General features: G+C 69.0%; 76 protein-coding genes and 13 pseudogenes (1 of these 89 running past the window's edge). 41 read left to right on the top strand and 48 right to left on the bottom strand.

Going from position 1 to position 91597, the window contains the following annotated elements; all coding sequences use genetic code 11:
* Nucleotides 1-446: 446 nt before the first annotated feature.
* Nucleotides 447-1169 carry a dienelactone hydrolase family protein gene (locus tag ACWGJ5_RS32350; RefSeq protein WP_453313168.1) on the top strand — a complete coding sequence of 241 codons (723 nt, stop codon included), beginning with the start codon at nt 447-449 and terminating at the stop codon, nt 1167-1169.
* 10 nt (nt 1170-1179) lie between these two features.
* Here the strand turns inward: ACWGJ5_RS32350 and ACWGJ5_RS32345 are convergent, their stop codons facing one another.
* Entirely contained in the window at nt 1180-1341 is a 162-nt protein-coding gene (locus tag ACWGJ5_RS32345; RefSeq protein ID WP_453313167.1) for a hypothetical protein, read from the bottom strand.
* A 451-nt stretch (nt 1342-1792) separates the two neighbouring features.
* Nucleotides 1793-2455, bottom strand: a complete 663-nt coding sequence (locus ACWGJ5_RS32340) for a TetR/AcrR family transcriptional regulator (RefSeq protein ID WP_453313175.1) — start codon at nt 2453-2455, stop codon at nt 1793-1795.
* 611 nt (nt 2456-3066) lie between these two features.
* Here ACWGJ5_RS32340 and ACWGJ5_RS32335 point away from each other — a divergent pair.
* The gene (locus tag ACWGJ5_RS32335; RefSeq protein WP_453313166.1) at nt 3067-4257 is read left to right on the top strand and encodes a GH12 family glycosyl hydrolase domain-containing protein; all 1191 of its coding nucleotides are present in this window, start codon (nt 3067-3069) and stop codon (nt 4255-4257) included.
* A gap of 314 nt (nt 4258-4571) precedes the next feature.
* Here the strand turns inward: ACWGJ5_RS32335 and ACWGJ5_RS32330 are convergent.
* The 5 genes and pseudogenes from ACWGJ5_RS32330 to ACWGJ5_RS32310 all read right to left on the bottom strand — a co-directional run bounded on the left by ACWGJ5_RS32330 (nt 4572) and on the right by ACWGJ5_RS32310 (nt 8560).
* Nucleotides 4572-5506: pseudogene (locus ACWGJ5_RS32330) on the bottom strand (aldo/keto reductase).
* 123 nt (nt 5507-5629) lie between these two features.
* Nucleotides 5630-6214, bottom strand: coding sequence for an MFS transporter (locus ACWGJ5_RS32325; RefSeq protein ID WP_453313174.1), 585 nt, complete (start codon nt 6212-6214; stop codon nt 5630-5632).
* A 38-nt stretch (nt 6215-6252) separates the two neighbouring features.
* Nucleotides 6253-6982: pseudogene (locus tag ACWGJ5_RS32320) on the bottom strand (NAD(P)-dependent alcohol dehydrogenase); the annotation flags it as partial.
* Between the two features lie 47 nt (nt 6983-7029).
* On the bottom strand, nt 7030-7440 hold the full coding sequence (locus tag ACWGJ5_RS32315; RefSeq protein WP_453313165.1) for a (R)-mandelonitrile lyase: 411 nt from the start codon (nt 7438-7440) through the stop codon (nt 7030-7032).
* Between the two features lie 103 nt (nt 7441-7543).
* Nucleotides 7544-8560 (bottom strand): zinc-dependent alcohol dehydrogenase family protein, encoded by a 1017-nt coding sequence (locus tag ACWGJ5_RS32310; RefSeq protein WP_453313164.1) that lies wholly within the window; start codon nt 8558-8560, stop codon nt 7544-7546.
* A gap of 269 nt (nt 8561-8829) precedes the next feature.
* On the opposite strand from ACWGJ5_RS32310, the gene ACWGJ5_RS32305 reads away from it, so the two are divergent.
* Entirely contained in the window at nt 8830-9720 is an 891-nt protein-coding gene (locus ACWGJ5_RS32305) for a helix-turn-helix transcriptional regulator (RefSeq protein ID WP_453313163.1), read from the top strand.
* Between the two features lie 294 nt (nt 9721-10014).
* Here ACWGJ5_RS32305 and ACWGJ5_RS32300 read toward each other — a convergent pair whose 3' ends face one another.
* Nucleotides 10015-11034, bottom strand: coding sequence for an aldo/keto reductase (locus ACWGJ5_RS32300; RefSeq protein WP_453313162.1), 1020 nt, complete (start codon nt 11032-11034; stop codon nt 10015-10017).
* Nucleotides 11035-11061: 27 nt separating this feature from the next.
* Nucleotides 11062-11961 carry a helix-turn-helix transcriptional regulator gene (locus tag ACWGJ5_RS32295; RefSeq protein ID WP_453313161.1) on the bottom strand — a complete coding sequence of 300 codons (900 nt, stop codon included), beginning with the start codon at nt 11959-11961 and terminating at the stop codon, nt 11062-11064.
* Between the two features lie 534 nt (nt 11962-12495).
* Between ACWGJ5_RS32295 and ACWGJ5_RS32290 the strand changes: the two genes are divergently transcribed.
* The 9 genes from ACWGJ5_RS32290 to ACWGJ5_RS32250 all read left to right on the top strand — a co-directional run bounded on the left by ACWGJ5_RS32290 (nt 12496) and on the right by ACWGJ5_RS32250 (nt 19424).
* Nucleotides 12496-13938, top strand: a complete 1443-nt coding sequence (locus ACWGJ5_RS32290; RefSeq protein WP_453313160.1) for an MFS transporter — start codon at nt 12496-12498, stop codon at nt 13936-13938.
* Nucleotides 13938-14822 carry an aldo/keto reductase gene (locus ACWGJ5_RS32285; protein WP_453313159.1) on the top strand — a complete coding sequence of 295 codons (885 nt, stop codon included), beginning with the start codon at nt 13938-13940 and terminating at the stop codon, nt 14820-14822. Before ACWGJ5_RS32290 ends, ACWGJ5_RS32285 begins: the two co-directional genes overlap by 1 nt.
* Before the next feature lie 39 nt (nt 14823-14861).
* Nucleotides 14862-15929, top strand: a complete 1068-nt coding sequence (locus ACWGJ5_RS32280) for an NAD(P)-dependent alcohol dehydrogenase (protein ID WP_453313158.1) — start codon at nt 14862-14864, stop codon at nt 15927-15929.
* Between the two features lie 193 nt (nt 15930-16122).
* Nucleotides 16123-16440, top strand: coding sequence for a DUF2255 family protein (locus ACWGJ5_RS32275; protein ID WP_453313157.1), 318 nt, complete (start codon nt 16123-16125; stop codon nt 16438-16440).
* The gene (locus ACWGJ5_RS32270) at nt 16440-17474 is read left to right on the top strand and encodes a zinc-dependent alcohol dehydrogenase family protein (protein ID WP_453313156.1); all 1035 of its coding nucleotides are present in this window, start codon (nt 16440-16442) and stop codon (nt 17472-17474) included. The genes ACWGJ5_RS32275 and ACWGJ5_RS32270 overlap by 1 nt, the downstream gene beginning before the upstream one ends.
* Nucleotides 17471-17761: a nuclear transport factor 2 family protein gene (locus ACWGJ5_RS32265; protein ID WP_453313155.1), complete on the top strand. Its 291-nt coding sequence runs from the start codon at nt 17471-17473 to the stop codon at nt 17759-17761. Before ACWGJ5_RS32270 ends, ACWGJ5_RS32265 begins: the two co-directional genes overlap by 4 nt.
* Nucleotides 17713-17874 carry a hypothetical protein gene (locus ACWGJ5_RS32260; RefSeq protein WP_453313154.1) on the top strand — a complete coding sequence of 54 codons (162 nt, stop codon included), beginning with the start codon at nt 17713-17715 and terminating at the stop codon, nt 17872-17874. The genes ACWGJ5_RS32265 and ACWGJ5_RS32260 overlap by 49 nt, the downstream gene beginning before the upstream one ends.
* A 69-nt stretch (nt 17875-17943) precedes the next feature.
* A complete protein-coding gene (locus tag ACWGJ5_RS32255; RefSeq protein WP_453313173.1) occupies nt 17944-18666 on the top strand; it encodes an NAD(P)H-binding protein in 723 nt (240 codons plus the stop codon).
* A 272-nt stretch (nt 18667-18938) separates the two neighbouring features.
* A complete protein-coding gene (locus tag ACWGJ5_RS32250; RefSeq protein WP_453313153.1) occupies nt 18939-19424 on the top strand; it encodes a DUF4142 domain-containing protein in 486 nt (161 codons plus the stop codon).
* 350 nt (nt 19425-19774) lie between these two features.
* On the opposite strand, the gene ACWGJ5_RS32245 is transcribed toward ACWGJ5_RS32250, so the two are convergent.
* The 4 genes and pseudogenes from ACWGJ5_RS32245 to ACWGJ5_RS32230 form a co-directional block, all read right to left on the bottom strand.
* The gene (locus ACWGJ5_RS32245; protein WP_453313152.1) at nt 19775-20800 is read right to left on the bottom strand and encodes an NADPH:quinone oxidoreductase family protein; all 1026 of its coding nucleotides are present in this window, start codon (nt 20798-20800) and stop codon (nt 19775-19777) included.
* Nucleotides 20801-20846: 46 nt separating this feature from the next.
* Entirely contained in the window at nt 20847-21212 is a 366-nt protein-coding gene (locus ACWGJ5_RS32240; RefSeq protein ID WP_453313151.1) for a MerR family transcriptional regulator, read from the bottom strand.
* A 200-nt stretch (nt 21213-21412) separates the two neighbouring features.
* Nucleotides 21413-22124: pseudogene (locus ACWGJ5_RS32235) on the bottom strand (IS701 family transposase); the annotation flags it as partial.
* 21 nt (nt 22125-22145) lie between these two features.
* The gene (locus ACWGJ5_RS32230; RefSeq protein WP_453313150.1) at nt 22146-22553 is read right to left on the bottom strand and encodes an SseB family protein; all 408 of its coding nucleotides are present in this window, start codon (nt 22551-22553) and stop codon (nt 22146-22148) included.
* A 634-nt stretch (nt 22554-23187) separates the two neighbouring features.
* On the opposite strand from ACWGJ5_RS32230, the pseudogene ACWGJ5_RS32225 reads away from it, so the two are divergent.
* Nucleotides 23188-23334: pseudogene (locus tag ACWGJ5_RS32225) on the top strand (hypothetical protein); the annotation flags it as partial.
* Nucleotides 23335-23705: 371 nt separating this feature from the next.
* On the opposite strand, the gene ACWGJ5_RS32220 reads toward ACWGJ5_RS32225, so the two are convergent.
* The 4 genes from ACWGJ5_RS32220 to ACWGJ5_RS32205 form a co-directional block, all read right to left on the bottom strand.
* Nucleotides 23706-26540 (bottom strand): type 2 lanthipeptide synthetase LanM family protein, encoded by a 2835-nt coding sequence (locus ACWGJ5_RS32220; protein WP_453313149.1) that lies wholly within the window; start codon nt 26538-26540, stop codon nt 23706-23708.
* A gap of 146 nt (nt 26541-26686) precedes the next feature.
* Nucleotides 26687-26887, bottom strand: coding sequence for a DUF6229 family protein (locus tag ACWGJ5_RS32215; RefSeq protein WP_365588881.1), 201 nt, complete (start codon nt 26885-26887; stop codon nt 26687-26689).
* 471 nt (nt 26888-27358) lie between these two features.
* A complete protein-coding gene (locus ACWGJ5_RS32210; protein WP_453313148.1) occupies nt 27359-27499 on the bottom strand; it encodes a hypothetical protein in 141 nt (46 codons plus the stop codon).
* A 268-nt stretch (nt 27500-27767) separates the two neighbouring features.
* Nucleotides 27768-28319, bottom strand: coding sequence for a hypothetical protein (locus ACWGJ5_RS32205; protein ID WP_453313147.1), 552 nt, complete (start codon nt 28317-28319; stop codon nt 27768-27770).
* 826 nt (nt 28320-29145) lie between these two features.
* Between ACWGJ5_RS32205 and ACWGJ5_RS32200 the strand changes: the two genes are divergently transcribed.
* The 3 genes from ACWGJ5_RS32200 (at nt 29146) to ACWGJ5_RS32190 (ending at nt 33490) form a co-directional block, all read left to right on the top strand.
* Entirely contained in the window at nt 29146-30723 is a 1578-nt protein-coding gene (locus ACWGJ5_RS32200) for an ISL3 family transposase (RefSeq protein WP_453313146.1), read from the top strand.
* Nucleotides 30724-31469: 746 nt separating this feature from the next.
* A complete protein-coding gene (locus ACWGJ5_RS32195; protein WP_453313145.1) occupies nt 31470-32432 on the top strand; it encodes a patatin-like phospholipase family protein in 963 nt (320 codons plus the stop codon).
* Nucleotides 32429-33490: a 1-acyl-sn-glycerol-3-phosphate acyltransferase gene (locus tag ACWGJ5_RS32190; RefSeq protein ID WP_453313144.1), complete on the top strand. Its 1062-nt coding sequence runs from the start codon at nt 32429-32431 to the stop codon at nt 33488-33490. The genes ACWGJ5_RS32195 and ACWGJ5_RS32190 overlap by 4 nt, the downstream gene beginning before the upstream one ends.
* A 164-nt stretch (nt 33491-33654) precedes the next feature.
* On the opposite strand, the gene ACWGJ5_RS32185 is transcribed toward ACWGJ5_RS32190, so the two are convergent.
* The 3 genes from ACWGJ5_RS32185 to ACWGJ5_RS32175 form a co-directional block, all read right to left on the bottom strand.
* On the bottom strand, nt 33655-34092 hold the full coding sequence (locus ACWGJ5_RS32185; RefSeq protein ID WP_453313143.1) for a VOC family protein: 438 nt from the start codon (nt 34090-34092) through the stop codon (nt 33655-33657).
* A gap of 400 nt (nt 34093-34492) precedes the next feature.
* Nucleotides 34493-35458, bottom strand: coding sequence for an alpha/beta hydrolase (locus tag ACWGJ5_RS32180; RefSeq protein WP_453313142.1), 966 nt, complete (start codon nt 35456-35458; stop codon nt 34493-34495).
* 166 nt (nt 35459-35624) lie between these two features.
* Nucleotides 35625-36473, bottom strand: coding sequence for an alpha/beta fold hydrolase (locus ACWGJ5_RS32175; RefSeq protein ID WP_453313141.1), 849 nt, complete (start codon nt 36471-36473; stop codon nt 35625-35627).
* A gap of 212 nt (nt 36474-36685) precedes the next feature.
* Between ACWGJ5_RS32175 and ACWGJ5_RS32170 the strand changes: the two genes are divergently transcribed.
* Together ACWGJ5_RS32170 and ACWGJ5_RS32165 are read left to right on the top strand one after the other, a co-directional pair.
* On the top strand, nt 36686-37201 hold the full coding sequence (locus ACWGJ5_RS32170; RefSeq protein WP_453313172.1) for a MarR family winged helix-turn-helix transcriptional regulator: 516 nt from the start codon (nt 36686-36688) through the stop codon (nt 37199-37201).
* Between the two features lie 216 nt (nt 37202-37417).
* Nucleotides 37418-37735: pseudogene (locus ACWGJ5_RS32165) on the top strand (transposase); the annotation flags it as partial.
* 3 nt (nt 37736-37738) lie between these two features.
* Here ACWGJ5_RS32165 and ACWGJ5_RS32160 read toward each other — a convergent pair.
* Together ACWGJ5_RS32160 and ACWGJ5_RS32155 are read right to left on the bottom strand one after the other, a co-directional pair.
* Nucleotides 37739-38020: a hypothetical protein gene (locus ACWGJ5_RS32160; protein WP_453313176.1), complete on the bottom strand. Its 282-nt coding sequence runs from the start codon at nt 38018-38020 to the stop codon at nt 37739-37741.
* A gap of 161 nt (nt 38021-38181) precedes the next feature.
* Complete coding sequence (locus ACWGJ5_RS32155; RefSeq protein WP_453313140.1) at nt 38182-38877, bottom strand: glycerophosphodiester phosphodiesterase; 696 nt, start codon at nt 38875-38877, stop codon at nt 38182-38184.
* 574 nt (nt 38878-39451) lie between these two features.
* Between ACWGJ5_RS32155 and ACWGJ5_RS32150 the strand changes: the two genes are divergently transcribed.
* Nucleotides 39452-39760, top strand: a complete 309-nt coding sequence (locus ACWGJ5_RS32150; protein WP_453313139.1) for an IS110 family transposase — start codon at nt 39452-39454, stop codon at nt 39758-39760.
* A gap of 334 nt (nt 39761-40094) precedes the next feature.
* On the opposite strand, the gene ACWGJ5_RS32145 is transcribed toward ACWGJ5_RS32150, so the two are convergent.
* Nucleotides 40095-41483, bottom strand: a complete 1389-nt coding sequence (locus tag ACWGJ5_RS32145) for an MFS transporter (protein WP_453313138.1) — start codon at nt 41481-41483, stop codon at nt 40095-40097.
* 98 nt (nt 41484-41581) lie between these two features.
* Between ACWGJ5_RS32145 and ACWGJ5_RS32140 the strand changes: the two genes are divergently transcribed.
* The 3 genes from ACWGJ5_RS32140 to ACWGJ5_RS32130 all read left to right on the top strand — a co-directional run bounded on the left by ACWGJ5_RS32140 (nt 41582) and on the right by ACWGJ5_RS32130 (nt 46247).
* Nucleotides 41582-42286 (top strand): helix-turn-helix domain-containing protein, encoded by a 705-nt coding sequence (locus tag ACWGJ5_RS32140; RefSeq protein WP_453313171.1) that lies wholly within the window; start codon nt 41582-41584, stop codon nt 42284-42286.
* A gap of 1113 nt (nt 42287-43399) precedes the next feature.
* The gene (locus ACWGJ5_RS32135; protein ID WP_453313137.1) at nt 43400-45139 is read left to right on the top strand and encodes a multicopper oxidase family protein; all 1740 of its coding nucleotides are present in this window, start codon (nt 43400-43402) and stop codon (nt 45137-45139) included.
* Between the two features lie 229 nt (nt 45140-45368).
* On the top strand, nt 45369-46247 hold the full coding sequence (locus tag ACWGJ5_RS32130; protein WP_453313136.1) for a hypothetical protein: 879 nt from the start codon (nt 45369-45371) through the stop codon (nt 46245-46247).
* Between the two features lie 386 nt (nt 46248-46633).
* Here ACWGJ5_RS32130 and ACWGJ5_RS32125 read toward each other — a convergent pair whose 3' ends face one another.
* The 8 genes and pseudogenes from ACWGJ5_RS32125 to ACWGJ5_RS32090 form a co-directional block, all read right to left on the bottom strand.
* Entirely contained in the window at nt 46634-47113 is a 480-nt protein-coding gene (locus ACWGJ5_RS32125; RefSeq protein WP_453313135.1) for a hydrogenase maturation protease, read from the bottom strand.
* A complete protein-coding gene (locus ACWGJ5_RS32120) occupies nt 47110-48456 on the bottom strand; it encodes a Ni/Fe hydrogenase subunit alpha (protein WP_453313134.1) in 1347 nt (448 codons plus the stop codon). Before ACWGJ5_RS32120 ends, ACWGJ5_RS32125 begins: the two co-directional genes overlap by 4 nt.
* Before the next feature lie 24 nt (nt 48457-48480).
* Entirely contained in the window at nt 48481-49329 is an 849-nt protein-coding gene (locus ACWGJ5_RS32115) for an NADH-quinone oxidoreductase subunit B family protein (protein WP_453313133.1), read from the bottom strand.
* A 1-nt stretch (nt 49330) separates the two neighbouring features.
* A complete protein-coding gene (locus ACWGJ5_RS32110; protein WP_453313132.1) occupies nt 49331-50149 on the bottom strand; it encodes an FAD/NAD(P)-binding protein in 819 nt (272 codons plus the stop codon).
* Nucleotides 50146-51330, bottom strand: a complete 1185-nt coding sequence (locus tag ACWGJ5_RS32105) for a 4Fe-4S dicluster domain-containing protein (RefSeq protein WP_453313131.1) — start codon at nt 51328-51330, stop codon at nt 50146-50148. The genes ACWGJ5_RS32110 and ACWGJ5_RS32105 overlap by 4 nt, the downstream gene beginning before the upstream one ends.
* A gap of 218 nt (nt 51331-51548) precedes the next feature.
* Nucleotides 51549-52515 (bottom strand): annotated as a pseudogene (locus ACWGJ5_RS32100) (alcohol dehydrogenase catalytic domain-containing protein); the annotation flags it as partial.
* A gap of 76 nt (nt 52516-52591) precedes the next feature.
* Complete coding sequence (locus tag ACWGJ5_RS32095) at nt 52592-54067, bottom strand: bifunctional aminoglycoside phosphotransferase/ATP-binding protein (RefSeq protein ID WP_453313170.1); 1476 nt, start codon at nt 54065-54067, stop codon at nt 52592-52594.
* Between the two features lie 85 nt (nt 54068-54152).
* The gene (locus tag ACWGJ5_RS32090; protein ID WP_453313130.1) at nt 54153-55022 is read right to left on the bottom strand and encodes a universal stress protein; all 870 of its coding nucleotides are present in this window, start codon (nt 55020-55022) and stop codon (nt 54153-54155) included.
* Nucleotides 55023-55192: 170 nt separating this feature from the next.
* Here ACWGJ5_RS32090 and ACWGJ5_RS32085 point away from each other — a divergent pair.
* Both ACWGJ5_RS32085 and ACWGJ5_RS32080 read left to right on the top strand, forming a co-directional pair.
* Nucleotides 55193-55958 (top strand): annotated as a pseudogene (locus ACWGJ5_RS32085) (universal stress protein); the annotation flags it as partial.
* Nucleotides 55959-56243: 285 nt separating this feature from the next.
* Complete coding sequence (locus ACWGJ5_RS32080; protein ID WP_453313129.1) at nt 56244-56795, top strand: hypothetical protein; 552 nt, start codon at nt 56244-56246, stop codon at nt 56793-56795.
* Here ACWGJ5_RS32080 and ACWGJ5_RS32075 read toward each other — a convergent pair.
* The gene (locus ACWGJ5_RS32075; RefSeq protein ID WP_453313128.1) at nt 56743-57537 is read right to left on the bottom strand and encodes an IS5 family transposase; all 795 of its coding nucleotides are present in this window, start codon (nt 57535-57537) and stop codon (nt 56743-56745) included. The two genes, ACWGJ5_RS32080 and ACWGJ5_RS32075, sit on opposite strands and share 53 nt — an antisense overlap.
* 581 nt (nt 57538-58118) lie before the next feature.
* Between ACWGJ5_RS32075 and ACWGJ5_RS32070 the strand changes: the two genes are divergently transcribed.
* A complete protein-coding gene (locus ACWGJ5_RS32070; protein WP_453313127.1) occupies nt 58119-59564 on the top strand; it encodes an aldehyde dehydrogenase family protein in 1446 nt (481 codons plus the stop codon).
* 952 nt (nt 59565-60516) lie between these two features.
* Here the strand turns inward: ACWGJ5_RS32070 and ACWGJ5_RS32065 are convergent.
* Entirely contained in the window at nt 60517-61266 is a 750-nt protein-coding gene (locus ACWGJ5_RS32065; RefSeq protein WP_453313126.1) for a glucose 1-dehydrogenase, read from the bottom strand.
* Between the two features lie 363 nt (nt 61267-61629).
* Between ACWGJ5_RS32065 and ACWGJ5_RS32060 the strand changes: the two genes are divergently transcribed.
* Together ACWGJ5_RS32060 and ACWGJ5_RS32055 are read left to right on the top strand one after the other, a co-directional pair.
* On the top strand, nt 61630-62217 hold the full coding sequence (locus ACWGJ5_RS32060) for a TetR/AcrR family transcriptional regulator (RefSeq protein ID WP_453313125.1): 588 nt from the start codon (nt 61630-61632) through the stop codon (nt 62215-62217).
* A gap of 603 nt (nt 62218-62820) precedes the next feature.
* Complete coding sequence (locus ACWGJ5_RS32055; protein WP_453313124.1) at nt 62821-63264, top strand: VOC family protein; 444 nt, start codon at nt 62821-62823, stop codon at nt 63262-63264.
* Nucleotides 63265-63434: 170 nt separating this feature from the next.
* On the opposite strand, the gene ACWGJ5_RS32050 is transcribed toward ACWGJ5_RS32055, so the two are convergent.
* Nucleotides 63435-64262 (bottom strand): alpha/beta fold hydrolase, encoded by an 828-nt coding sequence (locus tag ACWGJ5_RS32050; RefSeq protein WP_453313123.1) that lies wholly within the window; start codon nt 64260-64262, stop codon nt 63435-63437.
* 363 nt (nt 64263-64625) lie between these two features.
* On the opposite strand from ACWGJ5_RS32050, the gene ACWGJ5_RS32045 reads away from it, so the two are divergent.
* Nucleotides 64626-66113 (top strand): FAD-dependent monooxygenase, encoded by a 1488-nt coding sequence (locus ACWGJ5_RS32045; RefSeq protein WP_453313122.1) that lies wholly within the window; start codon nt 64626-64628, stop codon nt 66111-66113.
* A 181-nt stretch (nt 66114-66294) separates the two neighbouring features.
* On the opposite strand, the pseudogene ACWGJ5_RS32040 reads toward ACWGJ5_RS32045, so the two are convergent.
* Nucleotides 66295-66731 (bottom strand): annotated as a pseudogene (locus tag ACWGJ5_RS32040) (DUF6461 domain-containing protein); the annotation flags it as partial.
* A gap of 13 nt (nt 66732-66744) precedes the next feature.
* Here ACWGJ5_RS32040 and ACWGJ5_RS32035 point away from each other — a divergent pair.
* A complete protein-coding gene (locus ACWGJ5_RS32035) occupies nt 66745-67638 on the top strand; it encodes a phosphorothioated DNA-binding restriction endonuclease (protein ID WP_453313121.1) in 894 nt (297 codons plus the stop codon).
* A gap of 72 nt (nt 67639-67710) precedes the next feature.
* Here ACWGJ5_RS32035 and ACWGJ5_RS32030 read toward each other — a convergent pair whose 3' ends face one another.
* Both ACWGJ5_RS32030 and ACWGJ5_RS32025 read right to left on the bottom strand, forming a co-directional pair.
* Complete coding sequence (locus ACWGJ5_RS32030; RefSeq protein ID WP_453313120.1) at nt 67711-69294, bottom strand: MFS transporter; 1584 nt, start codon at nt 69292-69294, stop codon at nt 67711-67713.
* 12 nt (nt 69295-69306) lie between these two features.
* Nucleotides 69307-70005 carry an SDR family oxidoreductase gene (locus ACWGJ5_RS32025; protein ID WP_453313119.1) on the bottom strand — a complete coding sequence of 233 codons (699 nt, stop codon included), beginning with the start codon at nt 70003-70005 and terminating at the stop codon, nt 69307-69309.
* A 108-nt stretch (nt 70006-70113) separates the two neighbouring features.
* Between ACWGJ5_RS32025 and ACWGJ5_RS32020 the strand changes: the two genes are divergently transcribed.
* Both ACWGJ5_RS32020 and ACWGJ5_RS32015 read left to right on the top strand, forming a co-directional pair.
* Nucleotides 70114-70620 (top strand): winged helix-turn-helix transcriptional regulator, encoded by a 507-nt coding sequence (locus ACWGJ5_RS32020; protein WP_453313118.1) that lies wholly within the window; start codon nt 70114-70116, stop codon nt 70618-70620.
* Nucleotides 70621-70759: 139 nt separating this feature from the next.
* Nucleotides 70760-71347 (top strand): ATP-binding protein, encoded by a 588-nt coding sequence (locus ACWGJ5_RS32015; protein ID WP_453313117.1) that lies wholly within the window; start codon nt 70760-70762, stop codon nt 71345-71347.
* On the opposite strand, the gene ACWGJ5_RS32010 is transcribed toward ACWGJ5_RS32015, so the two are convergent.
* Nucleotides 71348-71920, bottom strand: a complete 573-nt coding sequence (locus tag ACWGJ5_RS32010) for a TetR family transcriptional regulator C-terminal domain-containing protein (RefSeq protein ID WP_453313116.1) — start codon at nt 71918-71920, stop codon at nt 71348-71350. It abuts the gene before it with no gap.
* Nucleotides 71921-72130: 210 nt separating this feature from the next.
* On the opposite strand from ACWGJ5_RS32010, the gene ACWGJ5_RS32005 reads away from it, so the two are divergent.
* From ACWGJ5_RS32005 to ACWGJ5_RS31995, 3 genes are all read left to right on the top strand, one after another.
* Nucleotides 72131-73147, top strand: coding sequence for an alcohol dehydrogenase catalytic domain-containing protein (locus ACWGJ5_RS32005; protein WP_453313115.1), 1017 nt, complete (start codon nt 72131-72133; stop codon nt 73145-73147).
* Nucleotides 73148-73220: 73 nt separating this feature from the next.
* Nucleotides 73221-74264, top strand: a complete 1044-nt coding sequence (locus ACWGJ5_RS32000) for an SLAC1 family transporter (protein ID WP_453313114.1) — start codon at nt 73221-73223, stop codon at nt 74262-74264.
* Between the two features lie 174 nt (nt 74265-74438).
* The gene (locus ACWGJ5_RS31995) at nt 74439-75110 is read left to right on the top strand and encodes an enoyl-CoA hydratase-related protein (RefSeq protein WP_453313113.1); all 672 of its coding nucleotides are present in this window, start codon (nt 74439-74441) and stop codon (nt 75108-75110) included.
* Nucleotides 75111-76051: 941 nt separating this feature from the next.
* Here the strand turns inward: ACWGJ5_RS31995 and ACWGJ5_RS31990 are convergent.
* Complete coding sequence (locus ACWGJ5_RS31990) at nt 76052-76264, bottom strand: Tn3 family transposase (RefSeq protein WP_453313112.1); 213 nt, start codon at nt 76262-76264, stop codon at nt 76052-76054.
* Nucleotides 76264-77268 (bottom strand): helix-turn-helix transcriptional regulator, encoded by a 1005-nt coding sequence (locus ACWGJ5_RS31985; RefSeq protein WP_453313111.1) that lies wholly within the window; start codon nt 77266-77268, stop codon nt 76264-76266. The genes ACWGJ5_RS31990 and ACWGJ5_RS31985 overlap by 1 nt, the downstream gene beginning before the upstream one ends.
* A gap of 166 nt (nt 77269-77434) precedes the next feature.
* Between ACWGJ5_RS31985 and ACWGJ5_RS31980 the strand changes: the two genes are divergently transcribed.
* Together ACWGJ5_RS31980 and ACWGJ5_RS31975 are read left to right on the top strand one after the other, a co-directional pair.
* Entirely contained in the window at nt 77435-77857 is a 423-nt protein-coding gene (locus tag ACWGJ5_RS31980; RefSeq protein ID WP_453313110.1) for a VOC family protein, read from the top strand.
* A gap of 88 nt (nt 77858-77945) precedes the next feature.
* Nucleotides 77946-78573, top strand: a pseudogene (locus ACWGJ5_RS31975) (aldo/keto reductase); the annotation flags it as partial.
* Nucleotides 78574-78625: 52 nt separating this feature from the next.
* Here the strand turns inward: ACWGJ5_RS31975 and ACWGJ5_RS31970 are convergent.
* Nucleotides 78626-79504 carry a DUF1963 domain-containing protein gene (locus tag ACWGJ5_RS31970; protein ID WP_453313109.1) on the bottom strand — a complete coding sequence of 293 codons (879 nt, stop codon included), beginning with the start codon at nt 79502-79504 and terminating at the stop codon, nt 78626-78628.
* Nucleotides 79505-79747: 243 nt separating this feature from the next.
* On the bottom strand, nt 79748-80557 hold the full coding sequence (locus ACWGJ5_RS31965; RefSeq protein WP_453313108.1) for an SDR family NAD(P)-dependent oxidoreductase: 810 nt from the start codon (nt 80555-80557) through the stop codon (nt 79748-79750).
* A 118-nt stretch (nt 80558-80675) separates the two neighbouring features.
* Here ACWGJ5_RS31965 and ACWGJ5_RS31960 point away from each other — a divergent pair, with 118 nt between their 5' ends.
* Nucleotides 80676-81278 carry a TetR/AcrR family transcriptional regulator gene (locus tag ACWGJ5_RS31960; RefSeq protein ID WP_453313107.1) on the top strand — a complete coding sequence of 201 codons (603 nt, stop codon included), beginning with the start codon at nt 80676-80678 and terminating at the stop codon, nt 81276-81278.
* 40 nt (nt 81279-81318) lie between these two features.
* Here ACWGJ5_RS31960 and ACWGJ5_RS31955 read toward each other — a convergent pair whose 3' ends face one another.
* Both ACWGJ5_RS31955 and ACWGJ5_RS31950 read right to left on the bottom strand, forming a co-directional pair.
* The gene (locus ACWGJ5_RS31955) at nt 81319-81930 is read right to left on the bottom strand and encodes a hypothetical protein (protein ID WP_453313106.1); all 612 of its coding nucleotides are present in this window, start codon (nt 81928-81930) and stop codon (nt 81319-81321) included.
* 514 nt (nt 81931-82444) lie between these two features.
* Nucleotides 82445-83446 carry an acyl-CoA desaturase gene (locus ACWGJ5_RS31950; RefSeq protein ID WP_453313105.1) on the bottom strand — a complete coding sequence of 334 codons (1002 nt, stop codon included), beginning with the start codon at nt 83444-83446 and terminating at the stop codon, nt 82445-82447.
* Here ACWGJ5_RS31950 and ACWGJ5_RS31945 point away from each other — a divergent pair.
* Nucleotides 83358-84515 (top strand): annotated as a pseudogene (locus tag ACWGJ5_RS31945) (hypothetical protein); the annotation flags it as partial. The gene ACWGJ5_RS31950 and the pseudogene ACWGJ5_RS31945 overlap by 89 nt on opposite strands.
* A 92-nt stretch (nt 84516-84607) precedes the next feature.
* On the opposite strand, the pseudogene ACWGJ5_RS31940 reads toward ACWGJ5_RS31945, so the two are convergent.
* A pseudogene (locus ACWGJ5_RS31940) lies at nt 84608-84908 on the bottom strand (IS256 family transposase); the annotation flags it as partial.
* A gap of 738 nt (nt 84909-85646) precedes the next feature.
* On the opposite strand from ACWGJ5_RS31940, the gene ACWGJ5_RS31935 reads away from it, so the two are divergent.
* Nucleotides 85647-86642 (top strand): AraC family transcriptional regulator, encoded by a 996-nt coding sequence (locus ACWGJ5_RS31935; protein WP_453313104.1) that lies wholly within the window; start codon nt 85647-85649, stop codon nt 86640-86642.
* 714 nt (nt 86643-87356) lie between these two features.
* Here ACWGJ5_RS31935 and ACWGJ5_RS31930 read toward each other — a convergent pair.
* The 3 genes and pseudogenes from ACWGJ5_RS31930 to ACWGJ5_RS31920 all read right to left on the bottom strand — a co-directional run bounded on the left by ACWGJ5_RS31930 (nt 87357) and on the right by ACWGJ5_RS31920 (nt 89733).
* Nucleotides 87357-88559, bottom strand: coding sequence for an IS110 family transposase (locus ACWGJ5_RS31930; RefSeq protein ID WP_453313103.1), 1203 nt, complete (start codon nt 88557-88559; stop codon nt 87357-87359).
* A gap of 313 nt (nt 88560-88872) precedes the next feature.
* Nucleotides 88873-89157 (bottom strand): annotated as a pseudogene (locus ACWGJ5_RS31925) (aldo/keto reductase); the annotation flags it as partial.
* Between the two features lie 141 nt (nt 89158-89298).
* Entirely contained in the window at nt 89299-89733 is a 435-nt protein-coding gene (locus tag ACWGJ5_RS31920; protein ID WP_453313102.1) for a VOC family protein, read from the bottom strand.
* A 730-nt stretch (nt 89734-90463) separates the two neighbouring features.
* Between ACWGJ5_RS31920 and ACWGJ5_RS31915 the strand changes: the two genes are divergently transcribed.
* Together ACWGJ5_RS31915 and ACWGJ5_RS31910 are read left to right on the top strand one after the other, a co-directional pair.
* Nucleotides 90464-91015 (top strand): hypothetical protein, encoded by a 552-nt coding sequence (locus tag ACWGJ5_RS31915; RefSeq protein ID WP_453313101.1) that lies wholly within the window; start codon nt 90464-90466, stop codon nt 91013-91015.
* A 65-nt stretch (nt 91016-91080) separates the two neighbouring features.
* Nucleotides 91081-91597: pseudogene (locus ACWGJ5_RS31910) on the top strand (transposase) (it continues 427 nt past the right edge of the window).

The following is a 91597-nucleotide window of genomic DNA, read 5'->3' as shown; positions in this document are numbered from 1 at the left end:
GGTGAGTGGAACCATCGAGGGCAACCGCATAGAAGCCATACCCAGTGTCTCTGGGTCTCTGGACCTTACGATGGCCCGTCCAACCCACGAACAAGATAGGACCGCATGACGCCCCGCTGCCGAACCTTGATCCGCGGACAACCCAGTCGCCAGCCTTCGGTGCTTGTGTCGGGATCACGCAGAACGCGCACTCACGCGAGCCGCCCCAGAGCACTTCCGACACACGCCCCAGGCGCGTGGCTCGCGTGGCATCCGGCCACGGAGCCTCCGCGAAAACCCGTTGGCGGACCACGGCGACCACTGCTAGTTTTCCGGAGGCCGTGCGAGAAAACGAGGAGGTGGTACCCGTGAACGCAGTATCGACATGGGTGCTCCCCTCCGGGGTCACGGTCGGACGGTAGGTCGTCCGGGAGCGCCGTTCAAGCGCACTCCCGAAAGGCACGACCATGCGATTCACTTCCGAACAGCGCCTCGACGACGGCGTCCTCGAACGCGAATTCACCCTCGGCGAGATCCCCGGCACCCTGTGGACGTCGGAATCCGCCGCACCGGCCCCGCTGATCCTGATCAGCCACAACGGCGGCTTGCACAGGCGGGAATCGCGGCTGGTGGCCCGGGCCCGGCAATCTTCGGCGTACGGCTATGCGGTGGCCGCCATCGACGCCCCCGGGCACGGGGACCGGCCCCGTTCCGCCGCCGATGAGCAGGCTCGCGCCGACCTCCGCCGGGCGATGCAGGCCGGCGAGCCGGTCGATGAGATCTTCGAGTCCTTCATCGGCCCGCTGGTCGAAAAGGCGGTCCCGGAATGGCGGACCACCCTGGACGCCCTCCTTTCGCTGCCCGAGATCGGCGGACCGGTCGGGTACTCGGGGTGGACCGCCGTCGGCATTCGGCTGGCGATGGTCGAGCCGCGCATCGCGGCCGCCGGCTTCTTCGCCGGGGGTTACGTGCCCCGCGCCCAGCGCGAGGAAGCCCGGCAGGTCACCATTCCGCTGCTGTTCCTGCTGCAGTGGGACGACGAAGGGAACCCCCGGCAGCGCGCCCTGGACCTGTTCGACGCCTTCGGCACCAAGGAGAAGACGCTGCACGCCAATCTGGGCGGGCACGCCGGCACCCCATGGTTCGAGGTGGACGACGGGGAGCGGTTCTTCGCCCGGCACCTGAAGTGAGGCCCGGCCCTCAAGCCAGCAGCAGACGGTAGGCGGTGTCGGCCAGGGTGCCACTCATCGAGGACAGGTCCCGGCCCTCCTCGATGGCGGTGGCCAGCCGATGCGCAACTGCCCCGACCGCGACGGTACCGGCCATCGGCGGTACCGGCCGGTCGGGGCGTCGCTCGGCCACCAGCGCCTCCATCAGCTGGGCCCACGCCGTGAGGCAATCGGCCCATACCCTGCGGATCGCCGGGCAGGCGACCGACCACCCGCGCGCACAAGGGCGGCTGCCGCATCCGGCCGATGTCGGTGGTGACCTTCACGTCCGGGTTACGCCGCTCGGCCCGCTCCGCCGCACAAGCCACAACGTGCTCTGCGAGCACTTGCTCGGCGGGCGCACCAGGCCTGCGGAGGGCACGACACCCACCCCCACAGCGCTCCCAGGGGGAGGCGCGGACGAGCCTGAGGGAAGGGTGTGTCCTCGTCCCCGCCACCTTTCATGGAAAGCCATGTGGTCAGCACATGGAGCTGTTCTCACCGTTGGACCCATCCACGCAGCGGTGCGAGTGACCTTCGGCCCCGTACGGGAGACTTCGGCCCCATGCAGAAAGGCTCCTGACGCCGATGAGCACGTTCCGGGCCTACTCGACGGCGTCAGTCCGTGGCACGTCCGCCGACGTGCCGAACAGCACCTCGGCGGCGACCTCCCATTCCCGGACCAGGTCGAATCTCTGCGGCGCGCGCAGCCACTGGATCTGCAGGCCGTCCATCATCGCCACGATGTGCCGGGCGAGCGCTTCCGGACGGTCGCTCAAGTCCCTGGCCAGGGATGTGAAGGCAGATATCGCCTGCTCTTGTCGCTTCACGAAGTAGGCGTGCGCGGGATGGCTCGGTGCCAACGACTCGGCCTCCAGCACGGTGAAGAGCCGTACGATCTCCGGTTGCTCCGCATTGCGCCGCATCGTCGCCGAACACAACTGCCGCAGACTGACTCCCTCGGGGCCGCCGGCGGACCATTCGTCCGGGATCTCGTCCTCGCCGACGCCGAGTCGAGCGCGAAGCGATCGGGCGTCCTCGACATCCCGGTGCTCCAGCACCGCGACGAGCAGGCCGGTCTTGGAGCCGACGTGGCGCAGCACACCGGGAACCGTGAGCCCGCATCGGTCGGCCACGTCCTGCATCGACAGGCCCCAGAAACCTCGGTCGGCGATCAGCGCGGAGGAAATCTCGATGATCTGGCGCCGTCGCTCGGCGGCGGGCAGTCGTGGTCGGTCGCGCCGATATGCGGGCGTCCCCTCAGCCATCTTCGCCAAGGCCCTTCCTCGGACGTCATCGTTTCGTTCCCGGACAACGCTGCAGGGACAGCCCGTTGGTCAAGAGGGGTCAGCATCCCATTGCCCCAGCTGTCCAGGCCGGCAGCCGCTGCCTGTTACTTGACGACGTGACATCACATCCACGGTCCCTCATGGGTGGTCATCGGACACTTTGCCAGTGGCTACCAGGGCGATTTAGTTAGTAGCTACTAGCTAGTTACTCATCTGGGAGGGAACCCTAGCCCCACCCGGCCGCCTCGACAAGAGACCCGTTCGCATCGCAGTTCCGAGGGCAACGCGCACCCCCTTCACAAAGTGAACGAGCGCAGACCGCTTGACAGTCAGTCAACCGCGCTGGCTTCATGTGTCGCGGCGTGAGCGAGCCCGGGCGAGCTCGCACGACGCGTTTCTGGCGCCCCCTCGGGAGCAGCACTCCCCCTTGGGAGCAGCACGGACAGGCCGTCTTGGGCCGAGAACCCTCATTTCATTGCCGAAAGGTGCCGAGGTCGGCTTTGCCGAACACGGGAGCGCTCCCATGACTCCGAAGCCCCCGTGCGAGTGCGCAGACACCTCCCGACCACCCGACAATCGAAAGGATTTTGATGACCAGATCGCAAATGGAGCCGCGCCGTGGGGCCGCGGCAGTAGCGACGGTCGTGGCCTCCCTGTTACTGGTCGCGCTTTCCCTGACCGGCGCTTCGCCGGCAGCCGCGAACGCCACGCTCTGTGGCAGGACCGACAGCGCGAAGGTCTCGGGCGGCAAGTACGTCGTCCAGAACAACGAGTGGGGTGACACGATCCCCCAGTGCATCGACGTGTCGGACGACGGCTTCAGGGTCACCACCGGCTGGCACGACGTGGGAACCGGCGGCGCACCGGCGGCGTATCCGTCGATCTACGCCGGCTGTCACTACGGCAACTGCTCCAGCGGCAACGGCCTGCCACTTCAGGTGTCGGCGTTCGGCAACCCGCGGTCCAGCGTCGACTTCTCCACCGCTGAAGGGCAGTGGGACGCGGCGTACGACATCTGGTTCGACACCAGCCCCAACCCGTCGGGCCAGAACAACGGTGAAGAGATGATGATCTGGGCGAACCACTCCGGGGCGCCCACGCCGTTCGGCTCCAAGGTCGCCACGGTCTGGATCGAGGGCGCCAACTGGGATGTGTGGTACGGCCGCCAGGGCAACGGCACCGCCTGGAACACCGTCTCCTACGTCCGCCAGCAGCCCACCGACTCGATCACGGTGAACATCAAGGACTTCACCAGTGATTCCATCAGCCGAGGCCATCTGTCGTCGGCGTGGTACATGACCAGCGTGCAATTCGGCTTCGAACCCTGGGTCGGCGGCCCCGGCCTGGCCGTCAACTCCTTCTCCTACGACTCAGGCGGCCCCGGCGGCACTGCGTCCGGCACGATCGTCGGGCAGCAGAGCGGCCGCTGCCTGGACCTGAAGGACTGGGGCACGGCCGACGGCACCGCCGTCCAGTTGTGGGACTGCGGAACCGACTGGAACCAGAGGTGGACCCGCACCGGCGGCACCGTCGTCAATCCTCAGTCGGGTAAGTGCCTCGACGTGGCCGCTGGTTCCACTGCCAACGGCGCCAAGGTACAGCTGTGGTCGTGCAACGGCACTGGTGCCCAGCAATGGCGCTTCAACTCCAACGGCACTGTCACGAACCCCCAGTCCGGAAAGTGTCTGGATTCCGGCGGCTCCGGCAACGGCGCGCTCCTGCAGACATGGGACTGCTATAACAGCGGCACACAGCCCAATCAGGTCTGGACGCAGCGGTAACGCCATCCCGGTTCGGCGGAGCGCCGGCATGGGCGTGAAGACCGTCTAGGCAGGCGGGCACCCCGTGACCACCTAGTGCGGTGGTCACGGGTCACGCTCACACCGCACATCATGCACACCGACAAACTCGCAGGTCGGGATCGCTTTCCGGCTGGCTCGAGGACCGCCACGCACTCCACATGATGTGTCACCGAAAACATGTCGCATCGCGTAAGGCGGGAGAATCACCAGGTCAGATGGCCCTTCTCGGCTCTTCGGACTGGCCGCGAGTGCCTCGGAGCGTCGAACGAGCGTCACGAGACCTCGGTGCCCGGTCACCAGGCGTACGCCTCGGGGCCTCGCTACCGGGACCGGGCCAGATCTCGTCCAGCCTGTGCAGCGTGTCCTCGGGCACGGTGACGTCCAGGGCGCGGCGGCTGGTCGCGAGTTGCCGCGTGGTGCGGGGACCGACGATCGTGGCGGTCAGAACGGGGTTGTGCAGCAGCCAGGCCAGGGCGACGTCGGCGGGCTGTTCGCCGATCTCGTCACACAGCGCCTCGTAGGCCTCCAGCCGGGGCCGGTGCCGGTGCCGCTCGATGGTCTTCTGCATGTGCGGGGTCATGCGGCGGCCGCCTTCGATCGTCTTCAGCACTCCACCGAGCAGGCCCCCGCCCAGCGGGCTCCACGGCATCAGGCCGATGCCGTAGTAGCGCAGTGCCGGGATCACTTCGAGTTCGATGGTGCGGGCGGTCAGGTTGTACAGGCTCTGTTCGGAGACCAGGCCCATGGAGTTCCGGGATGCGGCGGCGTTCTGTGCGGTCGCGATCTGCCAGCCTGCGAAGTTGCTGCTGCCGACGTAGATCACCTTGCCCTCGCGCACCAACTGCTCCATCGCCTGCCAGATCTCCTCCCACGGGGTCGACCGGTCGATGTGGTGCATCTGGTAGAGGTCGACGTGGTCGGTCCGCAGGCGCCGCAGGCTGTCCTCCGCGGCCTTGCGGATCTTGTATGCGGACAGTTACTTGTCGTTCGGGCCGGCGCCCATCGGCTGGTACACCTTGGTCGCCAGCACGATCTGCTCTCGGCGCCCGCCGCCTGGGGCGAGCCACCGGCCGATGATCTCCTCGGACACCCCGTAACCCTGCTCCATGTCGGGTGACTGCGGGCCGCCGTAGACGTCGGCGGTGTCGATCAGGTTGATGCCGGCCTCAAGGGCGGCATCCATGATCCTGAAGCTCTCGGCCTCGTCCGTCACGTCGCCGAAGTTCATGGTGCCCAGTGCGAGGCGACTGACCTTCAGGCCACTGCGTCCCAGGGTGCGTACTGCATGCTGTTGATGCTTTCCTTGGCGGCGCGGCGGGAACAGGTCCCCGTACTGCGCGTGACGGACGGGTCAGGAGGTGGCTGTCGCCCGGTCGACGGGCCGCCCGGCGGCGGCGTGCTGTGCCGTCCGGGTGTGGGGGCGGACGGCGAGGATGTGGACGATCACCGTCAGGGCGGCGCAGGCGAGGGCGACCAGGCCGAGCGGGACGGCGGTGCCGGCGCCGCCGAGGCCGACGAGCGGGGCTGCCGGCCCGCCGAACGCGAAGCGCGCCATGCCGAGCAGCGAGGACGCGGTGCCCGCGATCTCGGGGTAGTGCGCGAGAGCGAGCGAGGTGGACGGCGGGGTGGTGGCGGCCACGCCACTGGCCATGGTGAGCAGGGACAGCACCATCGCGGCCAGCGGCAGGTGCAGCGCCGCCGTGGCCAGGAGCCCGCCCGCGCCGAGCAGGGCCATGGCCAGACCCAGGACGAGGGTGCCCTTCTCCGACCACCGCTCTGACGGCCGTCCCGCGACGAAGCCGAACACCATGAAACCGGCGGAGTTCAATTCGAAAGCGAAGGAACAACCCTGCGGGGAGAGGCCGTAGATGCCCTGCAGGACATAAGTGGCGCCGCTGAGGTAGGCGAACAGGGCCGGGTTGACGAAGCCGGTGATCAGGACGGCGCCCAGGAAGAGCCGGTCGGACAGCAGCCGACGGTGTTGGCGATGAGGTCGAACCGTTCGGCCGGCGGTGAAGCTGTCCGGGTCCGAGGTCGCGTAGTAGTGCTCGGCGCCGAGGCGCAGCCCGTCTTCCCTCTTCTTCAGCGACTGCGACAGCACCGTGACCTCGGCGCCCATGGCGTGGGCGATCTTGACCGCGATGTGGCCGAGCCCGCCGAGACCGACGACCGCGACCTTCTTGCCGGGGCCGGCGCCCCACCGGTGCAGCGGGGCGTAGGTGGTGATGCCGGCGCACAGCAACGGGGCAGCGGAGGCCGCACCGAGGCCCTCGGGGACGGACAGGACCTAGTCGGCGTCCACGACGACGTGGGTGGAGTAGCCGCCCTGCGTGGTGGTGCCGTCGCGGTCGGCGCCGGCGTAGGTGAAGACCGTGCCGTTGAGGCAGTACTGCTCGTCGCCGTTCCGGCAGTGGGTGCACTCGCCGCAGGAGTTGACCATGCAGCCGACGCCGACGCGGTCGCCGACCTGGTACCTGGTGCCGTCGGCACCGACCTCAGCGACCACGCCGACGATCTCGTGGCCGGGGACGACGGGGAAGGGCTGGGGGCCCCAGTCGCCGTTGACGGTGTGGATGTCGGAGTGGCAGATGCCGACGTACTGAACGGCGATGAGCACGTCGTTCAGGCCGACGTCACGGCGCTCGATGATGGTGGGGGGCCAGTGGCCGGCCGGCGGTGGGGCGGCGTAGGCGTTGACGTGCATGCTCAGGTGCTTCTCGTTGGGTGTGGTTGCCGGCCTCGGGCCACGTGTCAGTCGGTCGCCGGGGCGGCGGCGTACTCCTCGTCGGTGACGGGGGTCAGCCAGTGCACGACGTCGTGGTCCGCATCGCTCTCGTTGATGGCCAGGTGGACCATCAGCCGGTTCGGCGCGGCGCCGTGCCAGTGCTCCTCGTCGGCCTCGAACAGCACCCGGTCGCCCGGCCGGATGATCTCGATCGGTCCGCCTCGGCGTTGGCACAGACCGATCCCCTCGGTGACGAAGACGGTCTGGCTGAGCGGGTGGCGGTGCCAGTGGGTGCGCGCGCCGGGCATGAAGTGCACCAGGTTGGCGGTGACACGGGACGGCTCGGGCGCGGCGGCGACGGCGTCGATGTAGACGTCGCCGGTGAACCAGTCGGCGGGACCCTTGACGGTGTTGATCGAGCTGCGGGTGATCTGCATGGTGGTTTCCTTCTCTGCGGGCATCACGGGTCGGTGTGGCCGGGTCGTTCATCCGTGGGATCGCGAGGGCGATGCTTCCCCGGACGAGCTGCGGCGTGAGGGGTCAGGGCGTGAGGAGGGCCTTGACGGCACGGCGCTCGTCCATCGCCCGGTAGCCCTCGGCGACCTGCTCCAGGGGCAGCGTGAGGTCGAAGACCTTGCCCGGGTCGATCCGCCCCGACAGGACGCGGTCGATCAGGTCGGGCAGGTAGCGGCGCACGGGGGCGGGGCCTCCGCGCAGCCCGACGTGGGAGAAGAACAGCTCCTGTCCGTCGACGGCGACCTCGTGCGGGACGCCGACGAAGCCGACGTTGCCACCGGGGCGCGCGGAGCGCAGGGCCTGCTGCATGGCCTGGGCGGTGCCGACGCACTCCAGGACCGAGTCGGCGCCGATGCCGCCGGTCATCTCCTTGATCCGGGCGACGCCCTCGTCGCCGCGCTCGGTGACGATGTCGGTGGCGCCGAACTCCCGGGCGAGCTTCTGGCGGGACTCGTGGTGGCTCATCGCGATGATCCGCTCCGCGCCCATCTCCTTGGCGGCGATCACCGCGCAGAGCCCGACCGCGCCGTCGCCGACGACCACGGCGGTGGAACCGGGCTTCACCTCGGCGGCGTCGGCGGCGTACCAGCCGGTGCCCATCACGTCGGAGACGGCCAGGAGGCCGGGCCAGAACTCCTCGCCCGGCAGCTCGTCGGTGGCGACGAGGGTGCCCTGGGCGTTGGGGATGCGCACGTACTCGGCCTGGCAGGTGCTCATGAACTCGCGGTTCAGGCAGTTGGACTGGAAGCCGTTGCGGCAGTTCGGGCAGGTGTTGTCCGAGGTGGCGAACGAGCCGACGACGAACTGGCCCGGCTTGACGTCGGTGACGTCGCTGCCGACCTCGTCCACGAAGCCGACGTACTCGTGCCCCATGGGATGGGCCTCGTCGGTCGCGTCCAGCCCGCGCCAGGGCCACAGGTCGGAGCCGCATACGCAGGTGACGGCCGTGCGGATGACGGCATCCGTCGGCTTCAGGATCTTCGGGTCGTCCAGGGTCTCGAAGCGCACATCACCGGGGGCGTGGATCACTGCTCCGCGCATGGGGAAGTCCTCAGGTTCGTTCGGAGGGGCGGGGCCTGGGGGTCGGCCCGCCGGCCGCCGTAGCCGTGTGTTGGTAGGAGGCGGGGACGTGTCAGGGGCGCCGTTGTCCTTCGCACGCTGCCCGGCCGGGTACTCCCCGAGGCGGCGACGCCGCTCGGGGAGTACCCGGGCTCCAGGTAACCGCTCATCCCGGCGGCTAGCGAGTCACCAGCGAAAGGTGTACTGGCAGTACATCCCTCCCACAGGGGGCACGCCGTACGGTCGAAGACATGGACAACCGTGAGGAGGTCCGCGAGTTCCTCACCTCGCGGCGAGCGAAGATCACTCCGGAACAGGCCGGCCTGCCTGCCGGTTCCCGGCGGCGTGTGCCCGGCCTGCGCAGGAGCGAGGTCGCCGCGCTGGCCGACATGAGCGTCGAGTACTACGCGAAACTGGAGCGGGGCAACCTGGCCGGCGTCTCCCCGGCCGTCCTCGAAGCAGTCGCCCGCGCACTTCAGCTGGACGACGCCGAGCGCGCCCACCTGCTGCACCTGGCGCAGGCCGCCGACGGCTCCGACGCCCTCACCCGCCCCCGACGCCGCACCACCACCCGGCAGTGGACCCCGCACCGCAGCCTGCAATGGACCCTCGACGCGATCACAGCGGGGCCCGCGATCGTGGGCAACGGCCGCACGGACATCCTGGCCGCCAACCGGCTCGCCCGCGCCTTCTACACCGACCTCTTCGCCAACCCCGACAATCAGCAGAACCTGGCCCGCTTCCAGTTCCTCGACCCGGCCACCCGCCGGTTCTACCCCGACTGGGACCTGTTCGCCGACATGGCGGTGGCCATCCTGCGCCGCGAGGCCGGTCGCGACCCTCACGACAAGGGCCTGCACGACCTCGTCGGCGAGCTGTCCACCCGCAGCGAGGACTTCCGCACCCGCTGGGGCGCCCACAACGTCCGCCGCCACGGCACCGGGACCAAACGGTTCCACCACCCCGCGGTCGGCGACCTCACCCTTGCCTACGAGTCCCTGGACCTGGCAGCCGACCCCGGACTCAGCATGACCATCTACACCGCCGAACCCGGCTCCCCCTCGGAAGAGGGACTGCGTCTGCTCGCCTCCCTGGCCGCCACCGAAGACGCGGGCCCGGCAGCGCAACACCCCACCGGCTGACCACTGAACCGCACGAAGCCGCCGCCCGGCCACCTACCGCTTGCGGCGGGACGGCGTCGACTCGCTGTGCATCGCTGTCATGTCGAACAGGGCAGGGCGTCGTGGTCCGGGGTACCGGGCTGGGCGGTGTAGATGCCCGTGCGCCGGTCCGAGCTGGGTGAGGTTGAAGGGCGTCGGGATCGGTGCTTCACGGCCGCTCGGAGCTCACGCCATGGCCGTCTCTCCACCCGCCCGCTCCCTGCGTTCCCATCCTGCTGCCCTCGTACAGCACCCGGGTATCGCCGCCCACCCGTGTCAGCGCCGACGCTGGTCGGCGCGCAGTTCGAAGTCGCCGTAGCTGTTGTCGGCGGGGTTGACGGTCACCCCGGGTGCCACGATCTCGTCAATACGGGCCAGGACGTCGGCTGAGAGCGTGATGTCAGCGGCGGGGAGGAACGCCTCCAGCTGCTCCATGGTGCGCGGGCCGATGATCGCCGAGGTGACGCCCGGGTGGTTGATCACGAAGGCGACGGCCAGCTCGATCAGGGTGAGGCCGGCCTTCTCCGCCAGGAGCGTGAGCTGTTCGACGGCGTCGAGCTTGCACTGATTGGCGGGGGTACTCATGTCGAAGCGGGCCTGGGGGCGCGCCGCGGAGGCGGGGCCCTCGGAGGCGTTCTTGCGGTAACGGCCCGAGAGCCAGCCGCCGGCAAGCGGGCTGTAGGTCAGCGTCCCCATGCCGTGACGGCGCACGGTGGGCAGGACGTCCTCCTCGATGCCCCGGACCAGGATCGAGTACGGCGGCTGTTCGGTCACGAACCGCTCCAGGTGCCGCTCCCGCGAGGTCCACTGAGCCTCGACGATCTGGGAGCCGGAGTAGGACGAGGAACCGATGTAGCGGAGCTTGCCCTGGCGCACGAGGTCGGTGAGGGCCCCGAGGGTCTCGGCCACGTCCGTGTCCGGGCTGGGACGGTGTACCTGGTAGAGGTCGATGTAGTCGGTGCCGAGGCGCCGCAGGGAGTTCTCGACCTCGCGGATGATCCAGCGCCGCGAGCCGCCTCGCTGGTTGGGGTCGTCCTGGTCCATCGGCATGAAGAACTTGGTCGCCAGGAAGACGTCGTCGCGGCGGTCCTTGAGCGCCTTGCCGACGATCTCCTCGGAGACGCCGGCGGAGTACACGTCAGCGGTGTCGACGAAGTTGATGCCCGCGTAGAGGGCGCGGTGGATGATCCGCACCGAGTCTGCTTCGTCCTCGTTGCCCCAGGGGCCGAACATCATCGCCCCCAGGCAGAGGGGGCTGACCTGGACGCCGGTGCGGCCGAGCGGCCGGTACTGCATGGAGTGGTTCTCCTCGATCGATGGTGGTCAGTCGCTCCGGGAGCGCACGACGGGGCCGGTGCCCGCCCAGCTGGCGAGCAGGCCGAGAGCCTCCCGCTCCCGGGAGTCCGGTTCGGGCGAGTAGAAGTTGAGGCGGAGGCCGGGGTCTGACGGCAGTTCCATCGCCTCGTAGGGCAGGGCGAGATCACCGACCAGCGGGTGGTGCAGGTGCTTCACGCCCGAGCGGTGGAACTTCACGTCGTGGCGTGCCCACCGGCGGGCGAAGTCACTGCTCCTCGTCGTCAGCTCTCCGATCAGATCGGTCAGCGCCTTGTCGTGCGGTGCCCGGCCCGTCTCGGTCCGCAGGAAAGCCACCGCGTCGTCGGCACCCTTGTCCCAGTCGACCCAGAAGTCCCTGCTCGCGGGGTCCAGAAACATGAAACGAGCACTGTTGACCGGTCCGCGCTGGGCGAACAGCGGCGAGTCGAAGAGGGGTGCGTACAGAGCGCGGCCCAGCGCGTTGGTGGCCAGGATGTCGAACCGTGCGTTGCGGACGTACGCGGGTACGTCGGTCATGGAGTCGAGCAGCCGCAGGACCGTGGGCCGCACCCGGGAGGCGGTCACTGCGGGCCGCCGGCCTGAGGGAGTGGCCGCGCGGGCCAGGTCGTACAGGTGGGTGCGCTCGGCCTCGTCGAGTTGCAGAGCATGCGCGAGGGCTTCGAGGACCGAGTCGGAGGCTCCACTGAGGTTTCCGCGCTCCAGCCGGACGTAGTAGTCCACGCTCATGCCCGCCAGCAGAGCGACCTCTTCACGGCGCAGGCCCGCGACACGGCGTTTCCCACCGTAGACGGGCAGTCCGGCCTGCTCTGGAGTGATCCGAGCGCGCCGGGTGCTCAGGAACTCGCGGACCTCGGCGGCCAGGCTCTTCTTCTTGTCACTCTCAGTCACGATCAGACCTCGGGAGCTGGATGAGCGAGGCTTCGACGGGCGTCCCCTCGGGCCGGTCGGCGTCGGACGTCGGTTGCGTGAAGGCTTCGGCGTGGGCGGCCCAGGGCACGCGGCCTCCTCTTACTCGGGCGGTGTGGATCCGGCCTGCACCCTCACGGTAGGTGGGCCGGTGGGCGTCTGCGAGGTACTGCCATTACCTGGAAAAGGAGTGACTCCCACCTGTGCGTCCACCCGCGGTTGTCTGGAGAAGGCCGAGGACTGCGAGTCCTCGATGGGCCCGATGAAACCGACCCGAAGGAACACCGTGCGCGCAGCACTCATGTACAAAGCCGGCGATGGCCGCGTCGGGCACGGCGCCGACCCGTGCCTCGAGGAAGCGCAAGGCTCTCAAGGTGCTGGCGCGGCTGCGACCAGGCAGCCTGTGATCAGCACGGTGGAAGCCTCTGCGCGCCTCGCCGGCGCCTCGTCCGCCGCGCGGCCAGTCACCGGGGCCGCCGACGGCAGGACGACGCTGACGACGGGGCTGGTGACGCGATGACCGCCACCGCACAGCGCGCGTCGGCACATGCGGCGGCGCGACCCAACGGGACACCGGTCCACGCGAGGCTGATCCTGACGATCATCTGCGTCAGCTACTTCATGGTCATCCTCGACAACTCGATCGTTTTCACCGGGCTGCCGCAAATCCGCTCCGACATGAAGTTTTCCGAGACCGGGCTGTCCTGGATCACCAACGCCTATGTCCTGGTCTTCGGCGGACTGCTGCTCCTGGGAGCGCGGGCCGGTGACCTGTTCGGACACCGCAGGGTGTTCCTGTTCTCCCTGGTCGCCTTCTCTTTCACCTCGCTCCTGGTGGGCGCGGCTCAGACCCAGTGGTGGCTGATCGGCGCCCGTGCATTGCAGGGCGTCGGCGCCGCGGTCCTGGCGCCGTCAGCGCTGTCCCTGCTCACGCGCAGCTTCGCCGAGGGCCGGGCCCGCAACCGGGCGATGGCCGCCTACAGCGCGGTCGCCGGTCTCGGGGCAGCCTTCGGCCTGGTCGTCGGTGGGCTGGTCGCCGACCTGATCTCGTGGCGGGCCGGGTTCTTCCTCAACGTCCCGGTCGGCGTCGTGATGATGGTGCTGGCGGTCCGGTTCCTGCCCGAGACCGAACGCCGGCAGGGCCGCTTCGACATCGCCGGGTCGGTGCTGGCCACGCTGGGTTCAACCGCGCTGGTCCTCGGCATGGTTGACGCCGCCGACTTCGGCTGGACCGCCCCCCTGACCCTGGTGCCGTTGCTGGCGGGTGTGGTGATGCTCGGGCTGTTCCTCCGGGTGGAGCGGCGGGCCGCGCAACCGATCGTGCCGCTGCGACTGTTCGCGAGCCGTGAACGCTCCGGCGCCTACGTCACCCGCATGCTCTACATGGGCGCCATGATGGGCTTTTTCTTCTTCACCGCGCAGTTCGTGCAGAGCGTCTACCACTGGACACCACTGCAGGCGGGTGCCTCCTTCATGCCGATGACGCTGATCAACTTCTGTCTCGCCGTCCAGGTGCCCCGGCTGCTCCAGCGAGCCGCACGGCCGCTGGTGCTGCTGACCGGGGTCGCCCTGACCACGGTGGGCATGATGTGGCTCAGCCGTCTCGGCCTGCACACCCCCTACCTGACCGGCGTAGCCCTGCCGATGGTCCTCATCGGCGCCGGGCAGGGCCTCACGCTGGCCCCGCTGACCTCCAGCGGCGTCGACGGCGTCGCCCCCGCCGACGCGGGAGCCGCCTCGGGCCTGGTCAACACCGTCCACCAGATCGGCAGCGCGCTGAGCCTGAGCATCCTGAGCGCCATCACCGCCGCCGTCTCCACCGGCCACACGGCCACCGACATCGCGGCCCGCTCGGGAGCGGCCCTGACCGGCTCCTCGGTCCTGCTCGCACTGGCCGTCATGGCCGTCCTCACCCTCCTCGCTCCCGCACGAATCACCCGCAACGAAAGGTCCCTGTGATGCAGACCCTCACCCTCAACAACGGCGTCGAGATGCCCGCTCTCGGACTCGGTGTATTCCAGACGCCGCCCGACGAGACCCGGGCCGCGGTCAAGGCCGCACTCGACCTCGGCTACCGGCACATCGACACCGCCGCCGCCTACGGCAACGAACGCGAGGTCGGCCAGGCCATCCGCGACTGCGGAGTGCCGCGCGACGAGGTCTTCATCGAGACCAAGATCTGGATCAGCGACTACGGGTACGACGAGACCCTGCACGGCTTCGACAAGAGCGCCGCAAAGCTCGGTGTCGACCAGATCGACCTGCTCATCCTGCACCAGGCCCTGCCGTCCGAGTTCGACATGACCCTTGCCGCCTACCGAGCCCTGGAAGAGCTCCTGGCCGACGGAAAGGTCCGCGCGATCGGGGTCAGCAACTTCATGGTCGACCACCTGACGACGCTGCTGGACGCCACCTCCGTCGTCCCCGCCGTCAACCAGCTGGAGATTCACCCCTACTTCCAGCAGCGCGAGGTGCTCGACTTCGATGACCGGCACGGCATCCTCAACCAGGCGTGGTCCCCCATCGGCGGGATCACCTTCTACCCGGGCTACGGCGAGGACCGCAAGAGCGTCCTTGAGGACCCGGCCATCACCCGCATCGCCGAGGCACACGGCAAGAGCCCCGCCCAGGTGCTGCTGCGCTGGGGCCTGCAGCAGGGCCGCTCGGTCATCCCCAAGTCCACCAAGCGCCACCGCATCGCCGAGAACATCGACGTCTTCGACTTCGACCTCGCCGCCGACGAGCTGACCGCCCTCGACGCGCTGGAGACGGGGCGGCGCGGCGGTCCCGAACCCGAAGCCGTCACCCTCGCAGACTTCGGCCGCGCCATCCCCGAAGCCTGACCTGCTCCCCCCAGAACAACCACCTCAGAAGGACTCACTGTGCCCACCACCGTCAAGGCTTTCGGCGCCCACGACGTGCAGCAGCCGCTCGTTCCCCTCACTGTCGAGCGCCGCGATGTCGGCCCGCACGACGTCAAGCTCGACATCCTGTACTGCGGTATCTGCCACTCCGACATGAACTTCGTCGGCGGCGAGTTCGGCCCGCTGCCGGCCAGCCCGCTCGTGCCCGGCCACGAGATCGTCGGCCGGGTCACCGAGACCGGATCCGAGGTCACCCGCCACCAGGTCGGCGACCTCGTCGGCATCGGCTGCATGGTCAACTCCTGCCGCGAGTGCGAGAACTGCCGGGCCGGGCAGGAGCAGTACTGCCTGGGCGGCCACACCCTGGTCTTCGGCAGCCCCGACCCGGCCGAGCCCGGCGTCCGCACCCAGGGCGGCTACTCGGAGGCGATCGTCGCGCCCGAGGACTTCGTCGTCCGCATCCCCGACAGCCTCGACCCGGCCGCCGCGGCGCCACTGCTGTGTGCCGGCATCACCGTCTACGCGCCGCTCAAGCGCTACGGCGCCGGACCGGGCACCAAGGTCGCGGTGGTCGGCCTCGGTGGCCTGGGCCACCTCGGGGTCAAGATGGCCAAGGCCGTGGGCGCCGACGTCACCGTCCTGTCACAGTCCGACCGCAAGCGCGACGCCGCTACGGCGCTCGGCGCCGACCACTACGCTGTCACCGGCGACGGGTCCGCCTTCACCGACCTGGCCAACACCTTCGACGTCATCCTCAACACCGTCAGCGCACCGATCTCGCTGAAGGACTACCTGGAGATGCTGCGCCTGCACGGCACCATGGTCAGCGTCGGCGTGACCACGCAGCCGATGCCGCTGGATGTCTTCCCCCTGTTGCAGAACGGCCGCGCCTACGCAGGCTCGCTGTTCGGAGGCATCGCCGAGACGCAGGAGATGCTCGACTTCGCCGCCGAGCACGACGTGACCGCCGAGATCGAGCTGATCGACGCGAACGACATCAACACCGCCTACGAGCGCATCCTCGCCTCCGACGTGCGCTACCGGTTCGTCATCGACGGCGCGACCTTCGCCGCGCTGAAGGCGTGAGGCACCGCCCCCTGTTCCGCCGCCCGGACGCTGACGCCGGCCTTGCCGCTTCGGGGCAGCCGGCCCCGAAGCGGCGTGACCAGCCTGGAGGAACGGCCATGACGCACTGGAACGACGCGGACCGGGGAAGACCGGCGCGGCCGAAGAATCGGACCCGCAGTCCGAGCGCACCGACGGCAGCCTGCGCGGCCCCGTGACCAAGTGGGTCGCCCGTGCCGGTGACCACGTCCACGTCCGCTCGGTCGAAGGCACCGCCGGCCCCTGGTACCGGGGCACCCAGTCCCGCCACCGGGGCCGTATCGACGCCGGCGGCGTCCAGCGGGACGTCACCTTCTACAAGGCGCGGCGGTACGCGGCCGTGGACACCGCCTACCGGAAGAGGTACGGCCGGTGCACAAGCATCGTCGAACACGTCCTGACCGGCCGAGCCCGCGAGTCCACCCTCCGACTCGAACCGCGCGGACACCGCCCTCCCCACCCCCACTTCCCTCTCCCCGAGGAGATCCGCTGATGCGAGCCACCCTGATGTACGCCGCCCGGGACGTACGCGTCGAAGACGTCCCCGACCCCGAGATCCAGCAACCGACCGACGCCGTCGTGCGGATCGTGCTGTCCTGCGTCTGCGGCAGCGACCTGTGGCCCTACAAGTCCCTGGCACCCACAGACAATCCCCGCCACATGGGCCACGAGTTCCTCGGCGTCGTCGAGGAACTCGGTTCTGAGGTACGCACCCTCAAGCCCGGCGACGTCGTCGTGGCCCCCTTCGTCTGGGCCGACAACACCTGCACCTACTGCCGTGAGGGCCTGCAGACCTCCTGCCCGCACGGCGGACAGTGGGGCGTGAACGGAGGGGACGGCGGACAGGGCCAGGCCGCCCGTGTCCCGCAGGCCGACGGCACCCTGGTCAAGATGCCCGTCGGCGAGGACTCCGACCTGCTGCCGGACCTGCTGACCCTCTCCGACGTCCTGTGCACCGGCTACCACGCCGCCCACACCTCCGGCGTCCGGCGCGGCGACACCGTCACCGTCATCGGCGACGGCGCCGTGGGCCTGTCCGCCGTCATCTCCGCCCGGCTGCTGGGCGCCGAGCGGATCATCCTGATGGGCCGCCACCACGCCCGCACGGACCTGGGCCGCGACTTCGGCGCGACCGACGTGGTCGCCGAGCGCGGCGACGAAGGCGTCGCCAAGGTCCGCGAGCTGACCGGCGGGGAAGGCACCCGCAGGGTCCTCGAATGCGTCGGGCTGAAGGACGTGCTCGTGCAGAGTTTCGGCGTCGTACGCGACGGCGGCACCATCAGCCGGGTCGGGGCTCCCCAGTTCAGCGACGTGCCGTTCGGGTTCGCCGACTTCATGCGCAACATCACCCTCACCGGCGGCGTCGCGCCTGCCCGCGCCTACATCGAAGAACTGATGCCCCGCGTCCTCGACGGCACGATCCGTCCCGGCCGCGTCTTCGACCGCACCGTCGGTCTGGCGGACATTGCCGACGGCTACCGAGCGATGAACGAGCGCGAGGCCCTGAAGGTGCTGGTGCGCCCATGACCGCCCGCAAGCCGAACGCTGAACCGGCTGGAACCGCCGATCACACCGAGGCGGTCGTGGCGTGCCGCGCCTACCTCCAGGCGATGGCAGAGGGCGACACGGAAGTCCTCGACGCCCTGCTCGACGCCGAATTCACTTTGACGCACATGACCGGCTACGTACAGCCCAGGACCGAGTGGCTCTCCCAGCTGCGCGCCGGCCAGTCCGTCACCACAGCATCGAGGAGAAGGATCTCGATGTGCCCACCGGCGACACCGGCGCGGTGCAGCTGGTCGGCCGCACGCTGACCGACGCGACGGTCTACGGCACACGCGCCGAGTGGAGGCTGCGTCTGGCCGTGGACTTCACGCGACATGACGACACCTGGAGCGCCGTGCGGACCATCGCCACCACCTGGTGACCGCACCGCCCCTCCGTGCCCAAAGGCTTTGCCACCCGCGGCAGTGTCCAACTACACCACTGCAACAAGATGGGCGAAATACCGCATCCGTCGCCAACTCACCGAGATGGCGCCCACGGCCGACCGATGGCCTGCACGGCTCGTCAGTACTCACACCACGCCCGTACACCCCGTGAAAGGGAAGGCATGATCACTACACCTCTGACCACTCTGATTGTCGGTGCGACAGGCAGTATCGGACGGCTCGTCGTGGCCGAGTCGCACGCGCACGGCCACACAACCCTCAGTGGACTTCCCTACACGATCGTGCGGCCCGGCTGGTTCGACATGAACGGCCCAGACGAACACCGGCCGGTCTTCCTACAGGGCGATACCCGGCTCGCCGGCACCCCTGCCGACGGCGCCATCGCACGCCAGGAGATCGCACAAGTTCTTGTGGAGGCCCTGACCGCGCCGCAGGCGACACGCCGAACCTTCGAACTCGTCGCCGAGAACGGCCCCGCCCCAGAAGACCTCCGCCCCCTGTTCGAGGCACTGGCCCAGGACGCTCCATCAGAAGGAGAGGCTTTGACACAACCGTCACGGCCGTGGCGTGCGCCGGCCTCCGTTGAGGAGATCCTTCAGTGGCGGGGCGTACACCATTTTGTCTGGCCGTCGCGAAGAAAGCGGCCCTACCAGGGACGCCGCCGGCGGCCACCGGGTCTGCGGAGCCGGTCGCCGTCATCGAGGAGGCGGCCGACCCGGCCATTGGTGATGGTCGTGAACCTCACGGCATCCCGGTCGAGCCGGTGAACATGGCGTTCGGATGCGCCGCCCAGAACCTGGGGCGGAGCCGGGACCTCCCGGCGGCTCTCGTAGCTCTCGGGGGTACGGCCGAGGCGCTGGGGCCCGGGTTGCCGACGATCTCAACCGGGGGAATCATGAGATAGGCGCGGTTTGTCACCATTGAGCCATGAAGATGGGGGTTTTCGTCGGGGCTTGCACGTGCGACCTGTGGAGGACTCATGTACACGACTCGATCCCGTGCCCGTTCCGCTGCCGCCTGCGCCGCAACCCTGTGCATCATGGGTGTCACGTCGCTGCCAGCTCTCGCTTCGTCCTCGCCGCCGTCGACGGTCTCCACCCTGGACCGGCAACTCCTTACCGCAGCCCACCAGGGCAACCTGTGGGAGATCACGACCAGTCAGCAAGCCCAGAGCGCCGCGACCACCGCCTGTGTCAAGCGGGTCAGCGCCGACTTCATCCGTGACCACCGCACCCTTGATGCGGGTGTCGTCAAGACCGCGTCACAACTCGGCGTAGCACTGCCCTCCGGGCAGACGGCCGCGCAACTGAGGCAAACCGCTGCCCTCAAGTCCCGCGCCGGGACGCCCGCGTACGATGCCGCGTGGCTCAAGGCCCAGTACCTCGCCCACGCGCAGACCCTCGCGCTCATCGACAAGCAGATCGCCAGGGGCACCAACCCGCTCGTGAAGTCCCTGGCCAAGAGCGCACGCCCGGTGGTCGCACGCCACACGCAGATGGTCAACCACGGCCTGTGCCGCGCGTAGACGACCGCCGACCCGGGTCGTGATGTGGGGCCACTGATGTGCGCCTTCGGGAGCCGGGACGCCGACCACTTCTCGGCACGGCGGTGCGCCTCGATCCTGGCCACGATGTCAGCGCCGTTCGGGTCGGTTGGCGTCGGGGTGCTGAGCAACGGTCCAGGAGACCGCGTTCACCGTGCCGACGGTAGCGGGTTGACCCAATTTGACGCGCAGGTACGGGAGATACCCATCTCGGCACCGCGCGGGCGATCGGATGAGATACCCGTCTCGGCCGCCGCGTGGGCGATCGGCGGTGCTGACAACACTGCGCGAGGTGCAGCCGCCCTTCGGGGGACAGCGGGCATTGCGGTGCGTCACAGGCGTTCCCGGCGCCAGGGATCGAGGGCGTGCTTGCCGCGGGTCAGGCCTGCTTCAAGTTGCTGTAGCACCGCAGGTCCCTCGGCCAACGGGTGGACCTGGGGAGTGCCGGGCGGGTAGACGCCGTGGGCGATGAGTGCCTCGATCTCGACGAGCAGCGACTCGTAGAGGGACGGGGCTGCGGTCGCCAGCGCTCCGATGTGCAGGCCCTTGACCTGGACCTGGTGGGTGAAGACCAGGTCGTGCGTGCTGAGGGTGGCATCGCCGGAAGCGGCACCGAACACGACGACGCGTCCGGTGAAGGGTTTGGTGACCGACAAGCTGACCTCGAACGTGGCTTGTCCCACCGATTCCAGGACCAGGTCGACTCCGCCCGTCAGGCGGGTGATCTTCGCGGCCAGATCGGGGTGTCGGCTGTCCAGGACCTCGTCGGCACCGAGCGCTTTGACGGTGTCGTGCTTGGCCGGTGTCGCCGTGGCGACGACGCGCGCGCCGTAGTGGCGGGCGAGTCGGACGGCGGCCTGTCCCACGCCTCCGGCCGCGGCATGAACGAGCACCACGTCACCTGGCTTGATCTCGCCCAACGGCTTCAGCGCCGCCAGTGCGGTTGCCCAGTTCAGCACCAGGCCGAGAGCTTCGGCGTCGCTCCAGCCGGAAGGCACGGGAAGCGCGCCCGCGGCCGGCATCGTCATGTACTGCGCGAAGGCGCCCGGGCCGGCTCCTACGACGTGGGTGCCGACTGGCAGTGAGCGCTCGACCCCCGCGCCAACGGCCACAACCTCGCCGGCGGCTTCCAAGCCCGCCACGTAGGGCGCCTGAGGGCCTCCTCCGTAGGTGCCATGGCTCTGCATGACGTCTGCGAAGTTGACCCCGGCGGCGCCGACGCGGATCAGATACTCACCGGGCCCCGGGGCGGGGCGGTGATGATCGGTTGTGAGGGTCAGATCCTTCGGTCCCCGGTGCGACCGCTGGACCAGTGCTCGTCCCGTCTGCTCAACGGTGTGCGGCTCGTTGATCTCCATGCACCGACCGTAGGAGTCTGACACTTACGTCAAGGTCAAGCGACTGTCATAGATCGATGCGGCGGGCCTCTCTCAGGTAGGCGTCGAGTGCCGCCTGCTGATCGCTGAGAACGGTGATACGTGCAGCGAGCCGATCGCGATGATTCTGCACCTCGCACAGGAACTCTTCGCACACCGCATCCGTGCCGCCATCGGGTCCGTCAGCGAGACGAGTCAGAACCTCCCTGACCAACCGCACGGGCAGCCCGGACGCCAGCAGGGAGCGGACAACGAGCACCCGGTCGATCGTGGACTGGCAGTAATCCCGGAACCCGTTGCTGCAACGACCAGGGACGATCAAGCCCTCATCCTCGTAGTGCCGCAACGATCTCGCACTCACGCCGCTGACTCTGGAGGCTTCACTGATCTTCACATCTGGAGCCAACGTATGGGCGCACCGCGATCTTCCAGTACTCGCTACGACGAAGTGAAGACCCCCTCAGGCGTCAACAACCCAATGTCCCGCAACAGCTAGTAGGACTCCGTTAGGTTGCTCTGGCTCTTAGGTTTGGGCTGGTGGTGGCTGTTCCGAGCAGGGGGGGTGGCAGGTGGTGCAGGTGCCGGTCCAGCAGTTCAGCAAGTCCTGGACGGCGTCGAGGATCTGGTAGAGGGTGAGTCCGCTGTATCGGCTTTTGGGGCCAGCCGCTGTTCGGTCAGGAATGCGTGGGCGGCGGTGACCAGGGTGACGTGGTGATGCCAGCCCCTCCAGGATCGGCCCTCGAAGTGGTCCAGGCCGAGGCCGTGCTTGAGTTCCCGGTAGTCGTGCTCGATCCGCCAGCGGATCTTGGCCAGGCGGACCAGTTCGGCCAGCGGGGTGTGGCCGTGCAGACTGGACAGCCGGTAATCGGTGGGCGCTTCGGCGTCTTCGGGCCATTCGACCAGCAGCGTGACCTCGGGCGGGACACCGTCCCAGCAGCCCTCTTGCGCGGTGGCGGCAGCCCGGGCCAGACGACGGGCCCGGACCCCGGCCGGCCGCACCCGCAGCACCAGAAAGCGCGAGCGCATCGGCCCGCAGGAGCCTTCACGCCAGATGACCTCGGTGAACGCCTGCCGTCCACGGCTGATGACCAGAGCGGCCACCGAGGACGACTTGTCCCGGTAGCGGGGCTGCGGTTTGCGGCCGTTTCCGGACCAGGCCGGTGCGGTGGGCTGCGCCTCGTGCGGGTGAACGGTCACATCCGAACGGACCGCCACGACATATCCGATGCCCCGGCCGTCCAGGCCGCCGCCGAAGTCGGCGTTCTGCCCCGTAGCCGGCGTCGGCCACCGCTCGCGGAGTTTCGAGGCGGCCGTACAGACCTGGCAGTCACACGAGGCAGCGACCGAGCAGCCACCGCGCGTTGTGCGCGGACAATGTCAGCTCGTCTTCGTCCCCGGCGTCGATCACCAGCACGACCTCATCGCTCGGCCAGCGAGAGGCCAGGTCCCGCAGGGTGACAGGCCTGTAGCAAGGCACCTGGGGAAAGGCCCTGAGCAGCCGTTCCTCCGAGGTGAAGACCATCACCGCGGGGGCGTCGTTGACGCTTTCGATCACCGGCAGCACAAGCCGCACAAGTTCACTGCGGTCACGCGTGTATCGGACCCCTCCGATCGCAGGAATCAACACGTCACAGCCGGCCAGCGCTTCCAGCGCCCGTGGGTCCACCGCGGTGGACAGGTCTTGCAGAGCCTTTCGTGCTACCAACTCGAAGACCTCTGGCGGGATCTCAGTCATGGTGCCGCACCTTTTTTACACAGAGCCGCCCCCGGGACGACGGATCGTTTACCCGCGATTGGTCAGATTATGCGGTGAGTCCGCGCACGAGCGTCGTCCCGGGACGGTCCCGGGGCCGCCAAAGGGCACTCAACGACGACCCCCGCTGACAACCACCGACAGCCTCGGCTACTGAACGCGTGCCCAAAACGGCTTGACGCCGCCCATCGAGAGTCCACCGCGTCGGTCGACTGTGCACGCGTTTGGCATCTCGACGGGCGGGGCGTTCTGGTCCGCACGATGAACTGACGGGATCAGAGACGGCTGATCTTCGACGTCGCCGCTTCGAGCCACCGCGATCTTCTCTGTCGCACACTGACCCGACGGCAGGTGGCGCCGGCTCATAGCCGCCCCGACAGCGCGCAGGTCGCCTTCTCCGGGAAGTGTAGCTCCGGCCGTGCTCGTCGGAGAGGGGCCAGCCTCCAGGTTCATCGCCCGGCGCGTTGAATTGGTGATGTCCACCCACTCCCGGTGCAGCGACCGGTCAGACGACGGACGCCGTGTGTGAGCGGGCAGGCCGGCTGGGTGTGTTGTGCCGGCCTGAGCAGGGTCCACGACACCGCACAGGCCGGCGCCCGCATCGGGACGGGCCGACATGAAGGTCACCTGCACGCTCACCAACGACGGCAGCGCCGGCCACCACTTCACCGCGCTGCCCAACGTCGCCCTGCCCTTCACCGGCACGCCGTTCACCGTCCCGGCCTGCTCGTCCCGCACGTGTGTGTGGGACACCGCAGACACCGACGGCCGCTGCGACTTCTCCGTGTACGGCTCTTACGGGTTCGTCCGCCGCTTCTCCGGCACCTCGTGCGGGAGGGGAAGGACGACGTGGCGGTGCCGAGGGTCACGGCGATCCTGCGGCTCACGTACGGTGCCCGCGTACCACTGGGCGAAGCGGATGCCGGCCCCCGCGGTGACCGTGACGTCGGTCCGCCGCCGGTCGTCGGTGGGTCACACACGCCGCCTGAGCCGGCGCGGGTGCCGAGCGAATCCTCACCGAGGTCCCCCTGACGGGATCAGGCGCTATCCCGCGAGGCCCGAGGCCCGGCTCCGCTCCCGCTCCTCGGTGGGACGACGAGCACGTCCCACGATTGAACTCCGTGGCGTCGATTTTCAGTCGAGGACGAGGGGATCGGGCAGGTCGGCCGCGTGGTGCATACGCAGCAGGGTGTGCAGGACGCCGGAGAGGCCCGACATCAAACTGGGAGAGAACGCTTCGCGGGCCAGACCACCGACCGGGCCGCGTTGTTCCAGACCGGTGAGGATCTCCCCGTCGAGGTCGGAAGGGGTTCCGAAGCCCAGGGAGGTCAGGAACTGCCAGAGGCCGAGGTCGCCGTGGCACAGGGTGTGGCTCCAGCCGAAACCCTCTGCGGCGCAGGCGTGGGCGGCCCGCTCTGCCATGTCCAGGTGGGCGGGGTCGCCGGTACGCCGGTGGAGGTCGAGCATGCCGACGCCTATTCCCGCACTGCCGTGGCACCAGCTGGTGAAGAAGTCCTCCTCGGCGCCGATGCGAGCGTCGAACCAGTTGCCCGCCTCCGGTTGGTAAAGCGATTCCTGGTAGGCGAAAGCCCGTCGTGCGAGGTCGTCCCAGCCGCGCCGCTCACCGGCGGATCCGGCCTCGCCGAGAGCGAGCCGGGCCAGCGCCCAGCCGATGCCGGTGGCGCCGTGGGCGAAACCGCCGATGCCCTCGGGGTTGAGACGAGTGGTCCAGCGGGCACCGCTCGCATCCAGCGTGGCCTGCCCGGCGAGCCGCCGTCCGATGTGGGCAGCCGCATCCAGCCAGTGGTCCTGTCCGGTCGCGCCCGCAAGATTCAGCAGGGGTACGACCGCGCCGGCCGCGCCGTTCAGCAGATCCACCTCGATGTCGTCCTCGACGAGCCGGGCGCCCGGCGCGAGCAGTACAGCTCGCTCCGCGGCCCGTTCCAGCATCCAGTCCTCCCCGGTCACCCGGTGCAGCGCCATCCAGGTCCACACCTGCGACGCCGCGCCGCTGAACGCGCCGGGAGACGGGGTGGGGGTCCGGTCCTCGGTACTGACGAGCACCTGCAACGCCCCTTCGAAGAGCTCGACGACACCGGGAACCCCATCCGCCCGCCCCGCCCGCTCCTCGCTCAGGTACTCGGCAAGAGCGAGCACCACGCCGCCCTGACCTGTGTACAGATCTGCGGGGAGCACGCGGATGGACCAGCCGGCGGGGGTGAACACCGGGCTGATCCAGGTGACCGTACCGTCGTCGCCACGCACCGCCCCCTGGGAGAGCCGCCGTACCATCTCGGCCGCCAGCGCACGGCGGCGCCGCTCCCGGTCGCGGGCATGCGGAGCACGGGCCGCGGCCTGCACCCGCGCGGGCAGCGAACGCTCGTTGAGGTAGGCACCCACCAGTGCGTCCTGGATCACCGACTCCTCCAGTGCCAGGTCAGCGGTGCGCCAGTCCTCGATCGTGTTCCGGAGCGCGGCCTCGTCCACGGTGAAACCGAACATCGGTACATCGCCGACCAGCAGGTCGGCTATCTCACCGTCGATGGCCGCTCGGTCCGACGGTGCTCCCGGCAGGACCTCCGCGTTGCGCCGCAGGATGTCTCTCGCTCGTTCGACGGCCGCCGCCTCGTTGTGCAGGGACGCCGGATGCCACAGCATCCGGCCGATGTCGACGTACGCCTGCGTGGGCCGCAGGATGCGGCGTGCCCAGGCTCCCTGGAAGCGGCGCAGCAACCTGACCGGATCCGTTCTGGGACGGCGCAGGTGTGCGGTCATCTCGCGGAATCCGTCGAGGATGCGGTCCCAGTACGTGCTGAGCACCGGCGTCGGGCTGGGATGGTTGCCTGCCACGGGCATCGCCACGAGGTCCACCTGGAAACAGGCGGCCGCGGTCCCGGCATCCGCGATCACCGGATTGGGGATGAGCGGCTGCTGTCCGGGCAGCGAACCGACGCCGGAGATGTCCACCCCGCCAAGCGCAAAGCCGGTGCCACGGACGGGGAGCAGCCCGGTCCGCAGCACCGTACGGCGGATGGCGGCCGCGGCCACGTCCACCGCGTCGCCTCGGCCGCTGGGCGGGAAGGGCGCGGGAGCGTCGAAGAGCGTCTCGGCGTCCACGATCACCGGCACCGGGCCGGCGGCGATCATGTTCTCGGCATGCATGTCGGTTCCGCCGGTGAAGCGAAGCACGGCGAGCCAATGGCCGACGTTGCGGTAGAAGGTGGCGAGTTCGGCTTCGTCGGCGCAGTAGCGGTGGCGCACGAATTCGGCCCATCCGTGGCCGGCACACGCGAGCGTCCGTGGAACCCGGATGCGTTCGCGCGGCGCCGGGGCATCGGGGAGGGACGCGAACAGGTCCTCCAGCAGTGCACCGAGCGCCACATCCGCCTCGGACGGCCGGGGTTTGTACATGAGGGTGCCGCCGTCGAGGTCGACCCGGGTGACGGTGAGTCCGCCCCGATGGCTGTCGCCCGCACCGAACGAGAGCGCACGCACCGCACCCGCAGGTCCTCCCAACAGGGGTCGCAGCAGCTCACGGTCCGTGGCGAGCCGTTCCGCGAAGGCGGCCGTGGCCGCCATCCGCAGTCGCGCAACAGCCGCGATCCGGGGGCCGACGCCCGGGTACCGGGCCGCCAGCCGGTCGAGGTAACCCTCCTGGCTCGCCTCCTCGATGAACGCCGCCCAGGTCCTCGTGTCGGCCCCGGCCTCGGCGGCGCCGCTGCCCGCGGCCAGGCGCAGCGCGTGCAGTTCGATCAGGAAGAGCCGGGACAGCTTCGCGTGCAGGGACGTCATCAGGGCGTTGTGTCCGGCCTCCAGCACCACGTCCCGCTCTGCGTGGTCCAGGCCCTCCACGACGGCCAGCCGCCGGGCCAGTTCGTCCCGCCACGGGCGGGCGATGCGCCGCACCGGTTGGGCGAACCATGGGGACTCGTCCTTGTCATGCTGCTTGTGCGCCGCTGTTCCGCTCACCCTCGAGGTCTCCCATTCGTAGTCGCACTCGGCGTACTGCGCAGTGCTCCATGGCGCGGGGAACACGGAGCCGTTCCCCGCGCCACAGTCCTTCAGCCAAGCCTCTGTTGCCCCGGAGGGGCATGAGGCTCAGACCGACAGGACGATCAGCAGCACCAGCTGCCGTGAGACCCGCTCGGGCTGGAACAGAAGCCATACAGCGAGTCACTGGGATCGGTGAGAGCGGCTTCGGCGGCGGAGCCGCCGACGTAGAGCGGACCGGCGGGGTTCACCTGGCCGAACGCGCTCTCGGCGCCCGTCAGCCAGGCATCGAGCACCGCGTGGGCCTGCACACTGCTCTGGGGCATGATCGACCTCCGAACGTGACAAGGGGATGGAATGTGCAGGCTCCGAGTATGTTGGGGGGCGGGGGTGTGTGAGACGGTCAATCCGGTCACAGTTGTCTGTTCCGCGCGAGGCACCCGGGACACGCGGGACCGGCGGGAGACCGCCGTGTTCAGCAGTGGCCGAAACCAGGAGCACCGTTCGGCAGGCCGACCGAATGGACTGACGCGTGGGGACGAGCGGAAGGAATCGGCAGCACCCTGCCGAGCCGACGCCCCCACGCCACAGAGCCCTGACGACTTCTGCGGACACCCCAAGTGAGGGTCGACCGGAATCAGGTGCCGGTGGCCTCGCGTCCAGAACAGGCCCGCTGCGCGCAGCGCCAAGCGACCTGCCTTGTTTCACCCTTGCGGCAGACCGCAGCCCAGGCGCGGCGTGCACAGGCCGCCAGTGGGTCCAGGCTCCGAACGTAAGAAGGCAACCGACCGCCTCTCTCACCCCGCCTGCTGCTGAGCACCGTCCTGCTCGCCGTCGCCGGCGTCGGCGTCGGCGCCGGCGCCGGCGCCGGCGCCGGCGTGCTGGGCGTGCCGCACCGGCAGCAGCCGACGGCCCCGACGACGGCGTCGACCTCGCACACGACCAAGGATCCGTCAACGGCGGCCGCTCCCCTCCCGCCGGCCAACCGACCGCCGGCACGACTCCGGACACGACGCCCGCCGCATCGACGCCGTGGCATGGCGCGTCCGCTCTGCCGCCGCACGGCGAAGGCGTGGCCGGCGACCGGGCCATCCACGGGTATCAGCCCCGCCAGTCCCTCAAGCCCTGGGAAGCTGTGCCACACCCCGCTAGCGATCTTGGTGACGTCGCAGGAATGAGACGAGGAGTCCGCGTCAGCTGCCCAGATCAAGCCCGGCGGGCGAGCTCCTGAAGCTCCATCAGCCCCATCGCCCCGACGAACTCGATGGGGCTCATGTCCGAACTGAGGGCCTGGCTCGGCCGCGGGACGAGTCCTTCGCCCAGCTTGGCGCACTCCGCCGTCGCGGTTTCGGCAAGCCACACCACCTGGTCAGGGCTCCAGTGCCGGCGGAGGCCTTCGATCGCGGCCATCAGTGCGGGGATCCCCCACGCGACGAATGTGAACTGGTGGGTTCCCGTGGAGACCTCGATCTGCCTCTTGATCCCCCAAGAGGCATCACGTACCCCAGAGATGACGGGCAGGAAGATACTGAACCGGCCGGTGGCGCGATTGGCGAAATGCGAGCAGAAGACGAGCCGGTAGTTCGTCACGTGCAGCTGCCCGCCGATCGCCTCCGATCCTTGCATGCGAACCATCCACATCAACTGGTCGCGGGAGAAGCGTGTCAGCCCAGCCTCGGCGACCTTCACGACGGCGTTCGCCTTCTTGGCGAACTGCACAACCTCGCCTGGCAGAAGATCGTTTGAGCTGAGTGCCATTCCCATAGTTCCCCCTGGTCCGCGCGGCGCGGCGCACTAGCCGCAGATGCAGCCCTCAGCCCTCATCTTGCCCTCTGGGTCGGGGACCATCAACAGCTTCTGAGTGGCAAGCGGTGAGTGCGGATCTTCTCGTGAGACGTGGTCGATCTTGTCGAAGCACGCCGCAATGTCCGCATCCAGCAGCCAGTCGTAGCCCTGGGTGCCGTAGAAAGGGATCTCGGCAATCGCGTCCTGGGCCGCCGCTCGGGGCGGAACCCGTAGGAGACCGGCTTGAGGTCAGCCTCGAAGACCGGCTCCAGCACGGGCTTCAGCGCGGCCTGAACGACCCGGTCGGTGATCACTGGGATGCCCAGTCACCTCACCTTTACCGACCCACCCGGCTTGGGGATCCTGCCCTCCCGCACCGGCAGCGGCCGGAACGTGACTCGTCTGAGCTGGGCACGAAGGTCATCCAGACATCCGGATATCGATCCTTTCCTTAACGTCGCCTGGACGTACACGAAATTGAACAGATCGCCGAACCGGCGGCCGGGATGGGCCACCGCTTAACGGTGAAGCTTGGCCTGCGAACTGGCAACCGACCGCTGAGGAGTTGAGACGGGATGGTTCCCGTGTTCACTGTGCTTCGCTTGTCGAAGTAGGAGCCCGGCTGTGCCCCTGCGGCATCGCCACGAGTACGCCGTAGTCCTTCCTCGTGGCCTGTCCGCGTACTCATCAAAGTGGCCCTGGCAAGATTTCCGTGACGGTGCGGTGTGCCACCGTGCGCTGGTGACGCTCCGTCACGGGTGGCGGCATTGTCAGCGAGTGTGATGACCTCGTACGGATCGTGTCTCCGCACCTGGATACGGTGCGGGTGGAAGGGGTGTGGGCAGAGGCCGGCACTGTGCATGTAGCCGCCCGTACCCGTGAGTTGATGGTGGCCTGTCCGGAGTGCGGTCGCGGTTCCGCTCGGGTGCACAGTCGCTATGGCCGCACATTGGCCGATGTCGCTGTCGGAGGCCGCCCGGTCTTGATCAGACTGTCGGTGCGCCGACTGTTCTGTGACAGCCTGCACTGCGGTCGGCGCACGTTCGCCGAGCAGGTCGAGGGGCTGACAGTGCGCTACCAGCGCCGTAGTCCGTTGCTGCAGCACTTGGTGGAGATGGCCGGAGTGCTGCTCGCCGGCCGCGGCGGCGCCCGGCTCCTGCAGATCTTGAAGGTGCCGCTGTCGCGGACGAGCGTGCTGTTCCACTTGATGCGCTTACCGCTTCCGTCGGCAGCAGCCCCGCGGGTGCTGGGCGTGGACGACTTCGCGCTGTACGCGGACGTCTACGGCACCCTTCTGGTGGATGCTGACACCCGGCTACCGATCGAGCTGTGGGCCGGGCGCGACGCCGAGCAGCTGGCCGCATGGCTGCGGACACATCCCGGTGTTGAGGTGGTCTGCCGGGACGGCTCGCTAGTCTACCGCCAGGGCATCACCGACGGCGCCCCGGAGGCGGTGCAGGTCAGCGACCGCTTCCATCTGTGGCAAGGCCTGTCGAAGCGGGTCGGGGACGTCGCCGCCGCCCACCGCGGCTGCCTGCTGTCCGCGGTGCCCGAGCCCGAACCGGCCCTCCCACCGAGCCCAACGGCACCGTCCGACCAAGCCGACACCCCCGCCCGCCGCCACGCGAAGAACCTCTTTGAGGCAGTGCACGCGGTGACCGATACAGGCCGCTCGCTCAACGCCGCAGCCCATCAGCTGGGCCTGAACCGCCGCACCGTGCGCAAATTCGCGCGAGCCGCCACCTGGCAAGAATGCGTACGCCGCATCCGGCCCCGCCGGCCTAGCAGCCTCGATCCATACCTGGAGTACCTGCGGCAACGCTGGGAAGAAGGCGAGCACACCGCGACGGTGCTGCACCAGGAGATCGTCGCCAAGGGCTACCGTGGTCACTACCAGCGGGTCAAGATGGCCATCGCGCCGCTGCGCCGCGGCCTGCCGATCGACACGCCGCGAGAGCGACCACCCTCACCCCGTCAGGTCGCCCGCTGGATCACCACCGCGCCATCCCGGCGCAGCCTGCACGCGGCGGAGGCACTCAGGCGGCTGCTCGAGCACTGCCCGGAACTGGACCGCACCCACGACCTGGTGCGTCAGTTCGCCGCCATGCTCGACGCCCGCGATGCCGCCCCGCTAGCGGACTGGCTCGAGCAACTCACCACCGCTCGCCTCCCAGCCCTGGCCAGCCTGGCCAACGCCATCCGAGAGGACCAGCTCGCAGTCGTGCAGGGCATCACCACGCCGTTCAACTCCGGCGTCAACGAAGGCCGCGTCACCGACCTGAAACTCCAGAAACGGATCATGGCCGGCCGCGCCGGAGTCTCGCTACTTCGCCACCGCGTCATCCTCATGGCCCTGCTCCGACGCCGCCACCCGTGACGGAGCGTCACCGGCGCACGGTGGCACAACGCACCGTCACGGAAATCTTGCCAGGGCCATCAAAGTGCCCAGTCAAGTACAGACGAATGTGCTCAGCCTTGGCCCGGATCTGACGGCTGCGTGGAGGTCCGTAAAGCGCTGTGCTAGATCAATCCGACCACGCCTATCGTGCGACGACGCCAGAGTAGGCGCCCAGCGAATGACGCCCGGAGTGTGGAGGACATTCGTCGTGGGCGTGTTTGTCCGGATCAAGGGTTGGCTGGACGGTGATGACCGGCAGCTTGTCCAGCTCAAGGAGATCGTCGGATCGGACGATCCTGATCGGACGTATGGCGGCGGCCGGGCCTTCCCCGCGAAGCAGTACAACTTCACCAACTGGGTTTTCTTCGGGGCCGGCTCCCGACGACGACAAGTGAACCCGCCGTGCGGTTGCCGGGCAGCGGAGGTGCATCCCCCGCACTTCACTCACGCCGGAGAGGGCAGCGGGCCGGACAGGGGCGACGATCTACCCGAATCCACTGCCGCGGTTGAGGTCATCAGCGGCCGGGGCGCTGTCGTAGGAAGGAAGCGATCACCTGGAGGACATCGGTCCTTCGTGTTGCCCGGCCCAGCGGCAATGCGCCTCCCATCTGGTCCGACACGGCAGCACCTGGAGGCTGGCCGCGACTGCCGACGGAGCCGGGCACCGTTGTGCACTGGGACGAGGACCCGGGGCGTTGGGTGAAGACGGTCCCACTCGGCTGGGCATGACCGTGCAGCAGTGGAAGCACGAGCAGGTCCTCTGGATCAAGCCCGCGGTGGTTGGCGGCGCCGTGTCGGGGCACCCTTCGGCCATGGAGGACAGGCGGCCCACCCGCCCGCCGACCCGTGCCTTCGTGCTGGGCGGCGGCGGTGCGCTCGGCGCCTACGAGGTCGGCATGCTCGAGGCGCTCTTCGCCGCCGGCGTATACCCGGACCTCGTCGTCGGCACCTCCGTGGGCGCGATCAACGGCGCCGCCGTCGCGGCCGACCCGTCGCGGGCGTCCGTGGCCCGGCTCGCCGACCTGTGGTCCGGCCTTGGACGTGCCGGGGTGTTCTCCGGATCGCTGCTCGGGCGGCTGAGCACCGCCGTGCGCAGCGGGACTCACCTGTACCATCCCACGCCGCTGCGCGAACTGCTCTCCTCCCACCTTCCGGTGACTCGTATCGAGGACCTGGCCCTGTCCTTCCAGTGCGTCGCGGCGAACATCGAGCGGGCTGCCGAGCACTGGTTCGCCGCCGGGCCGCTGGTGGACGCCGTACTCGCCTCGTGCGCGGTGCCCGGGCTGCTGCCGCCCGTCCGGCTCGACGGCAAGCACTACGTCGACGGCGGCCTGGTCAACAGCATCCCCGTCGGCCGCGCAGTGGCCCTCGGCGCGACCGAGGTCTATGTCCTGCAGGTCGGCCGCATCGAGCGAGCCCTCTCCCCGCCGCGGGCTCCCTGGCAGGTGGCGCTGGTGGCGTTCGAGATCGCTCGCAGACACCGGTTCGCCCGCGACATGGCGGACCTGCCGCCCGGCGTTACGGTCCACGTGCTGCCGTCGGGCTCGGGCCCCGAAGAGGGCACAGCCACCCTCCGACAGCTGCGGTACCGCAGCTTCGGTCGGACCGCCGAGCGCATCGAGCGTGCCTACACGGCCTCCTCCCGGTACCTCGAGATCGCTCTCAGCACACCCGACGGCGCGCCATGACCGATGCGGCTGTACCCCGAAGACGCCCGGCGCGGCTGGCCGGCGCCGTGGTAACCGGGCTGCGCCGCACGACCACCACCGCGCTGCTGCTCGCCCTCATTCCCACGGTGACCGCGCTCCTCATCACCGCAGGCGCGCTCTGCGCGCCGGTCTCCCTCACCACGCGCGGCCCATGGAGACCGGTGCGGATCACCGGCTTCGCGCTTTTGTACCTCTTGGTGGACTTGGCCGGGCTGGTGGCCGCCGCCGGTCTGTGGGCGCGACGGCTGCCCGACAGGCAGAATCGCGAGGAGCGGCGCGTCGCGGATGCATTCGCCGTGCTGGAGAGGCTGCTGCGGCTGCTGCGACGTGCGGGCGAGCGGGTCTTCCGCCTCCAGGTGGAGGTGATGCCCCCGCCACCAGGCAAGACCGAACCCGCGGCGGCGCCGGTCCTGGTCTTCGTACGGCACGCCGGGGTCGGCGACTCCTTCCTGCTGCTTCAGACATTGCTCAGCCAGACCGGACTGCGCCCCCACACCGTCCTGAAGCGGACACTACGCGCCGACCCCGCTCTCGACGTCCTTATCGGGCGGGTCCCCCACTGCTTCCTTCCGCCCTTCGACCGCCGCGCCGAGGACGCCATCGCGGATCTGGCGGCCGGGCTGCGCCCGGGCGACGCCCTCGTGATCTTTCCGGAGGGCGGCAACTTCACACCGCGCCGACGCCGACGCGCGATCGCCTCCCTGCGCCGCCGGGGATTGCCGCGCCAAGCGTCCCGCGCGGAACGGATGCACCATGTCCTGCCACCGCGGGACGCCGGTGCCCTCGCCGCGATCGCCGCCGCGCCCACGGCCGACATGGTCTTCGTCGCCCACACCGGCCTCGACGTCGTCCACTCGGCGCGCACCGTGTGGAGCCGGCTGCCCCTGCGCAACGGCGTGCGGGCACGCTGGTGGCGCATACCCGCAAGCCGCGTCCCGCCGGGCGACGATGCCCGCAGCCAGTGGCTGCTCGCCCAGTGGGCCCGCGTCGACCGCTGGATCGCCGACCACGCCACACCCGCCGCAACGCACGCATGAGGCCTCGCGGCATCCACGCCGGCGCCGCCTGGGGACCAGCCACTGCGCCGCAGCTCCCCTTCCGTTCCGGACGCTCGGCACCAGGCCACAGGACCGGCGGCGCCCGCGAACTCAGCGGATGCGCAGCACACCCGGCCACCGGGACAGGCGGTCTCGGGCCGGGCTCACCCGGGGTGCTGGTCGTCCTGCAAGTCGTGCAAGGAGGGGGCGTAGGAGATCCCGACGATCAAGCCGTCCGCCGTGAGAAGTCTGGCCACCGTCTGCCCCCACGGCTCGGTGCGGGCCTGGTGAACCAGCTCGAAGCCCGCGCGCTGAAGCTCGGCACCGGCGGCTGTGACGGCCTCCGCGTTCGCCACCTCGAACTCGATCGATGCCTGCGGGACCACCCGGTCGGCAGGCCACTGGGCCGTGCCGAAGCAGGCCTCGGCTGCCTGCGAAAGCGGCCACAGGCCGAAGTGCTTGCTGCCGGGGACGCTCCCGCTGGAGTAGTAGCCGTTGCCTTCCCCCTCCAGGGGGAGGCCGAGAGCCTCGATGAACAGCTTGCGGCTCAGCGGCGGGTCGGCGACGACCACCGCCACGCTCGTGATGAAGAGAACGTCCATGCCGGTGGTGGCACTCCTGCGACTGGACTGTGAGGGGCCGGAGACACGGCCTCGTCGGCACCGCCTTCAGCGGCCGGTTCCCGCTCAACCTATCCGCCTGCTCCCCGATGATCGAGACACCCGCGCCGACACCGGACATGAGTCACCCGATCGGGCTGGACGAGCGACCAGTCCCACACCCGCGGCCAAGAGACGAGCCGCTCGGCGAGGGACCTCGCACCAGAGACCAAGATCAATAAGCCACGACAGCAGCTACGCCACAGCCTCCTCCGGGTGAACGCGTCCCGGTTGCACGGCAGATGAGGAGCAGAACCCGCAGCGGGAGCGGAACGCCCCTCGCTCGTGCACCTGCGGCCCGGGCAGTACAGCTGCCCGGGCCGCAGACTGGAAAATGGCCGGGTTACGCGGTGCCCAGGGCCGTGCGCAGGGTGGCGACGGCCTGGTTGATGGCGGCTTCGGCGGCGTTGGTGTCGCGCAGGGCGTTGAGCATGACGAAGTCGTGAATGATTCCCTGGTAGCGCACGGCGGTGACCGGGACACCGGCCTGGCGGAGCTTACTCGCGTAGGCCTCTCCCTCGTCGCGCAGCACGTCGGCCTCGCCGGTGATGACCAGGGCCGGCGGCAGGCCCCGCAGCTGGTCGGTGGTGGCGCGCAACGGTGAGGCGGTGATCTCGGCTCGCTGGTTCTCGTCGGTGGTGTACTGGTCCCAGAACCACCGCATGGCGTCGCGGCGTAGGAAGTACCCCTCCGCGAACTGGTGGTAGGAGGGGGTGTCGAAGGCCGCGTCGGTGACCGGGTAGAAGAGCACCTGCTGTACCAGCGGTACGTCGCCGCGCTCCTTGGCCATCAGGGTCAGCGCGGCTGACATGTTGCCGCCGACGGAGTCGCCGGCCACCGCGACCCGGGTGGCGTCCAGGCCGTTGGCCCGGCCCTCGCGGACGACCCACTGGGCGACGGCGTAGTTCTGCTCGATGGCGACCGGGTAGCGGGCCTCGGGAGACAGGTCGTACTCGGGGAAGACGACGGCCGCCCGGGCGCCGACGGCCAGTTCGCGCACCAGCCTGTCGTGGGTGTGGTCGTTGCCGAAGACCCAGCCGGCGCCGTGGATGTAGACGATCACCGGCAACGTCCCCTCGGCGTCGGCCGGCCGGACGATGCGGGCCCGGACCGATCCGGTGGGGCCACCCTGGACGGTCACCCATTCCTCGGCTGTCTCCGGCTTGCTGATCTCACCGGACTGCACCTCGTCGACGGTCTTGCGGCCCTCGGCCGGACCGAGTTCGAAGAGGTACGGCGGCTTTGCGGTGGCCTCGACGAAGGCGGCGGCGGCCGGCTCCAGCACTGGGCGGGTGGTGGTCTCGGGCATGGGGTGCTCCTCGTGTGTCGTGTCGGCGGTCGGGACGGCCGACCGTTCGGCGGGTACGACTGCTGTGGTCGCCGACTCGGCGGTAGGCCCATCGGCGCTTGCAACGGGTGCTGCGGCCGCAGCCCGAGGGTGTGAGGGCGGCGGCCGCAGCGCGGTGGTGCGCGGATCAGCGGGCGGTGATCTGGGCGGCTAGCTCTATCAGGCGGGTGATCTCGGCCGGCTGTGAGACCGAGACGGCGTGGGAGGCCTTGACCTCGACGGTGTGCGCGTGGGCGCGCTGGGCCATGAAGCGCTGGGCCGGCGGCGGGATGTTGTTGTCCTGGGTGGTGATCAGGTCCCAGGAGGGGATGGTCTTCCAGGCGGCCGTCGTGGCCTTCTCCTCCAGCGCCGAGGCGGCCACGGGGCGCTGAGTGGCGGCCATCAGGTCGGTGACCGACGCGGGCACGTCGGCGGCGAACTGATCACGGAACTTGTCGGCCTTGATGTACAGGTCGGTACCGGTGCCGCCACCGGGCAGGGAAAAGGGGGTCGAGTCGAGGTTGGGTCCGAGGGTGCTGCCGGGGAACTCCTCGGACAGCTCCAGCGCGCTCTCCCCCACCTCGGGGGTGAAGGCGGCGATGTAGACCAGCGCCTTGACCTGGGCATCATCGGCGGCAGCTGCACTGATCACGGCGCCGCCGTAGGAGTGACCGACGAGTACGACGGGCCCGTGGATGCTCTTCAGGAAGCTGCGGATGTAGTCCGAGTCGCTCGCCAGGCCTCGCAGCGGGTTGGCGGGGGCGACGACCGGATAGCCGTCGCGCTGCAGGCGCTTGATGACGCCGTTCCAGCTGGAGGCGTCCGCGAAGGCGCCATGGACCAGCACGACCGTGGGCTTCGGCGCGGAGGGAAGGTGCTCGGCCTTGGCGGCGCTGGCCGACGTCGTGGCCGTCAGGGTCAGGGCCGCCACGCCCGCGGTGGCGCCGAGCACGGCGGCGGCCTTGCGGGTGGGGCGCAAAACGGCCTTGACGTTCATCTGACTCTCCTTGAGGTGCATCGCCGGTCACCGGCCGTACCGGTGCTTGCGGCCGCCCCGGGCCGGGGCGACGCCGAGAAACCTAGCGCACGTTTTCCTTGTGCACAATATAAATGCGTCCGATGCACTTGCCCGCGATACGCTGGGGTTCACGGGAGACGCGCCAGTGCCTCCCGTGTGACCTCGGACGGGCAAGGAGAGCAACGGTGAGCATGGACGAGAGCCGCACCCCCGCACGCGGCGGCCCCGATGGGCCACCGCTGCCGCTGGAGGACCATTTCTGCTTCACCCTGTATGCGGCCTCACGGGCCGTGAGCGGCGCCTACCGGCCCCTGCTCGACGCACTGGGGCTGACCTACCCCCAGTACCTGGTGATGGTCGTGCTCTGGCAGCACGGCACTGCATCCGTCAAAGACGTGGTGACCGCGCTGCAGCTGGACTACGGCACCGTGACGCCGCTGATCAAACGCCTCGAGACGAACGGACTGCTCAAACGACAGCGCCGGGCCGACGACGAACGGGTGGTGGAAGTGGCCCTCACCCCGAAGGGAACCGCCCTCAGCCACCGCATCCGCGCCGTCCCTCTCGCCATCGGAGACGCCATGGGCCTGACCCCCGAGGAGTTCGGCATCGCACAGGACCTGCTGCGCCGGCTGACGGCCAACGTCATCCGCCACACCACCGGTACCGAATTGGCGGAGGTGTCGCCCTCCCAGGGGCGCCGATAACGTCCCCTTTGCCGTCTCCGTGGATTACAAGCTTCAGGTCCCGGCCGGCTGAAGAACGGCTCGCACTTCAACTACTGATCTTGCCGGTTGGGCGGCGGCGCAGACCCGTACGGCCAGCGTTGATCATCAGGCGTTGTGTGGACTACCAAAGATCAGCCGGTGGCCGTAGGTCTCAGCGTAGACCCCGCCCGGTGGCAGTTGATGTTCGAGCATCTGATGGGCGGGGTTGCCGGCCGGTTCGCGCGGGTCGAACCCCGTCGCCGCGCTCGGGCGTTCGTGCTCGCACTGCTGTCGGACCTGCCGCGCAAGAACTGCTGGACGATCGCCGAGTGGGCCGGCGAGCCGCCTCCGGACGCAACACCTGCTGGGCCGGGCCAGGTGGGATGCCGATCTGGTGCGCGATGAAGTGTGTGACTACGTGGTTGAGCATCTGCACGAGACCAGGCGGTGCCGGTGGTCGATGAGACCGGGGACGTGCCGGCTCCGTCACGCTCGCCGCATGTCCACCCCGGCGTCGCTGGGGCTGCGGGCAAGAAGTCAGCCAGCCCAAGTGCTGGGGAGGTCTGCGCGGATGATCTCGAGGTCGGCAACTGCGTGGCCGCGTGGATGGATCCAGCGGTGGTCCTGCAAGCCGTCCCGGCGCAGCAACCGGCCAGGGGCCGCATACCAGTGCAAGGGGGAGTCCTCCTCGCTCGCCCACATCGGATGGTCAGGCAGGTCGATGCGGGAGTAGCGAGCCCGGAGGCCCGGCACCAGCGCGTCCGGCAGCTCGCAGGCGTCGTACAGGCTGTCGGCTCCGAAGGGCGACTCGCTCAGCACCAACTCACCCCACGCCGGGGTTCGAGGCGCTGGTCAAGCAGCTGACCCGAAGCGCGCGAACGCGCCGCGGTCCCGGTTCCCCCGCGCGCGGGACTGCGACCACGGCGTTCATGCTCTCCTCCGACCACACGGAAGGCCGGTTCGGTCCCCGTGCCCTGAGGTCATGCCGTGGCCTCGACCAGCCGCTTCATGCCGGGCTGGTCGGTCACGCAGCCCACCAGTCCGAGCGTCCGAGCCAGCGACAGGTCGCGCTCGTCGTTGACGGTCCAGGCCATCACGTCGATGCCGGCGGCGCCGCACTTCTCCACGATGGCCCGGTTCAGCTGGCACAGCTCCACGCTGACCAGGGTGGAACCGATCTTCTGGGCGCGGCCGACAAAGGTGTCGCGGTGCGCGCTGGGTCCTGCCACCAGCACGGTGCGGGCCTGCGGCAGCACGTCGCGGATCTCCATCAGCGCCGCGTCGTGGAACGACAGCACCGACACCCGGTCCAGCAGGTCCCGGTCGGTGAGCACCTTGGCCAGCAGCCGGGCGGCGGCCACATCCTTGATCTCCGCCTGGATCGGCAGCGTCGGCCCGACGGCGTCCAGCACCTCCTCGAACGTGGGGATGCGCTCGCCGAGGCCGGCGTCGAGCTCCTTGAGCTGCCGCAGCTTCTGGTCGGCGATCGGACCGGAGCCGTCCGTCGTGCGGTCCAGGGTCTCGTCGTGCATGACGACCAGCTCGCCGTCCTTGCTCAGGTGCAGGTCCAGTTCGATGCCGTCCAACCCCTCGCGTTCGGCCCGCAGGAAAGAGCGCAGGGTGTTCTCCGGCTCGGCGGCCATGACGCCGCGGTGGCCGATGGTGAAGAAAGACACGCGATTGCCGTCCTTGGGTGTGGTGGTGCGGGGCAGCCGCACGAGTGCCCTACCCCCCGCCGGGCCGTGGGCGACCGCCCGTCGGAGCCCCAAGCCTAATGGGCCGGGTGGGCCGGATCAGGGTGAGGCAGGGTACATGCGGAAGGGGTGCCGCTCCGCAGCGTGGCGCCCCTTCTGACCTGCACGCTTCTGACCTGCAAAGTGGTAGCTATGGGAGTGGTAGCTATGGGAATTGAACCCATGGTGGCTTGCGCTACGACCGCGCTTCTCGGCCGATCCGAGACGCTGACCGAAATCGAAAAGCCCCGACCTGCTCACCGAGCGCCAGGGCGAACGGCTCCCACAATGGCTCGACGCCGTCCGCCCGGGCGACCTGCCCAGCCTTCACACTCTCGCGGCAGGCATCGACCGAGACCGCGACACGGTCGTCGCCCGACCTTGTGGGTGGCTGGGGTCGCGAACGGCTGATCGGATGCTGGGCCGTCAGAGCCCTTCCATCAGGGAGTCGCGGCCTCCACGGCTGTGGCCCGGCAAGCGTGAGGTGCAGCTGGCAGGAGGGGCGCGCAACGTCATCATGACGATCTTCTGCGGTATCGACTGGGCCAGCGACCACCACGACATCGCTTTCATCGGTACCGAGGGCACCCTGGTGGCCCGGGCCATGACCGCTGACGCCACCACCGGCCTCCAACAACTCAAGAAGTCAGACCACCTCGATGCGATGGTCCTCGCCAACATCCTGCGCACTGACGCCGCGGCACACCGGACGCTGCCTGCCGACGCCGAACTCGCCCAGGCCGTCGCCGACTTGGCCCGCGTCGGAAAGACTGCGGTCTGGGACCGCACCCAGGCTGCCGACAAACTCCGCTCCCCCCCTGCGTGAATGCTTCCCCGGCTACCTCGCCGCCGCCCAGCCGATCCTCAGTCGCCTGTGCTCATCCGTCGCCCGCGCCCTGCTGCCGGCCGCACCCACCCCGGCCCGGGCCGCCCGGCAGACCAAGAGCCGGCTGCGTGCCGCGCTGAAGAAGGCCGGACGCCGACGCGGGATCGAGGCTGAGGTCACGCGCCCGCACGCAGTCCTACGGGCCCCGGTGATGCGCCGACTTCCGCTGGTCGAGGACGCCATGGGCCACCAGGTCCTGACACTGCCACCGAGAGCTGGAAGTGGCGCACGTGCGCTTGTACGCCGACAGTTCATGAGTTCCGACAGCGTTTCTTCACGTCTTCGGCCGTGATGCATGGGCCATGGTGATCAGGAGGAGTCCGCAGGCAGCGACCACGATCCAGCCCGGGTGCGAGGCGTGTGCCAGCCCCTCCGGGCCGGCATGCGCGACCAGGCCGCCGCCGAGGGCGATGCCGAGCGCAGAACCGAATTGTCGTGCGGTGGACGTGATCGCCCCGGCCACGCCGGCTCGGGTGGGAGGCAGCCCGTTGACCGCGGTGTTGGTGAGCGGGGCGTTGGCGAAGCCGAACCCGATGCCGATGAGCAGGTAGGCCAGCAGGAGCAGGGGCATGCTCGTGTGCCGGTCAAGCCCGACCAGGCACAGTCCGCCTGCCGTGATGAAGCCGCCGGCCAGAGTCAGCGGCAGCCGCGGTCCCATGCGACCGACCAGACGGCCCGACCAGGGTGCGCAGACAGTTGCGCCGACGGCCATGGGCAGGGTCGCCACCCCGGCGGCAAGTGGTGTGAATCCCCGTGTGTTTTGCAGGTAGAGAGTATTGAGCAGCAGCGTCACGTTCAGCGCTACGAAGACCGCCACGGCGCCCAGCACCGCGCTGCTGAACACCGGACTGCGGAAGAGGCGCAGATCCATCAGCGGCGCGTGTCGGCGGGACTCGACCCATACGAATCCGGCCGTCGCGAGGGAAGCGAACCCATAGACGGTCAGCGCTGCGGGCGACGTCCAGCCGATGCGCGGCCCTTCGATGAGGGCCCCGACCCAGACCCCGATGACCACGCTCAGCAGGGCCTGACCCGGAACGTCGAGCCGCTGCGTCCGCGGCGCCCGGGACTTGGGCACGAACACCGCGCTGAGCACCAGGGCGGCCACGATGACCGGGGCGTTGATCCAGAACAGTGACCGCCAGCCGAACCCCGCGAGGAGAGCGCCGCCCGTGACCGGTCCGACGGCCATGCTGAGCCCGAAAACGGACGCCCAGACACCAATCGCCTGAGCGCGCTCCCTGGGGTCGGGCATCGCGTTCACCACGATCGCGAGAGCCACGGGACTGAGCATCGAGGCGCCGATGCCCTGCACGGCGCGGGCTGCGACGAGCGCGCCGACCGAAGGTGCGATCGCGCAGACCAGCGAGGCCGCCCCGAACACGACCAGCCCCGACTGGAAGATCCGTCGGCGTCCGAACCGGTCCGCCAGCGCGCCGGAGGAGATCAGCAGACCAGCCAGGACGATGGTGTACGCGTCCACGGTCCACTCGAGACTGCGCGTGCCGACGCTCAGGCCGCGCCCGATGGCGGGCAGGCCCACGTTGACGATGGTGGTGTCCAGGCCCACCAGGAACATGCTCAGGCAGCAGACGGCCAGCACCGTCCAGCGCCTGCGCGCGCTCAGAGCGGGTGGAACAGGGTGAGTCGTCGTCGCGGTCACTGGTTGCCTCTCACATCCGGGAGTACCTGCCCGGCAAGGCTCAGTCAGGCCGACAAGCACCGACCAGCACTTTTGCGAGGACCGCAAAGAACCGCACACTGAGCCACGTGGACGCAGAACTGGATCAGATCCTCGACGACATAGGGCCACGGCTTCGCACATTGCGCCGGGACCGAGGACTCACACTGGAGGCGCTGGCAACCACGACCGGGATCTCGGTGAGCACACTGTCCCGTCTTGAGTCGGGCATACGGCGCCCGACCCTGGACCTGCTCATCCCGCTCGCGCGGGCGCACCGAGTCGCGCTCGACCAACTGGTGGCAGCACCGGCCACCGGTGACCCTCGGGCGCATCTCAGGCCCTTGCGCAGAGGTGACGGCAGCATCCTCGTGCCCCTGACCCAGTACCCGGGCCGGGTGCAGGTGTTCAAGCACGTACTGGCTCCCCGCGAGCCGAAGCTGGTGACTCACGACGGCTACGAGTGGCTCTACGTCCTCGCAGGCGAGCTACGCCTCATCCTCGGAGAACACGAATGCATTCTCCACCCCGGCGAAGTGGCCGAGTTCGACACCAGAGAACCCCACTGGTTCGGTCCGGCGCACACGAGCGCCGTGGAGATCCTGCACTTGTTCGGACCACGAGGCGACCAAGCCGTCATCCGCGCGAGACCCCCGGCCACCGACCCTTCCCTGGCGACCAGCGCACCCCACCGTCCTTTCCCAACTCATGAAAATCGAACAGAGCACAACTCCGCTGACTCCCGCTGCCGAAGCTCGCGTACGGAGCCACCCAGCCGTGCTTGACCGGTTCCTCATGGTCGCGCAGGGCCCGCCGCGCCTCGAGGAAGGTCTTCCTGCTGTGCACACCGCTCTCCCCGGACCAGGCCGGCACCCTCCTGGGCAAGGTCCGCATCGACGACGACACCCCCGCCGACCTGAGCCGGCTCCTTCAACCTACTGGCCCACCACGGCGACCGCCCAGAGCACCCGATCCCGGTCGCCATCGCGACCTCCCACGGGCTCCTGGTCGTCTGCCCACGCGCTACCGGCAGACCCGTCGATCAACCGCCTCCGCTCCCGCCACCAGCAGTACTTCCCCGCCTTCCGCACCGTCTTCGAGCACTTCAGCGACGGCCTTGCCCCACCGGTCACCCGGACCCTGAGCTTCGCGGCACCCACACCCACCGAGGGCGCCCGGCTCGCCCGCCCGCAGCTTCGAGCGATCCTGGAGAAAGCCGGGACGCCATGGGCATCAAGGCCCCTGCTCTGCTACGGCGGTTCCGCTGTCTGCACCAGCGCCGACGAGTTGGAAGCCGCGACGATCACCGCCTTCGCCACCTGCCAGGACTGCGATCGCCGCCGCACAGCCGAAGAGCGACACGTCGCAGCCCAACGCAACCTCTTCACCCGCCTACTGGGCCGCCTGCACCACTGCCTCACCAACCGCACCCCTACGACGAGCAGAGCGTCTTCCCCAACGTCGCTTGACTGTTCAACCGCATCGGATGTCTGTCTCCGCCCTGCTCCACCCCGCCAACGCCCGTGCCGCGCGCACAGCAATCAGCCGCTTGACGTCAGAGAGACGTCCGCCGTGGCTGGACCGCTCGGCCCGCATATTGCCAGGCATTGGAGAATGCATGCGCCTGGAACAGCGCTATCACCAAGCCCCCTTACCGCGTTCGAGTGGTCCTGTCACGAATTCGTAGCTCAGATCGACCGCGTTGCCGAGGGGCACATGTGCAGGCGTGCATCCTTGTGCCGACGTGTTCAACTGGGCGTCGGTCGCGAGAGTTTCCTGACGGTCCACAGACACGTCGAGCCCACCGATAGAGCCGATTGGTGACGCCCAATTCAATGGGCCCGTGGTGTGCGAGTTCCGGTAACGCTTTGTGGGAGGTTTTCTTGCTCGGAGCGACGTTGGACAGCCAGCGCCGGCGGCCTGCCAGACATCTGACGCCGAAGCGCATGCTGGCAAGTCTGACCAGCCTAGCCGTGGTCGGGGCCGGACAGCTCTTGGCAGCTGGACCGTTCACGACACCGGCACTGGCTGCCGAGGCGTCCTGCGACGCCTCGCCCGCAGTGACACCTTTCATCGACGATGTGCAGCAGCTACCGGTCGCCGCACCAGACGGATCCAACCATTACACCCTCACGGTGGGTGTCCATAACACCCACAAGTTCAGCAGTGCGTGGGGGCCGACCAAGACACTGGGCTACAGCACGGCCAACGCCACTGTGGACTACCTCGGGCCGACCATCGTCACCCACAAGAACCGTCCCATCAAGGTGCGGTTCATCAACAACCTGCCCGCAGCGGGCACGCGCGTGTTTCCGTTCGACCAGCCCAACAACAACACCATCACCACGCACCGGCACGGCGGTCTTCAGGCCGTGGCAGGCGACGGCGTCCCATCGCCCAACAGCGCCGAAGTACCGCCGGGTGGATCGCAGACGCAGAACTACCCGAACCACCAGGCTGCGGCGCCTTTGTGGTACCACGACCACGTCGATGCACACAACTCGTACCACGTGTACGAGGGCTTGGCAGGGCTGGCGCCCAACACCGACAAACTGGAGCCGTCGCTCGGACTGCCTCAGGGCAATTTCGCCAAGGCCTACCTGCTCCAGGACAAGTCGTTCAACGCCGACCACTCGCTGTGCTACACGCACGCCGACCCGGAATTCTTCGGTGACCTCCCGGTGGTCAATGGGACCATCGCACCCAAGCAGGCCGTGGAGTCGAGGCGTTACACCTTTACCCTGGTCAACGGCTCCGACTCTCGTTTCTACCACCTGAGCCTCCAACAGGTCGGCCGATCTCACTCGGCCGCACCGGAAATGACCGTGGTCGGCACTGACCAGGGCTATCTGCGGCATCCCGCGCGGGTCAGCGACCTGCTGATCTCACCCGGAGAGCGCTACAAGGTGGTCGTCGACTTCACCGGCCACAAGGGGCAGAATTGGGTGCTTGCCAACGACGCTCCCGCGCCCTATCCGGGACCCGACGCGGCACCCCTGATTCCTCAGCTGATGCGGTTCGACGTGGACTGCAAAGCGACGTCTCCGGACCATTCGCGAGTGCCGAAGACGATTCGGGAGACCAACAACGGCAAGACGCTGGCGGACAAGTTGACGAAGGCGCGCCTCCGAACGGTCCAGGCCGCCGAGAACACGCCTGGCGTGCCCCAGATCGGGACCAAGAACCAGCTGCTCAACTATTTCGACCCACCTACGGAGACACCTCAACTCGGCTCCACGGAAGTCTGGGCGATGCGCAACCACAGTCCGGACGCGCACCCCTTCCACGAACACATCGTAGAACTCCGGCTGATCGGACGATGGCACGTCGGGCAGTGGGATGCCAACGGCAGGCCCGTTCCCGGCAGTATCGGCCCCTTCCAACCAGCAAACGCCTATGAATCCGGGCCCAAGGACACCTTTGTGTCCCCTCCGGACTACATCACCGCCTGGGTCGGCAGATACACCATCCCGGGTACCTCGGTCTGGCACTGCCACATCCTCTCCCATGAGGACGGCGCTTCGACAGGCGGCGCCATCGAGATGATGCGCCCCCTGGCAGTTGGCTCGACTCCGCAACTCCAACTGCCCCGCGTGCTCACACTGAAAAGGCTCGACCAACTGGTACGAGAGCCCTAGACGTTGGTACAAGTCCTCGATCCGTCCGTGTAAAGGTCACCCATCGTGGGCATCGCGAACCGGGCCGGAAAGTTCTCGAAGCAGTCCGGCATCTCCGGGAACGCGAACCTCTCCCTGCGTGTGAGTGTGGCCATGCACGGGATCCTGAAATCCCTTCCTTCGTGTGCAGTCGCGGTCAGACCCACCTTCAGCCCCTTCGTCCGCGAGCTTCCGGCCGGCCGGGGCTTCGGTGGGGCCGCGGGTCTGGAGTACGCCGGGCGTTCGCGCACTGCCATCCGGTCCGGTCACCTTCCTCGTCGACACCTACGACAGGCAGGAGGGCGTCCGGATCGCCGCCCGGGTCCGGACCGACCTCGGGCGCGGTCCCGGCTGCGCGATCCGCCTGGACAGCTGCGATGTCGACGCACGCTCGCGGCGGTCACGCGCCCTGCTGGACGGCGCCGGGCTGACCGCCGTACGGATCGTGGCCCGCGGCGAACTCGACGAGTACGGCGTGCAGCGGCTGGTGGGCGCCGGAGCCCCGATCCATGTCCACGCCGTGGGCACGCGGGTCACGCGGGTCGGCGTCGCTGCGGACGCTTCCCGCCTGGACGCCTCGTACAGGCTCGTCGAGTGCGACGGCCGCCCCGCGATGAAGCTGTCCTCGGCGAAGGTCACGGCCCCGAACCGCAAGCAGGTCCTCCGCCGACCCGGGCGGCCGGACGTCATCGCCCTGGCGGTGGGGGAACCACCGGACGCCGCACCGCCGCTTCTGCGCACGGTCATGCGGGGCGGGCGTCGGACATGGCCGCCGGACCACTGGCAGGACGCACGGGAGCGATTCCGCGACGACATCGCCGGTCTGCCCGCATCGGCACGCCGGATCGAGAACCCCGAGCCGGTCCTGCCGGTCCGGTCCGAACCTCGCCAACGGCTGACGGCCTCCGTGCGAGCCGACATCGAAGCCCGCCCCCGCCCGGAGCACCGCGCTTCGCCGCCCGGCACGAGCGGCCTCCGCGACACACTCTCAGCTTCAGGACCTGACCAGCCACGTTCCCGCAGAGGGTCGGCAGACCCGCTGCGGGGACCAATGGCCCCCGGCAGGCGACACGGCCAGAGCCTTCCATGAAATCGGCGACGGCACCCTTCCGTACCACCGCAGGAGGGAGGCGAGGGTGATGTCCGCGCCCCGGCCACGCGACCATGTCACCAGCCCGAAGGCCTCATCTCCCCGCGTATGAGAGCCGCCACCGCGTCCATGCCAATCGGCCGCCTAGGCCACGATGCGCTCAGCCGGCACCTGCTCGGAGGGGCGCCCGGGCCTCCACAGCCCAGTCGACCGCCGCCAGACACGAGTCCGACCCGTCGACACCCACCACCAGGAGTGTCCCCGTCCCCGTCGCCTTTGACGGGCCGCCTGTCGTGGAGCGCACGGGGGTAGGTGTCTTTCAGCGTCGCATCCCTGTGGCCGAGGTCGCGACGGCGCTTTGGCCCGTGCCGGGGACCTTCGGCCCCCTACAGCTCGCGGCTTCGCTCGTGTGCCTGTCGCACAGAGGCGGCGACCCGGTCGATCAATTCGGGGAGCGCCGACCGCGCCGCTTCGCTCAGGTCCGCGCCCAATTCGACGTCGGCCACCTCCATGGCGTGCAGCACGAGCCTCCGCGGCAGCTGGTCGAGGGCCTCCGCCAGAGCGAGGCACTCCCCCAGTCCGAGCGCGTGCGTGCTCGCGGTACCCGCTGCTCGGGCGGCCGCGTCCGCCGCCGTGAGGGTGTGCAGCTCCCCTGGCCGGGCCGGGCCCGCACGGAGGGCTTCCACCACGACCACGGTGTCCGCGCCGCGCCACAGGTCGAGCATGCGCGCCGGTTCACCGTCGCTGACCGCGAGGACCGTGCCGTCAGGGACACGGCCGCGCAATGCCTCCACCGCTGCCGGGCCGATCCCGTCGTCGCCGCGCAGGGGATTGCCCACGCCGATCACCACGACCGGGCCGCTCATGCGCGCTCCACGGTCAGGTCGAGGAAGTGGGCGGCGCAGGAGATGCAGGGATCGTGGTTGCGGATCGCCCGTTCGCACAGGTGGGTGAGTTCCGCGTCGTCGGCGTCGGGCCCGGCCGTGTCCAGACGCGCCTGGACGGCCCGGCGCACGTCCTCCTCGATGGCCGACTGGTTCTGGGCCGTGGGCGGGACGATGCGGGCCTCGGTGACGGTGCCGTCCTCGGTAAGGGCGTAGCGGTGATACAGCAGGCCCCGGGGCGCCTCGGTGGCCCCGACGCCCACTCCCTGGCGCGGGCGGACCTCGACGGCCGGCCGGGAAGGTCGTTCGTATTCCTCCATGATCCGCAGGGCCTCCTCGACGGCCTGCACCACCTCCACGGCACGTACGACGATGCTGCGGAACGGGTTGTCGCAGACCGGCTCGGTCGCCGGGTCACCCAGGCCGGCTTCCCGCGCAGCCTCGGCGGCCACCGGGTGCAGCCACCGGCCGTTGACCGCGTAGCGGGCCAGCGGGCCGGTGAGGTAGCGACGGCCGTCGAGCGTGGCCGCCAGGGCGGTGGAGTGGGGTACCTGCCCTTCCTGGATGTGCTGTTCGAAGTCGGCGAGGGGGAACTCGCGCTGTGCCTGGCCTTGGCCGCCAGCGGCCATGACGGCCGGTGTTCCGGTGTCGATGGCGTAGCGGCCGGGGTCACGCAGGGCAAACAGGTCGTGGTCGCACACCGCGTCGGGGAAGTCGAACGCCGCGACCCAGCGGACCGTCTCCAGCGCGTCCTCCCTGGCCCGCCGCAGCCGTTCCGCCAGTGGACGGAATTCGTCCGGGTCCGGCGTCCGGTAGAAGCCGCCGACCCTGACGTTGACCGGGTGGATGGGGCGGCCGCCGAGCAGTTCGAGGATCGCGTTGCCGGTCCGTTTGATCCTCAGGCCGCGCTCGACGACGGCTCGTGCCACGCGGGCCAGCCCCACGACGTCCGCTTGCCCGAGGAAGTCCGGGGCGTGCAGCAGGTAGATGTGCAGGGTGTGGCTCTCGATCCACTCGCCGCAGTACAGCAGGCGGCGCAGGTCCGCGAGAGGGCCGTCCACCGTGACGCCGCAGGCGTTCTCGATCGCCTGGCAGGCGCTCATCTGGTAGGCGACCGGGCAGATGCCGCAGATGCGAGCGGTGATGTCGGGGGGTTCGGTGTGGCCCCGGCCGGCCAGGAAGGCCTCGAAGAAGCGTGGCGGTTCGTAGATGCGCAGCCGCGTCTCGGCGACCGTGTTCCCGTCGACGCGTAGGTGGAGGGCGGCCTCGCCTTCCACCCTGGCCAGCGCGTCCAGTCGCAGGACACGTGTCGCCCGGTGGTTCATGCGTGCCTTTCGGGTGGATCTCTCTCAGTCCCGAGGGCCGTGCTGCTCCTCGGCCGCGAGCTCGGGTACGGCGGCATACTCCGGCGACGCGGCGTTGAAGGTGCGGAAGACACGCTGAATGTCGCGCTCGCTCATCCCGTCGTGGCGCAACTGGGCGATCATGGAGCGCAGATTGGGGTTGCTCGTCGGGCCGAAGCAGCCGCAGCACCCGCGTCCGTAGGCGGGGCAGATGGCACCGCACCCCGCGTGCGTGACCGGGCCGAGACAAGGGGTGCCGTGGGCCACGGTGATGCAGGTGGTGCCGCGTCTCTTGCATTCGAAGCAGACGCTGTGGTTGGAGATCTGGGGTTTGCGGCCGGCCAGGTAGGCGTTGATGACCTCGAGGAGCTGGCGGGGGTCGATGGGGCAGCCGCGCAGTTCGAAGTCGACCGGCACATGGGCCGAGATCGGTGTCGAGGTCTCCAGGGTGGCGATGTACTCCGGCCGGGCGTAGACCGCGGCAAGGAACTCGGTGACGTCGGCGAAGTTGCGCAGTGCCTGGATGCCTCCCGCGGTGGCGCAGGCCCCGATGGTCACCAGATACCGGGAGATACGGCGGACGCGCTGGATCCGCCCGGCGTCCTCGGCGGTGGTGATCGACCCTTCGACCAGGGAGAGGTCGTACGGCCCCCGGCCCTCCAGCCGCGCGGGTCCCCCGTCGGCGCCCTCGACCGGGGTCATCTCCAGGAAGTGGTCGATCCGTACCCGCTCGGTGAGGCCCAGGAGTTCGTCCTCGCAGTCGAGCAGGGTCAGCTGGCAGCCGTCGCAGGAGGCGAACTTCCACACGGCGAGCGCCGGCCGTGGGTCGGCGGCGGGTTCGGGCCGGGTGACCATGTCACAGCTCCCTCACGAGGAGCAGGTCTGCCACGCGGTCGTAGCCGACGACCGGCCCGTCGCGGCACAGCAGGAGCGGGCCGAGCTGGCAGTGTCCGCAGTGACCGGTGGCGCAGTGCATGTTCCGTTCCAAAGACACCTGGATGCGCTGCGGGGCCAGGCCCCGGGCCACGAGGTCGCGTGCGGTGTGACGCATCATCACCTCGGGCCCGCACACCAGCGCGCACGTGTGTTCGGGGCGTAGATCGAGGCGGTCCAGGAGCGCGGTGACCACGCCCACCGCGCCCTGCCAACCCGGGCCGGGCCGGTCGACCGTCACCTCCACCCGGGCCGTGCCCCGCCAGCTCTCGATCTCCTCCCAGTAGACCAGATCGGCGGGGGTGCGGGCGCCGGCCAGGACCGCGAGGCGACCGTACGCGGCGGGCCGGCCCAGGACCGCGTGGACGACCGGCCGCAGCGGAGCGAGCCCGATGCCGCCGGCGACCACCAGTACGTCGCGGCCTGCTGCCGCCTCGAGGTCCCAGCCGGTGCCGTACGGCCCGCTGAGCCCGACCGTGTCACCCGGGCGCAGCCGGTACAGCGCGGTCGAGACCGCGCCCACCGCGCGCACGGTGTGCACGAGACCCCCATGGCGGCCACGCAGTGCGCTGGCAGAGACGGGCACCTCACCGACTCCGAACGCGTAGATCATGGCGAACTGCCCCGGCGCGAAGGGCGCGAGTTCCTCTCCGGCCGGTACCAGCTCGATCGACCGGGTATCTCCGGTCTCGACCCGGATATCGGCTACCCGGTACGGCAGCGGGGGCGTTACAGCGCTCATGGTGGCTCCGACACGGATGCCGGCTCCCCGGAACGTGTCCAGTCGTGCAGGGCGGCGGCTTCCTCGGTGATGTCGATGCCGACCGGGCACCACACGATGCAACGCCCGCAGCCCACGCAGCCGGACGAGCCGAACTGGTCGTACCAGGTGCCGAGTTTGTGGGTCATCCACTGCCGGTAGCGGCTGCGCGAGGAGGCACGGACCGAGCCGCCGTGCAGGTGGGAGAAGTCCAGGTCGAAGCACGAGTCCCACAGCCGCCACCGCTCCGCATGGTCACCGGTGAGGTCCGTGACGTCCTCCGTGGTGGTGCAGAAGCAGGTGGGGCACACCATGGTGCAGTTGCCGCAGGTCAGGCACCGCCCGGCAACATCGTCCCACCGGGGCGCGTCGAGCGTCCCGGCCATCAGCTCCCGCAGATCGGCCTCGGGCATGCTCCGTCCCATCCGCTCCGCGGCGGCTGTGACGCCCGCGCGCGCCGTCTCCCGCGTCTCCGGATCGGCCGGACGAGCAGGCACTTCGGCCAGGATCTCCGCGCCTTCCCGGCTGCCGCTGCGGACCCAGAAACGGTGCCCGTCCTCGTCGACCACCTCGGTCATCACCAGGTCGTAGCCGGGACCGGCAGCGGGTCCGGTGCCCATCGACACGCAGAAGCACGTTGCGCCGGGCTCCGTGCACTCGACCACGATCAGCAGCGCCCCGGAACGCCGCCCCTCGTAGCCGGGATCGCGGTACGCCCCACCGGTCAGCACGCGGTCCTGGATGGCGATGGCCCGCAGATCGCAGGGGCGCACACCCAGGAATGCGTACCGGGGAGGCGCGGCCTGGTCGGCCGTGAAGACCAGTTCCCCCTGCATCCGGTCGGCACTCCACTCCCGCACCCGTGACGGATGCAGGAAGGACTTCCACGACTGGGGACCCGCCGCGTTGGCGAAGGCCGCGCCGTCCGAGCGCTCCCGCAACCGGTAGCGCCCCGCCTCCAGCTCCACGCCCCATCCGTACGGCAACTCGTCGGCCGACCTCAGCTCAGCCAGCACGATCGCGCCGTCCCGCACCGTGGGTCCGACCACGGTGAACCCGCGCCGGAGCAGCACGTCCACGAGCACTGCCATACCGTCCTTGCCCATGACCAGCCCGTCGGACGCGGGCGGCCGGGAGGCGTTCACATCGGCATCGGCGCTCATGACCGGCCTCCTTCAGCAGCGGACGGCACCTGCGCTCCGCCGTCCCCTCAGGCCAACGATCACAGCATTTCCGGTAAAGGGCCGCACCGACAGAGCCACGTGGGCACGTACGCTGGGTCCATTGGTCCCGTGACCTCCAGCGAGCCGACACCCTCCCGCCCCCACTCCCCCGGCTCGGGCCTCAGACCGGCGTCCTTGGCCCAGAGCTCCGGCGCCCACTCGTAGGCGTCTTGCATCCGATCGAGACCGAGGGTGTGGGTGACCAGCGGGGAGACGGGCAGGTGCCCGAACCTCATCAACTCCGACAGGCACGGTATGGACGACGTGTCGACCGGCCCGTGCTGATCGTCACGTTCTTGCGCCAGAGGTCCTCCGGATGCAGCGTCGCCGGTTCGCCGTGCGTGCCGGCGTTGGCGATGTGCCCTCCCGTCCGGACGGCACGCGTGCACAGCACGAAGCCGTCGGGATCGCCCGACGCCTCGATGACCACGTCCGCGCCCGGCCCGTCGGACAGGTCGGCGATCATCTTCCCCGGCGATTGGGCGGCATCCGCCCCCACCCGGGCAACGGTCTCCAGTCGTGCGCCGGCCAGGTCCACCACGATGATCCTCCGGGGCGAGTAGAGCCGAGCGACGACCACCGTGGCCAGGCCGACCGGCCCGGCGCCCACCACGACGACGGTGTCTCCGGGACCGACATGTCCGTTGCGGTCCGACCTCGTAGGCGGCCGGGAGGAGTTCGGCGAGCAGCACCGCGTCATCGAGCGGGAGGTCGGGGGGCGCCGGGTGGTGGAGTGATCGGCGAAGGGTACGCGCACCAACTCGGCCTGGGTGCCGCTGATCAGACTCCCCAGGATCCATCCGCCGCCCCGCGGCACTGTCCGTACCTGCCGTCGCGGCACTCCCCGCAATCGCCGCAGGCCGACACGGACGACACGATCACCTGGTCACCGGGGCGGAGGTGGTGGACCTCCCCACCGATCTCGACGACCTCGCCGACGGCCTCGTGGCCGAGTACCGTCCCGGGCTTCACCTCGGGAAAGTCGCCCCGCCAGATGTGCAGATCACCGCCGCAGACCGTAGTGGCGTCGACCCGCACGACTGCGTCGGTCGCCTCTTCGATCACCGGATCGGGGTCGGCGTCCCAGGAGGTGTGTGCCGGGCCGTGGTGGACGAGCGCTCGCACCGCATTCACTCCCTGGCTCCCTGGCCTCCACGCTCACCCCCGCGGTGCCCGCGGGCAACACGGCCGCCCGCACCTCTCAGTCCGGCTCCATGTAGGGGCGGCGGAAGAGCGGGGCCTGACCGGTGCCCCACGGGCGTACGGCCGTCAGCGCCTGAGCGACGGCGGACTCCAGCGCACCACTGGTGTCGACCGGGACGGCTTCGGGCCACGGTGGTTCCCTGGCGGCCATGACGGTGGCGATCTCGGGGCCCGCGTCGGATGCGCCGGGAGCGCGCGTGTTCAGACGGGCCGCCGACACGTCGCTCGGCACATGGCAGTGCAGTGCGACCAGGTCGGCGCCGGCGCGTTCGGCGGTGTGGACAGCGGCTTCACGCTGCGCGGCGTCGGACCAGGTGGCGTCGAGGACGACCGATTCGCCGGAGGTGAGCAGTACGGTCGCGTGGTCGAGCAGAGCGGCGTACGTCCTCGCCGTCCACTCGGGCGTGTACAGCCCTTCGCCGTAACCGGCCGCGGCGGACTGCTCCGCCGGGATGCCCGCCAGCTCCTTGCGCATGCGGTCGCTGCTGAGCAGGGTGATCCCCAGCCGGTCGGCCAGGGCTCCGGAGAGGGTGGACTTCCCGCTGCCCGGCAGTCCGCCGACGAGAGTGAGGCAGACGGCGGAGGTGCGCAGATGACGCAGCGCCATGGAGGCAAGCCGCCGCAACGCCGTTTGCGCGCCGGGCGCGCCCTGGCGGGCCTGGATCACCGAGACCTTGGCACGGACGAACGCGCGGTAGGCGACGTAGTGGTGCCACAGGGAGGTTGGTGCGGGATCCCCGGAGTACTCGCCGTACCGGGCGAGGAAATACGCGGCGGCTTCCGGCGCTCCGAGTTGTTCGAGGTCCATGGCGAGGAAGGCGGCGTCGTCCAGGCCGTCGACGTAGCGGAGATGGTCGTCGAACTCCAGACAGTCCAGGACGCGGGGGCCGTCGTCGAGGCAGAAGACGTCCTCCGCGAGCAGGTCTCCGTGGCCGTCGACCACCCGCCCTTGCTCGATACGGGCGTCGAACAGCCGCTTGCGACCGGCGAGATAGCGGCGCACCAGGTGCTCGATCTCCGTCAGGCGGTCGGGCACGACACCCTCCGCCGCCAGGGTGTGAACCTGCGCGAAGCTCGCCTCCCAACGTGCCGACAAGGCATCCCGTGTGCCTTGTTCGGCCACGTCAATGCCGCGGGGTGCGGCCGCATGCCACGCGGCCAAGTGCCGGGCGACGGTTCGCAGGACGTCGTCGACATCGGCCCCGACCCGAACCAGGTGGGAGAGGCGGCGGTCCTCCGGCATACGGCGCATCACCACGACTGGTTCAGGTGTCTCCGCCCCGGGGCTGCGGAATTCGCCCAGGCCCACGTAGACGTCGGGGGCGAACCGGCGGTTGAGGGCGATTTCGCGTTCGCACGCGGCCCGGCGCGCGGAAACCGTGGTGTAGTCCAGGAATCTCAGATCGACCGGCTTCTTCACCTTGTAGGCCCGGTCGCCGACGAAGAACAGCGTCGCGGTGTGGGTCTCGCACACCCCGGCGCGCGACTCGCTCTCGCCGTCGTGCCGGGCGACCGACCTGGGAGCGGATTCGTCGGCCCGGGACTCGCGGAGACCGGGCTCAGTCATGGGGAACGACGGCGACGGGGCAGCGCCCGTGGTGGATGGCGGCCTGCGCCACGGGACCGAGGTGGGGCGCCAGACCGGCACGGTGCCGGCGTCGGCCCACGACCAGTAGTGCAGCGCCCTCGCCGGTCTGTACGACAGCCCGTGCGGGACTTTCGAGGCGGATGCTGTCGGCGACGTCCACCTGGGGGTACTTCGCCCGCCATGGGTACAGCGCTTGGCTCAGCTGCTCGTGGACGTCCCGCGTCATCTCCCCGCTGATCCCGTGGTCCACGCCCCAGGGCACTCGTGCGTGGAGCGGCACGCTGCGACCGTGGACGGCGAGGAGTGGGACGCCTCTGGCCGCAGCGGTGTGGAAGGCGAAGTCGAGCAGGTCGTCGGAGGATCCGTGCAGTTTCAGAGCCACGACGACACGGTTCTCGGGCGTCGCTGGTCCTCCCTGGTCCCGGGGTTCGGTGGGCACCAGCACCACGGGACGCTCGGACCGTGCCACGACAGGCATGCTGACGTCTCCCAGGAAGTAGCTCCCTGCGGGGTCGAGCCCCCGGGAGCCGAGGACGATCATCTCCGACTCCGAGGCGGCCTTGAGCAGGGCGTGCTGGGCGTCGTCGGCAGCCAGCTTCCCGACGACGGACAGACCCGGATGTCGTGCCTGCAACTCAGCCTGCGCGGTGCGGACGAAACGCTTGGCCCAGTAGTTCTGATCGACTTCCGCGGGGACGCGGCTCGGTTCCGGAGCAAGCGTCGGCCACGCGTGCAACAGCCGCAGGGTGAGTCCGCGCCTCTCGGCCTCCTCGGCGGCCCAACGTGCGGCGGCAAGACTCTCGGGTGAGCCGTCGACGCCCACGGTGACGAATGGTTGCATGGCGGCGGCCTCCGTCTCGTACGAAGCTGGAGGGGAAGGCGTACGAAGATCCGACTGGGTGGATGGTCCGGACATCGCCTGCGTACCCGGCGCGGCGAGTTCTCCCTTTTCGAGGATCCTCCGGTCCTCGCCACGGCGCATGCGGACCCGTGAACAGGGCCTGCCGTGGTATGCGGCAGGAGAGGAGACGGGCGGCGGCGGTCGGCTGGGCCGCCGTCGAGGCTGCTCGTCATGGGGTCCCGCTCCATCTCCTGCGCGCGGCGGCCGGTTAGCAGGAAGCGGCCGACGTGATCAGCGCTGCCTCGGAGCGTGCCAGGAAGGGCGCTCCGGCGGTGCGGCTGTCCAGCGAGGTGTCGCACGAGGACGCGGCCTCCGCCCTGGTCGGCCATGGAGGCGACGCCTTCGCGCTGGTGCTGGGGGACAGAGGACTCGGAGATCTCTCCGGCATGCTCCTCGGCTCGGTCAGCGTCGCCGTGTCCGCACGCGCCGACTGCCCGGTCGTGGTGGTCCGGGGCACTCCGGAGCATCGCGATGCCCGGTTCGGAAGTGTTGTCGTAGGGGTGGAGGCCGGGGAGGGCAGCGACACGGCCGTGGACTTCGCGTTGCGCGAGGCCCATGTACGGCACTGCAGCATCGTGGCGGTACACGCCTTGAGCGCACCGTCCGGTGCCTGTACGACACCGCAGGCCCCGTCGTGGCTGCTGGAAGCCCACCGGTGTCCGCCGGCACAGGTGCTTGACGACGCTCTGTGCCGCTCTGCTGAGAGGTACCGCGACGCCACGGTGAGGCCGGCGATTGATCGAGAAACCGGCACGCCCGGCACTGCTGGAGGCCGCGTCGACGGCGGATCTGCTGGTCGTGGGCGCCCGGAGGCGACGTGGGCATCCGGGTCCGCAGCTCGGCCTCATCAACCACGCCGTGCTGTGGGCGGCGCCGGCCCGAGCTCCGGGCCTTCGCGCCAATCCGGGGCAAGCGCGGCCGTCCACGCGGCCGCCCTGCGGAGATCCGCTTCCTGCCGAGCCTCAGCGCGCTGCGCTGGCTGGCCGACCTCAGCGCCTGAGCCAACTCACACAGGGGCTTTCCGTTCCCACCGACGCCATGCACCTGGAAGGGCCCGTCTACGAAGCCGTATCTCAACCGAACGTGATCCCTTGATTCCTCCTGGTCAGGCATGGTTTCGCTCGGGTTGAGGGAGGCATCGCGACGTCTTGTGTCCGCTTCATGGTCGAGGGGTGCGCGGTGGCGTCGGTGCTGGGAATGCTGGAGGAGCGAGAGGCGGCTGCTCGTGTGCGGGTGGAGGGCTTGCGGGAGGAAGTCGCGCGGTTGGCTGAGGTGTTGGAGGCCGCGGAGATCGAGCTGGACCGGCGGGTGATCGCGCGGGAGGAACTGCTCGAGGCCCTGGCAGTTTCTGCGGCCGAGTCCACTGCCGTGACCACGACCGAGGCGGAGGAGGAAGCGGCGCCGTCGCTCGCGCCGGTGCCGGACTCGACGGTGCCGCCCTGGCGGGAAGGACTGCCGGTGACGGTTCTGGCCCCGGACTATCAGCGGATTCTGGGCGTGCTGGAACAGCAGCGATCCACGGGTGACGGCCCGCTTCGAGCCAAGGAGATCGCTGTGAAGCTGGGCCTTGACGCGACGCCGGCGAAGGTCGAGGGGCTGCGGTCGAAAGCCCGGCGCCTGGCGGAGCGCGGGTGGCTTCTCCTGGAGACGTCGGGGGCATTCAGTGCCGGCCGGCGGCCCGTGGCCGTGCCAGACGCCGGCTCATCCGCGTGACCATCGACCACCGGATCATCGCCTCGCTGGTGGCGGGCAGGGTCTCGTAGTCCCGGGCCAGACGGCGGGAGTGCATCAACCACGCGAACGTGCGCTCTGCCACCCACCGCCTCGGCAGCACCACGAACCCTGTCATGTCGTCGGCGCGCTTGACGATCTCCAAGGTCAGAGCGAGTTTGTCCCGGCACCAGGCGACGAGGCCGCCGGTGTAGCCGCCGTCGGCCCAGACGAGGGTGATGTCGCGGTGCAGGCGGCGCAGCCGGGTCAGCAGGCCCGTCGCGGCGTCGCGGTCGCCGATGTTCGCGGCGGTGACCGCGACGACCAGGAGCAGACCGAGGGTGTCGGTCACGATGTGCCGTTTGCGGCCCGGCACCTTCTTCCCGCCGTCGTAGCCCCGTGAGGCAGCCGGCACCGTCGCGGCGGCCCGCACCGACTGCGCGTCGATGATCCCCGCCGTGGGCTCGGCCTCGCGGCCCTCGTACTCACGGACCTTCCCGCGCAGCCGGTCGTGGAACTCGGCGATCAGCCCGTGCTCGCGCCAACGGCGGAAGAAGGCGTAAACCCGGCCCCAATCGGGGAAGTCCGCGGGCAGCACCCGCCACGAGATCCCGCCCGCGACCAGATAGCGGACCGCATCCAGCAGCTGCCGGTGGCAGTAGCCCTCGGGCCGTCCGCCCCGCCCCAAAAGCCAGGCCGGCACCGGCAACAACGGCCGCACGGCCGCCCACTCCGCGTCCGTCATATCCGACGGATACCGGCGCACCCGATCGGGATGATCGGCCGCGTTGCCGTACACGTGCGCGAGGCAATCGCACGACACAGCGGGCGAGTTGAAGTCAACGGGCTCGGGCGCGTACAACAACGACAACAGGGCCTCCGGGAACCGCTCGGAATGGGGTCGCACCCCCGAGCTACCAGGAGGCCCTGCCTTCATACGCGTACCGCCGGAAGATCACCCGACCAGGAACTCTGTTCGATCCACACGTTCCAAGATCCGTTGAGATACGGCTTCTCGCCCAATCAATTCCAGAAGTAGGCGAGACATCAGCGCGTCGAGCATTTTCCGTCAGGCAGTCACGTCAGGATCGAATCCCGAAAGAGCCGATGCTGCGACACGATGAGCGGACTCGGGCACTGGTCTCGTATCGAACGTCGATATCCGCGAGTCGTAGGCCGCACCTGACTCAAGCCCACCTTCCGGCGTGCGCGTGCATGCGATCACTACACCGCGTACTAAACGTCTGCCACCTCGGCGGTCCTACGGTTTAGCTGCTGGCGGACACGCGTCAGCGCACCTTCAGACGTAAAGGGCCGTGACAGGACATGATTTCCACCCGCGCTTTCTGGCTCGCCGGCCGTCCGGCCAGTGGTGAGACGACCTTGGCGGTTTCCTCTCCCTGGACCGGGCAGCTCATCGGAGAGGTCAGTGTTCCCACCGATGAGCAGGTCGAGGAGGCGGTGGCGGCGGCATACGCCGTTCGCGATGAGTTCGCGGCTACGCCGGCATTTGTGCGCGCTGCGGCGCTCGACCATGTGAGCAGGCGCCTCATGGAGCGTAGCGAGGAGATCGCGCAGCTCATCTCTGCAGAGAACGGGAAGCCGATCAAATGGGCTCGCGGTGAGGTCGGCCGTGCGGTGTCCGTGTTCAGGTTCGCCGCGGAGGAAGCCCGCCGTTTCAACAGCGGTGAGGCTCAGCGGCTGGACACCGACGCCGGCGGCCAGGGGCGGCTCGCGCTCACCCGTCGCTTCCCGAAGGGCGTTGTGCTGGGCATCACGCCGTTCAACTTCCCGCTGAACCAATGTGCCCACAAGGTCGCCCCGGCTATCGCGGCCGGCGCCCCGATCATCCTGAAGCCGGCGCCCAATACTCCGCTGTCGGGTCTGATCCTGGGTGACCTGCTTGCCGAGACCGAACTGCCGGCCGGTTCATGGAGCATCCTTCCCGTCGCCAATGACCGGATGCCGGGGCTGGTGCAGGACGAGCGCCTGCCCGTCATCTCGTTCACCGGCTCCGAAAGGGTCGGGTACGCCATCATGGACTCGGTTCCCAGGAAGCACTGCACACTGGAGCTCGGCGGGAACGGGGCGGCCGTGGTGTTGGCCGACTTTGCGAGCGACGAGGATCTTGAGTGGGCCGCCAAGCGTATCGCTGTGTTCTCCAACTACCAGGGCGGGCAGTCCTGTATCTCCGTGCAGCGTGTCATAGCCGACGCCGCGGTGTACGACCGGCTGCTGCCGCGTATCGTGGCGGCCGTTGAGTCTCAGGTCACCGGGGACCCCTCGGATGACAGAACTGATGTGGGTCCGCTCGTCAGTGAGGACGCCGCATGCCGCGTCGAGTCGTGGGTCGACGAAGCCGTCGGCTCCGGGGCCACGCTGTACACGGGCGGCAAGCGGGAGGGCGCTTCGTACGCGCCTACGGTCCTCGCGGATGTTCCGGCAGACACGACCTTGGCCTGCGAGGAGGTCTTCGGGCCAGTTCTCACGGTCCTCAAGGTGTCCGGTGAGGCCGAGGCTTTCGCCGCTGTGAACGACTCCAAGTATGGCCTGCAGACGGGTGTGTTCACACGCGACCTGCAGGCTGCCTTCCGGGCACATCGGGCTCTGGAGGTCGGCGGAGTCGTGATCGGCGACGTGCCCTCCTATCGCGCCGACCAGATGCCCTACGGCGGAGTCAAGCAGTCTGGTGTCGGCCGCGAAGGAGTGAAGTTCGCCATGGCGGATTACACCTACGAGCGCGTGCTGGTCCTTACTGACCTGGCGATATAGCAGTTCGCTCACAGCCCCCTGCGAGGCGAACGCTCGCCGGAACGACGGTGCGAGGGGGCGTACGAGAGCCGTGCAGTACGACAGGACTGTGGGTGGCTCCGCTGTGCGGTTCGTTCAAGTCTGCGGACCGAGCAGCGCCAGTTCATCAGATGTCGTGCTGCATGCTCGGCGCCGGTGGTCGCGGAGGGCAGGCCGGCGTCCGGCTCGAACCCGCCGTCGCCGCCCCTTGTGCAGATCCGGCTGAGCAGTTCGGCATCCCGTGGTCCTCTCAGCCGGGCCATGGACCGAAGGAGCCACAGCGGACCAAGTGATGGCACACGAGGTCGACAACCATGTCTCCCCTGCTGCTCGTTCAGCTTTCGCACGCGCCTCGTTCGGCGCGTTTCATCGTCAAGACCCCTTGACGGGTGGCGCCCGCCGTCCTGGTGCTGTGACTGCTCGGGTTCGTCACGCTCTGCTCGCGCGCGGGTGGCGGCCGCGGACGAGGTCAGCGGTGGTGATCCGACTCGCACGGACCATAGGAATGGGGCCCGGCCGTTCACGGCCGGGCCCCACTCATGTCGCTTACGCCGGTGCCGGCGCCCAGAAGCACACGTCGTTCCTATGGCCGCAGCGACGGAGGGACTCGAGGTATTTCGTGCCCTGAGATGCCCTACCGGAGAGGCCCCATGTCTTCTGGCGCTTCCGACGGCTGTATGAACTCGGTGGCTGCGGCGGCACGCACGGTCGTCGGCGCCGCCGCTGGCCAAAACCGCCGGGCGACGGTGCTCTGCTGATCATCTGTGTGTACGGCGTCCGACTCCACGCCCTCAGCCGATTCCGGGGGTCGCCGTGTGCCCGCACACCGGCGGGGCTGCGCTCGCCCGAAGGTTCGGTGTGACTACCGGTGTGACCGCGACGCGGTCACACTCTTGTCTTCGCTGGGACGGGCAAGCGCATCGTCTTGCGGCGCTCAGATCTGGTTGAGTCCGCCATCGACGAACAGCTCGGATCCGGTGACGAAGCTGCTCTCATTGCTGGCGAGGAACAGTGCGGCGGCTGCGGCCTCGTCCGGGTGCCCCATCCGGCCCAGCGGTATCTGGCTGGCGAAGGCGTCCCTCATCTTCGCGGCCTGGTCGGCGTCCGCGGCCAGGCCGGTGATGCCCGGGGTGACGATCGGGCCGGGCACCAGGGTGTTCACTCGGATTGCGCGGCCGCTGAGTTCGTTGGCCCAGGTGCGGGAGAAGGAGCGGACCGCGGCCTTGGACGCGGCGTACACGCCGAAGGCGGCGCCACCTGAGGTGGCAGCAGTCGATCCGGTCAGGATCACCGAGGCGCCGTCGTTGAGCAGCGGAATTGCCTTCTGAACGGTGAAGAGCATGCCTCGCACGTTGATGTTGAAGGTGGCGTCGAAGCGCTCCTCGGTGACCTGCTCAAGCGCGGCGAACTCACCGCCGCCCGCGTTGGCGAACAGTACGTCGATGGACCGGCCCCGCTCGGCGACAGCCGCGTAGAGGCGGTCGATGTCCGCGAGGTTCGCAACGTCGCCCCGGACGGCGGTGGCTTCCCCACCGATCTCGGCCAGCGCGGCGTCGAGAGCCTCCTGCCGACGGCCGATGATGAACACGTGCGCGCCCTCACGCGCGAATCGCTTGGCTGTGGCCAGTCCGATTCCGCTGTTGCCTCCGGTGACGACTGCTGTCTTCCCGTCAAGCTGTCCCATGATCGCTTATCCCTGTCCGATGCAAACGCCAAAAGTCGTGCACCATGTGTCGCTGCAGTGTTACAGCCCGGAGCGGACAGCCCCGGGCCACTTATGGACTGTACGGTAAAGAACCACGTTATGGACCGCTCGGGCAAAAACGTGACTGCATCCACACCGCCGAGCGGCGACGAGCCGGCCGACGCCGGTCCGCCCGCCGGGACGCTAGGACGCCGGGGCGCCGGGGCGCCGGGGCGCCGGGGCGCCGGGGGGAGCCGTGCGCCACACACCCCGCCACCACCCAGCCTGCCCCCCTGTGTGCCGCATGCAGCCGGGCGCTCACGATCTGGACCGATAGGTCAAGAAGGACGTATGCTGTTGAACATGGGACGACCGCGGAATTTCGACGAGAACCAGGTTCTGGAGTCTGCGCGCGAGCAGTTCTGGAATCAGGGGTACGCGGCTACGTCACTGCAGGACCTGACGGACGCCACCGGACTGGGCAAGGGGAGCCTGTACGGGGCCTTCGGCGACAAGCGGCAGCTGTTCCTACACGTGCTGGACGGCTACCGCGACGAACAGCTCAACGGCGTCCGGGCGGTCCTGACCGGGCCCGGTACAGCCTTCGAACGCCTGACCCTGCTCGTTGAGGGCGCGGCCAAGGGATTCACGGAGGACCCGCAGCGGCGCGGCTGCCTTCTGGTCAACAGCACGTCCGAGCTGCACAGCAATGATCCGGACGTCGTCTCCCGGGCCCGGAGCAGCTACCAAGCGGTCGAAGATCTTCTGATCGCCTGCGTGAAGGAAGCCCAGGACGAGGGGACGGTCGAACCGGGGGCGGACGCCCAGGAGGTCGGGCGGCTGCTCCTTGCCGTCATGCAGGGCATCGAGTTTCTCGCGAAGACCGGCATGGACGGCTCAGCTCTGCTGCAGATAAGCCAGGCCGCCCTCAAGCAGCTCTCCCGACACTGACCATCCTGCGGGCCAGCACCCTTCACAGGTGACGTGCCGACCGGCAGGGACCCGGGTGGGCCCGCCTGAGGCGGCTGCGAGCACGCGCATTACCTGCCCTCCGAGCACCCCCACGAGTGGCCCGGGCGCCCGCCCCAGCGCGGTTGACGGCCTGCCCCTTTCACCATGCCCTTGAGCAGGCACTCCGGCCGGGCGGCTGCGCCGTCGACTGCGCCGCAACGCGGGCCGGACGACGCTCCGGCAGCCGACGGCGCCGGCCCATTGCGCACGGGCCCTGACGGCAAAGTCTCCAGGCTACCCAAGTCCGCGCGGGACCTCGCTCGCGCCTCACTTCCGCACGCCGACGGCGATTCGCCAACTGGTGCATTGATCCACTGACTTCGCAATGCACCTGAAGAGGACACAAGTTCTTGACTGTACGGTCCATAAGGTCTACGTTTAACCTACGACTCGCGGATTCGCTATTGCAAGTAGACGTCGGGTCGGCGGCAGACGGGCACAGACTGTTCCGCTGCACGGCACAGAGAAGCCGGGCGGAATGCACGAGGGGTCTCGCGTGCCCCACCGCAAACGCCTGCACCCGCCCAACGAAAAGTGATCACCATGACCACCGCTGCCCAGCCGCCCTTCCCCTACAGCCTCCACAACGTGACGATTTCCGTCAGTGACCTCGATGCGTCGATCCAGTGGTGGAACCGGGTGTTCGGCCTCACCCTGCTGGCGAAGTCCCGCTTCGACGCCATCGGAGCGGACGTCGCCTTCCTGGAGGGCCCCGGGTTCCGGCTCGAGCTCCTTCAGCCCGCGGACGGTGTGCGGATCCCCGAACTGACGGCAGAGCCCCCCGCCCACATCCGCCCGATCGGCAACAAGGCCCTGGTCTTCCGCGTCGAGGACCTCGCCGACGTGACCCGCACCTTCCGTGACCTGGGCGTGACGACCGTCTGGGAGCAGATGGACCTCGGCGACGGCAGCATCTCGACCGCGATCCGCGACAACGACGGAAACCTCATCAACGTCTTCCAGCAGGGCGCAAGCCCGATCGGCTGACACGGCGAACCGATCGCCCAGGCTGCCGAGCCAGTTTCAGGCGCTCCGGACATGGTTGCCCGGGACATCTTTGAACCGTCCCTCCCGGGCGGCCAATTCACAGCGCCACTGGTCGGCAGTGTCCTGTGTTAACGGCAGCGCCGCCGTTGACCCAGGACCGGGGGACGACGCTAACTACGCGCGAACTCAAGCAGGTCTCTGTTGAAGATCTCGGCGTACTTGGGCACCATCGCAAGGCCATGAGGTGCGCCCTCGTAGACCTTGTACTGCGCGTCCTTGACGATCTTGGATGATTTGTGACCCGCGGAGACGATGGGCACGATCTGGTCGTCGTCGCCGTGCACGATCAGTGTCGGCACATCGACCTTCTTCAGGTCCTCGGTCGTGTCCGTCTCGGAGAACGCCTTGATGCAGTCGTAGGCGCCCTTGATCCCGACGGTCATGCTCCACAGCCAGAATTCGTCACGCGTTCCCTGGGAGACGGTCGAGCCCTCCCGGTTGGCACCGTAGAACGGGGCACTGAGGTCCTTGTAGTACTGCGAGCGGTCCGTGAGCACACCCTGGCGGATCTCGTCGAACACCTCGATCGGCAGGCCCTCGGGGTTGGCTTCCGTCTTCAGCATCAGCGGAGGGATGGCGCCGAGCAGGACCAGCTTGGCGACCCGTGCCGTGCCGTGCCGGCCGATGTAGCGGGTGACTTCGCCGCCGCCGGTGGAGTGCCCGACCAGGATGACGTCGTGCAGGTCTTCGGTTTCGATGACCGCGGCCAGGTCGTCGGCGTAGGTGTCGAGGTTGTTGCCGTCCCAGGGCTGACCGGAGCGTCCGCCGCCGCGTCGGTCGTGGGCGATGGCGCGGAATCCGTTGTCCACCATGAGCTTCATCTGGGGGTCCCAGGCGTCGGCCGTGAGCGGCCAGCCGTGGGAGAAGACGACGGGTTGGCCCGAGCCCCAGTCCTTGTAGAAGATCTGCGTGCCGTCCTCGGCGGTGGCGAAGGGCATGGTTGCGCTCCTCTCGATGTCCGCTCGCGGGCCCCTTACGTCACGCCCTCCGGGGATGTGACGGGAAAGCGGCGCCGCACGAGGTCAACATAATTGCGGGGCAGCGATTCAGCGCGTCTGGAAACACCGCTTCGGTACGAGTGGGACGGCCGTTGCCTGACAGGCGAGGAAGTGGTCTGTCTCGTACGGTGGTCCTTACATGCCGCGGGCACATCCACGGTCAGGAGAATTCACCGGTTACGCCACTCGAGTGAACTCCCGGGCACAGTCACCCACCCGCCCTGGACATCACCACCGGTGGCGGGCGGCAGCCAGGAGATCACCCGTCGTTCTACTCGTTGTGTGGCACGCGGAGGACAGAGTATGGGATCCGACGTTGATGTGCTGGTCGTCGGTGCTGGTCCAGCGGGGTTGCTGCTCGCAGGTGACCTGGCCGAGGCCGGAGTGCGCTGCACCGTCGTGGAACGGCGAGAGGGGGAATCCCAGCTGACCCGCGCATTCGCCGTTCACGCCCGAACGATGGAGCAACTGGACGCCCGGGGCCTTGCCGACGACCTGCTGATGACCGGCCTGCGCAACCCGATCCTGCAATTCCTGCGGATCGATCTCTCGCACCTGCCTACGCGATACCCTCACGTACTCGTGACGCCCCAGTACAACACCGAGCGTCTGCTCCTGGCCCGCGCCCTGGAACACGGCGTCAACATCATGCGAGCGCATGAAGTGACCGGCGTCCAGCAAGACCCCACCGGTGTCGACGTCACCGTGAAGACACCAGCTGGCACTGAACAGAGCCTGCGCGCGGACTACGTCGTCGGCGCGGACGGACGGAACAGCTGCGTACGCCAGTCCCTCGGCCTCCCGTTCCCCGGCCGCTCCGCCGTTCGCTCCATGATGCTCGCAGACGTCCGCATGGCCGACCCGCCGAAGAAGCCGCCCACCGTGGCGGCAATCGGAGACGCCTTCGCCATCGTCGTCCCGTTCGGCGACGGCTGGTTCAGGGTCATGGCATGGAATCGCCACCACCCCATGCCCGACAACGCATCGGTCGACCTGGAGGAAATCAAAGACGTCGCACGCCAGGCGCTCGGCAGCGACTTCGGCATGCACGACCCCCGCTGGCTCTCCCGATTCCACAGTGACGAACGCCAGTCCCCCCGCTACCGGGTAGGCCGGGTGTTCCTCGTCGGCGACGCCGCCCACGTCCACTCCCCCGCCGGCGGCATGGGCCTCAACACCAGCATCCAGGACTCCGCGAACCTGAGCTGGAAACTCGCGGCCGTTCAGCGCGGCCGCGCACCAGACACTCTGCTCGACAGCTACCAGAACGAACGCCACCCGGTGGGACACCGGGTCCTGCGGATGAGCGGCGCACTGCTCCGCGGCGTCCTCACCACACCACGGGCACTGTGCGGCCTCCGTGACCTCTCAGCGCGTACGGTGCTGCAAACCCCGCCAGTGGCCCGACGACTGGCCAAGGCGATCTCGGGAATCGACATCTCCTACACCGCACCGGCCGGCGCACACCCCCTCGTCGGCAAGCGGGCACCTGACATCCCCCTCACCGACGGACGCAGACTCTACGAAGCCCTCCGCAAGCGACGGTTCGTCCTCGTCACACCGTCCGACACCGACCGCCTCCCCTCACTCATCACAGAGTGGACCGACGAGGTCGAGATCGTGTCCCCGAAGGGCGCCACCAAGAAATGCGTTCTGGTCAGACCAGACGCCTACATCGCATGGGCCATCTCAGACGAGTCACCAGAACATCGCATCACCGCGGCCCGCCGAGCACTGACCGAATGGTGCGGCACACAGGGCACCAGCTCCGTCGCCTCTTCACCGCGTTAGGATCCGTCTTCGCACGGGTCTCGTTTTGAGCAGGAACGACGCAAAGGAGACCGCCGCTTCGCAGGAAGTGGCGGTCTTCCTGTCACGCTGGCCGCATCGGCCGCTCTCGCCTCAGCAGTCGCAGACCGACCCACCCTTAAGGGCAGCGGGTGCCCGGGGGCACCCTCCACGCGCTCGTTCGCTACTCACCCGTCTCGTGTTCCGGACGGTCCGTGGCGAGAGGCTCGTTGTAGGTGACCACGACCGGCGCGTTCGCCTCCGCCCGTGCGCGGTCGGAAGCCGCCGCGATCTCCTCGTAGGTCCATTCCCTGTACGGACGCTCTCCGTGGGCATCGGTGATGTCGATGACCAGGCCGGTCCACTCCTCAGCGAGCCGTTCGGGGACGAGCCCCAGTTCGTACGTGGCGTCCTGAAGGAGGGATTCGCGCGTATGCCTGTGAGTCTCTCGGCCAGAGCGAGGTCCGCCGCCTTCCCGTCGACGGCCGGGGCGTTCTCGTCGTGCTCTCCCTCTGAAGTCAGGGGGAAGCCGACTTCCCGCAACAAAGGAACCAGTTCATCGGGGCTGCTGCCATCACGCGACGAGGGGCCCTCAAACGTCGTACGGAGCTCACCGTCCTCACGATCAGCGGCCATGGACTGGCTGGAGCGGACCGCGAAGCTGAGACAGTGGACCAGGAGCGGAACCCGCGCTCCGCACAAGCCGCTGCTGCTTCTGTACGCCCTCGGCCGGTTCCAGGAGGACGCCGACGGCGGCCTGCGCTACACCGCCGTGGAGCAGGACCTGCAGCGTCTGCTGGCCGAGTACGGCCCCCCGAACAGGACGACGCCCGCCTACCCCTTCCACCACCTGGTCAGCGACGGCGTGTGGGAAGTGCGCACCGATCGGGGGCCCGGCAGTCCCGGAAGCGGGGTCCGGGACCTCCGGGAGGCGGGTGCCACCGGGCAGCTCGCGCCGGGCTTGAGAGCAGCGCTGCGACGCGAACCGCAACTGCTCGGCAGGATCGCTCGGTTGCTGCTCGACCTGCACTTCCCGCCCTCCCTCCATGGCGAGCTGTGCGAAGCCGTCGGCCTGGAACTGGAGCCGGCACAGACCGAGCAGCGCTCGGCGCCACGCAGGCAGCGGGACCCTCGGATGCGGGAGCTGGTGCTGACCGCCTACGAGTACCGGTGCGCCTTTTGCGGTTACGACGGCAGGATCGGCGCCGTGCCGGTCGGACTGGAGGCCGCCCACGTGCGCTGGTGGGCGTTCGGCGGTCCCGACGAGACCGAGAACGGGCTGTGCCTGTGCTCACTGCACCACAAGCTCTTCGACAAGGGCGTCCTCGGGGTGGGAGACGGTCATCGCATCCTGGTCTCACAGCGCTTCATCGGCCACAGCCCCGCTGCCCGCGAGCACGTCGTAGTCCTCGCGGGCCGCCCACTCATCGGCCCACAGCCCGGCGCGCGCCCTGTCTCGGCCGCTCACCGCGACTGGCACGCCCGCCAGGTCTTCCACGGCGAGCCACGCCCTGCCACGGCAGCCTGACCGCCACTGCCTCGTCGGCATCGCTGCACAGGCGAACCCACGGTTCTCGGAGTCGCTCCTGGAAACTACGCGTCAGTTCGTCGTGACGGGGGTGTGGTGCGGTCGGTTGTGCACCAGAAGGGCTGACGCGAGGGCCGCGCACAGGAATACGGCGGCGATGACGATCACGCCGGCGTGGACGCCGGAGGTGAAGGCGTCGCCGATCGCGGCGGTCACGTTCGGCGGGGCCGCTCGGTGGCCACCGCTGCCGGTGGAGACGGCGTGCTCGATGGCGGGCCAGGCTGCTCGGGGTACATGGTGCGCGCCGAGCCGGGTCGGCAGTTGGGACTGCAGCCGGCTGGCGAGCAGTGCGCCGAGGAGGGAGGAGCCGGTGACGGATCCGATCTGGCGGAAGGCGTTGACGGCTCCGGAAGCCATGCCGGCGTGTTCGTGGGAGACGCTGACCAGGGCTGCAGCGGTGCTCGGCGCGGCCACCATCCCGCTCGCGGCTCCGAAGAGCACGTACAGCCACCACACCCTCGCATAGGGGGTGGTCGGATCCAGCGTGATGAATCCGGCCGTGGCGGCGGCTCCGATGAGGAAGCCGAGGGTCAGTGGGAGCTTGAAGCCGGTGCGGCGAATCACGCGTCCGGTCGCGTAGGCGACGATGACGTAGACACCGAAGAAGGCCAGCAGCCGCCATCCCACGCCCAGGGCCGACAGGTGCTGGACGCGTTCGTAGAAGAGCACCGACAGGATGGCCATTCCGGTGAAGCCGAACAGGGAGACGGCCCCGACGAACATGACGGCGCTGAACGACGCCGACCGGAAGAGGGTGATGTCCAGCATGGGTGTGCTGCCTGCGCGCTCGACGAGGACGAAACCGGTCAGGGCCGCGGCCGCGGTGATCCAGGCGACAAGGATGCGGGGGCTGGTGTAGCCGTCGTGGCCGCCTTCGATGAGGGCGTAGACGAGAGCGGCGATACCCAGGGCGGCCAGGACCTGGCCGGGGATGTCGAGCTTGCCGCCGGGGCCGCGCGATTCGGCGACGAAGACAGCGGCGGCCATGGTGACCACGGCGAGGACGGCGGTCGACAGGAAGACCGTGTTCCAGTGGAAGTGGTCCAGCAGTACGCCCGCGATCAGAGGGCCGACGGCGAGGCCGATGCCGGACGAGGCCGCCCAGGCGGTGACGACTTCGGTGCGCCGGTGGGGGTCGGGGAACGCGGCTCCCAGGACGGCCAGGCTGTTGGGCAGGATGAGAGCGCCGCCGAGGCCGGAGATGAACTGGCCGGCGATGACGCCTCCCGCTGAACCGGCGGTGTAGACGGTGAGCGACCCGATGATCATGACCGCGGCGCCGATGAGGAAGGTACGCCTGCGGCCGTAGAGGTTGCCGATGGTGCCCGCGGACATCACCAGACTGGCCACGACCAGGGTGTACGCGGAGGGGATCCAGACGAGGCCGGTCGGGGAGACGTGCAGGTCGTCCTGGATGGCCGACAGGGCCGACACCGAAGCGGTGATCAGCAGAAAGGTCGTCATGGCGCCCAGGCACATCGCGATGAGCGTGACGGCGGCGGCGAGCCGGGAGGGTTGGTTCGGGGAGGGCCGGACACCGGTCTGCCGGTCGGTCGACCTGAGTCGGCCCGGGGCGGGGGAAGGAGTGGAAGTCACGGTGTCCTCGTCTCAGCCGAGCTGCGGGTAAAGGGCGGCGACGCCACCGGAGAGGTCGGCCTGGACCTGTCGGCTGCGGTCGTCGACGACGATCTCGGCAGCTCCGGAGGCAAGGCCGTCGACGGCCGCGCGGGCGACGTCCGCCGGGTCGGTCTTGGGCCCGTCGACATGGCGGGCCATGTCGGTGTCCATGTAGCCGACGTGGAGTCCGGACACGGTGATGCCCCGGGGTGCGAGCTGCTGACGAACCGCGTTGGTCAGGCTCCACTCCGCGGCCTTGGCGGCGGCGTAGGCGCCGACGGCGGGAAAGCTGATCCACGACAGCGCGGACAGGATGTTGAGGATGGCGCCTCCGCCCTGGGACTCGATCACCGGCGCGAAAGCCCGGATCATGCCGAGGGTGCCCAGGTAGTGGGTCTCGGTCTCCAGACGGACGGCGTCCCAGCTACCGGTCAGCAGGTCGGCGCCCGTGGAACTGCCCGCGTTGTTGATCAGCACCGTGATGTCACGGGCCTCCTCGACAGCCGCGGCGACGGAGGCGGGGTCGGTGACGTCGAGCCGTATCGCTTTCACACCGGGCAGATCGATCTGGTCCGGCCGGCGGGCCGCCCCGTACACCGTGGCACCGCGCGCGACCAGTTCCTGGGTCAGTGCCCTGCCGAGCCCGCGGTTGGCCCCAGTGACCAGGACCGTTGCTGTGCTGATGTCCATGATTCCTCCCTCGGGATGCACACACCCCAGCTGACTTACGATTTCAGAAGTCAGCTACGAAGGTATAGACTGACTTTGCTTGAGGCAAGCCAGGTGAAGGGTGGAGAGATGAAGGATCTGCTGGAGGAACGGGACGCCTGGTCCATGGCCAACTGCTCGATCGCCCGCACTCTGGAAATCGTCGGCAACAGAACAGCGCTGCTGATCATGCGCGAGGCGTTCTTCGGCACATCCCGGTTCGACGACTTCGCCAAGCGTGTGGGCATCGGCGAACCCGCCGCCGCGGCGCGACTGAAAGAACTGACCGCCGCCGGCCTCCTGGAGCGCGTCCCCTATCAGGAGCCCGGCCAGCGGACCCGGTACGCCTATCAACTGACCCAGAAGGGGCAGGACTTCCGGGCCGTCATCGTGGCGCTGCGACAGTGGGGCGACACCTGGGCCGCCGACGAACAAGGGCCCCCCGTGGTCGTGCGCCACGAGAATTGCGGCGCCCCGGTGCACGCGGTGCTCCGCTGCGACGACGGCCACGACGTGCAGCTCGGGGACTCGTTCGTCGCCGCGGGCCCGGGTCTCATTCACGTCAGCCCGGACAGCCCTGAACCCAGCGGCGGCTGAAACGCCCGGCAGGACGATTCCACCGCAGAAGTGGCCCGCCCCCGCCATCACCGACCGGCACGCCACACCGACAACACGTGCCCGCCCCCCACGAACTTCCACGTGTCCGGAACATCGAAGAATGCCCTGATCACGACCTGTGCGACGACGCCCTGTACCGGCTGCGCGTCGATGTCCCGCCCGGCGACGCCATCCCCCTTCTCGCCCGCACCCACCCCTCCCCCGCCGACCGCGTCACCACCTGGCCGCTGAACCCACAGCCCACCGCTCCGGCCGTCACACGGCGGCCCGCCCGGCACCGACTTGCGCCTGGGGCGCGGACGAGGACACCGTCTGCGACACCCAGGAAATCGTCAGCGAGCTGGTCACCAACGCACTGCGGTACGGCGCCCCACCCGTACGACTGCGCGTGATCAATGACCGGACCCTCACCTGCAAGGTCCAGGACCGCGGCATCTCCGCCCCGCGGCTGCACCACGCCCGGTCGGTCGACGAGGGCGGCCGCGGCCTGTTCATCTGCACCCAGCTCGCACAGAACTGGGGATCCGCTCCACCGACGACGGGAAGACGGTCCGGACCGAGCAAGCCCTCCCCCCACAGCACCCATGGGCCCCTGCGACGACGAGTCGTGCACCGAGGCGCTCAGGCTCGCCCGCGCCTGCCTTGCGGGTCGGCGGAGCCTTGGCGTGGGTGGCAGCGACTGCGAGTCTTCAGCTACCGGCCGTGATCAGCGCAGGAGGACGCCGAAGACCATGCGGAAGAAGGCGTCGACGGGAGCGGAGGACTTGTCGGCCCGGGCCGCGATCAGCGTGCCCTCCCAGGCGCTGAGGATGAACAGTGCGGCCTCCTCGACGTCGAGAGCGGCGTCCAGCTCGCCCGCCTCCCTGGCTTCGGTGAGCACCCGCCGAATGTGCGCGGCCCACCGCTGCAAGCCGCCCTGGACGGCGGAGCGGATCTCCTCGGAGTGGTCCGCCAGCTCGGCGCCGAAGTTGCCCACCAGGCATCCGCGGGCGAAGCCGTTGTCGACCGTGTCCGCCCCCAGGAACTCGAAGTGCGCCCGAAGCCGCTCCAGCGCAGGGCGTCCGGGCGTGTCGAGCAGGTCGAACCGCAACCCGGCGGCGTAGCGGCTCAGTGCCTCGAGGGCGCTCTCCTCCTTGCTGGCGAAATGGTTGTAGAACGAGCCCTTGGGAGCCCCGGCCGCCGACGTGATGTCGCTGATGCCCGTGGCATTGAAGCCCCGCGTGCGGAACTGCTCCAGGGCTGCCTGCGCGATCTCCTCGCGCTTGGACGCGCGTGCCATCCTCATCACCACCTCGGGGTCAATATGTCCGGTCGCCTTGGCTCGGGTCAAACCCGCGTCACGGCGGAGGCGGGCTCCGCCGGGGTGCCCGTGGTTCGACTCTCGGACCTGCTTGACTAATTTTAAAGTGACCGGTCATATTTAACCAGTCCCCGCCCCAAGCCCTCGGCCCTCCCCATGTCGGCAGAGGCAGCACCAAGGAGATGCGTCATGTCCGCGTACCGAGCATTCGAGGCCACCGGCGTCCACCAGCTCCGGCTCGTCGAGCGCGAGCTGGTCGACCCGGAGCCCGGGCACGTCCGGCTCAGGGTGGAGGCGTGCGGTGTCTGCCACTCCGACGTGCTGGCGGTGGAGGGACTGCGCCCCGACCCGTCACGCCCCGTCGTTCCCGGCCACGAGATCGTCGGTGTGATCGATGCCGTGGGCGCGGGTGTCACCGCCTGGCGGCCCGGCGACCGCGTCGGCGTCGGCTTCCTGAACGGGCACTGCTGGCAGTGCGAACCGTGCCGCCGGGGCGACTTCGTCAACTGCCTGAACCAGGAACAGACCGGAACGACCGTCGACGGCGGATACGCGGAGGTGACCTACGCCCGCGCGAGCGGACTGGTGCGCATCCCCGACGGCATGCCCGCCGTCGAAGCGGCGCCGCTGCTGTGCGCCGGACTGACCACCTTCACCGCGCTCCAGCAGGCCCCCACCCGCGCGGGCGCCCTGGTCGCCGTGCAGGGGATCGGCGGGCTGGGCCACCTGGCCCTGCAGTACGCCCGCAGCCTCGGACACCGCGTGGCCGCCATTGCCCGCGGCCAGGAGAAGGAGACACTCGCCAGAGAACTCGGCGCCCACGAGTACATCGACAGCACCTGCACCGACCCCGGCACGGCGCTGGCCGACCTGGGCGGCGCATCGCTCATCGTCGCCACCGCATCCAGCGGTACGTCCATGAACCCCCTGGTTGGCGGACTGGCCCCGGGCGGCAGCCTGGTCGTGGTCGGCGCCGCCCCCGACCCGCTGACGGTGTCCACGGCCGACCTGATCTTCGGTACCCGCCGCATCGTCGGCAGCCTGACCGGATCGTCGATCCAGAACGAGGACAACCTCGCCTTCACCCTCGCCCACGGCATCCGCCCCTCCACCGAGATCATGCCCTTCACCCACGCCATGGACGCGTACGAGCGGATGCTCTCGGGCAAGGCACGATTCCGCGTCGTCCTGGACATGGACGCCTGACCACGCCACGGCCTGCGCCGCAGGGCAGGCCAGTCCATGCCCGCGCCCTTGGCAGTACCCTCGAGGTTTCCCCATGACCGACATGGTCGACACGACAGAGCACACCAGCACGGCCCCGCGCGGCAGCGGGCCTGCGCATCCAGCCGACGGCATCGTCTCCGACGTCAACGGTCCCCATGCGACCCGCGCCGCACGGATCGGGCTGCTGTCCGTCTCCCTCGGCACAGCCGGTCTCGGCGGAGCATGGCAGGCAGCGGCGACCACCGTCCCGGCGGCACCCCGAGTCAGCGACGCGCTGTTCATCGTCAGCGGACTGATCTGGCTGATGTTGCTGGCCCAGTACCTGCGCCATGGCGGGACCCGATGGCGCAACCTGCGCCACGACCTGCGTCATCCCGGCCAGGGCTTCACCCTTGGGTACGTCCCCATCATCGGCATGCTGATCGCAGGACACTTCTCGTCGTACGGGATCACAGGTTCACGATGGGCCTACGCCGTGTTCGTCACCGTGGCCGCCCTCATCGCCGCTCGCCTGCTCGCCCACTGGCTCACGGGTGCCCTGAGCGCAACCGTCCTGCATCCGGGCTACTTGCTGCCGATCTCCTCCGCACCGTTCGTGGCGAGTGCCGTCGCCTCCACGCTCAGGCTGCCCGGTGTCGCCGACGCCTCTTTCGCTGTGGGGCTGTTGTACTGGCTCGCCTTCGGCACCGTCATCCTCGGCAGCCTTGTCACCGGTGGCCCCCTGCCCGGGCCCGCCCGCCCGGCCCTCACCGTCCTGACCATCCCACCGGCGACCGGCGGAATCGCCTGGACCGCCGCTCACAAGGGCGTCTTCGACGCCGTCGGCTACGGCTTCGCCGGGACCCTGCTCTTCACCGTCCTCCTCGTCGTCTTCCTCCTCCCCGAGCTGAACCAGCCCTCGTTCCACCCGGGCCTGTGGATCTTCAGCTTCCCCATAGCGGCAAGCACCAATTTCGCCATCCGCTGGATCCACGCGTCCGCACTCCCCGGCGGGCCGGCCCTCACCGGCGTTCTCCTTGCCGGCGCGACCATGGCCCTGGGCCTGCTGGCCGCAGCCACCCTGCACCACCGCGCCCGGCGAACACTTCCCAGCTGACTTCCGTTCCGGGGTCGGGCAGACGCACGCCAGAGGCATCACCTCGTTTCTCGAGCGCCCACCGGCCCGGTTCACCGGACGGTGACAGCCCGCAGCCCCGGATTGCGGCCCAGCAGACCCCGACCCCATCCGGCCAATGTGCCCTGCCCCACCGAAACGTCTCCAAGGAGCCTCATGCCCACGCTCGACCGCCACGACGCCGTCTTCGTTCTCGACCTCGGTGACGGGGAGAACCGCTTCCACCCCGACTGGATCGCCTCGGTCAACGCAGCCCTGGACGAGGTGGAGAAGTCGGACGGCCCCCGCGCCCTGGTGACCGCTGCGACCGGGAAGTTCTACTCCAACGGTCTCGATCTCGAATGGCTCGCCGCGCACAGCGACGAGCACCTGGACTACGTCAATTCCGTCCACGGTCTGTTCGCAAGGCTCCTGTCCCTCCCGCTGATCACCGTAGCCGCGCTGCAGGGACACACCTTCGCCGCCGGAGCGATGTTCTCCCTGGCCCATGACTTCCGTCTCATGCGCGCCGACCGAGGCTTCTGGTGCCTGCCCGAGGCAGACATCAACATCCCCTTCACCCCAGGCATGTCCGCCCTCATCCAGTCCCGGCTGACCCCGCAAACGGCCCACCATGCCATGGCCTGCGCCCGTCGTTTCGGCGGCCAGGAAGCAGCCGCCGCCGGAATCGTCGATCAGACCGCGGACGAGGCCAGCCTGCGCACTGCCGCCGTCGAACTTGCCCAGGCGCACGCGAGCAAGGCCGGCGACAGCCTCGGAACCATCAAGACGCGCATGTACGCCCCCGTCCTCACCGTGCTCCGCGACACGGCCAACCCGCTTGGCTGACGCCTTGTCAGGGGCGGGCGCCGGACCGGGCGGGGCACGAAGACCGCCAACCCACCTCCCGGCCGGTGATCGCCACCGTGCGGATGCGCCGCGACAAGGCAGCCGACTCCCGCGACGCCCCGAATTTCGTCAGCGAGGCACTGGCCACCACGCGTGAGGCGAGCGCACCGGCATCTGCACCTGCACCTGCGCACCGATTCGCAGTTCTACAACGCCGGTGTCATCGCCGTCTGCCGCCGGGCTCATCTCGGACGTCGAAGTCGCGGAGACACCCGCCTGCACCGGGTTCGGCGGCCGGGAGAACACTGACCGGGTCACGGCATGTCGGGGGAACAGCTCCGCGTCTCGGGGCGGATCTGAGGCGTCAGAAAGCTGAACTTGCGCGGTCGCAGCAGGACCTGTACGGAGCAGATGGACCCGGAGTTCACTGATTCTCAACGAAGGCAGGTCTGCCAAAGGTCTTGAACGTCGAGGACACAGCCGCAGGGAGTGCGCAAGAGTCACGCAGCCGCACCTCTCACAACGTGTGCGGTCACGCCATCGACGAGCTTCTCCCCATCGATCGCATCGGTATGACGCGCTTCCGACGGCGCCAGCCTGCGTGGTGCCGAGGCCCGTGTGCACGTCGCCCCGAACGGCGGCCCCCCATCAGCTGGACGGACAACTTCACCCGCACCGGCTTCGTTTTGGACGAGAAGCGGCCCTTTGCCATCGACCTGCCCGCCCCGTTGCCCGAGGCCGCCTGCCGCTACGCGCAGATCTCCCTGCGCAAGCTGCTCCCACGCGGACGGCCAACTCTCCGAAGCCGACCTGGACATGCTCGACACCGCCCTGTGTGGCGACGGCTCGCACAGCATCCTGCGGTGAAGCCGCAACGACCCGGGCGGTCCCCCCTCCTTGGGCTTGAGCGGTGACAGCCGAGCCACGTCCTCGTCGCGGATCTAGTGGCCCTCGGCGCGGAGCTGGGCGATAGTGGCGCCGACGTACCGCGTCGTCCAGAGCACCACGGCGTTCAGGACCGGGCCGAGCGCGCCGAGTTGGTCCTTCATCGCCTCCCGGTTCCCGGTATGCCTGGTGGCGGTGCCCCTCTTGCCGCGGCAGATGTCGCGGGCCGGGCTCTGGCGCGACTGCTGGACGGTGAGCTGCTTATGCATCAGCCGCCGGCAGGCGTCGTCGGCAGGTTCGACGACGCCCGTGCGGCGTTGGCGTAGCGCGCGGCGAGTTCGGCGAAGGCACTGGTCAGTTGTGGTGGACCGATCACTTGGATGTCGGTGTCGAAGCGACCGACAGCGGCGGCAAGACCGGTCCACGACCAGGAGCCGAGGGTGAGGCGACAGCGGTCGGGGCCGAGTTCTTCGACGATTCCGTCCTGCGCGAAGGGGGCCACAGCCTGTGCGGGGAGGTTGAGGATGACGTCGCCGCGGCAGGGCCAGTCGGCGGTGGAGCCGTCAGTTCCTCGGAATCGGCCGGTGATGAACGCGGCTACGTCATCGCCGGGGAGATCTCGTGGGGTGAAGCGTGGGCCGGTGGGGGTGCGGGGGCGTATGCGGTCGACGCGGAAGGTGCGCCAGTCGCCGCGGTCGAGGTCCCAGGCGATCAGGTACCAGTGGCCGCGCCAGGTGACGAGGTGGTGGGGCTGGGTTCGGCGGGGTTGCTCGGCGGCGCAGGTGGCGTCGTGCCCGTAGTCGAAGCGCAGCTCCTCACGGGCGTGGATGACGCGGCTCAACTCCACGAGGAGCTGCGTGCCGACCGTGGAGGCGTTTCCGGTCTCGGGTGGCTGGAGGGCAGTGACCTGCAGCATGTCGATGCGCTGGCGCAGACGGGAGGGCATGACCTGACGAAGGGTGGACAGGGCCCGTGCGGCGTCTTCGCCGAACGTGGTGCTGGTGGCCGCGGTGTGCAGAGCGAGGGCCAGGGCGACGGCTTGGCCGTCGTCGAACAGCAGTGGGGGCAGATGCGAGCCGGCATCCAGGCGGTAGCCGCCGGAGGGCCCCTTGAAAGCGAGGATCGGGTATCCCAGTTCCCGTAGGCGGTCGATGTCGCGGCGCACCGTGCGGGGGGTGATGTCGAGCCGCTCGGCGAGGTCGTCACCAGACCAGTCACGATGTGTCTGAAGCAGCGAGAGCAGTGCGAGCAGCCGCGAGGACGTCTTCTGCATGCTCACCATTCTGTCCGTATTACAGGACACAACCTGTCCGCTACCGATGGAATGGTGGGTCTCAAGAACGCCAGCGAGGCCATAGCCCCTGGCCACGAGGTTGCCGCCCGCAAGGCTCCGCCGCTGCCGCGGTGCGCCTCGCCGAACCGCGAGCAAGGAGAAGACCATGTCTGTCACGACCACCACCCACCTGAACTTCCGGGGCGACGCGCGTGCGGCGCTGGACCACTACCAGTGCGTCTTCGGCGGGCGCATGACCGCCGTCACGTACAAGGACATGGGCAACGTACGGAACGGGAACGAGGCGGACTGGGTGGTGTGGGGCGAGGTCGTGGGCGACAACGGCTTCCACGTCATGGCCTACGACGTGCCCTCCCGGATGCCCTGGAACCAGGGCAGCAATCCGTTCTTCGTCTCCGTGCGCGGTGACGACACGGACGAGATCGGTGTCCTGTGGCAGAAGCTGGCAGAGGGCTCGACGGTCGTGCAGCCCCTGGAACCGTCGCAGTGGGCACCGCTGTACGGCATGCTCACCGACCGCTTCGGCGTGACCTGGGTCCTGGACGTGGCGGCGCCGTACAGCGGCTGATCCACACCCGGCAAGGAACACACGTTGTGCTGGGGCCGCCGCGCGGCGGCCCCGGCAGCAGCGAACGGGAGCAGGGGGGCGCGGCACCATGCGAATGCGACAACTGGGGTGCGCCGGCGTCGAGTTCAGCACCTGCTGCCTGGGCACCATGATGTCCGGCAGGAACGGCGATCGGGACCACGACGCGTGCGTGCGCATGACGCACCGCGCTGTGAATGCGGGCATCAACTTCGTGGACACCGGCGACGTCTACGGCTAGCCAGAGCGAGGAGATCGTCGGCAAGGCCCTCAAGTGTCGGCACGACGAGGTGGTGCCGGCCACCAAGTTCAATGGACCGTTGGGCGATGGCCCCAACCGTGGCGGCAGCTCACGCCGCTGGACCATGACGGCGGTCAATGGCTCGCTGCGGCGGCTGCAGACCGATTACCTCGATCTGTACCAGATCCACCAGCCCGACCCGCAGACGGACATCGAGGAGGCGCTCTCCGCCCTCACCGGCCTGGTGCGTGCCGGGAAGGTCCGCGCGATCGGCTCCTCCAACCTGCCGGCCGCACAGATCGTCGAGGCCCAGTGGGTGTCCCAGCAGCGTGCCCTGCACCGGCTGCGCACCGAACGGCCCGCCTGCTCCATCCTCAACCGCGGCATCGAGCGGGAGGTCCTGCCGACCTGCCGCCCCTACGGCATGGGCGTCCTCGTGTGGAGCCCACGGGCCTCTGCGCCGCCCGGGACCGGAGTGCCCAGGGACCGGGCGGCGGGGACGAATCGGATCACGGGTTCCAGGAGAACGAGACGTGCACGCGGTCGAAGCGTCGCTCGACCAGGTCCTGTCGAGGGATCACCCAGTGCAGGGTCGAGCCCTCCCGTCCGTCGAGGTCGATGTCCCACTGGGCGAGCAGCACCCATTCCCCGGGGGCGGGCAGCTTCGCGGCGGCGCCGGGCTCCTGCGCCCGTACCGCCTGCACGGCGTCCTTCGCGGCGTCTACGACAGGGTCCGTCTCCGTGCACTCGTGGGAGGCGTAGCCGCCGATGCGCAGCGGCCCGTCGATGGTGATACCGCCGGATACGGCGTTCCAGGCATCGGCCAGTTCCTTGGAGCGGGGGTACTCGGGGAGCGGAACACTGCAGGGAGCCTCCGGGGACGTCGTCAAGTGGTGGTACGGCAGGGAGACATCGGTCAACAGCCGCAGCTCGTCGTCGGGGAACTGCTCGTAGAGGGAGAGGTATTCGTCGTCCTCGTCGATCTCCTTGCCGTAGACGACCGCGCTCTTCGTCTTTCGCTCCTCGACGGGCGTCCCTGCCGGTATGTACACGACCTCACCAGCGCTGTCAGCGCTGTCGGGGTCCATCAGATCGGGGAAGCCGAAGAGCAGCAGACGGCCGTCAGGCGGCAGCGGGAGGCCCGTCACCTCTTCGGGCAGGGATGCGCAGTCGAGGGTGGCGAGCAGGGGGAACGACGGGTCTGGGGCATCGACGGGCAGCATCAGTGGACCGCCGAACCGGCCGACGACCTGTCCGTCCCCGCTCGTGACGAGTGTCCCGGACGGGCGGGCGGTGGCGATCCACCGCTCGATGTCCTCGGATGGAATGCGGCGCTCCAGTGCTTCCTCACGGAACGGTGCCAGACGACCGAAGAGTTCAGGAGTCATGGGAAAAGCCTAGGACCGTGGTCTGACAACGGGGGTTCGGCTCGGCTGCGGGTTGTCCGAAGTACTGGAGAACTGCTGTAGGAGATGGTCACCTCACTCCGGTTGAGCCGTAGGGCGTGGGGGGCAGACCTGCAGGCAGGGACCTCCACTTGGTTTCTCCCACCCTGGGTGGACCTCCGGACTGACGGGAGTTGCTGCCCGGCCGGAGGACGTCGCAGAGGGGAAGCCCGTCGGCGTGCGCGGTCACCGCACCGGCTGGCGGGCGGAGGTCGTGGATCCCATGAACTGGACCGTGCGGCGTCGGCTGGCCGTACGGGCCAGAGCCGCCATCGCACGGTTGAGGCGGCCGGAGATGACGCTCGGCGGTGGTGTGCGGCGGTCGAGCGCGCGCAGTGCCGTGGCAACGACCTCCTGCGGGAACTGGCGCTTGCTGCCGCCGTCTGCCGCGTCCGTGCCGACGACGTCGAAGAACTCGGTGCTGGTCGCTCCGGGCGACAGCGCGAGCACGCGCAGCCCGGTCCCGCGGGATTCATGCCAGAGGGCCTCGGTGAAGTTCAGCACGAACGCCTTGGCCGCCGCGTAGACGGCCATGTTCGGGATGGGGAAGTACGCGGCCATGCTCGCGACGTTGACCAGCACTCCGGTGCCGGCGGTCCGCAGCGGCTCGATGAATGCCCGGCTGATGTCGACGACGGCCGCGATGTCGACGCTGATCTCCTGGCCGAGCCGCTTGGGGTCCTCGGTGTGGAACGGGCCGAAGGTACCGAATCCGGCGTTGTTCACGACACTGGTCACCTCCAGGCCGCGGCGCGCCACCTCCTCGGCGAGGGTCTGCCCCGCGGCGGGCAGACTCAGGTCGAGGGGGATGACTGCGGCTCGTACGCCGTGAGCAGCAGTGAGTTCGGCGGCCAGCGTTTCCAGCCGTTCCGCGCGGCGGGCAACGAGGATGACGTCCGAGCCCAGCGCGGCCATCTGCCGGGCGAACTCGGCGCCGATGCCGGCGCTGGCGCCGGTGATGAGGGTGGTCTGGCCAAGGTAGTCGACGGTGCTCATGACAGCTCCCGGGAAGCGGTGGACACTCTCAGCGGTGACACTGCCTGGCACTGTACGCCTAATCTGTCACACAGTGCCAGATCGGTACTGAGTGCAGAACGCGGTAGGCTACGGAGTCATGGACCATCGCGCGGGCAATCCAGCGGGACTGCGGGAACGCACCCGGCGAGCTGTGCAGGCCGAGATCGTCTCCACTGCGATGCGGCTGTTCCTCGAGCACGGATTCGAGGCCACCACCATGGAGCAGATCGCGAACGAGATCGGCATCTCGCGACGCTCGCTGTTCCGCTACTTCGGCACCAAGGAGGACATCGTGCTCGGCGACCACGCCGAGCACGGCAAGGCTCTGCGGACTGCACTGGAAGCGCGTCCAACCGGCGAACCGCCCTGGGAAGCTCTCCGGGCGGCCCTCAAAGCACTCTACGACTCGCTCCCCTATTCACCTGAGGACTTCCTCAAGATCACCGGCATGCTGCACGCCTCACCCTCCCTCCGGGCGCGCCAGCTGGAGAAGCGCCACCAGTGGACGGACCTGCTCGTCCCGGACATCGTGCGACGCCTCGGCGCAACCACGGACCCGATGAACGAGCTGCGGGCCCGCGCCCTCGCCGCCTGCGCCCTGGCCTGCTTGGAGGCCGCAACGGACGCCTGGGTGCGCAGTGGCGGCACGATCGACATGGAGCGGGCCTTCGACGAGGCGGTCGCCGCAGTCCGGGGCTGAGGAGGTCGCCAGGCTCAGTCGCGGGAGGCTGCCGTCGCGATCAGCGGGTTCGTGGCGCCCTGGTTCGCCGCGACCACCACACGGCCGGCGCCGGTTCCGTCGGCGAGGGCGACCATGTGGCAAAAGTGTCGGACACCAGCGTGCTGTTCACCAGGTATTTCTCCTTGCCCCAGGTTTCCCGGTGGTAGTCCTTGATGCCGATGGGCACGAGGTCCAGGTCCCGCCGGACGCTGCTCGTCCTGTCGCCCCGGCCCCGCACGCCCTCTTCACGCCCTGCTCGGTGTACTCGATCACCATCATGGGGTGGCCGAACTCGGCGGCGTAGTGCCCGCATTCGTCGTACTGGCCGCTCTCCTCCACCCGTGTTCTTCTGACCGACGGCCGGGCCTTGCGCGTGCGCGGCGAACAGGGACAGGAACGCCTTCGCGTCGTTCGCAGTGAGCAGCCCTTGGGGCACGCGTGTGTAGGTGGGCAGTTGTCCGGACTGATGGCCTTGCAGCCCTTGGTCGCGCATGCGTCGATCCAGGCGTTCACCTCCCGCGCGATCCGCTTGCGCTTGGGCGTCGGTGTGAACGTCCAGCATCGCCTCCCTCCAGTCCTTGTCCATCACGACCTTGCCCGCCTTGTCCCGGAGCAGCAGATCGCGTCCCACTCCTTCTCCGCGCCCGGCTGGGCCCGGAAGGTGTCGACGTCCGGTCTGCCCTGCGCCGCTTGTCCCGGTCGACGCGGTCGCGGGCGAGGAACGTGCCCGTTCCGTGTGCTCGCCGTGCGACCAAGCAATACAGCACCACGAGGCAGCTTCCGGCACCCCCGGCAAGGATTCGTTCCCACTCCAAGAGCGGGTGTCGCAGGTTCGAATCCTGCCGGAGGTACAAGCGTGACCAGGGAAGACGCCCCGGGCCGGCCGGAATGGACCGGGGCGTTTTGACGGCAACGCCCCTCGGGCGGCAAGCAGGCGCTACGCGATGCGGGTTGCCGGCATCCGGATCACGCCGGCGATCTGGCCGGGCGGGCCACTCACCCGGTCGACTCGTCACGGGATTCACCCTTTGACGGATGACCTGGGTGACGGGGTCGGTAGTAACTCGCCCAGTATCCGGCGGTTCCCGGGCCGTCGCTGTGCCCCATCGGCACGGGAACCGCGGCGACGCGTCGTCCGAGCGTCATCACCCCGTGGACCCCTGCGGGGCACCCGGCTTGGGCAGCAGTCGAGCGCTGAGACGGTCCGAGCTCGGCCAGCGTACGTCGTGAACCCAGCGAAGCTTCTCGAACACCCAGATAAGGCGGGCCGACGGGTCGAGCTGACCCGGCAGCACGCCGTGGCGCGCGCCCGTGGGGTCGGCGTGATGCGAGTTGTGCCAGCTCTCGCCGAAGGACAGCAGTGCGAGCGGCCAGAAGTTGGTGGCCCTGTCCCGGCTGGCGAAGGGGCGCCTGCCCGCGACGTGGCAGATCGAGTTCACCGACCAGGTGACATGGTGCAGCAGCGCCATCCGGATCACGCCGGCCCAAAAGAACCCGGTCAGCGCGCCGGTCCAGGTGCCGGTGACCAACCCGCCGACCAGCGCCGGGGCCAGGAGCGAGACGGCAGCCAGAGGCCCGAAGAGTTGACCGATGAGCCGCAGATCGGGATCGGCGGCGATGTCGGGCGCGAACCTGGCCCGGTTACTCAGTTCACGCTTCAGCATCCACCCGATGTGCGCGTGGAGAAGTCCCTTGAGCAGCGCGCGTGTGTCGGTCCCATAGCGCCAGGGCGAGTGCGGGTCACCCTCGCGGTCGGCGAAGGCGTGGTGACGCCGGTGGTTCGCCACCCACTGGACCGGCGAACCCTCGACCCCCAGCGAACCCGCGACGGCCAGGGCGATCCGCAGGCCCCGCCGTGCCTTGAACGAGCGGTGCGTGAAAAGGCGGTGATAACCCACCGTGAGGCCGAAGCCGGACACAAGGTAGGCGACCGCCGCCATGCCGACGTCCAGCGCGGACAGTCCCCATCCCCACACGAACGGCACCACGGCGATCAGGGAGATCGGCGGGCCGACGACGAAGATCCACATCGCCACTCCCGCCGCGGCCGTCTGGGGGGTGTCGAGCAGCGGCTTGACCCCGGCCTCGGCATCGGCGTCATGTTCGACGGTGGTCTGTTCGGTACGGTCGACATCGCTGGAGTTCATCGGTTCCTCGCCATCGCTCAAGCCTTTCCGGAGCCGGCGCCGGACCGACCTGGATCACGTGCCCGTGTGCTTTCGAACGCGCTCGGCGGTCCTGGGCCCAGGATCGCACTGGGCGGCATCCGCGCAGGTCATCGCGGATGTCCAGGGCGTGAACGTCGCGGGACTGAATCTCCGTCGGCTTCTGGCATGTGCTCTGGGCCTCGTAGGGTGTGGGACAGATGGGGCCAGCGGCGCCGGTGTGTCGCCCTCTCGTTCAATTCGCGACGCCGCTGCGGTCGGTCAGTGCGTCGACCAGCGGCGCCCGTCAGGCGGCGCAGGCACGCGCGCCGCTCGCCTGGATCGGCGTTCGCCGGTCGGGTCACCGGCGAGGACCGGGCGCAGCGGGAACGCCGGTCGACACAGTCGTACGACTGTCGAACGCGACCGGCAGCCCGTACGCCCCCGACCGCGCCTCCGGCAGTCGCGGCGCCGCCCTCGGTCTCGCGGTCCGCTTCGCGCTGCCGTCCGGATCACACACGGCCTGGGGCGCGCCCAACATCTCCGCGTTCCCGGCGGGCACGGCCGAGGAGTTCATCGGCATCACGACGGCCCAGCGCCGTGGCGGGTTCGGACTGCCCAATCCCGGCGGGCTGTTGAAGTACGTGGCGGGCCACCGCCACGCCGTTCCCGGACTGAAGGCCATCGCCGGGCTGCCCGCCACCGAGAGCTTCGCGACCAGCCCGCCACCGAGAGCTTCGCGACCACGACGTTCCTCGGGCTCCACGCGTACTACCTCATCGACGCGGAAGGACGGCGGCGGGCGTTCCGCTACCGCTGGGTCCCGGAAGCCGGTGAGGCGGCGATCCGCCCCGAGGCCGACCGGCTGCTGCCGCCGCAGTACCTCATCGGCGAGATCAAGCAGCGCGTCGAACAGGCGCCGGCCGTCTGGCGGCTGGTCTTCCGGATGGCGGCCCCCGAAGACCCGGCCGACGACGTCACCCGCCAGTGGCCCGACGACCGCGAAACGGTGACCGCGGGCCGCCTCGTCGTCGACCGGCTGCACGAGGACCAGGAACACGTCGAGGGGCTCGTCTTCGACCCCACCAAAGTCCCACCGGGCATCGAACCGTCCAACGACCCCGTCCTGCACTTCCCCTCTGATGGGTCATGGTGGACCAGACCCTATGCCGCAGCCGTGGCAGGGCGCTCGACCGGTTGGCCGCGCTCGAAGCGGGCTCCGGCACGGCCCAGAGCGACGAGGTGGGGTTGCGTTCACGGCCCGCCACCCCTGCTGGGCTGCCTCGACGATCCTGAAGCTCATTGCGAGGGACGGCGGTGCGGGAGCCGGCGCCACGTGTGACCGTGGTGCGGAGCCGGACGGTGGCGAACGTGGACTCGATCGGGTTGGGCGTCCGCACGTGGTCCGGTGTTCGGCGGAGAAGTCGTAGAACGCCAGCAACTCGGCCTCGTCATCGGTGATCTTCCGTGCCAGGCCCCCCACCCGGCGCCGCCGCGGACCTGCTCATGAACATTGCATCTACGGCGGCGGGGCGAGTGCCTCCCGAACAGCGGCCGAAATGCTGTTCGTTCTCATGGGTACCGGCTTCGCGTCATCCGGTTCCTGATGTGTCCAAGGGTGTCGTCGCCACTGCGCACAGGAGGCGGTGAAGCAAAAGTCCGGCATCGGCATGGGCTGGGCCTGGCAGGCGGACAGACAATGCGCTGGCGACTCTGCATGTTGCTACAGAACCATTATGGGATTGATCCGCCTTGACTGACTTCCGAGTTCAGGGGCTGAGCCTCCGGAAGAATGTCCACCATAAAAGGCATGGGAAGAAGAAACCGCGTCCTCGCCGCTCGTTCACGCTGGAGTTCAAGACCGAGATCGTCGAGCTGTGCCGACGCAGTGACCGCACGATCGGTCAGGTCGACACGGACTTCGATGTCACCGAGACCGCAGCGCGCGGCCGGATCAAACAGGCCGAGGTCGGGTCGAAACCACGTTCACGGAACGTGACACAGCCACCAGCAGGGTAGATGCGGGTGCAGTCGGTATGCACTTACGTCGCAGGCATCTCGGATGGCACCGCCGCGACCTGCGGCGCTCTGTGTCCGCCTCCAGTCACCTTGATGTGTCCTACAACCGGCTTTTTCTGGCACGGCCGCACCCGAGAGAGTGCAAGCGACCGCACAGAAGGCACCAAAGAGGGGGACGACATCGATGCTGGAGAAGGTGTTCGACAGTCAGCGCCTGCCAGTGCTGGACCGGGTGGAGGCCTGGCGGGACATCACGGCAAGCGCGCTGATATCCAATGAGTTCACCATCGACCGCGCGACTGAATTCCAGGCCTCACTGAAAGCCTCGGACCTGGGCGGGGCACAGGTGACTGCCCTGACCTACGCGTCCATGACCTCACGACGGACACCGCAACTGATCCGCCAGTCCGATCCCGAAATGTATGCGGTGGGCCTCATCCTCCGCGGACAGCAAGCCATCGTCCAGAACCGGTGCGAAGCGCCGCTCGGAGCAGGCGATCTCGTGGTGTACTCCACCTCTCGCCCCTACACAGCGGCCGTGGAGGCCGGGCGGGACACGGCGGCCTCCATAGTGGTACAGATACCCCGGGCCATGGTCCCGGTGCCGTCGAACCGCGTGGACCGGATACTGGCGGCCAGAATGTCAGGACGCGAAGGTGTCGGCGGCCTGCTCGCCGGCTTCCTCACCCACGTGGCCACCGACACCGTGCCCTACCGGCCCGCCGACCGCCAGCGGCTCGGAAGCATCCTCGTCGACCTGATCACCGCATGGCTGGCCCACCACCTCGATGCCGCAGACCAGACACCCGCCGAGACCCGCCAGCACATGCAGTTCCTGGAGATCCAGGACTTCATCCGCCGACACCTGGACACCGCCGACCTCTCCCCTGCCACCGTCGCCGCCGCTCACCACATCTCGCTGCGGACCCTGCACCGCCTCTTCCAGAACCACGCCCACGGAGCCACGGTCGCCTCCTACATCCGGCGACAGCGCCTCACACGTGCGCGACGCGACCTGGCCGACCCGTGCCTGTCCACGCGACCTGTTCACGCGATTGCCGCCCGCTGGGGATTCCCCTGCCCCGCCGACTTCACCCGGGCATTCCGCACCATCTACGGCTCCACCCCCACCGCATACCGCCGTGGAATCTTGCACGCAGATGCTGGCGCCTGTCGCTAAGCGCTTGGCACTCACTGCTATCCCCATGCCGGCAGCACACAGGAATGATCTGGGCAAGGAGAGATGCGCCCATGCATGAACCGACCGGGGCCTGCGCGTACTTGTGTGGTCCGGTGACGGTCGGCTGAGCGCAACGGAAGAATCCCTCGTTGAAGGAGCGACATGCTTCGCAAGCGTCACGTCGCAACTACGGTTGCCTCACTCTGCCTCGCGGCGGGTGGTTTCCTGACGACCGGCACCCCGCCTGCGGCTGCCGCAGAGCAGTCCCAGGCTGCCCCCGCCGCCAGTTGCAACACCTGGCACGACAGCCGCACTATGGGCGTTTCCTGCCCGGGTGGTCCGTACCGGGCCTGGGCCAAGTGCGCGAACGGTAGGTACGTGTACGGTGCCAGCGCGAGCAACTGGTCATGGTCGTACGCCTACTGCAGCACGGTCGGCTCCACTCTCGTGGCCGGCGGGGTCAGTTACCCGTGATCGCCCCTCACCTGTGACAAGGTGACTGGCATTTCTGCACAGGTCAGTTCAGTCGCATCTCTCGTCACCGATCGGCGACGAGAGATGCGACCGAGCGTATGCCGGTGCCGGCTTCCATCTCGACAGCGCCGCCGATGGAGTCCGTCGATCTTTCGCAGCCGTGTGGCGGCTTCGCGGAGCGCATCGATGGCGCCGATGGTGCGGGACTGGTCGAGATGGCAAGGAGTTTCAATGACCGAGTCAAGTCGTTTGCGGAACCGGAGGAGTTGGCGTGAACAGCCGGTTGTCCCGAAGCAGTGCCCACAGGACATCGATCCTCCGTCGGGCCACCGCGATGACAGCCTGGACGTGTTTGAGGCCCTCGCTGCGCTTCTTGAGGTAGAAGTCCCGGTTGGGGCCCTCACGCATGATGCTCACCTGCGCGGACAGGTAGAAGACCCTGCGCAGTCGGCGGTTGTAGCGTTTGGGGCGATGCAGGTTCCCGGTGCGTCGTCCAGAGTCGCGAGGAACGGGTACCAGTCCTGCTGCTGACGCCAGGTGGCCGGCGTCTGCGTAGGCCGACATGTCGCCCGCAGCCACGATGAACTCGGCACCCAGGATAGGTCCCATGCCCGGCAAGGACTCGATGATGTCGGCCTGTGGGTGGCTGCGGAAGGTCTCTCGAATCTGCTGGTCGATGCACTTGAGGCGATCTTCCATAGCGAGGATCTGCGCGGCCAGGTCGGCGATGATCTGGGCCGCGACGGTCTCGTTGGGCAGTGCGGTCTGTTGAGCCTGAGCGGCTTTGACGGCAGTGGCTGCGACCGAGTCGGCACCACGCACATTGCGGTTGGCAAGCCAAGCAGTGAGCCGGGCTCGGCCGCGCCGGCGAATCGCGACGGGGGTCTGGTAGCCGGTCAGCAGCACCAGGGCGCCCTTGTGCGCCGAGTAGTCGAGGGCCCGCTCCAGAGCTGGGAACATGCCGGTGAGCACGTCCTTGAGGCGGTTGAGCATCCGCACCCGATCGGCCATCAGATCGGAACGGTGAGAGGTCAGCAAAGCGAGGCCAGCGGCCAGCTGCGCGGGCACGTCGATGGGGGCGAAGTCCCGGCGGTGGCGGGCTGCTTCGGCAATGACGTACGCGTCGCGAGCATCGGTCTTGGCTTCACCGCGGTAGGCGCCGGACATGCGGTTGACCGTGCGGCCGGGCACGTAAACGGCCTGCTGGCCGTGGGCAGCCAACAGGGCCAGCAGCAGCGCGGAGGATGTGCCAGTGATGTCCACGGCCCAGCGGACCTCGGCGGCTAGGCCGAGGATCTCACCGAGCGCGGTGAGGATCGCCGACTCGTCGTTGTCGATCTTCTTCGACCATAAGGTCGAACCGGTCTCGTCTACTGCAGCTGCCCAGTGGTGGGCCTTGCCCACATCGATGCCCACCCAGATGCGGGCCCGTTGGTTGGTCACGTGCTTCTCCTCGAACCGTTCGCCTTGCCGGCGGCCCGAGGAACACCCCGTCGTCATCTCCGTAAACAGCGACCGATCCGCAGATTTCAATCAGCGACCAGGGCGCCCCGGAGAGCTGGGCGGCCACTCCTTGCGAGCCACTGCAGGCAGAGAACGTTCAGCCACACCCGGCCCTCCCGGGCCACCAAACAACTTACGGAGAACGTTGACCGTGGTCGCCATCGTCGAGATCTGCGCGCGCCGGTACGCGGGCAGGTTCACCGCTTCCCATAAAAGGGGCGATCGAGTCCCGGCAGGAGGGCAGCAGCCAACCTCAGGCGGTGGCGCGTTCGGCGAGTGGGCGGCTCCGCAAGACGGTGTGAGTCAGTGATCGTGGAGGGAGTGAGGCGGCGCTGGGGTTGTACCGGTTCACCCCGGGCGACACGATTTCGTCGATCCGGTCGAGGGTCGCATCATCCACGGTGAGCGCGGCGCCCTTGCGCAGATCCTCCAGCTGCGGCATGGTCCGCGGTCCGTTGATCGCCGATGTGACGGCGGGGTGTGCCACGGTGAAACCTGCGGCGAGCTGCGGGAGGGTGCAGCCGATGCTTGTCGCGAGCCTTGAGGATCCCACGCCGCGAGTCGCCACTGCGCGGCCCTCATCCATCTGAAGATGGACCTTGGTGGCGGTAGCTCCCTCCCCACGAGACCAGGGAGGCCCAAGAGAGGCGGCTCCCCACCTCCCCGGCCCGGAGAGTGCTCAGTCGATACAGAACTCGTTGCCCTCGATGTCCAGCATCGGGATGCACGACTCGTTTTCCTCATCGGCATACAGTGTTCGCACGTGGGTCGCACCGAGCGCCACCAGTCGTGCGCACTCGGCTTCGAGCCTGGCGAGGCGCTCGTCCCCCACGAGCCCGGTGCCGACCCGGACGTCGAGATGCACCCGATTCTTAACGATCTTGCCTTCAGGGACGCGCTGGAAGTACAGGCGCGGGCCCACGCCTGAGGGATCACTGCAGGCGAACCATGATCCCTGCTTCTCAGGAGGCAGGGTGCGGTTGAAATCGTCCCAGGTGGTGAACCCCTCCGGTGGCGGCGGTATGACGTACCCCAACACTTCACACCAGAAGCGAGCGAGGCGCTCAGGTTCTGCGCAGTCAAAGGTGACTTGGAACTTCTTGATCGCTGACATCGGCGCACCGTACCGCGTTCCAGGGGGACCCTGCCGCTCATTTCCCCAGGCGGATCCGCCCGCCACCCCGCCGCGTCCTGGGCCGCCTTGGACACCAAGTGGTCAAACTGCACAGTCCACGAGAACGACGCGACCGTGGCGGCGGAGCACCCCAGCGGTCCCCAGGATCCAGTCCTGACCAACCACCTTCACGCCAGGATCAGTTGCACGACAGCCCTTAAAGGGTGTTGCACGCGGCTCTGAGCTGGGCATCTCTCTTGGCCAGGGGTGTGCGGATCCACCAGCAGGCGCTCTCTGCCCCCGTCTCGGTGCGCGCGGCACATTGCCGTGGGCCCAGGCCCCGTTCAACACCTCGGTCGGCACAGATGACGCGCCTGTCTCTTCCGGCGTGGACGACCTGCGCAGGCTCTTGGAAACGTGGACGAAGAAGTCCGTACCTCGGGCAGCCCCGCGCTCGAGAGTGCCGGGGCGGGCAAGGCCAGGCAGTCTCCTCCCGGCCGGTACGCCCCCGCTTTCGAGGCCGCACTGGCCACCACCGCGGCCAACGCCGTCATCGACACCCGCCACCAGCACACCTCCTGCACCAGCACCGACCATCTCCCGCCAATCCAAGGGTGCGGCCCATCGTGTCCCCGAAGCAGACGGGTGCCGTCGGCGGTGGTGCCGGGCGCAGCGTGAGGGCGAACGGGACGGAAAATATGATCCTCAGTCTGGCCGCTGAGGAGGTCGTGTGGCATTTCAGGAACATGTGCAACGGATCGCAGGCGAGGTCGTCGGAGAGTTCCCGGCGCACAGTGGGATCTACGCGGTGACGTTCCGCGTCGACAGCGTCGATCAGGATCCGCGGTTTCCGTACGTGGCCATCGGCTACACGACCGAGGCCGACGCCGCGGCGTCGGCGGACAAGGCGTCGGACGCCTGGGAGGCGCGCTGGAGCTACGCATTCTTCCCGGAGACGGGGCTGGAGGGGGTGAGGAACGTCGGGCGTGATCCGGACGGTGCGCACTCGCACCGGCAGGAGGCGGTGTCTCGGGGGCTCTGGTACGAGGACGACGATGAGCCGGGCGATCGCCACGAGCAGCTGGTCGAGTGGTTCTACAGGGTGTGCGTCGCAGCCGCTCAGCACCTCCACGCCAGCGGCAGGATCGTGGAGGTACTCGGCCGGCAGGTACCGGTGATTCTGTACGACATGTTCGACCCGGACGCGATGTTTCGGCTGACCTCTGATGCCAATCCGCCGGAGATGGTCGCCGAGTTCATGGCCGAGGACCCGGGTGACTGACTTCAGCTCGTGAATCTTCGCGAAGTCCCTGATGGGCGTGGATGGGTGGCTGTATCCCGTGGTGTGTGAGGTATGCGGATGGGTGCGGCCTGACCCCTGCGGGGCGTCGGCGCCGGGAGACGGTACGGATACAGGCGGCTGAGCTGTTCGAGCAGAAGGTCGAGCCGCCGGAGGTGGCACGGCGGCTACGGGTGAGCCTGAAGTCGGCCTACCCGTGGCACCAGTTGTGGCGGGACGGCGGTACACAGGCTCTGGCCTCGCGTGGCCCGAGCGGGTCGCGGTACCGTCTGTCCCCACGCTGCCTGGAGAAACTGGCCGCGTATCTCGAGCAGGGTCCGGCCGCGCACGGCTGGGTGGAGGACCAGGTGTGGACGGCCGCGGTGGCCACGCTGATCGGCAGGAAGTTCCACGTCTCCAACGGCGTCTCGGGGGCCACGAGGCTGATGCACCGGCTGGGCTTCAGCCCGCAGATCCCCGCGCGGCGAGTGGCCGAACGCGACGAGGGGGCCGTAGCTGCGTGGAAGGAGGCGAACTGGGCGGAGCCAAAAGAGCCCGGGCGGCCTGCGGAGGCTACATCTGCTT

The sequence above is a fragment of the Streptomyces sp. NPDC054783 genome (assembly GCF_053611725.1).
The sequence above is the reverse complement of the archived record's forward strand: the minus strand, read 5'-3'. Positions and strand labels throughout refer to the sequence as shown.

Excerpts from the sequence above, each read along its gene's own strand:
- ACWGJ5_RS32350 (WP_453313168.1), top strand. The coding sequence starts at position 447 with ATGCGATTCACTTCCGAACAGCGCCTCGACGACGGCGTCCTCGAACGC.
- ACWGJ5_RS32340 (WP_453313175.1), bottom strand. The coding sequence starts at position 2,455 with ATGGCTGAGGGGACGCCCGCATATCGGCGCGACCGACCACGACTGCCC.
- ACWGJ5_RS32335 (WP_453313166.1), top strand. The coding sequence starts at position 3,067 with ATGACCAGATCGCAAATGGAGCCGCGCCGTGGGGCCGCGGCAGTAGCG.
- ACWGJ5_RS32315 (WP_453313165.1), bottom strand. The coding sequence starts at position 7,440 with ATGCAGATCACCCGCAGCTCGATCAACACCGTCAAGGGTCCCGCCGAC.
- ACWGJ5_RS32310 (WP_453313164.1), bottom strand. The coding sequence starts at position 8,560 with ATGCGCGGAGCAGTGATCCACGCCCCCGGTGATGTGCGCTTCGAGACC.
- ACWGJ5_RS32305 (WP_453313163.1), top strand. The coding sequence starts at position 8,830 with ATGGACAACCGTGAGGAGGTCCGCGAGTTCCTCACCTCGCGGCGAGCG.
- ACWGJ5_RS32300 (WP_453313162.1), bottom strand. The coding sequence starts at position 11,034 with ATGCAGTACCGGCCGCTCGGCCGCACCGGCGTCCAGGTCAGCCCCCTC.
- ACWGJ5_RS32290 (WP_453313160.1), top strand. The coding sequence starts at position 12,496 with ATGACCGCCACCGCACAGCGCGCGTCGGCACATGCGGCGGCGCGACCC.
- ACWGJ5_RS32285 (WP_453313159.1), top strand. The coding sequence starts at position 13,938 with ATGCAGACCCTCACCCTCAACAACGGCGTCGAGATGCCCGCTCTCGGA.
- ACWGJ5_RS32270 (WP_453313156.1), top strand. The coding sequence starts at position 16,440 with ATGCGAGCCACCCTGATGTACGCCGCCCGGGACGTACGCGTCGAAGAC.
- ACWGJ5_RS32265 (WP_453313155.1), top strand. The coding sequence starts at position 17,471 with ATGACCGCCCGCAAGCCGAACGCTGAACCGGCTGGAACCGCCGATCAC.
- ACWGJ5_RS32255 (WP_453313173.1), top strand. The coding sequence starts at position 17,944 with ATGGGCGAAATACCGCATCCGTCGCCAACTCACCGAGATGGCGCCCAC.
- ACWGJ5_RS32250 (WP_453313153.1), top strand. The coding sequence starts at position 18,939 with ATGGGTGTCACGTCGCTGCCAGCTCTCGCTTCGTCCTCGCCGCCGTCG.
- ACWGJ5_RS32245 (WP_453313152.1), bottom strand. The coding sequence starts at position 20,800 with ATGGAGATCAACGAGCCGCACACCGTTGAGCAGACGGGACGAGCACTG.
- ACWGJ5_RS32230 (WP_453313150.1), bottom strand. The coding sequence starts at position 22,553 with ATGACTGAGATCCCGCCAGAGGTCTTCGAGTTGGTAGCACGAAAGGCT.
- ACWGJ5_RS32215 (WP_365588881.1), bottom strand. The coding sequence starts at position 26,887 with ATGCCCCAGAGCAGTGTGCAGGCCCACGCGGTGCTCGATGCCTGGCTG.
- ACWGJ5_RS32205 (WP_453313147.1), bottom strand. The coding sequence starts at position 28,319 with ATGGCACTCAGCTCAAACGATCTTCTGCCAGGCGAGGTTGTGCAGTTC.
- ACWGJ5_RS32195 (WP_453313145.1), top strand. The coding sequence starts at position 31,470 with ATGACCGTGCAGCAGTGGAAGCACGAGCAGGTCCTCTGGATCAAGCCC.
- ACWGJ5_RS32190 (WP_453313144.1), top strand. The coding sequence starts at position 32,429 with ATGACCGATGCGGCTGTACCCCGAAGACGCCCGGCGCGGCTGGCCGGC.
- ACWGJ5_RS32185 (WP_453313143.1), bottom strand. The coding sequence starts at position 34,092 with ATGGACGTTCTCTTCATCACGAGCGTGGCGGTGGTCGTCGCCGACCCG.
- ACWGJ5_RS32180 (WP_453313142.1), bottom strand. The coding sequence starts at position 35,458 with ATGCCCGAGACCACCACCCGCCCAGTGCTGGAGCCGGCCGCCGCCGCC.
- ACWGJ5_RS32175 (WP_453313141.1), bottom strand. The coding sequence starts at position 36,473 with ATGAACGTCAAGGCCGTTTTGCGCCCCACCCGCAAGGCCGCCGCCGTG.
- ACWGJ5_RS32170 (WP_453313172.1), top strand. The coding sequence starts at position 36,686 with ATGGACGAGAGCCGCACCCCCGCACGCGGCGGCCCCGATGGGCCACCG.
- ACWGJ5_RS32150 (WP_453313139.1), top strand. The coding sequence starts at position 39,452 with ATGACGATCTTCTGCGGTATCGACTGGGCCAGCGACCACCACGACATC.
- ACWGJ5_RS32125 (WP_453313135.1), bottom strand. The coding sequence starts at position 47,113 with ATGAGCGGCCCGGTCGTGGTGATCGGCGTGGGCAATCCCCTGCGCGGC.
- ACWGJ5_RS32120 (WP_453313134.1), bottom strand. The coding sequence starts at position 48,456 with ATGAACCACCGGGCGACACGTGTCCTGCGACTGGACGCGCTGGCCAGG.
- ACWGJ5_RS32115 (WP_453313133.1), bottom strand. The coding sequence starts at position 49,329 with ATGGTCACCCGGCCCGAACCCGCCGCCGACCCACGGCCGGCGCTCGCC.
- ACWGJ5_RS32110 (WP_453313132.1), bottom strand. The coding sequence starts at position 50,149 with ATGAGCGCTGTAACGCCCCCGCTGCCGTACCGGGTAGCCGATATCCGG.
- ACWGJ5_RS32105 (WP_453313131.1), bottom strand. The coding sequence starts at position 51,330 with ATGAGCGCCGATGCCGATGTGAACGCCTCCCGGCCGCCCGCGTCCGAC.
- ACWGJ5_RS32090 (WP_453313130.1), bottom strand. The coding sequence starts at position 55,022 with ATGCAACCATTCGTCACCGTGGGCGTCGACGGCTCACCCGAGAGTCTT.
- ACWGJ5_RS32080 (WP_453313129.1), top strand. The coding sequence starts at position 56,244 with ATGGTCGAGGGGTGCGCGGTGGCGTCGGTGCTGGGAATGCTGGAGGAG.
- ACWGJ5_RS32075 (WP_453313128.1), bottom strand. The coding sequence starts at position 57,537 with ATGACGGACGCGGAGTGGGCGGCCGTGCGGCCGTTGTTGCCGGTGCCG.
- ACWGJ5_RS32070 (WP_453313127.1), top strand. The coding sequence starts at position 58,119 with ATGATTTCCACCCGCGCTTTCTGGCTCGCCGGCCGTCCGGCCAGTGGT.
- ACWGJ5_RS32065 (WP_453313126.1), bottom strand. The coding sequence starts at position 61,266 with ATGGGACAGCTTGACGGGAAGACAGCAGTCGTCACCGGAGGCAACAGC.
- ACWGJ5_RS32060 (WP_453313125.1), top strand. The coding sequence starts at position 61,630 with ATGGGACGACCGCGGAATTTCGACGAGAACCAGGTTCTGGAGTCTGCG.
- ACWGJ5_RS32055 (WP_453313124.1), top strand. The coding sequence starts at position 62,821 with ATGACCACCGCTGCCCAGCCGCCCTTCCCCTACAGCCTCCACAACGTG.
- ACWGJ5_RS32050 (WP_453313123.1), bottom strand. The coding sequence starts at position 64,262 with ATGCCCTTCGCCACCGCCGAGGACGGCACGCAGATCTTCTACAAGGAC.
- ACWGJ5_RS32045 (WP_453313122.1), top strand. The coding sequence starts at position 64,626 with ATGGGATCCGACGTTGATGTGCTGGTCGTCGGTGCTGGTCCAGCGGGG.
- ACWGJ5_RS32035 (WP_453313121.1), top strand. The coding sequence starts at position 66,745 with ATGGACTGGCTGGAGCGGACCGCGAAGCTGAGACAGTGGACCAGGAGC.
- ACWGJ5_RS32025 (WP_453313119.1), bottom strand. The coding sequence starts at position 70,005 with ATGGACATCAGCACAGCAACGGTCCTGGTCACTGGGGCCAACCGCGGG.
- ACWGJ5_RS32020 (WP_453313118.1), top strand. The coding sequence starts at position 70,114 with ATGAAGGATCTGCTGGAGGAACGGGACGCCTGGTCCATGGCCAACTGC.
- ACWGJ5_RS32010 (WP_453313116.1), bottom strand. The coding sequence starts at position 71,920 with ATGGCACGCGCGTCCAAGCGCGAGGAGATCGCGCAGGCAGCCCTGGAG.
- ACWGJ5_RS32005 (WP_453313115.1), top strand. The coding sequence starts at position 72,131 with ATGTCCGCGTACCGAGCATTCGAGGCCACCGGCGTCCACCAGCTCCGG.
- ACWGJ5_RS32000 (WP_453313114.1), top strand. The coding sequence starts at position 73,221 with ATGACCGACATGGTCGACACGACAGAGCACACCAGCACGGCCCCGCGC.
- ACWGJ5_RS31995 (WP_453313113.1), top strand. The coding sequence starts at position 74,439 with ATGCCCACGCTCGACCGCCACGACGCCGTCTTCGTTCTCGACCTCGGT.
- ACWGJ5_RS31990 (WP_453313112.1), bottom strand. The coding sequence starts at position 76,264 with ATGCATAAGCAGCTCACCGTCCAGCAGTCGCGCCAGAGCCCGGCCCGC.
- ACWGJ5_RS31985 (WP_453313111.1), bottom strand. The coding sequence starts at position 77,268 with ATGCAGAAGACGTCCTCGCGGCTGCTCGCACTGCTCTCGCTGCTTCAG.
- ACWGJ5_RS31980 (WP_453313110.1), top strand. The coding sequence starts at position 77,435 with ATGTCTGTCACGACCACCACCCACCTGAACTTCCGGGGCGACGCGCGT.
- ACWGJ5_RS31970 (WP_453313109.1), bottom strand. The coding sequence starts at position 79,504 with ATGACTCCTGAACTCTTCGGTCGTCTGGCACCGTTCCGTGAGGAAGCA.
- ACWGJ5_RS31965 (WP_453313108.1), bottom strand. The coding sequence starts at position 80,557 with ATGAGCACCGTCGACTACCTTGGCCAGACCACCCTCATCACCGGCGCC.
- ACWGJ5_RS31960 (WP_453313107.1), top strand. The coding sequence starts at position 80,676 with ATGGACCATCGCGCGGGCAATCCAGCGGGACTGCGGGAACGCACCCGG.
- ACWGJ5_RS31950 (WP_453313105.1), bottom strand. The coding sequence starts at position 83,446 with ATGAACTCCAGCGATGTCGACCGTACCGAACAGACCACCGTCGAACAT.
- ACWGJ5_RS31935 (WP_453313104.1), top strand. The coding sequence starts at position 85,647 with ATGCTGGAGAAGGTGTTCGACAGTCAGCGCCTGCCAGTGCTGGACCGG.
- ACWGJ5_RS31920 (WP_453313102.1), bottom strand. The coding sequence starts at position 89,733 with ATGTCAGCGATCAAGAAGTTCCAAGTCACCTTTGACTGCGCAGAACCT.